Source organism: Providencia sp. PROV024, from assembly GCF_032709665.1.
Lineage (GTDB): Bacteria > Pseudomonadota > Gammaproteobacteria > Enterobacterales > Enterobacteriaceae > Providencia > Providencia huashanensis.
The window spans coordinates 519,045-634,387 of the sequence record NZ_CP120545.1; the positions used below are offsets into that span (position 1 = coordinate 519,045).

Annotated in this window: 87 protein-coding genes (2 of these 87 cut by a window edge); 54 read left to right on the forward strand and 33 right to left on the reverse strand. The window is 42.0% G+C overall.

Going from position 1 to position 115,343, the window contains the following annotated elements:
• The 5 genes in view from modD to P3L56_RS02345 are tightly spaced (at most 11 nt apart) and all read right to left on the reverse strand, a layout consistent with a single transcriptional unit that may run on beyond the window.
• Positions 1–273 carry the 5' end (the start) of a ModD protein gene (gene modD, locus P3L56_RS02325; RefSeq protein ID WP_042848502.1) on the reverse strand. The gene continues 573 nt to the left of window position 1, outside the view, so 273 of the gene's 846 nt are visible here — the first part of the coding sequence; the start codon lies at positions 271–273; its stop codon lies off the left edge, out of view.
• Complete coding sequence (locus tag P3L56_RS02330; protein WP_048608796.1) at positions 270–1,088, reverse strand: class I SAM-dependent methyltransferase; 819 nt, start codon at positions 1,086–1,088, stop codon at positions 270–272. Before P3L56_RS02330 ends, modD begins: the two co-directional genes overlap by 4 nt.
• Positions 1,089–1,099: 11 nt before the next feature.
• On the reverse strand, positions 1,100–1,867 hold the full coding sequence (locus tag P3L56_RS02335) for an ABC transporter ATP-binding protein (RefSeq protein WP_048608794.1): 768 nt from the start codon (positions 1,865–1,867) through the stop codon (positions 1,100–1,102).
• Positions 1,864–2,880, reverse strand: coding sequence for a FecCD family ABC transporter permease (locus P3L56_RS02340; protein WP_071547650.1), 1,017 nt, complete (start codon positions 2,878–2,880; stop codon positions 1,864–1,866). The genes P3L56_RS02335 and P3L56_RS02340 overlap by 4 nt, the downstream gene beginning before the upstream one ends.
• Entirely contained in the window at positions 2,877–3,914 is a 1,038-nt protein-coding gene (locus P3L56_RS02345) for an ABC transporter substrate-binding protein (protein ID WP_042848496.1), read from the reverse strand. Before P3L56_RS02345 ends, P3L56_RS02340 begins: the two co-directional genes overlap by 4 nt.
• 199 nt (positions 3,915–4,113) lie before the next feature.
• Between P3L56_RS02345 and gntR the strand changes: the two genes are divergently transcribed.
• The 3 genes from gntR to gntU all read left to right on the forward strand — a co-directional run bounded on the left by gntR (position 4,114) and on the right by gntU (position 7,534).
• The gene (gntR, locus tag P3L56_RS02350; RefSeq protein ID WP_129466983.1) at positions 4,114–5,109 is read left to right on the forward strand and encodes a gluconate operon transcriptional repressor GntR; all 996 of its coding nucleotides are present in this window, start codon (positions 4,114–4,116) and stop codon (positions 5,107–5,109) included.
• 530 nt (positions 5,110–5,639) lie between these two features.
• Positions 5,640–6,182 carry a gluconokinase gene (gene gntK / locus P3L56_RS02355; protein WP_042848493.1) on the forward strand — a complete coding sequence of 181 codons (543 nt, stop codon included), beginning with the start codon at positions 5,640–5,642 and terminating at the stop codon, positions 6,180–6,182.
• Entirely contained in the window at positions 6,179–7,534 is a 1,356-nt protein-coding gene (gene gntU, locus P3L56_RS02360) for a gluconate transporter (RefSeq protein WP_210831544.1), read from the forward strand. Before gntK ends, gntU begins: the two co-directional genes overlap by 4 nt.
• Positions 7,535–7,590: 56 nt before the next feature.
• Here the strand turns inward: gntU and P3L56_RS02365 are convergent, their stop codons facing one another.
• From P3L56_RS02365 to P3L56_RS02400, 8 genes are all read right to left on the reverse strand, one after another.
• Complete coding sequence (locus tag P3L56_RS02365) at positions 7,591–8,817, reverse strand: SGNH/GDSL hydrolase family protein (RefSeq protein WP_272686180.1); 1,227 nt, start codon at positions 8,815–8,817, stop codon at positions 7,591–7,593.
• On the reverse strand, positions 8,789–9,958 hold the full coding sequence (locus P3L56_RS02370) for a GDSL-type esterase/lipase family protein (RefSeq protein ID WP_166685590.1): 1,170 nt from the start codon (positions 9,956–9,958) through the stop codon (positions 8,789–8,791). The genes P3L56_RS02365 and P3L56_RS02370 overlap by 29 nt, the downstream gene beginning before the upstream one ends.
• Entirely contained in the window at positions 9,945–11,363 is a 1,419-nt protein-coding gene (locus P3L56_RS02375) for an MBOAT family O-acyltransferase (RefSeq protein ID WP_198861108.1), read from the reverse strand. Before P3L56_RS02375 ends, P3L56_RS02370 begins: the two co-directional genes overlap by 14 nt.
• Before the next feature lie 229 nt (positions 11,364–11,592).
• Positions 11,593–12,399 carry a protein bax gene (locus tag P3L56_RS02380; protein WP_042848487.1) on the reverse strand — a complete coding sequence of 269 codons (807 nt, stop codon included), beginning with the start codon at positions 12,397–12,399 and terminating at the stop codon, positions 11,593–11,595.
• 481 nt (positions 12,400–12,880) lie between these two features.
• On the reverse strand, positions 12,881–14,026 hold the full coding sequence (locus P3L56_RS02385) for a DUF4056 domain-containing protein (RefSeq protein WP_198861109.1): 1,146 nt from the start codon (positions 14,024–14,026) through the stop codon (positions 12,881–12,883).
• Complete coding sequence (locus tag P3L56_RS02390) at positions 14,026–15,171, reverse strand: BamA/TamA family outer membrane protein (protein WP_042848485.1); 1,146 nt, start codon at positions 15,169–15,171, stop codon at positions 14,026–14,028. Before P3L56_RS02390 ends, P3L56_RS02385 begins: the two co-directional genes overlap by 1 nt.
• Positions 15,171–16,172 carry a hypothetical protein gene (locus P3L56_RS02395; RefSeq protein ID WP_272678430.1) on the reverse strand — a complete coding sequence of 334 codons (1,002 nt, stop codon included), beginning with the start codon at positions 16,170–16,172 and terminating at the stop codon, positions 15,171–15,173. The genes P3L56_RS02390 and P3L56_RS02395 overlap by 1 nt, the downstream gene beginning before the upstream one ends.
• A 236-nt stretch (positions 16,173–16,408) precedes the next feature.
• Entirely contained in the window at positions 16,409–16,591 is a 183-nt protein-coding gene (locus P3L56_RS02400) for a hypothetical protein (protein ID WP_042848482.1), read from the reverse strand.
• Between the two features lie 256 nt (positions 16,592–16,847).
• Here P3L56_RS02400 and P3L56_RS02405 point away from each other — a divergent pair, with 256 nt between their 5' ends.
• From P3L56_RS02405 to arnT, 6 genes are all read left to right on the forward strand, one after another.
• Positions 16,848–18,305 (forward strand): DUF4026 domain-containing protein, encoded by a 1,458-nt coding sequence (locus tag P3L56_RS02405; protein ID WP_042848481.1) that lies wholly within the window; start codon positions 16,848–16,850, stop codon positions 18,303–18,305.
• A gap of 127 nt (positions 18,306–18,432) precedes the next feature.
• Positions 18,433–18,888 (forward strand): regulatory protein RecX, encoded by a 456-nt coding sequence (locus P3L56_RS02410; RefSeq protein ID WP_042848480.1) that lies wholly within the window; start codon positions 18,433–18,435, stop codon positions 18,886–18,888.
• A gap of 318 nt (positions 18,889–19,206) precedes the next feature.
• Positions 19,207–20,565, forward strand: a complete 1,359-nt coding sequence (dcuC, locus tag P3L56_RS02415) for an anaerobic C4-dicarboxylate transporter DcuC (RefSeq protein WP_042848478.1) — start codon at positions 19,207–19,209, stop codon at positions 20,563–20,565.
• Between the two features lie 278 nt (positions 20,566–20,843).
• Positions 20,844–22,103: an aromatic amino acid transport family protein gene (locus P3L56_RS02420; protein ID WP_042848477.1), complete on the forward strand. Its 1,260-nt coding sequence runs from the start codon at positions 20,844–20,846 to the stop codon at positions 22,101–22,103.
• A gap of 296 nt (positions 22,104–22,399) precedes the next feature.
• The gene (locus P3L56_RS02425) at positions 22,400–23,674 is read left to right on the forward strand and encodes a bifunctional O-acetylhomoserine aminocarboxypropyltransferase/cysteine synthase (protein ID WP_272686179.1); all 1,275 of its coding nucleotides are present in this window, start codon (positions 22,400–22,402) and stop codon (positions 23,672–23,674) included.
• 397 nt (positions 23,675–24,071) lie between these two features.
• Positions 24,072–25,715, forward strand: coding sequence for a lipid IV(A) 4-amino-4-deoxy-L-arabinosyltransferase (arnT, locus tag P3L56_RS02430; RefSeq protein ID WP_071547655.1), 1,644 nt, complete (start codon positions 24,072–24,074; stop codon positions 25,713–25,715).
• Positions 25,716–25,767: 52 nt separating this feature from the next.
• Here the strand turns inward: arnT and P3L56_RS02435 are convergent, their stop codons facing one another.
• Genes P3L56_RS02435 through P3L56_RS02450 form a run of 4 tightly spaced genes read right to left on the reverse strand, consistent with a single transcriptional unit; the run spans position 25,768 to position 30,615 of the window.
• Complete coding sequence (locus P3L56_RS02435; RefSeq protein ID WP_272686178.1) at positions 25,768–25,953, reverse strand: hypothetical protein; 186 nt, start codon at positions 25,951–25,953, stop codon at positions 25,768–25,770.
• On the reverse strand, positions 25,950–29,054 hold the full coding sequence (locus P3L56_RS02440; protein ID WP_042848472.1) for a MexW/MexI family multidrug efflux RND transporter permease subunit: 3,105 nt from the start codon (positions 29,052–29,054) through the stop codon (positions 25,950–25,952). The genes P3L56_RS02435 and P3L56_RS02440 overlap by 4 nt, the downstream gene beginning before the upstream one ends.
• Positions 29,055–29,064: 10 nt before the next feature.
• Positions 29,065–30,174: an efflux RND transporter periplasmic adaptor subunit gene (locus P3L56_RS02445; RefSeq protein ID WP_042848470.1), complete on the reverse strand. Its 1,110-nt coding sequence runs from the start codon at positions 30,172–30,174 to the stop codon at positions 29,065–29,067.
• A gap of 12 nt (positions 30,175–30,186) precedes the next feature.
• On the reverse strand, positions 30,187–30,615 hold the full coding sequence (locus P3L56_RS02450) for a DoxX family protein (protein ID WP_042848469.1): 429 nt from the start codon (positions 30,613–30,615) through the stop codon (positions 30,187–30,189).
• Between the two features lie 99 nt (positions 30,616–30,714).
• Between P3L56_RS02450 and soxR the strand changes: the two genes are divergently transcribed.
• The 7 genes from soxR (at position 30,715) to P3L56_RS02485 (ending at position 37,445) form a co-directional block, all read left to right on the forward strand.
• A complete protein-coding gene (gene soxR, locus P3L56_RS02455; RefSeq protein WP_048608778.1) occupies positions 30,715–31,212 on the forward strand; it encodes a redox-sensitive transcriptional activator SoxR in 498 nt (165 codons plus the stop codon).
• Between the two features lie 233 nt (positions 31,213–31,445).
• The gene (locus P3L56_RS02460) at positions 31,446–32,231 is read left to right on the forward strand and encodes an SDR family oxidoreductase (protein WP_272686177.1); all 786 of its coding nucleotides are present in this window, start codon (positions 31,446–31,448) and stop codon (positions 32,229–32,231) included.
• Between the two features lie 35 nt (positions 32,232–32,266).
• Positions 32,267–33,511 (forward strand): styrene monooxygenase/indole monooxygenase family protein, encoded by a 1,245-nt coding sequence (locus tag P3L56_RS02465; protein WP_048608776.1) that lies wholly within the window; start codon positions 32,267–32,269, stop codon positions 33,509–33,511.
• 14 nt (positions 33,512–33,525) lie between these two features.
• Positions 33,526–34,062, forward strand: a complete 537-nt coding sequence (locus P3L56_RS02470) for a flavin reductase family protein (RefSeq protein ID WP_225833164.1) — start codon at positions 33,526–33,528, stop codon at positions 34,060–34,062.
• Between the two features lie 14 nt (positions 34,063–34,076).
• Complete coding sequence (locus tag P3L56_RS02475) at positions 34,077–34,859, forward strand: cyclase family protein (protein ID WP_042848463.1); 783 nt, start codon at positions 34,077–34,079, stop codon at positions 34,857–34,859.
• 3 nt (positions 34,860–34,862) lie between these two features.
• A complete protein-coding gene (locus P3L56_RS02480) occupies positions 34,863–36,476 on the forward strand; it encodes a phytoene desaturase family protein (protein ID WP_272686176.1) in 1,614 nt (537 codons plus the stop codon).
• A 75-nt stretch (positions 36,477–36,551) separates the two neighbouring features.
• Entirely contained in the window at positions 36,552–37,445 is an 894-nt protein-coding gene (locus tag P3L56_RS02485; RefSeq protein WP_226619005.1) for a transporter, read from the forward strand.
• 68 nt (positions 37,446–37,513) lie between these two features.
• Here P3L56_RS02485 and P3L56_RS02490 read toward each other — a convergent pair whose 3' ends face one another.
• Entirely contained in the window at positions 37,514–38,521 is a 1,008-nt protein-coding gene (locus tag P3L56_RS02490) for an AraC family transcriptional regulator (protein ID WP_042848460.1), read from the reverse strand.
• A gap of 756 nt (positions 38,522–39,277) precedes the next feature.
• On the opposite strand from P3L56_RS02490, the gene P3L56_RS02495 reads away from it, so the two are divergent.
• The 11 genes from P3L56_RS02495 to P3L56_RS02545 all read left to right on the forward strand — a co-directional run bounded on the left by P3L56_RS02495 (position 39,278) and on the right by P3L56_RS02545 (position 52,880).
• Positions 39,278–41,476, forward strand: coding sequence for an indolepyruvate ferredoxin oxidoreductase subunit alpha (locus tag P3L56_RS02495; RefSeq protein ID WP_129466995.1), 2,199 nt, complete (start codon positions 39,278–39,280; stop codon positions 41,474–41,476).
• Between the two features lie 10 nt (positions 41,477–41,486).
• On the forward strand, positions 41,487–42,995 hold the full coding sequence (locus P3L56_RS02500; protein WP_048608769.1) for an indolepyruvate oxidoreductase subunit beta family protein: 1,509 nt from the start codon (positions 41,487–41,489) through the stop codon (positions 42,993–42,995).
• A 9-nt stretch (positions 42,996–43,004) separates the two neighbouring features.
• Positions 43,005–43,445: an acyl-CoA thioesterase gene (locus tag P3L56_RS02505; RefSeq protein ID WP_042848455.1), complete on the forward strand. Its 441-nt coding sequence runs from the start codon at positions 43,005–43,007 to the stop codon at positions 43,443–43,445.
• Entirely contained in the window at positions 43,442–45,742 is a 2,301-nt protein-coding gene (locus P3L56_RS02510) for a bifunctional salicylyl-CoA 5-hydroxylase/oxidoreductase (protein WP_272686175.1), read from the forward strand. Before P3L56_RS02505 ends, P3L56_RS02510 begins: the two co-directional genes overlap by 4 nt.
• Before the next feature lie 29 nt (positions 45,743–45,771).
• Complete coding sequence (locus tag P3L56_RS02515) at positions 45,772–46,899, forward strand: cupin domain-containing protein (RefSeq protein ID WP_042848452.1); 1,128 nt, start codon at positions 45,772–45,774, stop codon at positions 46,897–46,899.
• A gap of 96 nt (positions 46,900–46,995) precedes the next feature.
• The gene (locus P3L56_RS02520) at positions 46,996–47,907 is read left to right on the forward strand and encodes a fumarylacetoacetate hydrolase family protein (RefSeq protein WP_272686174.1); all 912 of its coding nucleotides are present in this window, start codon (positions 46,996–46,998) and stop codon (positions 47,905–47,907) included.
• Between the two features lie 9 nt (positions 47,908–47,916).
• A complete protein-coding gene (locus P3L56_RS02525; protein ID WP_048608766.1) occupies positions 47,917–48,948 on the forward strand; it encodes a carbon-nitrogen hydrolase family protein in 1,032 nt (343 codons plus the stop codon).
• Positions 48,945–49,700, forward strand: coding sequence for an Asp/Glu racemase (locus tag P3L56_RS02530; RefSeq protein ID WP_166687121.1), 756 nt, complete (start codon positions 48,945–48,947; stop codon positions 49,698–49,700). Before P3L56_RS02525 ends, P3L56_RS02530 begins: the two co-directional genes overlap by 4 nt.
• Before the next feature lie 73 nt (positions 49,701–49,773).
• Entirely contained in the window at positions 49,774–50,262 is a 489-nt protein-coding gene (locus P3L56_RS02535; RefSeq protein WP_048608822.1) for a MarR family winged helix-turn-helix transcriptional regulator, read from the forward strand.
• Between the two features lie 295 nt (positions 50,263–50,557).
• Entirely contained in the window at positions 50,558–52,204 is a 1,647-nt protein-coding gene (locus P3L56_RS02540; protein ID WP_131680239.1) for a Na+/H+ antiporter, read from the forward strand.
• Between the two features lie 52 nt (positions 52,205–52,256).
• Positions 52,257–52,880 (forward strand): AAA family ATPase, encoded by a 624-nt coding sequence (locus P3L56_RS02545; RefSeq protein ID WP_272663757.1) that lies wholly within the window; start codon positions 52,257–52,259, stop codon positions 52,878–52,880.
• Positions 52,881–52,939: 59 nt separating this feature from the next.
• On the opposite strand, the gene P3L56_RS02550 is transcribed toward P3L56_RS02545, so the two are convergent.
• Together P3L56_RS02550 and P3L56_RS02555 are read right to left on the reverse strand one after the other, a co-directional pair.
• A complete protein-coding gene (locus P3L56_RS02550) occupies positions 52,940–53,560 on the reverse strand; it encodes a flavin reductase family protein (protein WP_129466998.1) in 621 nt (206 codons plus the stop codon).
• A 134-nt stretch (positions 53,561–53,694) separates the two neighbouring features.
• Positions 53,695–54,468, reverse strand: coding sequence for an AraC family transcriptional regulator (locus tag P3L56_RS02555; RefSeq protein WP_042848444.1), 774 nt, complete (start codon positions 54,466–54,468; stop codon positions 53,695–53,697).
• Between the two features lie 192 nt (positions 54,469–54,660).
• Between P3L56_RS02555 and P3L56_RS02560 the strand changes: the two genes are divergently transcribed.
• The 5 genes from P3L56_RS02560 (at position 54,661) to P3L56_RS02580 (ending at position 59,864) form a co-directional block, all read left to right on the forward strand.
• Complete coding sequence (locus tag P3L56_RS02560) at positions 54,661–57,081, forward strand: DMSO/selenate family reductase complex A subunit (RefSeq protein ID WP_272686173.1); 2,421 nt, start codon at positions 54,661–54,663, stop codon at positions 57,079–57,081.
• A complete protein-coding gene (locus P3L56_RS02565) occupies positions 57,078–57,716 on the forward strand; it encodes a DMSO/selenate family reductase complex B subunit (protein WP_042848441.1) in 639 nt (212 codons plus the stop codon). The genes P3L56_RS02560 and P3L56_RS02565 overlap by 4 nt, the downstream gene beginning before the upstream one ends.
• Positions 57,713–58,612, forward strand: coding sequence for a dimethyl sulfoxide reductase anchor subunit family protein (locus P3L56_RS02570; RefSeq protein WP_042848439.1), 900 nt, complete (start codon positions 57,713–57,715; stop codon positions 58,610–58,612). The genes P3L56_RS02565 and P3L56_RS02570 overlap by 4 nt, the downstream gene beginning before the upstream one ends.
• A 37-nt stretch (positions 58,613–58,649) precedes the next feature.
• Positions 58,650–59,216 carry a molecular chaperone TorD family protein gene (locus tag P3L56_RS02575; protein ID WP_042848437.1) on the forward strand — a complete coding sequence of 189 codons (567 nt, stop codon included), beginning with the start codon at positions 58,650–58,652 and terminating at the stop codon, positions 59,214–59,216.
• 192 nt (positions 59,217–59,408) lie between these two features.
• Positions 59,409–59,864, forward strand: coding sequence for a DoxX family protein (locus P3L56_RS02580; RefSeq protein WP_071547663.1), 456 nt, complete (start codon positions 59,409–59,411; stop codon positions 59,862–59,864).
• A gap of 87 nt (positions 59,865–59,951) precedes the next feature.
• Here P3L56_RS02580 and P3L56_RS02585 read toward each other — a convergent pair whose 3' ends face one another.
• From P3L56_RS02585 to P3L56_RS02595, 3 genes are read right to left on the reverse strand one after another with little or no spacing between them, the layout of a single operon-like run.
• Complete coding sequence (locus P3L56_RS02585) at positions 59,952–60,746, reverse strand: DNA polymerase beta superfamily protein (protein WP_042848434.1); 795 nt, start codon at positions 60,744–60,746, stop codon at positions 59,952–59,954.
• Positions 60,747–60,757: 11 nt separating this feature from the next.
• On the reverse strand, positions 60,758–61,984 hold the full coding sequence (locus tag P3L56_RS02590) for an RtcB family protein (RefSeq protein ID WP_198861114.1): 1,227 nt from the start codon (positions 61,982–61,984) through the stop codon (positions 60,758–60,760).
• A gap of 2 nt (positions 61,985–61,986) precedes the next feature.
• Entirely contained in the window at positions 61,987–63,105 is a 1,119-nt protein-coding gene (locus P3L56_RS02595) for a slipin family protein (RefSeq protein ID WP_166685580.1), read from the reverse strand.
• A 486-nt stretch (positions 63,106–63,591) separates the two neighbouring features.
• On the opposite strand from P3L56_RS02595, the gene rtcR reads away from it, so the two are divergent.
• Positions 63,592–65,172 carry an RNA repair transcriptional activator RtcR gene (rtcR, locus tag P3L56_RS02600; protein ID WP_272686172.1) on the forward strand — a complete coding sequence of 527 codons (1,581 nt, stop codon included), beginning with the start codon at positions 63,592–63,594 and terminating at the stop codon, positions 65,170–65,172.
• 36 nt (positions 65,173–65,208) lie between these two features.
• Here rtcR and P3L56_RS02605 read toward each other — a convergent pair whose 3' ends face one another.
• The 4 genes from P3L56_RS02605 to P3L56_RS02620 all read right to left on the reverse strand — a co-directional run bounded on the left by P3L56_RS02605 (position 65,209) and on the right by P3L56_RS02620 (position 87,062).
• A complete protein-coding gene (locus P3L56_RS02605; RefSeq protein WP_316927690.1) occupies positions 65,209–74,937 on the reverse strand; it encodes a hypothetical protein in 9,729 nt (3,242 codons plus the stop codon).
• A gap of 23 nt (positions 74,938–74,960) precedes the next feature.
• Complete coding sequence (locus tag P3L56_RS02610; protein WP_272686217.1) at positions 74,961–81,965, reverse strand: invasin domain 3-containing protein; 7,005 nt, start codon at positions 81,963–81,965, stop codon at positions 74,961–74,963.
• 447 nt (positions 81,966–82,412) lie between these two features.
• On the reverse strand, positions 82,413–84,587 hold the full coding sequence (locus tag P3L56_RS02615) for an inverse autotransporter beta domain-containing protein (protein WP_272686218.1): 2,175 nt from the start codon (positions 84,585–84,587) through the stop codon (positions 82,413–82,415).
• A gap of 186 nt (positions 84,588–84,773) precedes the next feature.
• Positions 84,774–87,062 carry an inverse autotransporter beta domain-containing protein gene (locus P3L56_RS02620; protein ID WP_164975533.1) on the reverse strand — a complete coding sequence of 763 codons (2,289 nt, stop codon included), beginning with the start codon at positions 87,060–87,062 and terminating at the stop codon, positions 84,774–84,776.
• A gap of 235 nt (positions 87,063–87,297) precedes the next feature.
• On the opposite strand from P3L56_RS02620, the gene rnz reads away from it, so the two are divergent.
• Positions 87,298–88,212, forward strand: coding sequence for a ribonuclease Z (rnz, locus tag P3L56_RS02625; RefSeq protein ID WP_042848875.1), 915 nt, complete (start codon positions 87,298–87,300; stop codon positions 88,210–88,212).
• Between the two features lie 40 nt (positions 88,213–88,252).
• On the opposite strand, the gene deoR is transcribed toward rnz, so the two are convergent.
• Complete coding sequence (gene deoR / locus P3L56_RS02630; RefSeq protein WP_042848874.1) at positions 88,253–89,032, reverse strand: DNA-binding transcriptional repressor DeoR; 780 nt, start codon at positions 89,030–89,032, stop codon at positions 88,253–88,255.
• A gap of 55 nt (positions 89,033–89,087) precedes the next feature.
• The gene (deoC, locus tag P3L56_RS02635) at positions 89,088–89,756 is read right to left on the reverse strand and encodes a deoxyribose-phosphate aldolase (protein WP_042848873.1); all 669 of its coding nucleotides are present in this window, start codon (positions 89,754–89,756) and stop codon (positions 89,088–89,090) included.
• A 168-nt stretch (positions 89,757–89,924) separates the two neighbouring features.
• On the opposite strand from deoC, the gene rbsK reads away from it, so the two are divergent.
• The 3 genes from rbsK to P3L56_RS02650 all read left to right on the forward strand — a co-directional run bounded on the left by rbsK (position 89,925) and on the right by P3L56_RS02650 (position 93,355).
• Complete coding sequence (gene rbsK, locus P3L56_RS02640; protein WP_042848872.1) at positions 89,925–90,854, forward strand: ribokinase; 930 nt, start codon at positions 89,925–89,927, stop codon at positions 90,852–90,854.
• 107 nt (positions 90,855–90,961) lie between these two features.
• Positions 90,962–92,269 (forward strand): L-fucose:H+ symporter permease, encoded by a 1,308-nt coding sequence (gene fucP / locus P3L56_RS02645; RefSeq protein ID WP_042848871.1) that lies wholly within the window; start codon positions 90,962–90,964, stop codon positions 92,267–92,269.
• Positions 92,270–92,338: 69 nt separating this feature from the next.
• Positions 92,339–93,355 (forward strand): aldose 1-epimerase family protein, encoded by a 1,017-nt coding sequence (locus P3L56_RS02650; RefSeq protein WP_272686219.1) that lies wholly within the window; start codon positions 92,339–92,341, stop codon positions 93,353–93,355.
• Positions 93,356–93,406: 51 nt separating this feature from the next.
• On the opposite strand, the gene P3L56_RS02655 is transcribed toward P3L56_RS02650, so the two are convergent.
• Positions 93,407–93,814, reverse strand: a complete 408-nt coding sequence (locus P3L56_RS02655) for a DUF2750 domain-containing protein (RefSeq protein ID WP_131680245.1) — start codon at positions 93,812–93,814, stop codon at positions 93,407–93,409.
• A 153-nt stretch (positions 93,815–93,967) separates the two neighbouring features.
• On the opposite strand from P3L56_RS02655, the gene P3L56_RS02660 reads away from it, so the two are divergent.
• The 5 genes from P3L56_RS02660 to P3L56_RS02680 all read left to right on the forward strand — a co-directional run bounded on the left by P3L56_RS02660 (position 93,968) and on the right by P3L56_RS02680 (position 99,829).
• Positions 93,968–94,981, forward strand: a complete 1,014-nt coding sequence (locus tag P3L56_RS02660) for a mechanosensitive ion channel family protein (protein ID WP_042848870.1) — start codon at positions 93,968–93,970, stop codon at positions 94,979–94,981.
• A gap of 273 nt (positions 94,982–95,254) precedes the next feature.
• The gene (locus tag P3L56_RS02665; protein ID WP_166686077.1) at positions 95,255–97,414 is read left to right on the forward strand and encodes an ornithine decarboxylase; all 2,160 of its coding nucleotides are present in this window, start codon (positions 95,255–95,257) and stop codon (positions 97,412–97,414) included.
• 104 nt (positions 97,415–97,518) lie between these two features.
• On the forward strand, positions 97,519–98,454 hold the full coding sequence (locus P3L56_RS02670) for a nucleoside hydrolase (RefSeq protein WP_042848868.1): 936 nt from the start codon (positions 97,519–97,521) through the stop codon (positions 98,452–98,454).
• Positions 98,455–98,457: 3 nt separating this feature from the next.
• Entirely contained in the window at positions 98,458–98,931 is a 474-nt protein-coding gene (locus P3L56_RS02675; protein WP_048608753.1) for a DUF6882 domain-containing protein, read from the forward strand.
• A 103-nt stretch (positions 98,932–99,034) separates the two neighbouring features.
• Complete coding sequence (locus P3L56_RS02680) at positions 99,035–99,829, forward strand: inositol monophosphatase family protein (RefSeq protein ID WP_048608751.1); 795 nt, start codon at positions 99,035–99,037, stop codon at positions 99,827–99,829.
• 46 nt (positions 99,830–99,875) lie between these two features.
• Here the strand turns inward: P3L56_RS02680 and cbrC are convergent, their stop codons facing one another.
• Positions 99,876–100,463 carry a PF03691 family colicin E2 tolerance protein CbrC gene (gene cbrC / locus P3L56_RS02685; RefSeq protein ID WP_166686079.1) on the reverse strand — a complete coding sequence of 196 codons (588 nt, stop codon included), beginning with the start codon at positions 100,461–100,463 and terminating at the stop codon, positions 99,876–99,878.
• A 245-nt stretch (positions 100,464–100,708) separates the two neighbouring features.
• On the opposite strand from cbrC, the gene P3L56_RS02690 reads away from it, so the two are divergent.
• Positions 100,709–100,918, forward strand: coding sequence for a YdgH/BhsA/McbA-like domain containing protein (locus tag P3L56_RS02690; protein ID WP_042848863.1), 210 nt, complete (start codon positions 100,709–100,711; stop codon positions 100,916–100,918).
• Between the two features lie 266 nt (positions 100,919–101,184).
• Positions 101,185–102,186 carry a tRNA dihydrouridine(20/20a) synthase DusA gene (gene dusA / locus P3L56_RS02695; protein WP_042848861.1) on the forward strand — a complete coding sequence of 334 codons (1,002 nt, stop codon included), beginning with the start codon at positions 101,185–101,187 and terminating at the stop codon, positions 102,184–102,186.
• Positions 102,187–102,252: 66 nt separating this feature from the next.
• On the opposite strand, the gene P3L56_RS02700 is transcribed toward dusA, so the two are convergent.
• Complete coding sequence (locus P3L56_RS02700; RefSeq protein ID WP_042848860.1) at positions 102,253–103,236, reverse strand: quinone oxidoreductase; 984 nt, start codon at positions 103,234–103,236, stop codon at positions 102,253–102,255.
• Positions 103,237–103,449: 213 nt separating this feature from the next.
• Between P3L56_RS02700 and dnaB the strand changes: the two genes are divergently transcribed.
• The 10 genes from dnaB to P3L56_RS02750 all read left to right on the forward strand — a co-directional run bounded on the left by dnaB (position 103,450) and on the right by P3L56_RS02750 (position 115,084).
• Positions 103,450–104,862, forward strand: a complete 1,413-nt coding sequence (gene dnaB, locus P3L56_RS02705; protein ID WP_042848859.1) for a replicative DNA helicase — start codon at positions 103,450–103,452, stop codon at positions 104,860–104,862.
• An 880-nt stretch (positions 104,863–105,742) separates the two neighbouring features.
• The gene (alr, locus tag P3L56_RS02710) at positions 105,743–106,825 is read left to right on the forward strand and encodes an alanine racemase (RefSeq protein ID WP_042848858.1); all 1,083 of its coding nucleotides are present in this window, start codon (positions 105,743–105,745) and stop codon (positions 106,823–106,825) included.
• A gap of 65 nt (positions 106,826–106,890) precedes the next feature.
• A complete protein-coding gene (locus P3L56_RS02715) occupies positions 106,891–108,087 on the forward strand; it encodes an aromatic amino acid transaminase (protein WP_272686220.1) in 1,197 nt (398 codons plus the stop codon).
• Between the two features lie 426 nt (positions 108,088–108,513).
• Positions 108,514–109,074 carry a fimbrial protein gene (locus tag P3L56_RS02720; protein ID WP_166685909.1) on the forward strand — a complete coding sequence of 187 codons (561 nt, stop codon included), beginning with the start codon at positions 108,514–108,516 and terminating at the stop codon, positions 109,072–109,074.
• A gap of 94 nt (positions 109,075–109,168) precedes the next feature.
• Positions 109,169–109,882: a molecular chaperone gene (locus tag P3L56_RS02725; RefSeq protein ID WP_166685910.1), complete on the forward strand. Its 714-nt coding sequence runs from the start codon at positions 109,169–109,171 to the stop codon at positions 109,880–109,882.
• Entirely contained in the window at positions 109,857–110,435 is a 579-nt protein-coding gene (locus P3L56_RS02730) for a fimbrial protein (RefSeq protein ID WP_166685911.1), read from the forward strand. The genes P3L56_RS02725 and P3L56_RS02730 overlap by 26 nt, the downstream gene beginning before the upstream one ends.
• A gap of 8 nt (positions 110,436–110,443) precedes the next feature.
• Positions 110,444–110,977, forward strand: a complete 534-nt coding sequence (locus P3L56_RS02735; protein WP_198861120.1) for a fimbrial protein — start codon at positions 110,444–110,446, stop codon at positions 110,975–110,977.
• 10 nt (positions 110,978–110,987) lie between these two features.
• Positions 110,988–111,698 carry a molecular chaperone gene (locus P3L56_RS02740; RefSeq protein ID WP_166685913.1) on the forward strand — a complete coding sequence of 237 codons (711 nt, stop codon included), beginning with the start codon at positions 110,988–110,990 and terminating at the stop codon, positions 111,696–111,698.
• 73 nt (positions 111,699–111,771) lie between these two features.
• Entirely contained in the window at positions 111,772–112,464 is a 693-nt protein-coding gene (locus tag P3L56_RS02745) for a molecular chaperone (RefSeq protein WP_166685914.1), read from the forward strand.
• A 58-nt stretch (positions 112,465–112,522) separates the two neighbouring features.
• Entirely contained in the window at positions 112,523–115,084 is a 2,562-nt protein-coding gene (locus tag P3L56_RS02750; protein WP_198861121.1) for a fimbria/pilus outer membrane usher protein, read from the forward strand.
• A 64-nt stretch (positions 115,085–115,148) separates the two neighbouring features.
• Here the strand turns inward: P3L56_RS02750 and P3L56_RS02755 are convergent, their stop codons facing one another.
• Positions 115,149–115,343 carry the final stretch of a hypothetical protein gene (locus P3L56_RS02755; RefSeq protein WP_166687583.1) on the reverse strand. The gene runs 1,008 nt beyond the window's last position, so the window shows 195 of its 1,203 coding nt (coding positions 1,009–1,203); the start codon falls outside the window, past its right edge; the stop codon is at positions 115,149–115,151.

The window sequence follows — 115,343 nt, forward strand, 5'->3', positions numbered from 1 at the left end:
CTGATGCAGAGCTTCAATAGGCCCAGTAGCACGAATTAGAATACTTTGAGGTTCAACGTGTTGGCCATCTTGAAAATGGCACTCACAACGGATACCGAGTTTTTCTAACATGCGTTTGGCGATGTGGAGCCCACTAATACAGCCGCCGTGTTTAGAGGAAAATGTCATTACACCAAGTTGGGAGTGTAGCCCTAAGGCGCGAGTGGTCAGGTCGCCGTATTGGATATCATCCAACAGCAATTGGTCGATTAATGCATCAGGTAAATAAATCATAATGTTAAATCGGCCTCATCGACAACATCCCATGAGACCATCGCCCAATCTCTTGATGGATAAGGAATTTTCTCACCTGACGCAGTTCGTGCATGATAGTAGTGATACAGAGCTTCTGTTTCTTGCGGCGTCATGTTTTTTAGTGACCAATTGACGCTATCGGCAAAGGCTTCAAAGCTATCAAAACCGCCTTGATTCGGGCTCTTAATAAAGTCTACACGGGCATTAATACCCATTTGGTGTAGGATATTCACTGCATAAATATAAGTTGGTAAACGTATTACTTCGCGACCAATTTCTCGAATAATATTTTCATCAATAAAGGTTGGGTTGATAGTATGAGTGGTGTAAACGCGCAGTTTTGTTTGGCGGTTGAGTTTTAGCAGCGCGGTTTTTAAATCATCCACTAATGTCGAACGGGAAGCGACGGCAATATCCACTTTAGGCAGAGTGTCCCAGTTATCTTCCCACGCTAATTTTTCAAAGTGGGCATTGGAAATGCCGAGCTCTTTTGCACGAATTTTCGCCATTTCCAGCATGCCACCACTGTAATCAATACCAATGACCTCTTTGAATTGATTGGCGAGACACAGGCTAATAGAGCCTGGGCCACAGCCGACATCCAGTAGGCTTTGAGCCCCAGTAAAATCCATTAACTCACGAAACTGAACCAAATATGGGTCATTTGGATTGGCACAATTTTGTGCCATTTGTTGGGCTTTTTTATCCCAATGCTCAGGTTCTTTACGGGTGCGTTGTGCCTGCTGCATATGTTGCTGGTACATTTTTGCGAAATCAATTTGGTTAATTAACATGATCCCTGACCTTAACAAGAAAATGATGATGGAAATTGGAAGTGAGCTTCAATACTTTGCTCATCCACATTATAAAGTGCTGCCAAGTTAGTAAGTGTTAACATACTTTTTGATATCCCTTGCCTTGCTCTGTGTTGCTTATCAAGCAAGATAACATGGTCAGCGACCGCCGCAGCATGTTGTGGGTGGTGAGTTGACATCAATATCGTCATACCATGGGATTTAAGCTTTTCAATTTGTTCAAGTAGGCGTATTTGGTTACCAAAATCAAGGCTAGCTGCAGGTTCATCCATAATTAAGAGTAATGGCCTTTGTATCAAGGCTCTTGCTATCAATACTAACTGTTTTTCCCCCCCGCTCAATGTGCTGTACAGTCGAGTTGCAAGGTGTGGAATGCTGAGCCGCTCTAATTGTTGAAGTGCTAAGTTTTTTTCGGCATTACTGGGTACAGAAAATAATGAAATATGCGGGGTGAGCCCCATCATTACCATATCTAATACGTTGAAGGTGAAAGGGGTATCGTGTGCTTGAGGTACGTAAGCAATTACTTTCGCGATATCACGCTGTGATAGTGAATTTAGAGAGCGGTTATTCAGTGAAATATCACCACTGATCGCGGGCAGCAAACCTAAGATGGTTTTCATTAGTGTTGTTTTGCCACACCCATTGGCTCCTAGTAGGCAGGTAATTTCTTTTTCAGGCAAAGAAAGATTGATGTCATCAATTATTGCAGTGTGATGATAACCAATAGCGACATTTTTTAGGGTCATAATACTCATTTAACCCGCCTAGTTTGTAATAATATAGCCAAAAAGAAGGGAGCGCCGACGGCAGAAGTTAAGATCCCTAATGGAAGTTCGATTGCTGCAATAGTCCGAGCTAGTGTATCAGTAATAAGCAGTAAGATTGCCCCAATCGCCATTGAGGCAGGAAGCTGATAACGAAAGTTAGCACCCACTATCATTCGGGTGATATGCGGAACAATTAAGCCAATCCAGCCAATAATTCCTGCAATAGAAACAGCACTTGCAGTGAGTAACGTGGCACAAATAATGAAAATGGCGCGTGTCAAACTGACATTGACCCCGAGACTTTTGGCTTCTTCATCCGATAAGCTGAGTAAATTCATACGCCAACGCAATAGCAATAGTGGGATGATAGCAATGACCATGAGTGGCAAGACGGATATTAAGTCTTCTTGCGTAATGGAAGATAGGCCGCCAAGTAGCCAAAATGTGATAGAAGGTAGTTGTGTATAGGGGTCTGCAAGGATTTTCATTAAAGAGATAGCGGAGCCACAAATAGCACTGACCGCAACTCCGACGAGAACTAGCGAGAGGATTGGGTCATGTTGCCTTGCTAAGTGAGCAATAAAGCAAACTAAGGCAACGGTAATTAGGCCACCAATAAACGCAAACAGCTGGATATAAAATAGTGATTGACCGAAGAATATCCCGATAACCGCCCCGACACCAGCCCCTGCGGAAACACCTAAAATATCAGGGGAAACTAAGGGGTTACGAAACATTCCTTGGTATGCAGCTCCTGCAATAGAAAGCCCACCACCAATTAAAATCGCGGCCAATGTACGAGGGAAGCGTATTTGCCAAAAAACTGTTTCATGACGAAGGTCGTTCAATGTTGTTTGTGATGAAAGTGGGTTCACAAGCAGGTGATAAAGCTCACTGAAAGTAAGTGAGTACTTACCACTTGTAAGGGCAATAACCAAGCTGATAAGTAAAATAATAACTAATATGAAGGGTTTTGCGCCTTTATTAAGTCGTTCATTCATGATTTTTCTATCAGCAAGTCAACTTGCTCCGGCGTTAAAGATGAATGATAAAAAAGCTCAAAATATTCGGTAATATCGGATTTAATGTGTATTGCGATATTTTTATCAAAATGGCTTTGTAATCGCCTCATGCCGAGTAGGCGGTTAATGCCTGGAGGCCCATCTAGCCAGCCGAATGGCATTCCACTGAATATAAGTAATTTATTGTTTTTAATCGCATTTAAGCCTTTCCACAACGGGGAGGTCGTCATAAACCCAATGGCTTCTTCATATTGCGTTATAATGATATCTGGGTTCCATTGATATAGTTGTTCCATCGAAACTGTGGTAAGACCATGGAAGTTAGGAATATCTACAACATTATGTAACCCAAGCATTTCAATGGCTTCAGTATGAATTGAGCCTTTAGCACCGGTTTCTAAACCTTTTGCTCCGCGTGCAAGGTAAAAACTCAGTGGTTTTTGTCGGTTTTTACTCGCAAATGAAATCGCATCATCTAGGTACCGCTGAGCAAGGTGGCTGAGCTTTTGGGCTTGTGGAATGGCACCAAGGATTTCACCTAGCTGAGTGAGTTGTTGCGGTGAGTTTTGTAGCCCCCCAGAGATTAATAAATAAGGAATATTTGTTTGTTTGGCGACTTTCTCTCCTTGTGAGCGATAAGTTTCGTCTATATTTCCAGTGTCAATAATTAGGTCTGGGTTATAGGACAACAGTTGTTCAAGGGATAATGTGCTACCACGACCCGCTAAACGACCATAAACAGGTAATTCAAGCCACTGTGGAGCGAAAAGGCCAGTTTGCCCTTTTTTTAGGGAGATAGAAGCGAACCCGACCATTTTTTCAGGGACAAGTGCAAACAGTAATAAGTCTGAAGGTGGGCCTGAACTTATTACCCGTTGAATATTGTTTGGCGCGGGGAGTTTACCAAATAGGGCTTGTTCAACTTTATAACGAGTTTGTGCAAAACTCGGTAAGCTGTAAAAAGTAGCGAGAACGGCACTCAATTTAATAAAATGCCTACGATTTATGGCCATATTTAAATTTAATCTATTCGTTATGATAATAATTATATAACGCGAAAATTAACGGAGTCATGATAGAGAGTCAACCACAAAAATGGCGTTCTTAGGAAAAATCGACGTTTATGTGATGTGAATCAGCAACAAAGATTGCTATCCAGCAAAAGATCGCAGAACATAGCACCGTTAACGAATGGGATATCACTTTGGAATTATGAAGAAAAAAAGACCTTCTTTGCAGGATGTTGCCGACCAAGTTGGCGTGACAAAAATGACGGTGAGCCGTTTTTTACGAAACCCAGAGCAAGTTTCGGAATCTCTGCGTGAAAAAATTGCTCAAGCTGTTGAAATATCAGGGTATATACCTAATAAAGCTCCTGATATATTGTCAAATGCAACAAGCCATGCAATTGGGGTGCTATTACCTTCATTGACCAACCAAGTTTTTGCTGAGGTGATCCGAGGTATCGAGGCAGTCACTGACTGTCATGGTTATCAAACGATGCTGGCACACTATGGCTATTTGCCTGAAAAAGAAGAGGAGCGGCTGATGTCGTTACTTTCTTATAATATCGATGGGGTGATTTTAGCTGAGCGTACCCATACGGAACGGACGCTTCGCATGCTGAAAACTTCAGGGATCCCTGTGGTTGAAATTATGGATAGCGTTTCCCCTTGTTTAGATACTGCCGTGGGGATTGATAACTTTGAAGCTTCTCGCCAAATGACTCAAGCGATGCTCGAACGCGGTTGTCGTCATATTGTGTATTTGGGGGCAAGGCACGATGAGCGTACGTTTATTCGTTTAAAAGGCTATGAGCAAGCAATGTTGGATGCCAACCTTGAGCCGCGTAATCTGATGACAGAAGTCAGTTCATCATATTCACTAGGTGCTCAATTATTGCATGAGTGTCGCGCTAAGTACCCTGATACCGATGGCTTATTTTGTACTAATGATGACTTGGCTATAGGCGCTATTTTTGAATGCCAGCGCTTAGGTATTCAAATTCCGGAAGACCTTGCCATCTCGGGGTTCCATGGTCACGATGTGGGGCAAGTCATGACACCGAAATTAGCCAGTATTTTGACGCCAAGGGACCTTATGGGGCGAAAAGCCGCAGAAGTGTTGCTGGCGAGAATGTCAGGGAATAAGCTGACGGAGACACATTTTGATGTGGGGTTTTCTCTACTCACGGGCGAGAGCATCTAATTATTTCCCGTCATACTTCAAATTATAGGGGTGTTGGCTGCTTTCGGCTACTCAGGTCACATACTTATGTATGCTCCCTGAGATATCCTCAATTTGCCGCCTACCTCTAATTCGAATTATTTAGGGAAATAGTGTGGTTTAATATAGCCTTAAAGCTAAATTTCGGCGTATGCACTAAAAGTATTGGCTGCACTCACCAACCCTAGTCACATACTGGAGTATGCTCCTAGGGCTTGGCTCGTTTGCCGCCTAGCGACACCACGAATTATTTAGATGAATATTAAAGATGGGTTAATTGAAATTTAAAATAAAACATACTTTTAAATTTCTATATTGTTAGTGCCTCTTTTTTCTTTGCCTATCTTCACTAAACTCAGATTGAGATAATCATCACAGATCCGTTCTCTTCTTCGCCAATTTGATTGCTAAATAAATCCTCACTGCTGATAATGTTACCCGTAACTTGTTACCGGTAACATAACGGTATTAATTAAAAGCCAGAATAATTTTGAATGCCTGAGGAGTTTCCTATGAGTGATACCCAACAACAAAACTATGCATTTGTACTAATGGGGGTATCGGGTAGCGGTAAATCTGCAGTAGCAAATGGCGTTGCTCAGGAATTACATGCCGCCTTTCTTGATGGCGACTTTCTGCACCCTAAAGCAAATATTTTAAAAATGGCATCGGGTCATGCGCTAAATGATGATGACCGCCAACCTTGGTTAGTCGCATTAAACCAGGCAATTTTTGCTATGCAGAGAACAAATTCTATTTCTTTAGTTGTATGTTCAGCATTAAAGAAAAAATATCGAGATATATTAAGAGAAGACAATAAAAATTTATTTTTTATCTACTTAAAAGGGGATTCAGAGGTTATTGAAGAAAGATTAAAAGCCCGTAAAGGGCATTTCTTCAAACCTGAAATGTTAAAAACACAATTTGCAGCCTTAGAAGAACCCAATGCAGCGGAAACTGATGTTCATATAGTTGATATTCGCCAAACTCTTGAAGATGTCATCGGTAATACCTGCTTAACGATTAAACAAATTGTCGCGGGAGAAAAATCATGAGCACGGTTGAGACGCTTAGCACATTAACATTGGTACTCACAGCGGTTGGCTCGGTAGTTTTATTACTGTTTTTAGTCATGTATGCACGCCTACATGCTTTTGTTGCACTGATGATAGTGTCAATTGGTGCAGGGTTGTTTTCAGGAATGCCAGTTCAACAAATAACCGAGACGATGCAAAAAGGAATGGCTGGGACTCTAGGTTTCCTTGCTATTGTTGTGGCATTAGGGGCAATGTTTGGCAAAATCCTGCATGAAACAGGGGCATTAGATCAGGTTGCGAATAAGTTACTTAACCTTTTCGGTGAGAAACATGCGCACTATGCGGTAGGTATCGCAGGGTTAATTTGTGCACTGCCATTATTTTTTGATGTCGCCATAGTGCTGTTAATCGGTGTGGTATTTGCAGTGGCAAATCGAACTGGGCATAACGTTGTCCGTTTAGCTATCCCATTATTTGCTGGGGTTGCTGCCGCTGCGGCATTCTTGTTGCCTGGGCCGACACCGATGCTGGTTGCTTCACAAATGGGCGCAGATTATGGCTGGATGATTCTCATTGGTCTATGTGCTGCAATTCCTAGTATGATCCTAGCGGGTCCTCTATATGGGCGATTTATTAGCCAGTTTGTACACATTGATATTCCTGCGGATTATAAAGCACCAAATACAGAACATGGCAAAATGCCAAGTTTTGGGTTCAGCTTATGTTTAGTGTTATTTCCATTAGTTTTGGTGGGTTTAAAAACAATTGGGACTCATTTTGTTGAGAAAGGCTCAACTCTGGAACATTGGCTCGAATTTATTGGTCATCCTTTCACTGCTTTATTACTTGCATGCTTGCTTGCCATATATGGTTTAGGTTTCCGTTATGGCATGAATAAAGAAAAATTGATGGAAGTTTGTTCTGCGGCGATCCAACCTGCGGGGATTATCCTGTTGGTGACTGGGGCTGGTGGTGTTTTCAAACAAATTCTTGTGGATTCAGGTGTTGGTCCAGCGCTAGGGGATTCGCTAATCGGCGCGGGTTTACCTATTGCGGTAGCCTGTTTTATTTTAGCGGGTGCTGTACGTGTTATCCAAGGTTCTGCAACGGTTGCGTGCTTAACAGCGGTAGGTTTAGTTTTACCCGTTATCAGTGAATTAGGGTATTCAGGTGCGCAGCTTGCTGCTTTATCAATCTGTATTTCCGGTGGTTCATTGATTTTAAGTCATGTTAATGACTCAGGTTTCTGGTTGTTTGGTAAATTTACTGGTGCAACTGAAGCGCAGACTCTAAAAACGTGGACGGTAATGGAAACTATCTTAGGGACGACGGGCGCCATTGTCGGTATGATTTTCTTCGTTTTCTTGTGATTTTTTAGGTATAAAGACAAAGGTCAGCTTTAATCGGCTGACCTTTTTGCTTTTCGTTACTGTAAAAGCTGGCTCAACTGGCTATATAAACCTTGAGCACTCTTTTTGTAACCATCAACAGACAAGTGTACATTGTCTGGTCGTGCTAAGTCTTGTGCTGCCCATGTACGGATTGAACAAGGGCCACCCATAAAGGCTTGCCAGTCCCAAAACAGCGTATGTTCCTGAGCTGAAACAGATTTCTGAATTTGAATAACATTCATTAAGTTTACAGGCATTTGAGCTTGGCAATTCATGGCATCATTAAATTTAATCGAATCATTCGGCCCGACTAATAAAATAACGCTATTTGGCATTTGCTGGCGGATTAAGCGGATTTTAGCGCGTAAATTTTGCTCATAAGCGGCAAGGTCTAACGTATCATTAAAGGCTTCATTAGTACCATAAGCTAAAATCACCATATCAGGTGACAGCTGAGCTAAAGTCTCACTCCATTGTGGTTGCCATTTATCTACCATACTAAGTGTTGCACCATTGATCCCTAGCGCGGAAAGCATAACCCCTGGCTTTTGTGAACGTACGAGCCAGCCACCAATCTTTAGCCCAGTACTTTTATTGACCGTAACCTCTGCGGGTAACTGGGTGTTAACCGGGGTTGAAAAATACCACTGATAGCCTGTTGCCGGGAGTGCAACATTAGGTGAAACAGCTGGAGCCACACTCATTTGAGAGTCATTCGCGCTCTGGTATAGCGTTTGAAGCTGATAGGCCCCTAGAGCCGGTTGTAACGGCTTGAGTAGCACTTTACTCTTTGCGGCTTGTGGTTCAGCAATCATTCCCCCTAAGGGGTAATCAAAACGCTCATCTTTACGGCTAGAAGAAAGTGACCATTCTTTTTTCTCGCTCATGCGGTTAATGGTTGCAGTACGTTGCCCCGGAATAGAAATAGGAGGAATAAAGCCAGGACCTGCATCACCATAATGTTGCTGAAATAAACTCCTTAAATTGCCGCTGAAAAAATCAGCCGCAGTGTGGGAATCACCAATTTGAATAATATGAACTTGCTGGTTACCTTGACGTAATTTATTTGCTAATTGCGTTAAATTAGGCTCAGCATTGTTGATTAATTGCCCTTGAGATATAACAGTTTGTCCTTGTTTCGAACTTGGTATGCGCGTTTTGTCTGATGTATTTTGACAAGACAATAAGCCCAACGATAGCAGTGCAATGATGCTACCCGCTAAAATTTTGAGCTTAGCTTGACGCAGATTGTTCAGTTTCATGAGGTTCCTTTTCTTCCTCTGCTTCGAAATGGATCAATGAGAAAACTTTTTCTGCAATAAGTTGTTGCCCTTTACTGCTGAAATGAATCCCATCGCCACTTCTCAATTTAATTGTACTGCTTTCATCGCCGATATAGTCAGAGTAGTTATCGCCTTTATATTTAAAGACATCATTGACAGAAAAATAAATTTCGCCGTTACTTTCAACTTCAGACTGGTAGAGGCTTCTTAAGAATTTCATACCATCGGATAGCGTATTTTTACGCATATTAGGAGGACCAACCCAAATAACATCTACATTGTGCTGGCGTGCGGTCGATATTATATCATTAATACGCTCTCGGTAAACTTTTTCCCAGTCTTCACTTTTAAATTTGACGTATTTATAACCTGTTTTTGGTGGCATATCCCAAGGGTCATTAGGCCCTAAGAAAACAACAAGAACTTTAATATTAGGGTTATCATTCAATGCCTTAGCAATGGTTTGGGGCCAGTTGAAAAAGCGTGGATAGGCAAGGCCAGTGCTTTGTTTGCTTAAATTAATGCTATCGATATTATATTTTTTCAATAGCTTGTTCTTAACATGTGGAGCAATGCCTTGCATCATTGAGTCTCCTGCAAATAGAACTTGCTGGCCTTTTTCAATGTTGGCTATATGCTTCTCTACAATAGGTTGGTTTTGCTTGATAGCTAAGTGACTTAAATTGCCCTTGAGGCTTTTTGCTCTCGCTTGTGGGCGCTTAAGCAACTCAGGGAAAGTTATTGATAAGCTGTCTGCTGGGTAGATATAACCATTCATAAAATGCAGGCCCACTTGAAAACCGTCTGGGAAACTCAGCTTCTTGTTTTTATTTGCTAATGCTAATTCAGCGGCTTGCTGGGCGTCTTGTGCTTTTTGCCCTGAAGCATGATAAGTAAATACACTTCCCGCCTCGAGAGCACCGTCATGTAAATAAGCACCGTAATCCCAAATAGGGTTTCCTGCCATTTTCGCCCATGGTGTATCTTGATGATATTTTTGTTGCCAGAATCGCTCCAAAGAACCTTGGTTTAACCAAATCAACAACAGTCCTGCTAGTAACACAATAACTAAAACTTGGCCGGTTTTAATTAGGTTTTTTTTAAACTCAGAAGTTAGCATAAATAAACCCCGGCATACCTGAAGGTGAAAGCATAAACATAATTGTTAAAACAAGAGCAAGTGGAATAGGGTAGTAATACCAAGGGATATCTTGGTATTTTTTCGCCGCATAATGGTAACCTTGTACAAAGTAAGGGTAGGTAATGAGTAAGACCCAAAATGCAATAAGCAGACCTAGGCTTGCATTAATTGATGCAATAAAGCCTGGGGCAATAATTTGATTAACCATTAATATCGCATCATCAAAAGAAGCACTACGGAAAAAGATCCAAGCAAAACAGACAAAATGGAAAGTGATAATTCGTGAGACCCAAGTTGATAATGTTTTATTAGGGAGTGCCTTTGTCCAACCCAATTTTTCCATACACAAACTCTTTAAATTGAGTAAAACAATCCCTAAGCCATGTATTGCTCCCCACACCACGAACGTCATTGCGGCACCATGCCAGAGTCCGGAGATCACCATAGCAAGGAATACATTAGCATTCATACGGCTAAAGCCTTTGCGGTTACCTCCTAGTGGGATATAAATATAATCACGAATAAAAGTCGATAGGCTAATATGCCAACGTGCCCAAAATTCTTTTAGGTTTGCGGCTAAATAAGGGGCATTAAAGTTAACGGGTACTCTGAAACCTAATAATAAGGCGATGCCCGTAACAAGGTTGGTGTAACCGGAAAAGTTAAAGTAGATATTCCATGCATAGGCATAAGTGGCTACTAAGATCTCTCCTGCGCTATATCCGATAGGGGCATCAAAAACAGGGTTAACAAAATTTTCGGATAAGTAAGAACTAAATAAAAAGAGCTTAATTAGCGCCAGTGAAATCAACAGGATTGCCTTGCGACTATTGAGAATGGTTCGGCTTTCTGCTTGGATTTGAGGCATGAAATTTTTTGCGCGGTTAATCGGCCCCGCCACAATACTTGGAAAAAATGCAAGGTATAAAGCGACATCGAAAAAATCAGCTTTAGGAATTTCTTTGCGGCATACTGAAACTGTATAACTAACAGAGTGGAATGCATAAAAAGAAAGACCGAGTGGAGCCAGTATTTCAAGAATAGGGAGCCCAACACTAAAACCAAATTTATCTAAAGTTTGCTGAATACTTTCTTGAAAGAAAGAATAATATTTAAAGTAGGTGAAGTAACCGATAATAACTGTGGCTAGGATGAGATAGACCCATCGATTTGATAGCCAATTTGTCACCCAGTTTGTGAGGAAATAAATGAATAGGGTATAACCAAATAAAATATAGGCAAAATCAGGGTTAAACGAATAAACAAAAAAATAGCTTGCGGTAATTAGTAGACCATTTTGTAGTTTTGCACTGGGCTGACAAGCCCAATAAATAAGAAAAAATATCAAGAAAGAGCCAAGAAACTCAAAAGAGAAGAAATTCATATTAGACTCAAAGATGTTAATTATTTTGGTAGAAGATGAGCATATGATATTTGATCTCTTCTTCTATGCAATCAGAATATTGCTCGTCATATTTTGAGTAATGATTTTGTTGGCGGCATTCAATTCCCCCGCAGGGTATCTGCCTGCTATAACATGAGCAATTTATAGCGATAAAAAAATCCACTTTGTTAAGTGGATTTTTTATATCTTGTACCTGGTGATACAATAATTAGATGCGAGTGGCTGCTCTTTTTTGAGCTTGTGTAATCAGTTCTTCATTACTCGCGTACATTTCTTGTAAATAACGGTTATAGGATGAACCTAACTCGGAGTACCCTTTCATATCATTGATAAGTTTTGTGGTATCTAACTCATCTTTTGATAGGCGTTGTTTTGCTCGTGAACTACGTAGTGATTCATAAGCATTATGGGTATTCATATTCTTCATATACGCTGTCACGGTATCTTCAACTGAAGAGTATGCTGAATAGCCTTTAACTTTACCTTTGTTAGTTCGACACCCACTTCCGCAGCGCATACCAAATAAGTTACCGTTCTGTAATGCAAGTTGTGATGTACCCCAACCTGATTCTGTTGCTGCTTGTGTGGCCACTAAATGCGTTGGCATGATATCTACGCGACTTAATAGCTTATCCCAATTGATGCGTTTTGGGTTGCTACATTTCATACCATAGCTATCACAGATTTGGCTAAGACGGCGCAGTTCTTGAGCGCTCCATTTTTTATTTGCGCGAACGGATAATAACCAATTGCGCTCTTCCATAATCTGCTTATTAACTTTTTCAATAACAGGGACAACCGTTTTCAAAAATGCTTTCTTTCGTGGTGTACCAGAAGGGTATTTACGTAAATCAGGGAGTGATGTTTTGGCCTGACTTACATTTTGCACAGTTTTATTAGAGTACTCTTTATTGAGCATTGTGCTGGTACTGGTGGAGCCCATACTGAGGCTCGAAAATAAAAGTAAAAATAAGAAAGCGAAGACGGCGTTTGTCCTCATCGTTCGAGAGGGCATTTGCTTCTCCTAAGTATCTCTGAACAAAATTCGAGCGAATATTAGCAGATTAAATTTTTACGAGCTACTTTTATCCGGCTAATATTAGGTAAACTTCTGTATTGGATTGTAGGTTTTTTTGTTTATTTTTAACTGTATTGATTTTGATGTAAAAATAATATTTTTACATCTAGTTTTTATGGTTATATATTAAAATGTCTTACTTGTTTTTACTTTAAATGGCTGCACTTAAGTTAAATTTGCTTATTTATCACACAGTTCACTTAGTTATTATAAGGCTATTTTGCTCAATAAATAGCCACTTGGTCGCTTATTTTATAATCAAAATGGGAAAGGCCTCTTTTTCCTAACGATAAAAGAGGGAACAAAAGTGAAATACAAATAGGCGGTATGAAAGGTAAAAAAAGCGAGTTAAGCTTCATTTTTACTCGTCACCTTGATCGTGATAATTTCGTTTAAGTGAGCAATTTTTAGGGGAAATTTAGGGTTGTAAAATCTGTTGCTGTATATCTTGTTGTTTAGCTTCTTCTGCAAGGGCCGGGAAGTCCGCAACAGTCCAATAATGGTTTGGTACAGGAAGTTGTCTCATATTTTCAGTGGGTTGCAAACGTAACTGAGCAAGTAGCGGTAAATTGTATTGTAGGTAGTTATCTGGCAGCGTTAATCGCAACCCTCCCCGAGGTATGATTTGAGTCGGTATTAAAGGTAGCCTGTCATCGCTGGTATTATAGTCCCTTGTTAATACAAGGAATTTTTCAGGTACTCTCCGGTAACTATTCCACCATAGGCCATCAATGTTATCGAACATTTTACTTGTTTCGGCTCTATTTGATGCGCCCAATTGGTGCAGGGCTAAAGGTAAGATATTTTCTATGGATTGAGAAAAAACCGGCAAAGAGTTCGCTCGACCCTGCAAAATAACGGTCATTGCAAGGCGTGCTCCGAGCAAATTAGAGTAAAGATCTTCAGGGGAAAAAGCCGAGATCCTTTCTGAAAAGCCTGGAACCGATTGATAACCATACCATTGTGCAATTTCGTGCCATACGGCAAGTTGGAAAGCAAGTTTAGCCGCAAGATAGGCACTGAGCGTATAACGTTGGTGTGCAGATGGCGGTGGCGTAAAGGGGCTGAAATGAATTTGTCTACTGGCCAGTTCTTCACTTAGTGAAAGTGTCCATTCTTGGCCAAGGCGTGGATAAATTTGGCTGAATAAGTAAAAAGTATAATCTGCAGTATCTCTGACATGCGAGATATCAATAAACCCACCTTTATCTGTATATAATAAGCCAATTTTTTCATTACTAAGCCCCATTAAAGCTGCACTTGCCCCTAAAAAGCTATCATTATAATGATGCTCACCAAGGCTATCGGCTTCTACAATATTATCGATAGTATAAAAAGGAACGGGGAGCCCCCATAATTGTGCTTGGAGGTTGTACCCGAAGGCACAGCATGCACGTAAGCCTTGAGGGGGAACTAATGAAGGAATAACGGACCAATCTTGTGTAGCTTCTTCAAAGGTATGCGAAGTTAATACGGGGGAAATAGCGGGCAATTCAAGCTTGCTATGATTTTGGCATGCAGTTAATAGCAAGGCTAAACAAGACGCTTGAACCCACTTAAACATTAAAACGCCTCCCCGACCTGAAAATAGACACCAGTGCTATTACGGCCAATGCCGAAATCCAAACGTACATTCATTCTTGGCTTAAATTCAAAGCGATACCCGACACCAACAGTAGGGAGCCAGTGGCTTTGACCTAGTTCGGACGGTGTATCGCTCATCGTCCCTGTGCCTAACCAACCGACAATACCATGACGCCAATCTAGCTTATGCCTAATTTCTATTTGGCTAGTGAATATATTATTGTCGCGATAGCGACCTTCGTAATAGCCTCGCATTCGATTACCATTACCTAATAACGATAATTGATTCCATGGCACATTACCTGTTGAAAACCGCGCATAATTATCAAGTGCAACCACGGTATCTTCGGCAATCTGATGGTAGTAAGCGTATTGTAATTGCGTGGTTTGAAAACGGGTGTCGCTACCAAGATTTGGCGCAAAATAAGTGTAAGTCACTTCAAAGGTTTGCCCTTGGTATGCGTTAGGCAAAAAATCGCGGGTATCATAACTATAATAGGCGCTGACCCCTGAGTTGATAACAGAACGCCCACCGACGGAATTAGCGAAGTACTTTTTTGCACCATCATCTGGGTCGCTGGCATTAATTGATGAAAAGTTCCAACCGAGTCCAATATAAGTGGCATCCGTTAGTTTATACAATGCTCTTGGCGTTATTTGGAATTCTTGGGAGTGGTACTTTTCTTTATTATGGTCGTTTTTACCTGCAGAATAGCCCTTTCCCCAATAATAAGTAGGAATGTTATTGATGGTACCCGAAATAAATAATCGCCACTGGTCGTTATCAATAAAATTATAATTAGTGAAATTCAAACCAAATGCGCCTGTAGATGAAGCGAAGCCACTTAACCCAATTGAAGACGGTTGCGTTTGTTTATCTTCTTTATCTATCCGGTATAAACCAACCAGCGCAGTACCGATGCCTATCCCCATTTCAGGGGTATAAAAAGGCCCCGGCAAAACGCCCCAATCAATGGGTTTGCTGTCATCAAAGCTGTTTTCACCCCCGAGGTTGTTTAACCAGCCATCAATTTGTTGGCGGTCGGGGAGAATATCTGCTTTAGCAGGGAAAAGAATAAAAAGGCTGACCAATGCCAGCCTTTGGATAATAGCCGAATACCACATTAAAAACGGAATTCTCCAGAAATAAAGAAGCTATTTCGATTATTAAATCCAACCTCGGTTAAAACATTAAAGTTACGAGTAAACTCGACTCGAGCACCGACAGTATTATTCCATTTATGGGCAAGGTGCTGTTTGACGTCGAATTTAACATTACCAATTATAGGTTTAGTGGCTGGGTTATTAATAAAAAAATCAAGTTCTTCTGGAAGATTTAGTTTACTTACATCACCTTTAAAACGTTGAGTGATATCTTGATACATTGCCCCAGTCCAAACTTGTACTTTGGTATTGCCTTGCCCAGAAATTAAGGGTTCAAAAACAAATTCATATCCAACACGAGGGGTCGCAACGAAAGCGCTAATGTCTCCATCTAAAATATCAAGGTCAGTTTTAGTATAATTCAGGTCTAATGTCCCAAAAAATTGGTTATATCCGCCAGCAAATGTTACTCCTCCACCATAAGTTTTCCCTTTAAAATCTAAAGAAAATGGTAAGTTTTCCCACATTGGCCCAGATTGACCTTTCATATATATACCTGAAATATTAGTTTTGGATGAGCCTTTCGTTTTCCCATAAACGCCATAAATATTCATAAATGGAAATACCCAAGCATCTAATTTCAGCATATGAGATTCATTTTTTTCGCGAGTATGTCCTGTTTCAACTAAAATGTTAGAAAGAATACTTTGTCCTAATAATTTATCGGAATTAAAACCAATTTTATCAACAATAATATCTTGACGTAGGTTCATATAACCATAGCTTGCACCAAATGGCTCCGGCAAATCATAACCGCGGGCGCGTGCTTCATCACCCCAAATCGGCAGTACTCGTGACTCTGTAGCAGAAGAACGAGTAATACCGCCTTCGTTATTGTTTTGTGGCACCCCTGACTCACTAACTGATACTGAAAATAATGGACGGTCGCTATCGGCAAAGCTTACGGGAATACATAAAAAAGAAGAAAGGATTAGCACATGACTGAATTGGATGCGTTTCATAACATTGGCTCAATTTTAGGAAGTAAAGGGGGTGTAAAAGCAGATTATTATTCGTCTTACAGCGATAATCGGAATTTTATCATTAATCTTTTTTTTAGGGATAGCGCTTAATGCTTTTTTATTAACTCTTTGGGTAAAATGAGTGTAGGTTGATAGTTTGTTTAAGATTGTGCTTTCCAAAACCGAAAAATAGGTGCCGATAGACAAAAGGTTACCGGCACGAAGAGCGTAAAAGATTATTTTTTATTCTGTTGGTGAAACTTAACACGTTCATGAAAATAGGCTTTTAAGTGATCTTCCATTTGATGGATTTTTTGTTCTAAAGCATGTACGAATACTTCGTCGCTATTCATATTGTAAACACGCTGCATTGCGAGTTCGTCAATGTATTCTTTTTGTGCTTCTGTCAGGTCAATCATATTCTCACACCTATATAGATAGAAATTAGTTCTTTTGCCTCATCAATACGAAGCAAGTCAGAGAAAGGAGGTCATTGTGCCTCAGCCAATAGCGTATGAAAAGTAGAATAAATTATTATCGAATAATGATTATTGGTTTACTTAGTTACAATATAAAGGATCAAATCACAATCTGAATTTGTTAAGAATATTCACAATATTCTTAATGAATATAAGCTGATATCCTCGCTAAAGTCACTTATTAATAGGCCTTAAAATGAACAATAAACAATATTACCTTGATACTGCAGCAGGTGAAGGCGAAAAAGAAGCATCTATGATGGTCGCTATTCCAGGTTCTGAATTGACATCTTCGTTACTTGAGCAGCGTTTAGAAGAACAAACCTATTTTACGGATGGAGAAGTAGACTATATTCCAGATGAAGACGGTTTCTTTTTTAGCTGTAAAAAAGGTGAAGAGGAATTGCGTTTCTATATTTCATTGGTAGATAGCGACCCTGAATATACGATCAACCCATATTTTGCGACAGACCCTATTAGTCCAGAATTATACGCGGAGGCGAGTTCGGCTCCTCAAGCGGTGATTGTGGAATGTTTATTCAAAGAGCAGCCGTTAGTCAGTTACCTTCAACAACTGAAAATCATTCAAATCTTAGTGCCTGATTTACTCTTAGGGCTGGATATTTCGGCAGCAGGGAAAGTGTTTACTCGTGAGTGGCTTAATTTTCAATTAATAGATGATTTAATGCCAAGCATTGATTCTTTATATGTTGTGCACGCTATTTATGACCAAGAAGATAATGAAAATAAACCGGAAGAAGAGCGTGCACCAACCATGTATTGGTTCCATACCCATGGTTTAGCCCGTTGTGGGTTGTCTGAAGCTGAAATTATTATTCCACACCCAATCGCATCTTATTATGGTATCCCAGAATTATTCTGGAGCTTTGTGAACAACAGTATTACACACGGTAAAATCGTCTTTAACGAGCCAATTTTTATTGGGCAAACACAATCAGGTTACGAATACCTGGTGGCATTGCCATTTGAGGAAGGGTTGCTTCATGTCGGTAAATCAACGCCTATTGATAACTTAAAGCCATTAGAAGAAATGAATTTTGAGTTTGGTGATGCAACTTCTGAGCGTTTTATGGGGGATTGGCACGACAGGGATGAGTCCCATCAGCACCCGTCAGTCATGCTGTTCCGTGTTACACAAGAAAACCCAGTATTAGAGAGTTTCTTTGAAGGGTTTGAAGATCAAAATGCGATGATGTTTATGCGCACAGACGAAGAAACGGCGGATATGTCCCGTAAAGCGAAGCTGCGCTGGGAGTATTTCACCCACATGTTAGATAATTATGGTCCAAAACCTGTCACTCAAAAGAAAGGTTTTTTTGCGAAGTTTTTAGGCAAAAACGATGATGAAGCTGATACTGAATGGCGTTTCTTAGTGAAATGTGGCATTGGTTATCATGATGCGGAAGAGGATTATGATGGGCACGAACATATGTGGTTTGAGCCAATTTCTTGGAATGGTGACCAGTTTGAAGGCCGATTAATTAACCATCCTTTTTATGTGAAAGATATGCAAGAAGGGGAAACTTATCCATTAACCCGTGATGATATTACGGATTGGACAATTTATTTCCAAGATGGAAGTTACACGCCGGATACGATATACAAGCTACTGAGTGGCGCGCAAGTTCACTAATTCGTTAGACTTCAAGTCACATGGGCGAAGCTTGTTGCCTATATATGCCTTGGATTATTTAGAGTACAAAGGTTTGTGTTAGACTGGGCGCGTAAAGTGCCCAATTTAATGATGATAGTTTGACACTATGAATGAATCTGACCTGTACCAATATGCCCTGTTTATGCTTTCTCGCCGTGACTACGGTAAAGCTGAGTTATTTAGCCGTATGAAACGACGGATGTATGAGAAAAATGAAGGTATTATTGATGAATCGTTGATTGAAAAAGCCCTTGAACGACTCAGTGAGCAACACTTTCTTGATGATGATCGGGTGGTGGCACTATTAATGCAGGGCTATATTCGCAAAGGTTATGGTCCGTTGCGAATTAAGCAAGAAATGCGTCAAAAAGGCTTTTCTGAAGCTTTAGTTGAAAAACATTTTGCTGATGTTGATGTGGATTGGTTTGAGAAAGCGGCATTGGTACGCAGCAAAAAATTTGGTGATGACCTACCCCAAGATTTTAAAGAAAAGAGTAAACAGATCCGTTATTTACAATATCGAGGTTTTTTTGGCGATATGATTTACGAACTGTTTAGTTGATTGTTTCCTGATTTTAATATCAATGCAGGTTTTCTGTATTTGATTAGCTATCTTGATGACGAACCCATTGGTATCCGCATATACATCAATTTCTTTTTTTAACCTAATCTAGTCTGTTCTACCTATCTGAAGAGGGTAATTGGTAAAATCCGCTAGAAAATCTCTTCTATAAAAGATTTATTATTTCTTTATCTTGTGTTTTTATTCATATCTATATTAAAAAATATCGTCTGGCATGATCATTGTCAGTGAATTTTGCTTAACTATTAGGCAGAGTGATTTTTTATAATTACAAAATGAGACAGGCAGGAGAAACAAATGATTGAGCTCTTAATCGGCGTTATTGTCGCCATTGGAGTTGGGCGCTATATCATAAAAGGGTATTCGGCAACGGGCGTGCTAATGACAGGGGGGATTTTACTTCTGATCATTACCGCTATTATGGGCAAAAGTATTTTACCAAGTTCTGTTCCTACGACGGGGTGGCGTACAACAGACATTTTGGAATACATAAAATTCCTATTAATGAGCCGAGGTGGTGACCTTGGTATGATGATTATGGTGCTATGTGGGTTTGCATCTTACATGACCCATATTGGTGCCAATGATGTGGTTGTTAAAATTGCATCAAAACCGCTAAAAATGATCAACTCGCCATATTTATTAATGGTAGCGGCTTATATTGTTGCTTGCTTGATGTCGCTGGCGGTTTCCTCTGCGACTGGTCTTGGGGTGTTATTGATGGCAACCTTGTTCCCCGTGATGGTGAATGTCGGGATTAGCCGTGGTGCAGCGGCGGCAATTTGTGCTTCACCAGCGGCAATTATTCTGGCACCGACTTCAGGTGACGTTATTTTAGCGGCGCAAGCTGCTGAAATGCCATTAGTTGATTTTGCATTTAAAGTGACTTTGCCTATTTCTATTGCTGCAATTGTTGCTATGTCTATCGCACATTTCTTCTGGCAGCGTTATCTAGATAGAAAAGAAAACGTCAAAATGGAAATGCTTGACGTCAATGAAATCAAAACTCATGCGCCTTCTTTTTATGCCATTTTACCATTCACTCCGATTATTGGTGTATTAGTATTTGATGGTAAGTGGGCGCCTGAACTGCACATAGTTACAATCATTGTTGGTTGTATTATTTTAGCTGCTGTTATTGAATTCATTCGTAGTTTCAGTGCAAAACACGTCTATGGTGGCTTAGAGGTTTGTTATAAAGGGATGGCTGAAGCCTTTGCTACAGTGGTTATGTTATTAGTTGCGGCGGGTGTATTTGCACAAGGTTTAAGTACTATTGGTTTTATCAAAGGGCTTATTGACCTAGCACAATCATTTGGTTCGGGCGCGATTGTCATGATGATTGCATTGGTCATTATTACAATGCTAGCTGCAATGACGACAGGGTCTGGTAATGCACCGTTTTATGCCTTTGTCGAATTAATTCCACATCTAGCAAAACAGATGGGCGTCAACCCAGCTTATTTGGTGATCCCAATGTTACAAGCTTCTAACTTGGGGCGCACATTATCACCTGTTTCAGGTGTCGTCGTTGCGGTGTCTGGAATGGCTAAAATTTCACCGTTTGAAGTGGTAAAAAGAACGTCAATTCCAGTGCTAGTTGGCTTAATTGTTGTGGTCATTGCAACTGAAATTTTAGTTCCTGTCTATCTATAAACCCAACCTATTTTTTATGTAAATGGCTGAGCTGGTAGTTCAGCCATTTTTTTATCACATTTAAAATTAAATTCTTTAGATGCAAAATTTATTATTTTAATCACAAGCTAAAAAGGATTTTTACAGAGGAATTACATTGAGTTTTTTTATTTGACGTTATTAACGAGATCTACGCCAAAAAGTTGAACAAAATAGGTAAATTAAATTAGGCGGTCTTACTAACTTCATGCAAAATCGGCGCATCTGATTTTAATAACGTTAATGATGAAGAATACAAGATGAGCACAATAGAAAAAACAGTGGTTACAACGGATAAGCCAGTAAGTAAATGGACGTATAAGGATTTTACATGGGTACTTTCTTTATTTGGAACAGCCGTAGGGGCAGGGGTTTTATTCTTACCTATTAAAGCAGGTGCTGGGGGTTTTTGGCCATTAGTTGTGTTGGCATTAATTGCTACCCCAATGATTTGGCTAGCACATAAAGGGTTAGCGCGTTTTGTTTTGTCTGCAAAAAATCCGAATGCGGATATTACTGATACTGTAGAAGAGCACTTTGGTAAAGTTGGGGCAAATATCATTACCTTTGCTTATTTCTTTGCTATTTACCCAATTGTATTAATTTATGGCGTGGGTATCACCAATACCGTTGATTCTTTTATTGTCAATCAGCTTGGCATGGCGCAACCTCCGCGTTGGTTACTGTCAGGTGTGTTGATTTCGGCAATGACAGCAGGGGTGGTGTTTGGTCGTGACCTCATGTTAAAACTCACTTCTTTGATGGTTTACCCATTAGTTTTCATCTTATTAGCATTGTCTTTATATTTAATCCCTGAGTGGAATATGTCGATGCTAGAAGTGTCGCCTGATTGGAGTGCAATGCCAGTTATAGTTTGGATGGCTATCCCACTGATCGTATTTTCATTTAACCATAGCCCGATTATCAGCCAATTTACCAAAGACCAACGTCAACAATTTGGTGACAAGGCAATCGTCAAAACTGATATGATCACAGGTGGTGCAGCCTTAATGTTAACAGGCTTTGTGATGTTCTTTGTTTTTTCTGTGGTGTTATCTTTAAGCCCAGCAGAACTGGAAATTGCCAAGCAAGAGAACATTAGCGTGTTATCGCATATTGCTAATATCAATCCATCACCAATTTTGTCTTACTTAGGGCCGATTGTTGCTTTTGCGGCGATTGTTTCTAGCTATTTTGGTCACTTCTTAGGTGCCCACGAAGGTTTAGTTGGGTTAATTAAATCCCGCTCTTCTTTCTCAGTTAGGAAAATTGAGACAGCATCTATGTTATTTATTGTGATAACAACATGGATCGTCACTATTCGTAACCCAAGCATTTTAGGTATGATTGAAACGATGGGGGCGCCAATGATCGCGGCTATCCTGTTCATTCTACCGGTGGTATCGATGAATATTGTTCCTGCAATGAAAAAATTTAGTACGTCAAAGCCAGCACAAATATTCACTTTTGTCTGCGGATTAGCGTCCATTACTTCTGTTATTTACGGTGCATTTCAATAATCGCGGGTAATTCGATTCGTTTTAAAAAGCCACAATCTCAATGGGTTGTGGCTTTTTTTTATATGAATAAGAAATAGATTATAAGAATAATACCTTATGTGATTAATTATCGGCGTTGAGCGGTGCAAAGCGTTCTAAGGCATGGAGTGTAGACTAATCTATATGAAATAATTTCAAGTTCAAATAGTTGCCTAGTATATAGTCTTAGGTAATATCTATTGATATCACAGCATAGAACCCACTTATAATTATCTCTTCTGGCCGTGTTTTCCAGTGCGTCATAACAAGGATAACAAATGAAATTAGAAACATTATCGATTCACGCGGGCTACTCTCCAGACCCAACAACCAAGTCTGTTGCGGTTCCAATTTACCAAACTACATCGTATGCATTTGATGACACTCAGCACGGCGCTGACCTTTTCGACTTAAAAGTCGGGGGGAATATTTATACACGCATCATGAACCCAACAAATGATGTTTTAGAACAGCGTGTCGCAGCATTAGAAGGCGGTGTAGCTGGGCTGGCTGTTGCTTCCGGTATGGCAGCTATTACTTATGCCATCCAAACTATTGCGCAGGCAGGTGATAACATTGTTTCCGTCGCAAAATTGTACGGTGGCACATATAACTTATTGGCCCACGCGTTACCACGTTTAGGGATTGAAACTCGTTTTGCGGAGCATGATGATTTAGCCGCACTTGAAGCGCTGATTGATGATAAAACCCGCGCAGTTTTTTGTGAGTCAATTTCCAATCCGGCAGGGTTTATTGTTGATATTGCCGCATTAGCCGAAGTTGCTCACCGCCATGGTGTTCCACTGATTGTCGATAACACAGTGGCAACCCCATACTTATGCCGTCCCTTTGAACATGGTGCGGATATTGTGGTTCATTCATTGACTAAATATATTGGTGGTCATGGGACATCACTTGGCGGGATGGTTATCGATTCAGGGAAATTCCCTTGGGCAAAGCATCCAAATCGCTTTTCTTTATTGATAGAACCTGATGTGGCTTATCATGGTGTAAGCTATACAGAGCACTTTGGTGCTGCCGCCTTTATTGCTCGCTGCCGTGTTGCGCCTTTACGTGGAACTGGGGCGGCGTTGTCGCCATTTAATTCATTTTTAATCTTACAAGGTTTAGAAACACTAGCATTAAGAATGGATAGGCATACAGAAAATGCATTAAAAGTGGCTAATTTCCTTGAAAAGCACCCACAAGTTGAATGGGTGAAATATGCAGGTTTACCAAGCAATCCAGAGCACGGTTTAGCGCAGAAATATATGAACGGAAAGCCGGCAAGTATAATGTCTTTCGGTATTAAAGGTGGTCAAGAAGCAGGAGCACGTTTTATTGATGCACTGCAACTGATTGTACGATTAGTGAACATTGGTGATGCTAAATCATTAGCTTGCCATCCGGCGTCCACAACGCATCGCCAATTAAATGATGCTGAACTCGCACAGGCAGGCGTATCGCGGGATATGATCCGTTTATCTATCGGTATAGAACATATTGATGATATTTTAGCTGACCTTGAACAGGCATTAGTTGCGGCAAGATAATTGGTGTAAAACTTGATAGAAACTGGTTATGGTAAAGTAAAATCATAACCAGTTTTTTCTTTTTTATTATCCAAAAAAGATGATACTCGTTTTGTTTGTTGTATTAGTTCTTATTTTTATATTAATAATTAGTTTTATATAGTATTTTGAAAAACTGAACGGCCCTGTAAGGTTTTAACCTTAATGTTCAATTCTTATCTATTTATTATTGATGAAATATAATTTCTATTTATGGATTGTTTACCAAGAATCAGCCTGATACAAATTAACTTTTGATTTGTTTAAACGGGGTTTAATTGCCATAACGATAATAACTAAATAGTCAGTAAAAAGTGTTTATTTAAAGCGAATAAGCTAAAAGATATTAAATATCAATAACAAGAATGGTTGAGAAAAAATGATTATGGCAAACAATAAAGTTGCCTACCTTAAGTGGTGCTTACTATTTGGGTTTATCTTAGTGACCTATTTTTTACCGTTAAACGGTAGGTTGCTATGGCAGCCTGACGAGTTACGTTATGCCGAAATTAGCCGGGAACTGATTATTAGCTATAACTGGAGTGTGCCTGAACTTCTTGATATTCGTTACTTCGAAAAACCGATTTTTGGCTATTGGGTTGGGGCACTGTTTCAAATGTTATTTGGTGAAAATAATGTGTCCGTGCGCCTTGGCGCTGTCTTTAGCACTTTGGTCAGTGGGTTATTTGTTTATCTCAGCGCTAAAATGTCATGGAAAAATGCACGTATCGCATTTAACGCTGCCTTTATTTACCTTTCGATGCTTATGGTGTTTACGATAGGCACCTACAATATTCTAGACCCAATAGTCACCGCTTTTATTACGATGGTGATTTTCTTTTTCCAATGGGGTCTAACCACACAACGTTTTTCTCATCGATTATGCGCTTTTATTATGATGGGGGTGGCTTGTGGACTAGGGGTTCTGACGAAAGGCTTTTTAGTGCTTGTATTACCTGTTTTAGTTTGTTCTCTTGCCGCGGTGTACTTTAAGCAATTCAAAGAAGTCTTTGTTTTTTCTTTTGTGTCAATCTTTACGGCATTTGTTATCTGTTTACCTTGGGCATTTGTGATTGCTAGCCGTGAGCCTGACTACTGGAATTACTTCTTCTGGGTTGAGCATATTCAACGCTTTATGGCGGACAACGCACAGAACAAATCACCATTTTGGTTTTATATTCCTATATTACTTGCTGCTGTTTTACCATGGTTGGGTTATCTTTTTGGGGCTATACATTATGCTTGGCGGCAAAAAGGGATTTACCTTTACTTTTTATTGTGGTTTATCGCCCCATTTGTATTTTTTAGCATCACAAAAGGCAAGCTACTAACCTATATTTTACCTTGCATTGCACCGGTTGCCATTTTAATGGCGGCTTACATTGAAAAAGTACGGGCTGAGAAAAAAACAACCGCTATCCGCTTAAATGCCGTTATTAACCTATTGGTCGGTGGGGCTGCCGCGGCATTAATTATTGCTTCTCCTTATATACCTAAAATTAACATTTATCAGGCAGATGAAAGTAACAAATTATGGTTGGCCGCCGCCGCTTTTATCTGCTGGTTATTAGTGGCATTGGTTTCTTTTAAGCAACGGTTTTGGTACTTCGCTGCGGCTTGCACTGTGGCAATCAGTTTGAGTGTCGGCCATGTGATCCCTTATCGCGTTGAAAGTAATAACACGCCTCAAAATGTAATTGAAAAATACCATAAACAGTTAGAAAACAAATCGATATTACTGACAAATAATGTTGGGTTAGGGACAGCTTTAGCATGGGTACTAAAGCGTAGTGATATTACGATGCTTCACCAAACTGGTGAATTAAGCTATGGGTTAAAATACCCTGATGCTATTAATCGGTTTTATAGCTTAGGGCAGTTACCCGGTTTATTAAAAAATAATCACTATAAGAATGTCGCGGTGGTGGTAGATGGTTCACAAAAAGAGATCATTGATGCTCTTCCTGGTAACCCAATTATAATTCGTGAGGGGAACTTAGTTTTCGCTTTCTACGAGGGTTAATAGAAAAATGGTATTACATGGAATGTAATACCATTTATATTTAATCGCCTGATTAGCGAGTTGGCTTATTGCCGTGAGGGTTGTTGCCTGTCGTCGGGTGGTTTTTCCCTATTACAGGGGGTAGCCCATGGTAAATTAATAACATTGTCATACTATTACTCATTGTATTTGCATCGACTTCCACTGTATCCGCAGTTCGACTATTTCTTTGGTAACGACCAGATAACGTATTGCTCATTGAGAAGCCTCCTCTGTTTCTTTTATCAGGCGGTTAGCTTCAGCAAGCTCATAACGCCTTGGTGTCAGTGCAGTCGCACTATGATTACGGGCAAGTAATGAATATATGGTGGGCAGAACAAATAAAGTAAATAACGTGCCAACTAGCATCCCTGTTACGATCACCAAACCTAATCCAAAGCGGCTATTGGCGCCTGCCCCTGTCGCGAATAACAAAGGTACTAAACCAATGACCATCGCTGCTGTTGTCATTAGGATTGGGCGTAAGCGAATTTGTGCTGCTTTGAGGATAGCATGGCGTTTGTCCAAACCTTCATTGGCCTGTAACTCATTTGCAAATTCCACCATTAATATGCCGTGTTTACTGATTAAACCGATTAATGTCACTAAGCCAATTTGGGTATAAATATTCAACGTTGCATAACCCAGCGCGAGTGGGATCAAGGCTCCACAAATAGATAAAGGAACAGTGATCAAAATAATCAGTGGGTCGACTAAACTTTCATATTGGGCAGCTAAAACTAAATAAATGATGATGAGCGCCGCCATAAAGGCAAAGGCGAGGGTGTTACCTTCTTGTTTATATTGGCGCGAATCGGATTGCCAGTCATGGCTGAAGCCGGCAGGTAGTTCACTGGCAATGCCATCTAAATAAGCAACTGCTTGGCCGAGTGTGACTCCCGGAGCCGGAATTGCTTGGAAAATAGCCGCATTTTGTTGATTAAATTGCGTGAGCTTATTGGGTTCAACTTGCGTATTGATATCTACGACAGTTGACAGTGGGATCATCGTTCCCGCTTCCGATTTTACATAGTGCCGTGACAGTGCGTCAGGGGTTAGTCGTTGGCTGCGAATACTCTGTGGGATCACATCATAGGAGCGCCCATCCATTCCAAAGCGGTTGATATAGTTTTCACCCACTAATAAAGTCAGGGATTCACCAATATCTTGCATCCTGATCCCCAAACTATTTGCTTTTGAACGATTAATGCGGACTTCAACCACTGGGTTGTTATAGTCAAGGTCGCTATCCACCACCATAAATAACCCACTTTCACGCGCTTGCTGTTTGATCTCTTCCATGGTTTTGTAAAGCACGGAATAATCTTGTGAGCTTCGTAGTACCATTTGCACCGGTAGTCCCCCTGTTGAGCCCGGCAATGCAGGTAACTGGAAGACAAAGATACTATTTCCTTCAACATCTCCAACACGTCCTTGTAAGTCAGCTTGGATAGCCGACGCAGGGCGCTCGCGTTGTTCCCATGAGGAGAGGTTTGTTCCCCCAAAACTAGCGGAAGGGCCATCAGTGCCGTTAATAATCCATGTGCTTTCTGTTTCCGGTAACTCCATGAAAACATCATGTAATTTACGTGAGAAACGTTCAACATACTCTAGGTTAGCGTGTTGTGGCGATTTAATAGCGGTTAATACGCTAGATTGGTCTTCAACAGGGGCTAATTCACGCGGGGCAGATTGGTAAAGTAGGGGCAAACTGATAAAGACCGCAACTGCAATAACACCTGTTAACCAACGGTTTTTCAAAGAAAAATTCAATACAATAGTATAGTAATGAGCTAACGTACTGAAGAACGTTTCAGCCATTCGCGCCATGCGCCCTTCGTTTTGTTTTGAATTGAGCATGAAAGAGCTCATCACAGGGGAAAGGGTTAACGCCACAATACCTGAGACAATCACTGCGCCTGCTAGCGTTAGAGCAAACTCTTTAAATAACGCGCCAGTTAAACCTGACATCAAGCCGATTGGGGCGTATACCGCGGCTAAGGTAATGGTCATCGCGATCACAGGGCCTGCAACTTCACGAGCCCCAATTAATGCAGCTAAAACAGGGGATTTCCCTTCCTCAATGTGGCGATGAACGTTTTCGACAACAACGATAGCGTCATCCACAACGAGCCCAATGGCGAGTACCATTGCTAGCAAGGTGAGCAAGTTAACACTAAAGCCGAAAGCCATCATCAGTGCGGCTGCACCTAACATTGATAACGGAATGGCTAAGATTGGAATGATGACACTGCGAATTGAGCCTAAACACAGGTAAATAACCACAATGACAATAAGCAAGGCTTCAATTAAGGTGCTGATCACTTGGTCAATAGAGGCTTTAATAAAGCGTGAGGTTTCAAATGCCATTTCCACCTTAACACCCGGAGGTAAGGTTTTAGTGATATCAGGCATTAATTGATTCATGCCATCAACAATTACTAACGGGTTTCCCGTTGGTGTCGCAAACAAACCAAGGTAAATAGCCGGCTCCCCATTCATCAAACCACTTGTTTCAGTGGATGAAGCGCCCAGTTCAATGGTTCCTACATCTTTCAGGCGGACTAATCCATTACCGTCATTTCGGATCACCAGATCACGGAATTCATCAACATTGGTGAGGTCGCTATTGACATAAACGTTAGAAATAACGAATTCACCTTTAATTTTTCCGGGAGCTGCTTGGTAGTTATTTTGGCGCACAGCTTGCGCGACGTCGGCGGCTGTTAGCCCTCGCCCTGCAAGCTTATCGGCATCAAGCCATAAACGCATAGCAAGTTGTTGCCCACCAAAAACTTGGACTTTGGCGACGCCGTCAATAGAGGAATACATCGGCTCAATAACGCGGGAGATATAATCCGTTAGCGCTGGTATCGATAAATTAGTACTGGAAAAGCCAATATAGGCAACTGCGGTGGATTCCCCAGAAGAAAGCTCAATAACAGGGTCATAAGCTTCTTTCGGTAACTTATAACGAACTTGGTTTACTTTAGCCATTACTTGAGCAAGGGCTTGGGTAGAGTCTCGATTAAGTTCCATTCGTACAGTGACAAGGCTGCTACCTTGTACTGAGGATGAGGATAGATAATCGACCCCCTCGACTGAGGAAACCGCTTGGGCAATAGGTTGCGTCACAAAACCTTGCATCAGCTTTGCTGATGCCCCGGGGTATTGTGTCGTAATGGTAATAGTTGCACTTTCAAGTTGTGGATATTGGCGAATAGGTAGCTTGCTTAGTGCAAATAAGCCAATTAACACGATAAGTGCGCTGACGACCAGAGCTAAGACAGGCCGGCGAACAAAAATATCAGTAAATTTCATTGCGCCTTCCTTAAGAACCTTGAACGGTCGGAGTCATTGGTTCAGACAAGGTGTCTTGTGCGACAGGTGTCACCGCAGAACCATCGTTTAAGCGTAATTGCCCTGAAGTCACGACTTTATCGTCGGCAGTTAACCCTTGCTCTATTTCTATTTTTCCATCCCAACGTTGCCCCGTTTTCACCGAAACGCGTTTAACTGTCATGGCGCTGCCTTCGCCTTGCGTAATGAATACGGTATCGCCATAGGCAGTATAAGTAACCGCAGTTTCTGGGATGGTGAGGACTTGATTGCTGACTTGGCGCACCACATTGACATTGGCGTACATGCCAGCTTTCAGTGTCCCATCGCTATTGTCTAATGTTGCTTGCAAGGCAATAGTGCGAGATTTGCCGATTAATGGGTCAATGGCAGTGATCCGAGCTGGGAATGTTTTATTTGGGTAGGCATCGACAGTAATATCGACAATCTGCCCCAGATGGAGTTCGGGGGATGCCTGCTCATCTAATGAAAAATTGAGCTTTAATGTTTTCGTATTGACAAGGCTAGCGACAGTTTCTCCGGGGCTCAAATATTGCCCTTCGTGTACTTGGCGAATACCTATTGTGCCATCGAAAGGTGCGACGATGGTTTTTTGCGCAATCAGAGCTTGGGTTTGACGGATCAAACCTTGAGCGATATCGCGTTCCGCCCGTGTACTATCAACTTGAGCTTCTGCGACTAAATGCTGTGTTGCGAGGGAACGGGTTCTTTCGTATAAACGAGCAGCATTACGCAACTGTGCTTGATAACGCGATAAATCGGCTTGCTCAACCGCATCATTGAGTTGCACTAATAGCTGGCCTTTTTTGACTTGCTGACCAGATCCAAAAGCAATTTTAGTTATGCGGCCACTGGTTTCAGCTGCCACTAGCACTTGGCTTCCTGCTTCAAGTTCACCTACTCCGTAGAAAGTTCGTGGAGCCGTGTTTAAACTGACTGGGGCTAACGCGACTTTAACGGGAGGGTACTGGTAAGCAGCTTGTTTATTATCTTCATTTTGTGCATAGGTAGAATAGATAGCACTACCGCCCCCTGCAGCAATTAAAATTGAACACAGTATGATTATTGTTTTTTTATTCATTAGATTTTCCTTCTATTTCTGCGTTTTTAACGCGAAATAAAGACCTCGAAAATGCCCTGCAATAGCGACAGCGATTAAGCCACCGATGACTGAAATATGCTCAATCGCCCAAAACATAGCGATTTTGGCTTCTTCCCCTGTATAGCTCCAAAAGGTATGAACAATCACAATAGTGAGAAACAAAAATACGGCTAGAGCACCAGTTCCAAGCCATAAAAGGCGGTTGAAAAGCACCAGAACGGAAGCGGCTAACATGACAAAAGCAGATGCGATATTGAAAAACCAATCCGGGTGCAGACCGGCAGCACGCATTTCGGCAAGGCTATTCTCATAATCAAAAACTTTGGCTAAACCAGATGAAATAAATAAAACCAAGATCAGCAAACGAGCAATAATCCATAAGCTGTTGCTTTCTAACAATTTGGTGATCACCGATGGCATAAACCTATCCCCTTTAAAAAAATAATGTCAATTGACAAACTTGCAGGGTGGCACTATAAAACCTTAAGTTAAGTTGAGGTCAAGCTAAGGGACGCAAAAATGACAGAGAAAGACACGAAAGCGATAAAACCACGCAAAGAAAGTGGAAAAAAAATAGATTTTACAAGGGCATTAACCGTTGGTGAGGTAGCTAAACGTGCTGGTGTGGCGGTGTCGACAGTTCATTTTTACGAGTCAAAAGGGTTGATCCAAAGTACACGCACGCAAGGAAATCAACGACGTTTTCACTCTGTGGTTCTGCGTTATATTGCCATCATTAAAGTTGCGCAAAGTACGGGGATACCACTACATGAAATTCAAGAAGCTTTGGGGCGTTTTCCTGCGAATAGTTCACTCACATCGGAACAATGGAAAGAAATGTCCACCCAGTGGCGCTCTTCTTTAGATAAGCGGATCAGGCAGTTAACTCGTTTGCGCAATGAATTAGATAATTGTATTGGCTGTGGTTGTTTATCACTGAGTGATTGCCCGCTTCGCAACCCTGATGATGTATTGGGAAAAAGAGGCCCCGGCGCACGAATTTTGGAACGCCCATAAGTCATTTCCCCTTACCTGCATCCCATCACATTTCTCACCATTTGGATAGCCACTGCAAAAAGTGGCTATTTGTTTAGGTATATCAACACATTATTATTTAAATTGCCGCACTGAATGGATAATTTTTGCGTCCATCGGCTACAGCTTTTGGCTATTTTTGCGTAATTATTCGTCATGTTAATTTTTTGTGAAATCATTGTAATTAAATGAGAGTAAAAAAGAGGATGCCGAAGATGAGAGGTTTAAATAGTAAAATTGCCATCGTTACCGGAGGTGCGACCAAAATTGGTGCAACCGTGGCGAAAATATTGAGCGATTACGGCGTGACGGTCACTATTTTTGATATTGATGCAGTGAATGGTGAAAAAGTTGTTCAAAATGAGCCGAATATTGATTTTCTTCCAGTAGATATTACCGATGATCAGCAGCTTAAGCAGGGAATTGACCGTGTTGCGCAAAAATATGGTCAACTCGATTTTTTAGTTAATCTGGCCGCCACTTATCTTGATGAAGGCCAGTCATCCACAAGGCAAGATTGGCTAACTGCCTTAAATATTAATGTTGTCAGTGCCGTCATGGCGGCTCAGTTTGCCAAACCTCATTTAGCGAAGTCGGGTAAAGGGGCGATAGTTAATTTCACCAGTATCTCTTCTAGCATTGCGCAAACTGGTCGTTGGTTATATCCCGCATCTAAAGCCACTATGTTAGAGGTCACTCGTAGCCAAGCGATGGATTATGCGCAGGACGGGGTCCGTGTGAACTCTGTGTCACCGGGTTGGACTTGGTCTCGTGTCATGGATGAAATAACGGGGGGCAACCGGCAAAAAACAGACCGCGTAGCTGCGGATTATCACTTATTAAAACGCGTTGGCGACCCTGAAGAAGTTGCTCAAGTTGTCGCGTTCCTTCTTTCTGACCTAGCGAGCTTTGTCACTGGCGCAGATTACGCCGTTGATGGCGGTTACTCGGCTATGGGACCCGAACAGGCTAAACCCGCAATTCCCCGTCTTGCTGAATAAGACACCATATTAAAGACTTTGCAGAGGAAAATACTATGCGTCGTATTGCTATCGTAGGTGGTGGTCAAGCGGGTATGCCATTAGCTTTAGGCTTGCTCGATAAAGGCTATGAAGTCACAGTTGCAACAAACCGTACGCCAGATGATGTGAAAAAAGGCCGTGTGATGTCGAGCCAGTGCATGTTCGATATTTCACTACAATTTGAGCGTGATTTAGGGCTAAATTTTTGGGAAGAAGATTGCCCACCCGTTGAAGGTATTGGTTTTACGGTTCCACATCCAGAAAAAGCGGGTGAAAAAGCCATCACATGGCGGTCTCGCTTAGATAACTATGCGCAAGCCGTTGATCAGCGTATCAAAATGCCATATTGGATGGAGCTATTTGCGGCTCGTGGCGGTAATTTACGTATTGAAGATGTGGGTATTGCAGAGCTCGAACGCCTAGCGGAAACCCATGATTTAGTAATATTAGCAGGGGGCAAAGGTGAAATAGTCAAGCTCCTTGAGCGTGATGAAACCCGTTCGCCGTATGATAAACCTCAGCGAGCTTTGGCATTGACCTATGTCCACGGCATGTTACCAACCCCTGAATATTCACAAGTTTCATTTAACTTGATCCCTGGAGTTGGTGAATATTTCGTATTCCCTTCTCTGACGAACAGCGGTGATTGCCACATTATGGTCTTTGAAGGGGTCCCCGGTGGGCCAATGGACCAATGGAACGAGGCGCGTACTCCCCAAGAACATTTGGCTTACAGTAAAAAGATCCTTAACACCTATTTACCATGGGAAGGGGAGCGCTGCCATAACATTGAGCTAACAGATGATAACGGTATTCTAGCGGGACGATTTGCGCCGACAGTGCGTAAGCCCGTGTTAACGCTGCCATCAGGTAAAATTGTGTTCGGCTTAGGTGATGCGCTAGTCACCAATGATCCGTTGACAGGGCAAGGTTCAAACAATGCGACGAAAGCCAGCAAAGTTTACTATGACGCTATCTTAGCGCATGGAGATAAACCTTATACCGCCCAGTGGATGAACGACACTTTCGAACAATTCTGGAAATATGGTCGCTATGTTGTTGAGTGGACAAACTCTTTATTGGCTCCTCCTGAACCGCATATTTTACATCTCTTGGATGCCGCTCAACAGTTGCCATCTCTCTCTCATACTATCGCTAATGCATTCAACTACCCACCAGTCTTATTTCCTTGGTGGAAAGATGGGGCAGCTTGCGAGGCTTACATCCAATCACAAATGATGGAAGAAGCTCGAGCCTAAAAGGGGAGTCCAATATGTCTATGATTGCAGAGGATACATTCATGTGTGATAGGGAATGGGGCCATACCGAATTTGAACCTAAAGCCTTGCGCAATTTACTCGGTTGTTATCCAACAGGGGTCGCGGTTGTGATCACACGTGCAGCGGATGGCCGTGACGTTGGGTTAACAATTAACTCATTTGCATCGTTATCACTCGACCCACCATTGGTGTTATGGAGCCTAGTTAACCATTCACCAAATTTATCTGTGTTTCGTGATTGCCGTCATTTCACTATCAATATTTTAGGTAAAGAGCACCAAGAACTGGCCATGCGTTTTGCTAACCCACGCATCGAAAATAAATTTGCAGATGTGGCGACCCATGTAACGCCAGAAGGTGTCCCCGCGCTACATGGCGCGATAGCCACCTTAGTTTGCGAAAATCATAAACAAGACCATATCGGTGATCACCTATTAATGGTGGGACATGTTCGGCGGATTAGCAGTGAGACAGGTAAGCCGCTGGTTTTCCATGGTGGCACGTTTACCGCTTTACATGAAGCCCTTTAGGTGTAGGAGAGATTATGAACCAGCCAGCATTGATGACATTCGTAAAAGAATTGCAACAGGGCAATATTCGCGTTGTTGACTTGACGCAGACATTATCCCCATCGTTTCCTGCCTTGCAGTTACCCGAACAATTTGGGCAAGTATGGTCATTTAGTATGGAACAAATTTCCCGCTACGATGATAACGGCCCTGGGTGGTATTGGAATAATTTTAGTTGTGGGGAACATACAGGAACCCATTTTGATGCACCTATTCATTGGATAAGCGGCAAAGACCAAGCCAATAATACCGTAGATACGATCCCTGTCGAAAATTTTGTGGCACCAGCGGTTGTGGTCGATGCCAGCCAAGAAGTGGCTAACAATGCAGATTGGGTACTGACGGTAGAGTTTCTACAACAATGGGAACACAAACACGGCAAAATCCCAAAAGGGGCATGGGTATTATTTCGGACGGATTGGTCAAAAAAGGCCGATAACCCTGTGGAATATGTAAATATGCACGAAGATGGTGCACACACACCCGGACCATCGCAAGAAGCGGTTGAGTGGCTTATTCATGAGCGTGATGTGAAAGGGTTTGGTGTTGAGACTATTAATACTGATGCAGGGCAATCTTATCGTTGGCCAATTGCATATCCCTGTCACACATTGATGCATGGCAGCAATAAATATGGCCTACAATGTTTAAAAAACCTCGATAAATTACCTGCAACTGGCGTCGTCATTGTTGCCGCTCCTTTAAAAATTGAAGGGGGCTCAGGTAGCCCATTACGTGTACTAGCGCTGGTGGGGTGATTTATGACAACACACTCTCACCCTCAAGTCATTGTTGTTGGCAGCGGGATGAACTCATTAATGTGTGCCGCCTTATTGGCGGTACGCGGTAAATCAGTACTGGTTCTAGAGCGTAATGACCGCTTAGGGGGCTGCATTCGTACTGAAAATTTATTTGAGGGGTATACCCACGACTTACTGTCTTGCTGGTATTCGTTATTCGTAGGCAGTCCCGGTTATCAGGAACTCGAACCTTATTTAAAAAAATATGGTTTAGAGTTTTGCCAATGTGATTATTCGACAGGGTTAGTTCAGCCAGATGGTCAGTCTGTTGCATTAAAGCGCGATATTGCTGAAGCAGCAAAGCAACTTGATAGTTTAGCACCGGGAGACGGTACGACATTTCGTAAAATGGCAGAGACGCTATTTAACCAAGACGCAGCACTGACATTTGGTTTATTAGGGCAAAACCCATACAGTGCGGGCATGTTGAAATTATTATTTTCGCAATGGCGCAAACGAGGTGTAGATGGGTTATTGGATTTTGCTAAGTCTGGAATAGAAAGCTTTCGCCGTTGGTCTGAGCGTGAGCTACAACATGATTTTAGCCGAGCTTTAATGGCGCCTTGGGTATTACATACAGGGTTAGGGCCTGATGAAGCGAGTTCTGCGCTAATTGGGAAACTCACATTTGCAGCGGTAGTTGCTGGTGGTATGCCTGTTGTAAAAGGTGGGAGCGAGCGCATTGTTGAGGCGTTTTCGAAGGTTATCGAAGCCCATGGTGGGCAGCTCAAAACAGGGATGCACGTTGAAAAAATTATTACTCAAGGCTTTGGGAAGAATAGCCGAGCAACAGGGGTTAGGGCTAATGGGCAGGACATTAGCGCTTCAGAGAGCGTGATATGCAATGTTACCCCGACTCAGTTATATGGCGTATTGCTTGATAATGTTTCCCCACAAATAAAGCAAAGGTCAAACGGTTATCGTTATGGGCGTGCGGGGATGCAAATCCATTTTGCACTGAGTGCTCCTCCTCCTTGGTGTAACCCTGAGCTTCTTCATGTTCCTTTGGTTCATTTTACGGAAAGTATGGAACAGGTTTGTTTGTCTGTGGCCCAAGCGAATAACGGTTACTTACCTGATAAACCGACGTTTGGTATTGGTCAGCCGACAGCGCTTGACCCAAGCAGGGCCCCCGATGGAGGGTGGATTTTATGGGTTCAAATGCAGGAGCTTCCTCGCACCTTAAAAGGTGATAGTGCTGGTGAAATTTCAATTCCAGAAGATGGAAAGTGGAATGAGCAAGTGCGTGAAGCAGTAGCTGATCGGATACAGCAGCGTTTAGAACAAGTTATGCCGGGGTTCTCTTCACTGATTGTCGGCCGTAAAGCGATTTCTCCAGCTGATCTTGAACGCTATAACTGCAATCTCGTCGGCGGTGATCCTTACTCAGGGACTTGCTCACCAGACCAATTCTTTTGGTTACGCCCTTTTGCGGCGACGGGGCAAACAAAAGCACATCAAACAGCAGTAAAAAATCTCTTTCATATTGGCGCATCAACACATCCCGGCCCCGGGCTTGGTGGTGGCTCTGGTTACCTTGTTGCACAAAAATTGGCAGTCAAACGTAGGACATAAATAAATCAGCAATGGATTTGTACTATCGCAGGCAAAGCACACACAGTAAGACAACCCACTATGGCAGGAAATATGATGAAAACAAAAATAATCAGTAGGCTTGTTGCAGGTTCGTGTCTCAGTATTCTTTCATTTGGTGCGGTCGCTACCGAAGGTGGTGGATTAGGTGTTTATCCCGATGGTCTCGAAAACTTTATGTCAGGGGCGCTACCACCACAAGGTGTCCATGTACTGATATATGGTGGAAATGCGCATTATGACAGTATTCGCGATAACAAAGGGGATAAAATCCCTGTGCCGGGTTTTAGTGTAAATGTGAATGTATTAGCGCCAAGGCTGATTTGGGTGACAGACCAAAAAGTGTTTGGTGGTGACTTAGCTTTCCATACGATTGTGCCATTATTGGATGTTACCGCAAAGGCAGCAGGTCAGAAAGACAACAGCCGTGGCCTTGGCGATGTGACATTTGGACCAGCCTTAGGTTTTCATCCATCGGCAGATTTACACTATGTGGTGGGGTTAGATGCCTACGCCCCAACAGGGAAATACAGTAAAACTGACCCATCAAGTCTGGGGAAAAATTACTGGGCATTACAGCCTGTCTGGGCAATAAGTTATATTCCCCCAGTTGGTGTGAATGCCGATTTAAAAATGATGTATGATTTTAACTTCCGTAATAACGATACAAAAACACGTTCAGGCCAAGCATTTCATGCTGATTATGGCTTAGGCTGGGGCTTTGGAAATGGTTGGGTTGCAGGGATTGGCGGGTATGCTTTTATGCAAACAACAAATGATAGTGGGCCAAATTCAGCACAAGGAAAAGCCCGAGCCTATTCGATAGGGCCATCCATTCGTTATGCCAACCCTCAAGGCTGGTTATTTACGGCTAAATGGGAAAAAGATTTTGAAGTGAGAAACCGCCCAGAAGGATCGCAAATTTATTTAAAAGCGGCCATTCCATTCTAACGAGTATAATAAATTAAAGCCCTACACCGTGTTAAAATAGCGATGTAGGGCTTTGTGTAAGACATCATTTAGGCTTTTTTCAGACTTTGGCTCGGCGTTTCACCATATCGTTGTTTATATTCCGCACTAAAACGTCCCATATGAGCAAATCCCCAACGTAATGCGACTCCCGTGACACTGGTCGCTTCCCCAGAAAGCAGTTCGGCTCTTACCCGTTCCATTCGTAAATCGCGTAGATATTGCATTGGGCTAATATCTAAAAACTCTTTAAAGCCGGCATATAAGCTACGTAAACTGACTCCCGCAATGTGGGCTAGTTGCTCAACTGTAATAGGTTCATGGGCATGAGCTTCTAAGTATTCCTGCACACGCCTGACATGGCGAGGACGGATTGTGGCTCTGCGCATTCCAGAATCTTCAGTATAGTTATGGCCTTGGGTGGAGAGAAGAGTGACAGAAACCAATTGCTCAACTTGTGTGGTGATCAACTTATGTTGTAGTAGATCCGGTGTACGTGTGGCACATTCAATTAAGTAATTCATTAAGGTGCGCCATGCAATACAGGATTGCCATGCAAAACCCAACTGAAAAACTAATGGTTTATCTAAAGTGTGTCCTAGCTGGCCAACTAAAGACCGTTCTAGTAAGGAGCGAGAAATACGCAACATAAACTGATCGTTATCGCTATTCCAACGCATGGTTGTTGATTCTTCTGGGCTAAGTAACGATGCCATTTGTGGTGTGGATTCTATACATTTTCCGCCACTTTCAATGGTCGCACTGCCAGACAACGGCATTTGTACTAGGAAAAAGTCCTGCAGTTGCCCTGGAGCAATAGTAACATCAGCGCCATATCGTAGACGGCTCAGCGAAATATCCCCCATGGGAATATAATGCATACGGGCATCAAGGCGTTGATGTGGGTTGAGTAAATGAAACTGATGGGGCTTCATCACCCGACCAACCATGGACTTGATCTCCTCGGGATCTGCGGATGTAAACAATAAGCGCTCGGAAGAACAGAGCTGATTTTCAATCTGAGGTGCAGGTGAATGGGGCCACGAGTTGCTCAACATCGGAGGTACCTCCAAAATTATTTTTCAGCTTTATTTCATATTTGGTCAATCTTTAGCTGCATTGTTATCATTTTTTATATTTTTTATAAATTAATTCAAATGGTTATTGTATACGATTAATGATGTGACACTTCTTTTTAAGAGAAGAGTGATCCACTATTCAGGATAAAAGCAGTTATATTCCATTTTTAATTAACATTTCATTAATTATTTTTTAACCAAATGTGAATTGAACATAGCATAAACAGTTTTCCTTACCTAGCTAAAAACGTGCAGAAACTATCCAAAAAATGCAAAAAAATAGAAACTATGTGGTTATTGTGATGGTGCTAACAATATAAAATATAACGTTATTTTAATAATTTAATTAGCTAATTATTCATGATTTATCATATTGTTGTTTCTATTTATCTATCGGTTAGTGAATTTATCAAATTAATTATCTAGTTAGTTTTGTTATGTTGAATTAAATAGCTAATACCTTTATTTTTATAGGGGTTATTTACTGCAATTATATTATTTTTTGCATCATCAATTTATTTTTTGAGGTTAATTCTTTTCAGTTATTTTGCTGAAAAAGAGTATTTTCTAGTTGTTTTCATTGGCGATTTGTCCCCTATCTGCAAGCCTTATCCACTCTCTGCATAAATCTAATATCCATGATTAATCATGGATTGACCTTTCATTAACAAAAAGGATACAAGAAAGAAACACAAAAAAGATAAAAACGTTCTGACGTTTACGGGTGAGGTAAAAATGGCTGAGCGATCGTTTATACAAGAAGTTGAAAAATTACGACAAGGGCAAGGGGAAACGTTTAGTGGTGAAGGCATTCTTGCTGTCACAAAAGCACTATTGGAATCAGGTGTTTCTTATGTAGCTGGCTACCAAGGTGCGCCTATTTCACACTTAATGGATGTACTTGCTGACGCACAAGATATTTTATCTGAGTATGGAATACGTTTTGAAAACAGTGCCAGTGAAGCAACGGCGGCCGCAACCCTCGCGGCTTCCGTGAACTATCCTCTTCGTGGAGCAGTGACTTTTAAAGCAACTGTGGGTACTAACGTCGCTTCTGATGCTCTAGCAAACCTAGCCTCTGGCGGGGTACTGGGTGGGGCACTGATCATTGTTGGGGAAGATTACGGCGAAGGTTCATCTATTATGCAAGAGCGTAGCCATGCTTTCGCGATGAAGTCTCAAATGTGGCTACTTGACCCTCGTCCTAATTTGCCATCTATTGTTCAAGCGGTAAAAGATGGGTTTGATCTTTCTGAAGCGAGTAATACGCCTGTCATGTTACAGATGCGTATTCGCTCTTGCCATGTTCATGGGCAATTCATTTGCTCTGATAATCAACACCCTAAATTTACCGTAAAAGATGCCCTCGAAAACCCGACAAGAGACGTTAGCCGTATTGTTTTGCCGCCAGCAAGTTTCTTGCACGAAAAAGAAAAAATTGAAGCACGTTGGCCTGCTGCAATTAAATTTATCCAACAGCGTGAGCTGAATGAATTTTTTGCTGAAGACGCAGAAGATGTGGGCATTGCATTACAAGGGGGGTGCTATAACACGTTGATCCGCGCTTTAAATCAAATTGGATTAGCGGATGTTTTTGGTAACAGCCAAATACCGTTATACGTGATGAATGTGGCCTATCCTCTAATTGATGATGAATTTGAGCGTTTTTGCCGCAATAAAAAGGCCATTCTTATTCTAGAGGAAGGGCAACCGAACTTTGTAGAGCAAAACGTAGCAAATATCCTACGCCAACGAAATATTGATATTGAATTACATGGCAAGGATATGTTGCCGATGGCAGGTGAATACAATACAGCGACTGTGCTTGCTGGCTTGCGTTCTTTCCTTGAACATTACGGAAAAATTGAGCCTCAAGTTAAAGCCGCTGCAAAGCAAATCCGTATTCCAACCATTAACATTGCCACTCAACAGCTTGATGACCCTCTACCTGAATATGTGAATGCAGCAGAGCCAACATTAGATAGCTCGGTACATGCACGCCCACCCGGTTTTTGTACTGGCTGCCCAGAAAGGCCTATTTTTACTGCGATGAAACTGGTTGAACGTGAATTGGGTGAACACCATGTCAGTGCAGATATTGGTTGCCATTTATTTTCCATACTGCCTCCTTTTAATTTAGGTAATACCACCATGGGATATGGGCTGGGAGGTGCGGGTGCTGCGGCCTTGAATGCAAAAGCAGGGAAGCGCGCTATTTCAGTTATGGGTGATGGCGGCTTTTGGCATAACGGCTTAACCAGTGGTATTGCGAATAGCGTGTTTAATCGTAGTGATAATTTAACCATTGTTGTTGATAACAGCTATACATCAGCAACGGGTGGACAAGATATTCTTTCATCAACCGCTTTAAACCCAACGCGTAGCACGGGCCATGAAATCGAAAAGGCCGTGAAAGGGGTCGGTGTGAATTGGGTTAAAACCATTAAACACACTTATGACCTGAAAACCATGACTAACACATTACGTGAAGCTTTAACTACTGATGAGAAAGGGCCAAAAGTCCTCATTGCACAAAGCGAATGTATGTTGAATAAACAGCGACGTGAAAAGAAAAAGGTTCGTACTGATGTTGCTGCGGGTAAACGAGTCGTGCGTGAACGTTTCGGTATCGACCCTGATACATGTACGGGAGATCACTCCTGTATTCGTTTATCAGGGTGCCCATCTTTATCCATCAAGCCCAACCAAGACCCATTGAGAACTGACCCAGTTGCAACAGTAATGAATAGCTGTGTGGGCTGCGGCTTATGCGGTGAGGTTTCTCATGCCGCTGTTTTATGCCCTTCATTTTTTAAAGCCCAGATTATCACTAATCCAACTGGCTGGGACAAGCTATGCCACCGTATTCGAGGTTGGTTTATTGGTTATTTACAACGTCGTGATTCGCGTCGTCGTGAACAATTCAGTTTTTAAGGGGGAATAAATGCTTTCATCCTCAATAGCATTGCAGCCCATCAAAATAGCGATTTTAGCGATGGGTGGTGAAGGTGGCGGAGTTCTTGCGGATTGGATAGTCAATCTAGGCGAAGAAAATGGTTATTTTGCGCAAACAACTTCAGTACCTGGTGTTGCCCAGCGTACGGGAGCGACGATTTATTATGTCGAGTTATTTCCTGGCGCAGATAACTTACAAACGCCACGCCCAGTTTTAGCCCTGATGCCTATGCCGGGTGATGTTGATGTAGTACTGGCTTCTGAGTTAATGGAAGCGGGCAGAGCAGTTCAACGGGGTTTTGTTACACCAGAACGGACGACCTTAATCAGCTCGACACACCGTGTTTACTCAATTGCTGAAAAGTCAGCGATGGGAGATGGGCGCGTCGATAGCCAAGCACTTATTCGTCACGCAAGTTCATCTGCCCGCCAGTTTATTCATTTTGATATGTCACAAGCGGCACAGGATACAGGCAGTGTCATCAGCGCGGTTCTATTTGGTGCGTTGTTTGGTTCAGGGGTCTTACCCTTTAGCCGCACGCAATTTGAGGAAACGATTGTTCGTGGTGGCGTCGGTGTAAAACCAAGCTTGCGTGCTTTCGCATTAGGTGCTGAAAAGTCAGTACACCCGGAAGAGCCTTACCAAGCGCCATCAGCACAAAACGTGATACATACACCTAAAAACAAGCAAGTTTCAGCGTTACTAGCGCGTGTCGAAAATGAATTTTCTCCTCATGTGCATTATCTGGTCACCGAAGGCATCCGTCGGCTTATTGATTACCAAGACCCTGCTTATGCCACGTTGTACTTGAATCGCCTTAATAACCTGTTTGCGCAAAATGGTGGCCAAGATGAGCGGTTACAGCGGGCACTTGCACGCCATTTGGCCCTTTGGATGTCTTATGAGGACACCATCCGTGTGGCTGACCTGAAAATCCGTGATAGCCGATTTGCGCGAGTACGCGATGAAGTACAGGCAAAAGATAACCAATTATTGAATATCAATGAATTTATGCATCCACGCATTGAAGAAATCTGCGAAACGCTTCCCAAAAATTTAGGTCGCTGGTTAATGCGTCCACATTGGTTACACAAAGCGCTTCGCAAAGTGACAGAAAAAGGGCGCACCATCACTACCAGTTCTTTCTTTGGTTTTTTACAGTTGTATCTATTAGCTGCTTGGCGAAAAGGACGGCGTTCGACGTTACGTTATCAACTTGAAACACAACGGATTGAAAAGTGGCTAGAGCTAGTGGCTCAGGCTGCACAAACCAACCCTGCACTAGCTGCAGAAATTACGCAGTGCCAGCGTGTGGTTAAGGGGTATAGCGATACACATGCTCGAGGGTTGCGTAATTTCCAAATATTAATGGATATCGTTGCCCAGCAGGGTAGTAAGTTAGCGCCAATTAATTTGCGGGAACTGCGTGAAGCTGCATTGGCTGATGAACATGGAAAAGAATTAGAAAAATGTCGCCAACGGCTGGCTATAAATTAAGGGTAAATCATGAGCTTACTGAAATTTTCTAGACCACATAAAATTCATTTTTCGCAGTGTGACCCTGCTGGGATCGTTTTTTATCCCCAGTATTTTGTGATGTTTAACAACCTACTTGAACACTGGTTTGATGAACTCATTCCTCAAGGGTTTGCCGGTTATATCCTTGAACAACGGTTTGGGTTGCCGACCGTACACTTAGACGCTGAGTTTACCGCGATTAGCCGTATGGGGGATGAAGTGATGCTAGAGCTTCATGTCGAACGTATTGGTAGCAAATCTTTGACCTTACGTCAGCGCTGCATAGGGCGAGAGGGGGAATTACGCATGCAAGTGACACAAACTTATGTCACCACCTCGCTAGTGACACATCAAGCTATTCCTATACCCGACATTCTGTATCAGGCGTTAACTGCTCAACAACCCGTAAGCGCAAAAGGGGAAATATGATGAATATTGTATGTATTGGTGGTGGGCCTGCAGGCTTGTACTTTGGGTTACTGATGAAACGGCAAAATCCTCAAAATCGGGTTGTGGTAGTGGAACGCAATCGGCCATATGACACTTTTGGGTGGGGGGTCGTATTTTCAGATGCAACACTGCATAACTTACGCCGTGCAGACCCTGAGTCGGCAGAGACCATTGCTGCGGAATTCAGTCACTGGGATGACATTGATGTGCATTTCAAAGGGACTTGCCACCGCAGTGGGGGGCATGGCTTTATTGGTATAGGGCGTAAAAAATTACTCAATATCTTGCAAGACCGCTGCCTTGAACTAGGTGTCGAGCTAGTATTCGAAACTCAAGTCACGGACGATCAAGACATCGCCCGTCAGTACCAAGCCGATTTAGTCATTGCGTCCGATGGTATTAACAGCGCGGTACGTACGCGTTATGAAGAGGTATTTAAACCAGATATTGACCCGCGTCGTTGCCGTTTTGTTTGGTTAGGTACTAAAAAGATTTTCGATGCATTTACCTTCCTATTCACCGAAAATGAACACGGTTGGTTCCAAGTTCATGCCTATCAATTTCAAGAAGGGTTATCAACCTTTATCGTTGAAACGACAGAAGAAACTTGGCTAAAAGCAGGTATTGACCAGATGTCGCAAGAAGATGGGATTACCTACTGTGAAAACTTGTTTGCTCCATGGCTTGAAGGGGAAAAATTGATGGCTAATGCTGCGCATTTACGTGGCGCAGCAATTTGGATCCGTTTCCCGCGGGTCATTTGTGATAACTGGGTACACTGGACTCAACCAACATCAGGGAAAGATGTACCTATCGTGTTAATGGGGGATGCGGCTCACACTGCGCACTTTTCTATCGGTTCAGGCACCAAATTAGCCTTAGAAGATGCGATTGAGCTGTGTGAAAGCTTGAAAACTGCAAAAGGTGATTTACGCAATGGGCTAGCACATTATCAGCAAGTACGTAGCGTGGAAGTCCTGAAAATTCAGAATGCAGCGCGTAATTCCACCGAGTGGTTCGAAAATGTTAGCCGCTATGAAAACCTTGCTCCCGAGCAGTTTGCTTATTCTTTGTTAACGCGCTCTCAACGTATTTCCCATGAAAATCTGCGTGTTCGTGATACTCCTTGGCTGGAAAAATACGAACAGTGGTTCGCCGCGCAAGCGGGTGTCACACCACCAGTCAATATACCGCCAATGCTGACACCTTATCAGTTACGTGGGGTTACCTTGAGTAACCGTGTGGTGGCTTCACCGACCTTATTATACAGCGCCAATCAAGGCGTGGTTGAAGACTTCCATTTGGTACACCTAGGGAGCCGTGCGTTAGGAGGAATAGGGTTAGTCATGGCAGAAATGACGGCTATCGCCCCAGATGCACGTGTCACTGAGGGGTGTGCTGGGTTATGGAATGACGAGCAAGTCTCGGCATGGCAGCGCATAACGACTTTTATACATCAAAATACCAGTGCCAAAATTGGTATTCAATTGGGTCATGCAGGGCGTCGAGGGTCAACTCAGCGTGGTTGGGAAAATGAAAATCACCCGCTGAAAGAAGGGAACTGGTCACTAGTTTCTGCTTCTGCTCTACCGTATTTACCCAATATTTCACAAACACCGGCAGAACTTACTGAAGCACAAATGGCAATAATAACTAACCAATTTGTCGCCGCTGCCAAGCGTGCTGAGGCAGCAGGGTTTGATTGGCTTGAATTACAAGCTGGTCATGGTTATTTACTGTCGAGCTTTATTTCTCCATTAACCAACCAACGTACCGATGTGTATGGCGGGGTGTTAGAAAATCGCCTGCGTTTTCCATTGGCAGTGATCAGCGCAGTACGCCAAGTGTGGTCAAAACCATTGTCAGTACGTCTTTCCAGTACCGACTGGGTAGACGGGGGGACCACTGTAGATGATGCGGTGCAAATTGCTCGTGCGATGAAACAAGTGGGAGTCGACATGGTGGATTGTTCTTCAGGGGAGGTTTCGCCGCAACAGCAGCCGGTGTATGGCCGGATGTACCAGACACCAATGGCTGACCGCATTCGTAACGAAGCCGGGGTCCCGGTGATCGCCGTTGGGGCGATCACCGACGCTGACCAAGTTAACAGCATTATCGCAGCAGGGCGGGCAGATTTATGTGCATTGTCGCGTCCATTGTTATCTGACCCAGCATGGTTATTACATGAATGTGCTCGCTATGGCTGGGAAACACAGTGGCCAGCAGCGTATGAATACGGGCGCCAACAGCTTACCCAATCGTTGAGGTCACGCTAAGGGCGTTGGCAAATGAAGAGGAAAATAGCATGAGAACACAGTCCCATGACCAATATCGTGAAAATGTGGCGGGTCGAGCTGATGTAGCTGACACCCCTGAACTTGTCGCGTATTACCAACAACTGGATGCACTAAAAACTGGCGCTTTATGGACAGTCGCAAACAAAATAGAGCCGTGGCAACCTCAGTCTAGTTCTGTGCCAGTTTTGTGGCGTTACCGTGACCTACGTGAGCATGTGTTGCGTTCGGTGGAATTAGTGACCCCAGAAAAAGCAGGGCGTCGTGTGATTTACCTGAATAACCCCGGTCGTCAAGATGTGGCGGCCGCCGTGGGGTGGTTGTATTCCGGTCTGCAAGTCATGCATCCCGGAGAAGCCGCTTCTGCTCATGCTCATTCCTCTTCGGCGTTGCGTTTTATTATGGAAGGTCGTGGTGCTTATACCATCGTAGAAGGGCAGAAAATGATGCTAGAAGCTAACGACTTTGTACTCACACCTAACGGCACATGGCATGAGCATGGGGTAGCGGAAGATGGTTTACCGTGCATTTGGCAAGATGGCCTTGATATTCCATTGGTTAATGCCATGGAAGCCGGTTTCTATAAAGTTCACCCTGATTTACACCAAGTACAGACACGCCCACTTGATTACCCTGTTGGCATGTGGGGCGGCACTGCGTTAAGGCCACATGATATCGGCTGGGATAAACCGTATTCCCCATTATTTAAATATCAATGGGGGCCAACTTACGATGCATTACGTCGTGCGGCAAAAGTCGCGGATGGCTCGGTATTTGATGACATTTTGATGCACTACACCAACCCATTAACGGGAGGGGCAGTGATGCCGACAATTGGGGCTAGTATGCAATTGCTACGACCGGGGTTTGTGGGCAAAGCCCATCGCCATACGGGGAGCTTTATTTATCAAGTTGCGAAAGGTCAAGGTTATTCAGTGATTAATGGCCAGCGCTTTGATTGGCAAGAGCGTGACATTTTCTGCGTACCGTCGTGGATGTTCCATGAACACGTCAATATTTCACAAACGGATGACGCATGTCTGTTTTGTTTTAATGATTTACCCGTGATGCAGTCTTTAGGCCTGTATTACGAAGAAGCCTTAGTAGATAACGATGGGCACCAAAAGGTGGCCTCTTAACAGGCTGAGTTATTGATAACAATTTTGTCTGGTTTTAATTAACTAATTTTACGTGAAACTGAGTGCAATTCTAAGTGGCACTCAAGGAGAAATCATATGCGCTTAATAACTTACCGTTCTGATGTAACTGCCGCTGCTCGTTTAGGGGCTATTGTTGACCAGCAAGTCGTGGATTTAGCTCGTCTAGCTGAAGAACAGGGGCAATATCTACCAGATAATATGTTGGATTTTATTGATTTAGGCCCTCAAGGCGTACGCGTGGGTACTGAGTTGCTTAATATCTACCAAGGGTTATTTCCTGCGGGTACGGCATGGCCAGTGCAAAATGTGAAAATTTTAGCGCCTATTCCTCGTCCGCGTAAAAATATTTTTGGCATAGGTTTAAATTATGTAGAGCATGTTGCTGAGTCCAGTCGTACTTTAGATACTTCGAAAGAATTGCCTAAACAACCGGTTATTTTTTCTAAACCGCCAACGACCGTAATTGGCCCTGGAGAGGCTATCGAACATAACGGGCAGATCACCCAACAATTAGATTGGGAGGTCGAACTTGCTGTGGTCATTGGGACTCGTGCGAAAAGGGTTGCAGCTAAAGATGCCCTCAATTATGTATTTGGTTATAGCTTGATGATAGATATGAGTGCGCGTGATTGCCGCCGTGCTGGGCAATGGATTTACTCTAAAGGGCAAGACACTTATGCACCGTTTGGCCCATGTATTGTAACTGCTGATGAAATCCCTGATCCCCATAATTTAAACCTGAACTTAAAAGTGAATGGTGTGACCAAACAGGATTCAAACACCCGTCATATGTTATTCAATGTGAATACATTGATTGAAGATATCAGCCAAGGTATTACGTTAGAGCCAGGGGATATTATTGCTACTGGGACGCCTGAGGGGGTTGGTGCGGGGCGCTCTCCTCAAGAGTGGGTTTGGCCGGGGGATGTGATAGAGGCCTATGTTGAACACATTGGTGAATTGCGTCATCCGGTTGTGTCAGTGTAAGGGGGAAGCATGTTAGAACTTCAATGTTTTAAAGCAGCAGCAGTACAGGCGGCTCCTGTCTTTTTAGACACTGACGCAACTGTGGATAAAGTGTGTCGGTTAATTGAGGAAGCCGCAGATAACGGTGCAAAATTAGTGGCTTTTCCAGAGGTTTTTATTGCAGGCTATCCGTATTGGAGTTGGGTAATGAACCCAATTGACGGCAGTCCGTGGTTTGAAAAACTGTGTAAATCGGCAATCGAAGTTCCGGGGCCGGAAATTCAAAAAGTCGCGCAAGCTGCGGCACGCCATCACATTAACGTTGTTATTGGGGTCAATGAGCGCAGCCCTACAGGCATCGCGACTTTGTACAATACATTAGTCACCATTTCGGATGAGGGGCAAATTTTAGGCCGTCATCGCAAACTGGTACCGACATGGGCGGAAAAACTGACGTGGGCCAATGGGGATGCCTCTTCATTAAAAGTGCACCAAACGAGTATTGGGCCATTGGGGGCCCTAGCGTGCGGGGAAAATACCAATACCTTAGCGAGGTTTGCTTTATTAGCCCAAGGGGAATTAGTGCATATCGCCAGCTATATTGCTTTACCCGTTGCGCCAAAAGATTACGATATGGCGGATGCTATTCGTCTGCGCGCTTCTGCACACTGTTTTGAAGGCAAAGTATTCACCATTATTGCTTGCTCAACAGTATCAGAGGAAATTATTGAGGCGATGTCTGCCTCTCATCCAGAAGCCCGTGACTTACTGGCGCGGCCTAATAGTGCTTTTTCTGGCATTATCGGCCCTGATGGGCGGGTGATTGGTGAACCATTGGTTGACAAAGAAGGCATTGTGTATGGTGAGATTGATTTGAATCGTTGTATTCAGCCACGGCAAATGCATGATATTACTGGGCACTATAATCGGTTTGATATTTTTGATTTACAGGTAAATCGTCGCCCGCTGACTGCTGCACGCTTTAATCACCAAGGGCAAGATATCGATGAATTAAATGTTTTTCCCAGCTCAGAAGAACCGTTTGGGGGGGTAGGGCAATGAATTTAGTGCGAACATATCGGATCGGGCAAATTGTACCTTCATCCAACACCACGATGGAAACGGAGATCCCGGCTATATTACGGGCTAGGGAAGCTCTATTTGCTGAGCGTTTTACTTTCCACTCAAGCCGTATGAGGATGCAAAAAGTCACCAAAGACGAATTGGCAAAAATGGATTCAGATAGCGACCGCTGCGCACTTGAATTGTCAGATGCTGCTGTAGATGTGCTGGGATATGCTTGCCTAGTGGCGATCATGAGCATGGGGAACGGTTACCATCGGGTCTCTGAAAAACGCTTATTTCAACGTACCATGGATAATGGCCATCCAGCTCCAGTTGTAACTAGTGCAGGGGCATTAGTGGAAGGGTTACAAGCTATTGGGGCAAAAAAAGTGTCTATCTTAACGCCCTATATGAAACCTCTCACACAGTTAGTGATTGATTACATAGAAAATGAAGGCATTGAAGTGGTGGATAGCATTTCACTAGAAATCCCTGATAACTTGGATGTGGGGCGGCAAAACCCGCTAGCTCCCGTTGAAATCACCAAAAAATTGAATACGCAAGTGGATGCTATTGTGGCTTCCGCTTGTGTACAGATGCCTTCGTTACCGTCAATACAGCTTATTGAAGACCGCGTAGGGCTACCCGTATTATCGTCTTCGGTGGCTACCACGTATATGATGTTGAAAAAGTTGGGTTTAGAGACTGGTATTAGTGGGTTTGGTTCATTGCTAAATGGTAAGTTTTAGCTGAATTATTGCTCTTTTCTGTTACTCTTTGAGGGGCGGTGATTTAATGCATAGTGCTTATCAAGGGGAGCAAATGCCAGATTCAAAAATTTTTGTTGATCATTATTTGCCTGCCCTGCTTGGGCAGGCTTGGATGCTGGTCTCTTCAGAGTTTCACGCGACCGTGGAAACCAAAGGGCTTTCTGTATTGGAATGGCGGGTGTTATCCACATTAGCAGGTAATGGGTCTATGGGGATCACTGAGCTTTCGCAAAAAACAGTGAGTAAGCAGCCAACAATTACACGTGTGCTACAACGACTTGAACAGCAAGGGCATGTGATCCGCCATAATAACCATAATGGTAGTGATAAACGAATAACATTAGTTAGCGTGACATCGAGCGGGATGTCATTAGTTGATGATCTCCTTATCGCAGCACAGCAGCATGAAGAAGCTGTTTTAGCACCGCTAGGTGTTCGTAAAAGTAAAATGCTTAAGCAAATATTGCGGGAGCTGATTGAGCGCCATAGTTTTGAGGGGAACAATATAGATAAACGTCATACAGATAAAACTAGTGAATAAACAAAGTATCTTTAAAAGAACAGTCAATAGTCTAATAATGATGGTTTAGGTATATTTTCTATATTAATACTTAACTTATTATGGTGTGCATTTTTTATTTTTATCTATCAAATAGATAATTAGCGATATTAAGAGGTGGTATAAAAAATAATAAAATTGTAACGTAATGATTGTTAGGCGATTTCCCAATTTTGTTTTTTTTGTATCTGATAATTAATAGTTACTTTACATTGATTCAATTTATCTATTTACTGCATTACTGATAATTAATGATTAGCTAAACATGGAGCAATCAATGTCAGTAGTGACACTTGTACTCGTTTTTTTATTAGCCGTTGTTGTGAGCGTTTTTGTTTCACGACTGCTCAAAGATATTATTCCATTACCCCTGATCCAGATAGCACTAGGGGCTGGCTTGTCTTTATACGGTTTTACCGTTGAATTTGAACCTCATCTATTTCTATTTTTATTTATTCCTCCTTTATTATTCCTTGATGGATGGCGTATCCCTAAAGAAGCCTTATTTCAAGAAATTAAACCGATAATGTCGCTAGCCATAGGTTTAGTTGTTGTCACCGTTATTGGTATGGGCTTTTTTATTCATTGGTTAATCCCTGCCATTTCATTAGCCGTCGCATTCGCGTTAGCTGCTATTTTGTCCCCTACGGACCCAGTTTCAGTGTCAGCAATGACAGTGAACTCCCCATTGCCTTCACGTATGGCGCATATCCTTGAGGGGGAATCATTACTGAATGATGCTACTGGATTAGTCTGTTTTAGCTTTGCGGTTGTAGCGGCGTTAACTGGGACATTCTCACTAGCTTCTGCGGCTGGGCAGTTTGTACTTGTGGCATTTGGTGGGATTTTAATAGGCCTGCTAGTTGCGTGGGCGATTGGTTGGCTAAATCAATTCTTAGTTAAACGCACAGGGGAAGAGCCGGCAATTCAGATAATGATTAGCTTGCTAATGCCATTTACTGCTTACTTACTGGCAGAGCATCTGCATGTTTCCGGTATTTTAGCTGCGGTTGTTGCCGGTATTGCGATGCACTATGAGAAAATAGCAGGCCGAATGCAAGCAGCGACTCGTATGCAAAGTAAAGCGGTTTGGGATACCGTTCAAACTGCATTAAACGGGATGATTTTCATTTTACTTGGCGAACAGTTGCCTGGTATGTGGACCAATATGCCTGAAGTTGCAGAAGCCGCAGGTGCTAGCCACCCTTGGATGTTGTTTGTGTATGTTGCTGTGATCACAATTGCATTGGCGATTCTGCGTTTTACTTGGGTGTGGATCTCGATGACTTTAACAGTCTTCCATAAACGCCGTCGCGGTAAAGAAGCAGATGTTATGCATATTCGTATGATGGCAGTAATGGCGACAGCGGGTGTGCGCGGAGCGATTACGTTAGCCGGTATTTTAACGTTACCTTTATTGATGCCAGATGGTTCCTTATTTCCAAATCGTGATGTGGCTATTTTCTTAGCAATGGGGGTGATTTTATGTTCACTATTAATTGCCAGCATTGCCTTGCCAATTTTGACCAAAGGCTTAGTACAGGATTTACCGTACGATAACGACGAAATTCGTGCTCGTTTAGCATTAAACGAAGCCGCAATGGCACATTTACGTGACCTAATGAACCACCCTTCAGAAGATGTGGATGAAATCGCGATGCGAACTGAAGTTGGTGCTCAACTACTCGAAATCTACGGTAGGCGACTTGATAATTCAGATGAAAGTGAATCGGATGTTTATGATTTACATAGAATGATTGAAATGGAGCGCGATATGTCTAAATCGGCGCTCAAAGCCAAACGTGAAGCGCTTTACCTAATGCGCAAAAATAAAAATATCAATGAACGTGTTTACCATCGTTTACGTGATGAACTTGATTTAAAAGAAGAAACTCTTAATCATCATAAAAAAGGAAAGCATTAATTTAAATGGCCCAAGTAAAAACTTGGGCCATTTTTAGCTCAAAAGGAATAGCGTGATAAAAAAATATCAACTGACGGAAAGAGAACTGAACTTACTATGGGATGAAGCTATTTTTATTTCCCATGTGAATGACAATAAGGGCTTTCGCCAAGATGAGCATGGTCAATGGATTCGTCGTAGTGAATTTGGTAACCCTAATAGTGAACCCCAGTTGCATTTTCTTTGTGGGAAAATCGCATCAGGCAAATCCACCTTAGCGAACACACTATCGCAACAACCTCGTACTATTTTATTGTGCGAAGACGAATGGCTTTCTGCACTATATCCTAATGAAATTAAAGAACTATCTGATTATATTGAAAAAAGTGCTTTAGTGAAAAAAGTGCTAGAAAAGCATATTCAGCACCTTGTTGCTGCGGGTAATACCGTCGTGATGGATTTCCCTGCAAACACGCCTACCCAGCGCCAATGGTTGAAATCTTTAGCGCAATCATCTGGTGCATCTTATGTTTTTCATGTATTAAACGTTGATAATCAAAAGTGTAAAGCAAGGTTAGCAGCGCGTAATTTAACAGGGGAAAACCCATTTCAAACCTCTGAAGCACAGTTTGACTTAATTACGGCGCACTTTTCCTATCCAGATAGCAGTGAGCAACTAGTGTGTAAGTTCTACTGATAAAGGGAAGGGACTAACGTGGTTAATAGCCAGACAATATTGACCACTCTAATTTTAAGTTATTTAGGGCGATACATTTTTAGGTTCTGCTGTTGTTCTATCCAATAATAATCTGCTGGGCCACCTGCTCGTAGCAGAGGTTTTTGCCCTGCACAGTCATATAGTCCATCTTGTAGGGCTGATTCATCAATATGCACCATCACGACCTCACCCATTACCATCCAAGTATCTAACAGTTGGCCATCAGCCCGTTTAAGTTGTTGATATTGAGTGACAATGCATTCCATTGATACGGGTGTTTGTGCAATACGTGGAGGAGAAACTAATGTGGATGGTAATGTTGATAGTTGGGTTAAGGCAAATTCGCTTTCACCACGTGCCAGAGTCGCGCTACTCATATTCACTTGTTCACCAAGCGCCAGTGTTGCGAGGTTATAAACAAATTCTCCCGTTTCAATCGCATTGGTGACGGAATCTTTTTTACCAACACTTGAAAATGCCAATATTGGAGGGGAGTAGTTGAAAATATTGAAAAAACTGTAAGGTGCGAGGTTTGTTCTTCCTTGGCTATCACAAGTTGAAATCCAACCAATTGGTCGGGGGCCAATGAGCGATGGGATAGGGTCATGAGGAAGCCCGTGGCCTTTTGTGGGTTGATAACTATAAAACTGAGTGGTCATTGCACGCTCCTTTTTTGTTTTATCCTAACGGATAATATTAGGAGGCGTAAGAGTAAAAAATGAAAAAGGCAATCAATGTATAAAGTTAGCAGTCAGTGGATAGTGCTCAGGATTGAGCACTATCTGAGGCAAGCTTACCCAGAAATTCGTTGAATAAAACTTGATGGGCTTTGCCCTAACCACCTTTTAAACATGGTTGAAAATGACCCCACATTGCTATAGCCCAAATCAAATGCCACTTCAGTAATCGACTTCCCAGCAGAAATATGGGTGATTGCACTTAACAAACAAGCTTGTTGCCGCCAATCAGAAAAAGACAACCCTGTTTGAGTTCCAAAAAAACGACTAAACGAGCGCTCACTCTTATGGAGTTTTGCTGCCCATTCTTGGGGAAGAGAGGTAATTTGTGGTGATTTCAAAAACTCACGACACAGTGTTGCTAAATGCTCATCTCGGGGGATGGGGGCATAGAAAGGAAGCGGCTCCGCTTGTGCTATTTCATGTAAAATAAGTTGGAACATTGCGCCATCACGACCATTTAAGTCATATTCGAGCGGGGTATCAACGGCTTCAAGCAATAGCTGACGAAGTAATGGAGATACCCGTAATACCTCACATCGATTCCCCCTACGCGGCGCTGCTTTTGGCTCGATATATAAACTACGAGTGCTGACATTCAGCATACGTGTTTCATGGGGAGTATTACAGGGGATCCAAACTCCGCTATCTGGTGGGATCACCCATTCGCCATCTGCGGTGCTGACTTCAATTAGCCCGGTAGCACCATAGAGAAACTGAGCTCGACGGTGAACATGAGAGCTCAAGAGTACATTCGGTAAGTAATCGGTTCCAATGGCGAGAACATCACGAGGCGTCGCATCAATTGTTTTCAGTGGAATATTTCGCATAGGCAATTTTGTTGGCTGAGATTCAAATATTGTTGTTAGTTTTATGAATATAGGCAATTTTTATTGATATAACCACATGTTTTATATGGTTGGCTGAAATTCCGATGTGTTTGGCGATTTTTCGAAAGTTGGCTAAGAGGGAAATGTTTACTCTATCGCGGCAACCTAATGTACGCCAGAGGTAGAGTTACTATGAAAAATTACCCAGATCGGAATGATAGCCAAACACATCTGATCGAACCACTAACCCGCCGTCGGTTTATTCAAGGCAGCTCTGCACTCATGGCTGTCCCCTTTATTGCTGCTAAAACCATTGCCTCAACACCAGAAGACTCAGAGATCATCCCTACTAAGCTCATTCAAAACTCAGCGGAACGCATCGTATCAACCTGTAGTAGTTTTGACTGTGGTGGAAAATGTGATATTCGAGCACATGTCAAAGAGGGGGTCGTTACACGCATAAGTACACGCCCTGATGCCGACCTTGATGAAGAGATGCCGATCATGCGTGCATGTGTACGTGGTCGTAGCTATCGAAAATTTGTTTATCATCCAAATCGCTTGAAATACCCAATGAAAAGGGTTGGTAAACGTGGTGAAGGGCGTTTTGAACGTATTAGCTGGGAAGAAGCGACGACGTTAATTGCAGATAATATGCAGCGTATTAATACGCAATATGGCCCAGCATCGCGTTTTGTCAGTTTGAGTACGGGGGTAACAGGCGGTATTTTTTCTGGTGCCAACATGCTACGCCGTTTATTTAACTTAACGGGGGGCTTTCTGGAAAATTACCATTCAGTGAGTAATGGCAATACCATGGCAGTCACGCCATATACTTATGGCACCTCAGCGAGTGGTAGTACCTTAGATACCTTAGAAAATACGCCTTTAGTGATCTTATGGGGGCACAACCCTAACGAAACGATTTTTGGTCATTCAAATCATTATTTCCAAAAGATGAAAAAGAATGGCACTAAATTTATCGTTGTCGACCCGCGTTATTCGGACACCGCATCATCCTTAGCTGATCAATGGGTTCCTATCTTACCCACCACAGACAACGCGATGATGGATGCGATGATGTATGTGATCATCAGCGAAGGCCTGCATGATCAAGCCTTTATTGATAAATACACCATCGGGTTTGATGAACATCAGATGCCTGAAGGTGTCCCCGAGAACGAGTCATTAATAGCTTATTTAATGGGGAAAAAAGATGGAATTGTGAAAACCCCTGAATGGGCAGAGCCGATTACAAAGGTCCCTGCACAGACTATTCGCCAACTCGCTCGTGAATATGCCAATACTAAACCTGCCGCCTTAATGCAGGGCTGGGGGCCTCAACGTCATATTTGTGGTGAGCGCTCAGCGAGAGGGGCGACTTTGTTGGCGACTATTACCGGTAATGTGGGGCGTAAAGGCGGTTGGGCTGCTGGCTACGGTATGGCAGTCACTCCTGATTTACGTAAAACCTTAGCGGGCCCAAGTTTATTTGAGAACCCAGTGAAAGCAAAAATCAATATCACTAATTGGGTTCAAGCCTGTGAAAATAAAGATTTAGTGACCCCTGATAACGGTTTGAAAAATGCAGAAAAACTCGATACCGAAATCAAAATGATTTTTTCATTAGCGGGTAATTATATGACTAATCAGAATCCGGATATTTTGCATGCCGCTAAAGTGCTGGAAGATGAAAGCAAAGTCGAATTTATCGTTTACAGCGATTTATATATGACACCGAGTGCTAAATATGCCGATATTTTGCTTCCTGAAACCAGTTTCTTAGAACGCTGGAACGTCGGGGGCACATGGGGGACGGGTAATTACATTATTTTATCTGAAAAAGTCATCGAGCCTGAATTTGAACGCCGTAGTGACTATGAATGGTTATGTGAAGTCGCAGAAAAGTTAGGAGTAGGTGACGTATTCAGTGAAGGTAGAACAGAAAAGCAATGGATAGAACATCTGGTGAATGATGCGCACAAAAAACGCCCAGAAGATAATATTCCTAGCTTTGATGAACTCTTGGTAAAACGCCGTCATCTATTAAAGCATCAGCCGCATGTGGGGCATGTTGCTTTTGAGAAAAATATCCAAGATATACAAAACCACCCGTTTGAAACGCCATCAGGGAAAATCGAAATTTTCTCTAAACGCCTTTATGAGCGTCAGGATGCGGATATTCCAGCACTATCACATTACGTGCCTGCCATTGAAGGGCCTGAAGATACCCTCACGACTCGTTATCCATTGCAACTAATTACATGGAAAGGCCGTAATCGTGCCAATTCAACGCAATTTGCTAACCCGTGGTTACAAGAAGTACAGCGACAAGAACTGTGGATCAACCCGATTGATGCTAAACGACGAAACATTACAGATGGAGAACGCGTCAAGGTGAATAACGACCGTGGTGTCACCATAGTGCCTGCCAAAATAACTCAGCGCATTATGCCGGGTGTTGTTGCCTTGCAGGCCGGAGCATGGTGGCAGCCCGATGAGAACGGAGTTGACCAAGGTGGTTGTGCTAACGTTTTAACCTCGGCACGTAGTACAGCAATGGCACATGGTAATGCCCATCAAACTTTATTGGTGGAGGTAACTAAAGCATGAGTAAATTCCACGTTTATCCCGCTGTTAGTAACAAACAGTTAGGGTTCTATATTGATTCGGCGCGCTGTTCAGGCTGCAAAGCGTGTCAGGTGGCCTGTAAAGATAAAAATAACCTTGATGTGGGGCGTAAGTATCGCCGTGTTTACGAAGTAACGGGGGGAGAATTTATTGAAAACGGCACGGGAGGGCTGGTGAATAATGTGTTTGCTTATACGTTATCCATTTCATGTAACCATTGTGCTGACCCAATGTGTGTGAAGAATTGCCCAACGACGGCTATGCATAAACGTGAAGGGGACGGCATCGTCATGGTTAACACTGACAAATGCGTTGGTTGTGGAACCTGCGCTTGGTCTTGCCCCTATGGTGCTCCTCAAATGAACCCTGAAACTAAGCAAATGTCGAAATGTGATTTTTGTATCGACTTGCAATTAAAAGGGGAGCAACCCGTCTGCGTCGCGACTTGCCCGTTAGGAGCTATTCAGTTTGGCCCCATTGATGAACTGAGAAAACAGTATGGGGACCAAGCGGATGTCCGTGGGTTACCAGATTCCTCAATTACCCATCCCAATTTAGTGATCCACCCACATCAAGGGGCGGGTCGTACTCAAGACTTACAAGGAGATGCCAAATGAATGAATGGCCATTATTGTTATTCACATTTTTAATGCAAACATCCATTGGGCTGAGTGTGATGTTGGGGGTCTTTGCGAAAAAATTATCCACGGCGTTAGCGGGGAAAATTAACTCACAGTTTTTCTTATGGTATTTATTGGTTGCTTGTGTGCTTGCTGGTGTTGGATTGTTATCTTCGATTACGCACCTAGGCGTGCCACTTAATGCCCCTAATTCACTGTTAAATATTTTCTCGTCTTGGTTAAGTCGTGAAGTGGTACTCACTGCAAGCTACTTTGCTTTTCTTGGGCTGACTTTTTTATGGTTATGGTTCAAAAAGGAATTGTCATATCTGTTGTTAGGGTTAGCCATTATTGCTGGGCTCTGTGATGTGTATGCTATGGCGTCAATTTATCGGTATACATCAATGTTAACTTGGATGAATGATAACACCTATTTGATGTTTTACGGCACGATGCTTACCGCGGGAGCAGCGGGATATTATTTACTCATCAATATGTTATTGCGTTTTAATGTTGGTTCACTTGATGTGCAAATTCCAGTCCGAGGGTTGTGGATATTATGGGCAGTTATTGCTCTTAGCTTATTAGCGCGTTTAGTTTATCAGCCTGCATACGAAAGCTATTTATTACACACTGGCTATCATAATGAATCTATTACCTTTCCTATTGATTCTATCCGTGCTTATCAAGGAATTTGGTCATTACGCATAGGGAGTTGGTTAATTGGCATATTGGCTATCGTGGTTTTAGGGTATGGGGTTTATCGCCAAGTTCGGCAAACAACGCTGGGTATTCATGCATCAGCGAGTCAGGTTTATTTTGCTGTAGGCTGTGTTGCCGCTATTGTTGCTGAATTTCTGTTACGTTACTGTTTTTATACTATTCATCTTTAAATGAATAACCGCTATTACCTAGGAAATAACCCGTTGTATGATCCATTTTTCACACTATGCAGCAGCATTTAATATATTGGGTACTTGTTATTTATTTTCACCAGAGGACGACGCAGCTGATTATGCTATTCATTTTTTCAAGCTCGATGATTTTGCCTCTCAGTGGCCCTGTAAAATAAGTTCTCAGCTTAGCCGCCGTATTACGGAGTCACTTAAAATAGATATCGCGACGTTAAATACTCAGTGGACAGCGCTATTTATTGGGCCAAATGCATTACCAGCCCCACCATGGGGCTCGGTATATTTAGACCCTGAAGGGGTATTGCAAGGCTCATCAACAGCGGCGTTAAGTGATTTTTTAAAACGTGAGCGTTTGACGGTACAAACACCTTATCCAGAACCGTCAGACCATGTTGGTTTAATGTTATTTCAAGCGGCGGTTTTAGCTTCACAAGTGAGAGAAGAGGCATTAAAAGAATTATTGCATGAACATTTAGAAAGTTGGTTACCACAGTTTTCTGAGCAATTAAATCGAACAAACCAGAGCCTTTTTTATAATGCGTTGACTGAGCTTGCTCTGGTCACGGTAAAAAATTGTTCATAAAGTTTTTAATGTTAGGTTTAATTGATCAGTATTTTTGATGTTTAAATCGTTAATTAAACGTAATATTTGAAAGAGTTAAAGGTTAATAAATTATAATTAAATGAAAATTGATTTAGTTATAAGAAATGCAAATTAAAATGATTCTTACTTTATATTTCTAAGCCATAATACGTTTTTAAGTCATACTACTTAATGATGTGCTTAAATATTCTAAGGGGGTATAAAGTGGTCAATCTATGTAATCGTTTATTGTCTCATGAAGATTTAGGAAGGTTGCTATTACGCCTTTCGGTTGGTGGGCTAATGCTGTTCCATGGTATGAGTAAATTATTAACAGGGGCTAGTGGTATTAAGGCATTGCTGGCTTCTTACGGTTTACCTGAATTTATTGCCTATGGGACTATTTTAGGTGAAGTGGTTGCCCCAATTTTTATTATTTTAGGTTTTTTAACGCGTCCATCAGCTTTATTAGTGGCGTTTACCATGGTTGTTGCATGGCTAATGATTGGTTTGGATAAAACTTTTTTACTCGATAAAACCGGCGCTTGGGCTATCGAAAGTATTGTTTATTTCTTCTTAAGCTCGATTGCATTGGCATTTATGGGCGCAGGGAAATTCTCAATTATGAAGAACCCATGCTGGCGGTAATATTATTTTTCTTAAGTGTTTGACATTGCCTTTAAAGAAAGACCATCAAAAATATTCTGATGGTCTATTTTTTTGAATAACCAATAGCTAGTTATTTTCTAATACAACTGTACGGAAAAAACTATCTAGTAAACGGCTATCACGGCAAGCGGGTTCAGGGAATTGCATTCGCTCTGCATTAGTCATAGTCTCTGATACGAGTTGGTCTATAGCTGGCCGTCTCGCACCATAATGACTTTCGTCAGATTGGCTTTTTATCGCCAACAACTCATTAATTTCTAATCGTACTGATTTATCTGAGACTGTTGCAGTCACCAATTCTGAAAATGCCATTGGAGGCATGTTTTTACTTTTTTCTATCCAGTGTAATGCTAATACAGCACGCAATAGGTAAAAGTATTTTTTCAGTTTAACTTGTTTGCCTTTAAAATCAGTATGTAAATTGCGCTTACTTATTGATAAATAATGATAACGTGATTTTAGTGGCGAATAAAATTGTGCAGCCAGTTGCTCCAGTTGAGTAAAAAATGCCTCATCCTTAAAATACACAATGGGTGAGTGTAGCCACTCGATTAATGCGGGGTTTGAGTTTCGCATTAATTTCAATGCTTTAGAAAGCTCCCAACCCGACACATCTAACTCATCATCAATTGGTTTCTCTATCACATCGCGTTTTTTATCCAATGTTAGGTACCAATCAAGTTTGTGAACATAGATAAACCGGACGTCATAGTCGCTATCGCGGGAGGCAAAGCCCCAACCGCGACTACCCGACTCACACGCAAAGAGTATTTTAACGTGGTGAGTTTCTTCTATTTCTTTAAGTGTTTTACCTATCCGTTCTTTCATCAGCACGGATATACTTTCATGGCTAGTTTCCATGCTTTCTCCTTTTATCCCTTTACACATACTACTTGGCGTAGGGTATGAACAATTTCTACCAGTGAGGACTGCGCAGCCATCACCGCATCAATGTCTTTATAAGCCATCGGTATTTCATCAATCACATCACTGTCTTTTCGGCACTCAACATGGGCCGTCGCTATTTTTTGGTCACTTACAGAGAAACGTTTTTTAGCCTCTGTCCGGCTCATGACCCGTCCTGCACCATGGCTGCATGAACAAAAACTTTCTTCGTCACCTAAACCGCGCACAATAAAACTTTTCGCCCCCATTGACCCTGGAATGATCCCCATTTGGCCTTTTCGTGCAGATACCGCGCCTTTTCGGGTTACCAGTACTTCTTCACCAAAGTGCTGTTCTTTTTGCACATAGTTATGATGGCAATTTACGGCTTCTTGTTCTGTGATAAACGGCTTTGGAATTTCACGTGATAGTGCTTCCAATACGCGGTGCATCATTACTTCACGGTTATGGCGAGCAAAGTCTTGCGCCCAACCCACTGCTTCCATATAGTCATTAAAGTGCACACTACCTTCTTTAAAGTAAGCAAGGTCTCTATCCGGCAAATTGGCGATATGCTGTTGCATATCTTTTTGTGCCAGCGTGATAAACAAGTTACCTATCGCATTTCCCACCCCGCGTGACCCGCTATGTAGCATTACCCATACACGGTCTTGTTCATCTAAACACAGTTCAATAAAGTGGTTCCCCGTTCCTAATGTCCCTAAATGTTTGTAATGATTAGTGTTACGTAGTTTTGGGTATTTATCACAGATACGTTTAAAATCTTCATCCAAGTGCGCCCAGTGGGTATCGACAATATCCGGTGTACGATACCAAGCCCCTTTATCACGTCCATGGCGGTGGGTTGTTCGACCATGTGGTACCGCCGCTTCGATAGCGAAACGAATATTTTGCAGGCTATCTGGTAAATCAGCCGCTGTTAATGATGTACGCACGGCAATCATCCCACAGCCAATATCCACGCCAACTGCCGCAGGGATAATCGCCCCTTTGGTTGGTATAACACTTCCTATCGTCGAACCTTTTCCAACGTGTACATCAGGCATTACCGCAAGGTGCTTAAAAATAAACGGCATTTTAGCGGTGTTTTGTAGTTGTGTTACCGCTTTCGGGTCTACAGGCACGCCGTTGGTCCACATTTTTACAGGCACGCCATTTTCTTGAATTAATTGATTAAAGTTATTGTTATTCATTGTTATTCCTTAATTTTTACCAATCCGTTTAATACTTGATCTAACCCACCATAAACGGAAATTTGGTCGATTCGATGTGCGATACTTTCTAAGGTTTCAAGTTCTTTTAAACGCAGCGCAACTGGGTTGTTTTCCATCACTTTTGCGGTATTTAACAGTGAACGAGTCGCGGCGGTTTCTTCACGGCGGCGGATCACGTTAGCTTGTGCCGATTTTTCGGCTTCAACGACTTGAGATAAAATAGTGCGCATATCCCCCGGCAAAATGATGTCTTTTACACCGATACTATCGATTTCTAAGCCAAACTCAACGACGCACTGCGCGACTTGAATCAACATCAACTCATCAATTAACTGCTTGTTTTCTAAAAGTTCATCTAAGGTTCGGGTACCCACGATTTCTCGTATTGAAAACTGCAATTCACGATATAAATGCTCTACAGGCTGGCTCAGTTTTGAGAATGCCAGCAAAACATCGTGATAGCGCCAGTTGGCACACAGGTTGATGCGTAATGTGACTTTGTCTTTGGTTAAAATCTCTTGTCCGCTAACTTCTAATGATTGTAAGCGAGTGTCTATTATCTCAACTTCCGGTTTGTGGTTGATTTTCCAATAACCGTAAGTTCCCGGTTGTAATAAATCTTGTATCTCACCATCAATTTTTAGCATACCGACATGCCATGCAGGTACCTGGCTAATTAAGGCCAACTCATTGCCTTTAATGCGTTTTTTACCCATCAGACGTGCAACGAATACAGAGTCAATAACGCTATTTTCTAGCGACTGCGGCTCCACTTTTAAATTATTGCTATTTTTCCAATACAACCGACGGCTCGCTGGTGGCAGTATTTCTGTCAAACTATTGTGCAAGTATATAAAACCAATCTCGTCATCAGTCAAAGCGATGTCAATACAGTGATCATCAACCCAATCAGGGTGAAATTGGCGTAAGTGGTCTGCCAGTTTTTCATCAATAGGTTCGTTATCAAGTGTGAACAATGACACCGTCAATTGATTAAACCAATCGTTTAAACGGTGCTCACCCGCAGTCAGTAATTGTTTAAAATCCCCATTTTTAGCGGTCAATGCGATTTGTCCTTGAGCGATATTTATTTTTTTCATTATTTTTCCTTTTTCAATATTTATCCGGCACTGAAGAAAAAAGCGAAGTGGTGAGGGGAAAAGTAGAGTGCCAAAATTGGCTGTCTAAATTTCTGCTCATCACTCGGCAAAGCTCTCGAGTGGCGGTTTCAAGCTTAACTTCTGCTTAGTTTTATACAGTTGGATTTGTATTTTTTTCAGGAGTCGAACCTGATAGCTAGGCTATTACCAAGGTATCTTACTGACGGCGGCATACAGACCATGTAGTGACTGAGTCACCATGTCTGCACCGGTTGAACTCGAAGTTCAGACAATTTCCGGCAGTGGATGAAGATATAATTGCCAGAAGCGTGCCAACTTTTATTAAAGTAAGTTAAAAAATTTTATATTATTGAAAAATAACAAATAAATATATCTGGTTAAATTTTACTAACATTACCAAGAGAAATGAATTAGGCTATTTATTATCTTTTTATATCGCACTTTATAAATTTATATAAACTCATCATGAATAAGAAACGCAAAGTGGTCATTGGTGTATTGGGCACAGTACTCGATAGAAGAGGCAAAAAAGCCAATCGCTGGACAAAATGGCGGCCAACGGTTGGCCTTTGCCAACAGCCTAATTTGGATATTGGTCGTTTTGAATTACTGCATCAGGTGAATGACTATGGCATGGCGCACCGGGTGAAAGAGGACATTGAACAAGCTTCTCCCAATACGGAAGTGGTACTGCATGAGGTGGATATTGCTGACCCGTGGGATTTTGAAGAGGTTTATACCTCATTACTGGATTTTTCTTCGCATTATCAATTTGATACTGATAATGAAGAGTATCTGGTACATATCACTACGGGTACCCATGTGGTGCAAATTTGCTGGTTCTTATTAACCGAGGCTCATTACCTGCCTGCGAAGTTAATTCAAACCTCCCCAAGCCAAAAGGAGCGGGAGAAAGACCCTGCCGGTATTCATGCGGTGATAGACCTTGATCTTAGCCGTTACGCCCATATCACCAGCCGTTTCCAAACAGAGCAGCAACAGCAGGTTTCGTTTTTAAAATCGGGTATTGCCACCCGCAACGCGGCATTTAATACCATGATTGAGCAAATCGAACGCGTCGCACTACGCTCTAAAGCCCCGATTTTACTCAATGGGCCAACGGGGGCGGGGAAGTCTTTCTTAGCTCGGCGAATTTATCAACTGCGTGAAAGCCGCCATCAAGTTAAAGGGCGATTTGTGGAAGTAAACTGTGCAACGCTTCGTGGTGATAACGCTATGTCGACGCTGTTTGGTCATGTAAAAGGGGCGTTCACAGGGGCAATTAACCCAAGGCGTGGGTTACTGAAAGAAGCGGATGGCGGTATTTTATTTCTCGATGAAATTGCGGAACTTGGGCTAGATGAACAAGCAATGCTATTGAAAGCCATTGAGGAGAAAAGCTTTTTTCCTTATGGTTCAGATGAAGAAATTCACAGTGACTTTCAATTAATTGCAGGGACTCACCGTAATTTGGCGCAGCAAGTGGAAGAGGGCAAATTTCGTGAAGACTTATTTGCCCGTATCAATATGTGGACATTTGCCTTACCGGGCTTACGTGACCGCCGTGAAGACATCGAACCGAATATTGATTATGAATTAGCCAAATTTTGCCAAGACCAACAAAGCCAAATTCGTTTTGATAGCGAAGCTCGAAACGTTTATGTGAAGTTTGCCTGTTCCCCTCAAGCCCATTGGCGTGGAAATTTCCGTGAGTTGGGTGCCTCCATTAACCGAATGGCAACGTTTGCTGAACGCGGGCGTATTACCAAAGCGGTAGCCGAAGAGGAAATTGGCCGTTTGCAAGCTCAATGGCAGTCAAAATCAACCAATACATTACCAAAGCAAATTGGCGAAATTGATTTATTCGACCAGCAACAGTTAGCAACCGTGCTGGAAGTTTGCCGGCGTTCATCTTCTTTGTCAGAAGCGGGGCGTGAGCTGTTTGCCATTTCACGGCAACATAAAAAACAGCCAAATGATGCAGATAGGCTGCGAAAATATTTGGCAAAGTTTGGGTTAGATTGGGATGGGGTGAGAAAGGGATAAAAAGAAAAACCCCCGCCGAGGCGGGGGGAGGGTGAGTTAAGGTTTAAAGGCGCAGACAGCGGTATTGTCCCAAAATCTTACACCGGAGTTGCTGTCAAAAGGTAGTAGGCCACCCTCTACAATAGATAGCAAAGTACGATCATGGGTAGAACTTTGGTCATGCTTAACTACGATATACGGAATTGCGAAGATGCTGGATTGATATCTTTGTAGGTTCCCCCATTCAGGGATGATTGAACCTGTTTGTCTTGCGAAGTTTGAAGCAAAATCAGTAACAGTGGAAAGAGTTCCTCCGTTGATTTTACAGTGCTCTTCAGGCGTACTCGCTTTAGATGAGCGGAGATCCAACCAAATGTGGGGGGTAATACTAAATTTGACAACCCCATCATGGCCAACACCTGATTTTGCACGAGCTGTGATTTCTGCCGTCCAAGAAGAACTTGGTTTTTTGTTGAAAGTGACTACGCCATTGTTATTGACTGTGAGCCAATTTTTAGATACCTGCCAGTTATAATCCGATGGCCTTCCAACAGGTACCTTAATGGTAAAGGTTGCATCTTTGAATCCGAATTTAGGGAAACCACTGTTGAATTCAAAAGTATGTGGGTTAATATGAGTCTCCAGCTGTACTTTTCCATAAGCGGTAAAGGTGAATGTCGGTGGTCTGTTTGTTGCACCGATGGAGTCTTTATCTATTTCAACAATCGCTGTGCCTTGTTTGTCACTGGATATATCAATGATATAAGTCCCTTTGGAATTAGAGAGTTCCTTCATGTTATCATTATACAAAGCCGCACCTTTTACCTTAATTGTAGGGAATTGGTCGGTAATCAGGCTACCAGCAGCATCTTTTAGCACTAATTGGATAGTGGCTATAGAGTGACCACGTTTATCAATATCGCGGTTAACAACGGAGAACTCACTGCGACCAGTTCTAAATACCGGGACACCAACGGCTACCTCTACATCTTGGGTGTGTGAGAGTGAATTGACACTGACTTTAATTTTCTTTGTCACTAGGGTATTAAATACAATGTTTGCTGTGTAGCTACCATCCTTATTATCTGTCCAAGATGAAGGGGAGGTATTATTTTGCGTATCTGAAATAGTGACATCGGCCATTTGGACGCCAATAACGCCATTCCCATACATATCAGCTAAGGTTACTGTTATTGATGTATTTTCACCCATTTTAACCTTCTTGGGTACAGTTGACTTGACTGTTTTGACATGGCTAGGGCCACTTAATGGCTTAACTGCTACTGTATGGCTAGATGGTACATTATTAACTTCTGCTATTAACGAGTGGTTTCCTAGCTTATTTAATTGGACATCAGTCGTATAAACGCCATCTTGTGTGCTATTCCACATTAAGGTTTGTGTAGGCAAGGTCACTAATACATCAGTTAAGGTGATATCCTTTGCATCTACCTTGGTAACAGGATTGCCATATGTATCTTTTAGGGTTAAGGACAGTGTTACCTTAGTGCCCGGTGTGATTGATTTTGCTGGTGTTGAAAGTGTCGCAGATTTCACATTCGCAGCACCTGTTAGGGAGTTCACCGTAATTTCGTTGGTTGGAGCGGATACCGTATTCACGGTGGCGGTTAACGTATGCTTACCGACTAATGTCAGTGGAACCTTGGCTTTATAAACGCCATCTGATGCCATGCCCCATGCAATACGGCTACTATCAATTTTTTGTTTATGGCTATCTATTAAAGCAATATCCGAGCCATTGACGCCAATCACAAAGTTATCGTGCTTATCTTTTAACACTAAGGTTAATTCAACGTCTTGCCCAGCCTTGAGTGACGTTGTTTTTACCGTTAAGTTAGCTTTTGCTACTTTATCTTGGCCACTTGGATGAGCGACTGTCAGGGTTTGAGCAAGGCTATAGTATTTATTCACCCTTGCCTGCAATGACCCAGTGCCGACGTTGTTAAATGGCAGCGATGCAGTATAGGTTCCATTCGTAGAAGATGACCAGTTTGGACTGAGTGTCGTATTACCATAAGTTATGGTGATGTCACCGTCCGGCACCTGACTAACGTTGTTACCATACATATCGATAAGTGATAGGGTTAATGTGACTGAATTGCCAACGGTTATTGTTGAATTGTCCAGAGCCAATGTTGCATTATTCACATGGCGAGTGCCACTGAATGATTCAACTTTCACGGTATCATTAGACAGCACATTCTTAACTGAGGTCGTTAATGTGTGGCTTCCTACCTTATTTAACTGGACGTTAGTCGTATAAACGCCATCTTGCGAGCTATTCCACGTTACGCTTGCTGTAGGCAAGGTCGCGAACGCATCAGTTAAGGAAATATCCTTTGTGTCGACCTTGGTGACCGGGTTGTCATATTTATCTTTTAGGGTTAAGGATAGTGCTACATTAGTACCCGGCATGATTGATTTTGCTGATGTTGAAAGTGTCGCAGATTTCACATTCGCAGCACCTGTTAGGGAGTTCACCGTAATTTCGTTGGTTGGAGCGGATACCGTATTCACGGTGGCTGTTAACGTATGCTTACCGACTAATGTCAGTGGAACTTTGGCTTTATAAACCCCCGCTGATTCCATGTTCCAAGCAATGCTACTGCTATCAATTTTTTGTTTGCTATGGTTATCGACTAAAGTAATATCCAAGCCATTGACGCCAGTCACCAAGTTTTGGTATTGGTCTTTCAGTGTTAAGGTTAACTCAACATTTTCACCTGCACTAACCATGCTGGTATTTGCTGATATGTCCGCTGTTTTTACCACATCCTTTCCGCTTGGATAGGTGGCTTCCACGGTCTGTATACGACTTGGCTGGTTGTTTACAACCGCTTTGAACTGGTAATTACCCATGGTTTCTAACCGTTGTTTGGTGGTATACACGCCATCTTGTATGTTAGCCCATGTCGTCTTGACGGCTTTTTGGTTGTTGGTGAATTGAATATCGTTAGTATCGACCTTGATAACCCCATTATCAACGCTATCGGTTAGGGTTAATGTTAAGGTGACTTCTTTACCTGCTTCAATGGTGCCTTCTTTGGTTTCAAGTCGGGTTTTATGGACATGACTTACCCCTTCGGCAGGTGAAATGGTTAGCTCAAGCTTATCGCTGAGCATTTTATTTGCCACCACTTGAATTGATTGCTTGTGTAGCTTGTTCATAATGACTTCTTGAGTATATAGCCCATCGCTGACTTCTATCCATGCGGTAGTTGGTTGTAGATTAGTCAGTAAATTCAATGCGTTTTTTGCACCAGTGAGTTTGTTATCGAACTTATCTCTTAGCGCAACAGTTAGAGTGACTTTATCACCTGAATTTATTGTGGTGCTTTGAGCGTTGTGAGTAATAAAAATCGTCTCTAATGAGCGCCTTAACCCATCTTTATCATAAGAAGTGATTGGGACCGCTATAGGGGGATTAACGACCCATTCGGCAGTTTTTGATAGCCCGTTAACTTCCACCATTATCTGATAACTGTTAGCTTTAGCGGCAGGAAGGTGAGCTGTATACCCGTTCAATATATTTTTTTCCGTAAATATAATGTTCTGTTTTTGCCCATTAATTTTCACGGTGATATCACTACTCAGGACATTGTTAACAGGGTTTCGATATTGGTCAGTTAAGTGAATTAAGAACGATGATGCTTCCCCTGCTTCACTTCTGGCTATCGGTGAAATGGCGATTGCCGTCACCGCATCTTTACCCGATGGTGAATTGACCATGACATTTGTTATATCTGTAAACTGGCCAATTTCAGCCTTTAGCTTATGTGTTTTAACCTTAGTGAGCTTGATGCTGGTGGAGTAGATACCTAAGCCATGGAGATCTTCATCCCAGACAGTGGGTATGGTGTTGTTACTTTCAGTCAGCGTGATCTTATGATTATCGAGTTTAATAACTGGATTGTCATTTATATCAGTTATTTTTAGCGATAACGTGACTTTACTGCCTGCGGTAATGGTGCTTAAGTTTGTTGTTAGTTTAACTTTATTTATATGACTTTGGTTGGTTGACGGCTGCGCATCAACCAATACATTATGACTTTCTATTAGATTAACGGTTGCTTTCAGCGAGTGGACCCCTACGGTAGAAACCGTTGTTGGTGCAGTATAGATACCATTTCCTTGTGGCGTCCAGATTAAACCCGTTAGGTTTTTCTTAATATGCGTATCATTAATGGTGATATCTTTAGCGGTGATCCCGCCAACACCATTATTCCATTGGTCTAATAATGTCAGAGTCAGTTCTGTTTTACTTCCCACTGTCAGTTGGTTAGTGCTGGCGTTAAGCTGAACGGTTTTTACCTGTGTTGGGCCGGTTAGTGCGTTGACGCTAACGGCAAGTGGTGTGCTTGCTTGGTTGTTAACTCGACTTACAAAAGTGTTTCTCCCTTGTTTATGTAACGGGAGTGTGGTGGTGTAAACCCCTGTGCCTATTTCTTGCCAAGAGAGTGCAGAGATAAGCGTATTATTATGCTCTAATCGAATATCGCTAGCCTGTACCTTTTCAACACCGTTACCATGGCTATCTGTCAATGTTAATTGTAATTCGACGGAATCGCCGACCATAAACGTCTTGCCAGTCTCCTTTAACTCCACACTGTGAACGGCAGATTTACCTTCTGGGGCATTAACTTGAATGGTTTGTGATTGGGAAATGTTATTGACGGTTACTTGTAACGTATCTGTCCCTACTTTACTCAACAACAACTCCGTGGAATAGCTGCCATCTGCGTTATCCTGCCATTTTACAGAGCTGGCTTGTTTTGTCTTGGTCATAATGCCGCGACTAACACCGATTAGCTTATGATCAAAATGGTCAGTTAAGGTGACTGTGAGTTTTAGTTTATTACCGGCTTGCTGATGAGTTATCTGTATAGGGTCAAATTGTACGTTCTTCACCACGCCGCGTGAGTCTGTCGCCCCCGAGCCATCAGGTTTATCTGCGAGAATAGCTTTTGGTTTTTCCACTGTGAGGCTTATAGTGTCGGATATTTTGTTAATTTTAATCCTAAAGGTGTATTTCTTTGCCTGTAGGGTTGGTAATGTGAGAATATAGTTACCATTAGCCAATTGAGAGACGTTGAAGGTAGTCCCAATATTATTTATGACGTCAAATGACACTTGATTAATATTGGCGACTGGGTGACCGTTTTTGTCTGTCATGGAAAGCACCAGTGTACCGCCTACGCCCGCTAACATAGGTACAGGCATGGACGACAGAATTTTAATCTGGGAAACCTTGCTATCCCCTTCAGCATGCCCGACATCAATCTTAACCAGATCACTTTGCGAACTGTTAACCTTAGCGACTAAGTGGTCTTCACCCAATGCCGTTAACATTAAGTCCGCAGTGTAGGTCCCATCTTTGTTATCAACCCAAAGCACATTGCTAGTTTGGTTGTGGGTTAATTCAATATTTTTAACGTCAATACCACTTAGAGGGTTATCAAACGCATCTTTCAAGGTCAGCGTTAGTTTTATCGTATCCATTGATTTGAGGTTGGCGGCGGTTTTTATGGCCAGTTCAGCGGTATTAACCACACCTATCTGACCCTGAACCCCAGAGCCATCGTGATGGGTTGCTTTGGTGACCGTTGCAGCGTTTACCACCCAGGTTTGTGTTACTGTGTGTGTATTCGCACGAACTTCAACTGTATAGCTACCGGCTTTTTTAGGCGGTAAGGTGGCGGTGTAAGCCCCTTTTGAAGTTAAGGATTCAGTGAAAATGGCGTCTATCAGTGCACCATTGAGCGTGATCTTAAAGTCATCAGCAATTTGCGTGACACCATGTTGATTGATATCAAGGGCTTTCACCATTAGGGTTGGCGAGTGACCTGCTGCTGTTGGGGCAATAGGGCTAAGCTCCAGTGTGCTAATTTGCGCCACTTGGTTGGTATTTTGTACGTCAACAGTGATAGCTTGGCTTGCTATTGAGTTTACTGTGGCTTTCAGTGTATCAGGCCCCAGTTTATTTAACGGCAATGTTGCTGTGTAGTTGCCGTTATTGTGATCTACCCATGCCACACTGCCCATTTGGCTATGTTGTAGCGCAATATGTTTACTGCTAACTCCCTTGAGTGGGTTGTGGAAGGCATCTTTTAAGCTGACGGTCAGTTGCACATTCGCGCCAGATGTTAACGTTGTGTTTGGTGCACTTAGTACCACGCTGCTAACAACACCTTGCTTGTCTTTTATGCCACTGCCATCTGTCGTTGCGGTAACGGTATCGGCTTGTGCCACGTTTAGCGTTTTTGGCTTGGATTTTAGCCCATTGGTAGAAATAACCACCTCATGAGCACCACTGAGTTGCCCCGCTAATGTTCCTGTGTAGCTGCCATCCGCTTGTTGATTGACGTTAATTTTTTTCGGTTTAAGCTGATCGATTGCGACCTCAACCTGTTGGATGCCGTCAACCGGGTTCCCTTGAACATCGGCTAAGGTAAACGTTAAGGTACTTTCTGCCCCTGCGCCTACAGAAGGGGTTATATGGGTGATAACAACCTTGTTGATGTGTTTATCTCCTTGTGTTTTTTTCACGTCAATCTTAACCGGATCACTTTGCGAACTGTTAACCTTAGCGACTAAGAGGTCTTCACCCAATGCCGTTAACATTAAGTCCGCAATGTAGGTCCCATCTTTGTTATCAACCCAAAGCCCATTACCGGTTTGGTTGTGGGTTAATTTGATGTTTTTAACATCAATACCACTTAGAGGGTTATCAAACGCATCTTTTAAGGTCAGCGTCAGTCTTACACTATCCCCTGATTTCAGGTTTTGAGTTGATACCGCTGTGAGCTCGGCGGTTTTGACCACGCCGCGTGCACCCTGCGTACCCGTTCCCGAGGTGTTGGTTGCCGTGATGACAGAAGCCACATTAACTTCCCACGTTTGCTGTGCGGTTTGTTTATAGGCAGTCACTTTAACCGTATATTTACCGACTTTTTGCGGTGGCAAGGTCACGGTGTAAGCCCCTTTTGAAGTTAAGGATTCAGTGAAAATGGCGTCTATCAGTGCACCATTGAGCGTGACCTTAAAGTCATCAGCAATTTGCGTGACACCATGTTGATTGATATCAAGGGCTTTCACCGTCAGTGTTGGCGAGTTACCTGCTGCTGTTGGGGCAATAGGGCTAAGCTCCAGTGTGCTAATTTGCGTCACTTGGTTGGTATTTTGTACGTCAACAGTGACAGCTTGGCTTGCTATTGAGTTTACTGTGGCTTTCAGTGTATCAGGCCCCAGTTTATTTAACGGCAATGTTGCTGTGTAGTTGCCGTTATTGTGATCTACCCATGCCACACTGCCCATTTGGCTATGTTGTAGCGCAATATGTTTACTGCTAACTCCTTTGAGTGGGTTGTGGAAGGTATCTTTTAAGCTGACGGTCAGTTGCACATTCGCGCCAGATGTTAACGTTGTGTTTGGTGCACTTAGTACCACGCTGCTAACAACACCTTGCTTGTCTTTTATGCCACTGCCATCTGTCGTTGCGGTAACGGTATCGGCTTGTGCCACGTTTAGCGTTTTTGGCTTGGATTTTAGCCCATTGGTAGAAATAACCACCTCATGAGCACCACTGAGTTGCCCCGCTAATGTTCCTGTGTAGCTGCCATCCGCTTGTTGATTGACGTTAATTTTTTTCGGTTTAAGCTGATCGATTGCGACCTCAACCTGTTGGATGCCGTCAACCGGGTTCCCTTGAACATCGGCTAAGGTAAACGTTAAGGTACTTTCTGCCCCTGCGCCTACAGAAGGGGTTATATGGGTGATAACAACCTTGTTGATGTGTTTATCTCCTTGTGTTTTTTTCACGTCAATCTTAACCGGATCACTTTGCGTGCTGTTAACCTTAGCGACTAAGAGGTCTTCACCCAATGCTGTTAACATTAAGTCCGCAGTGTAGGTGCCATTTTTGCTATCTGTCCAAACTGGAGCCAGTCGTTGGTTATGGGTAAGCTTAATTGCTGAGGTATCAACCCCTACCAGTGTGTTATCAAACGCATCTTTTAAGGTCAGCGTTAGTTTTATCGTATCCATTGATTTGAGGTTGGCGGTGGTTTTTATGGCCAGTTCAGCGGTATTAACCACACCTATCTGACCCTGAACCCCAGAGCCATCGTGATGGGCTGCTTTGGTGACCGTTGCAGCGTTTACCACCCAGGTTTGTGTTACTGTGTGTGTATTCGCACGAACTTCAACTGTATAGCTACCGGCTTTTTTAGGCGGTAAGGTGGCGGTATAAGTCCCTAGTTGTTGGCTATCTTCAGTGAAAGTTAGGTGCTGTGACGCACTATCAAGTGAAACTTTAAGGTTATCAGCAATACCCGTGATGCCATGGTTATTGATATTAACGGCTTTCACTGTCAGTGTTGGCGAGTGACCTGTAGCTGTTGGGGTAATAGGGCTAAGCTCCAGTGTGCTAATTTGCGTCACTTGGTTGGTATTTTGTACGTGAACAGTGATAGCTTGGCTTGCTATTGAGTTTACTGTGGCTTTCAGTGTATCAGGCCCCAGTTTATTTAACGGCAATGTTGCTGTGTAGTTGCCGTTATTGTGATCTACCCATGCCACACTGCCCATTTGGCTATGTTGTAGCGCAATATGTTTACTGCTAACTCCCTTGAGTGGGTTGTGGAAGGTATCTTTTAAGCTGACGGTCAGTTGCACATTCGCGCCAGATGTTAACGCTGTTTTTGATGCACTTAGTACCACGCTGCTAACAACACCTTGCTTGTCTTTTATGCCACTGCCATCTGCCGTTGCGGTAACGGTATCGGCTTGTGCCACGTTTAGCGTTTTTGGCTTGGATTTTAGCCCATTGGTAGAAATAACCACCTCATGAGCACCACTGAGTTGCCCCGGTAATGTTCCTGTGTAACTGCCATCCGTTTGTTGAGTGACTGAAACAGAGATTGGTGGGTGCTTATCGATTTTCACCGTTACGTCATCGATGCCATTGACAGGGTTACCCTGATCATCGATTAATGCAACCACAAAGGCGCTGTTTGCTCCTGCTGCAACTTGGGTAACATCAGTAATGTTGATTTGTTGGATAGCCTTGTTGTCTGCTTGCGCGGAGACATAAATGGAAACGCTCTGGCTTTGTTCTTTATTCACGGCGATAAAGAGCTGGTCTTGACCTAATTTTGTCAGCTTTAATGCCGCGGTATAGGTGCCATTTTTTCTATCTGTCCAAACTGGAGTCAGTCGTTGGTTATGGGTAAGCTTAATTGCTGAGGTATCAACCCCTACCAGTGTGTTATCAAACGCATCTTTTAACGTCAGTGTCAGTGTTACATTATCCCCTGATTTAAAGCCTTGAGCCGGTGCGATTGTGAGCTCAGCGGTTTTTACCACGCCATGTTCACCCTCTGCGCCATGCTTATTGTTGGTGATGGCGTTTGGTGCGCTGACGTGTAAGGTTGATTCTGTTGAATGAATACCACCAACCGTAACCTTTATTTTATGATCGCCGGATTTTTGACCTGAAAGCGATGAGGTGTAGATCCCCGTGTTTTTGGTTTTTTCAGTGATATTAATTAACGTTTCTACACCATCAATAGAAAGGATTGCACTACCGTTCACTCCTGTGACAGGCAGGGAGTTTGCATCAGTTAATACAATCGTGATGGTGCTGTTTTTACCTGCTGCTGGGCTAGGTAGCTTGTTAATTTCGACCTTATGAATTTGAGTTGCACCCGTCGCATTATCGACGTTAATTTTCAGCGGTGAACTGTCTTTCTTATTTACGGTAACCATTAATTGATCTTCACCAATAGCGGTTAACGGTAAAATAATGGTATAGCTTCCATTGCGGTTGTCTGACCAACTGACAGTGCTTGCTTGTTCCGCAATTGAATAGCTGAGCTATCAACACCTTCAAGGGTGTTACCAAAGGCATCTTTTAGTATTACGGTTAATTGTAACGAATGCCCTGATTTGAGACCGTTGGGCGACGAAGAGGTTAATTTAACAGTTTTAACTACACCACGTTGATTTTCTGCGCCACTCCCATTTTTTGCTGTCGCTTTAATGGTCGTAGGCTGTTTTACTTGCCACGTTTTTGTTGATGTGTGACGGTTAGCACTCACCTCAATAGTATAATCTCCTGTTTTTTCTACAGGTAATGCGGCGGTGTAAATGCCTTTGTGGGTTGAGGATTCAGTAAAAGGTATTGATCGAGACTGTTTGTTGATCTTAACAGTGATATGGTTAGCAATTGCAGTAACCGGGTGCTTATTATTATCAGTAACTTTTACTGTAATAGTTTGAGTTTCACCTGCTTCACTTGCATAGATAGGCTCAAGTACAACATGGGTGATTTTTGTGCTTTCTATCGCATTATTCACCACAATATTGACGTTTTGGGCATGCCCATTGATGCTCACTTTTACTGTGTCGCTAGCGAGTTGGGTTAGCAATAAATCAGTGGTATAAGTGCCATCTTGGTTGTCTTTCCACGTCACGTTGGTTTTTTGGTTGTGCGTTAGCGTAATGCTGTTCAGGTCAATCCCTTTAAGGGGGTTGTTAAATGCATCTTTTGCGGTGACCGTTAGCTTTAGAGAGTCACCAGATTTGAGTGCGGTAATTGACGACGTATTGAGTGTTATATTGTTAACGACACCACGGTCACCAGTATGGCCTTTGGGATTGGCTGTAATAGTGGTTGCGCCATTGACAGTCCACTCTTTTGATTGTGTTTGGTTACCAGCTTTGATTTCGACAGTGTATTTCCCTGCCGTCATTGCTGGCAAGGTGCCAATGTAAGAGCCTTTATTTTGTGTAGATTCAGTCAAGGTGACAGCCACTTTTTGACCGTTTACCGCTACAGTGATGGCATTTGCAATATTTGTAATTGCATGACCTTGATTATCAATAGCTTTCACCGTAATAGTGGGTTGATTACCTGCTTCGCTATTGGAAATAGGCTCTAAACTTAATGCGGTGATATGGCTGACTTGCTCGCTATAGGCCACATCAATAGCCACTTCATTACTTTGGATACCATTGGCCTCAACCTTTAATGACGCTTTTCCAAACTGAATTAACTGTAGGCTTGAACGGTAAGAACCATCTTGATTATCTTGCCATGGCGCATTTTTATTCTTGCTTTTAAGTAAGTTAATTAATTTTGTATCAACACCTGTTAAGGTATTACCAAACGCATCTTTCATGGTCGCGGTTAGGGTTAGGGTATCGCCAACTTTTAGACCATTATGGGGTGATATTTGAAACTCAATGGTGTTGAGGGTGCCGCGTTCATTTAATTGGCCCTGCGGGGAGGCGGTAATAGTGTTTGCTGCTCCTACCACCCAGATCCTTGTCTCGGTTTTCGTGTTAACTTTGGCATTAATTATGTAAGTGCCAGGCATTTGCGCCGGCAAAACAGCCATGTAGGTGCCTTTGTTTGTTGTTGATTCTGCTAATTGTAAAGTGTTTGTCTTCCCTTCAATGGTGACTTGTATTTCATTTGCTATTTGGGTCACAGGATGCTGATTAGCATCAGTCACTTTTAGTGTAATAACTCTATTGTCACCTGTTGCACTAGAGGGGATAGCGTCAAAGATGATATTGCTCACTTTGGCACTATTTGTCGTATTAGCGACGTTAATTGGTGTATGAGGTGTTTTATGACCACTAATTGAAGCGGTTAATTTATAGTCTCCTATTTGAGTTAATGGCAAGGTGGTTGAGTAAGTTCCGTTAGCGTTATCAATCCATTGTAGTGTTCCAGCATTATAGCCATCAAGAATAATATTACTGGTGTCGATCCCTGTTAATGTATTACCAAAGATATCGGTTAGCGTTACCATCACACGGAGTGCGTCGCCTGATTGCAGATTGGCTACACTACCGGTGGTCATGGTAATTTTATCGATAACACCTTTTGCCCCTTGCAGACCACTGCCAGTTGGGTTTATTGATTTAATGGGTTTTGATTTCTCAACTACCAGTGTTTTTACGCCTGACAGCTTATTATTCACTTCCGCGATAATACTATGCTTACCTTCGTGTTGCCCTGGAAGAATAACCTCATAGGTTTGAGGGGCGATTTCTTTGATGGGTAGTGTGTGTTTTTTGCCATCAATTTCAATAATTATTTCCTGTTCACCAACCACAGGGTTACCATTTTTATCGGTTAATTTAACAGTCAGTGTGCTATTAGAACCTGCATCTGCTTTTTCTATTTTGGTAATTTCAACTTTACTGACGTTATTTTTACCCGAAGCGTTGCTGACTTGAATGGCCGTCGCAGGGGTTTTTTGACCGTTAATTGAGGCGGTTAAATCTTTTGAGCCAATCTCTGTTAATGTGATGGTGGTGGTGTAAGAACCATCGCCTTCATCCTTCCAGACTGGTTTGCCGTTAAACCCGTCAAGGTTGATAGTATGGGTATTGATCTCGGTTAAACCGTTATGAAAGGCATCAGTGATAGTCACTGTGATCCCAAGCTGATCGCCAGATTGTAAGTTGCTGGTATCGCCCATTGTCATGGCAATGTTGTTGACAACACCTTTTTCCCCAAGTTTTCCGGTATTATTCGATTTTATTGGTGTTGGTTTCGCGACCACGATTGTATTTTCAGTTGAGACCTTACTATTCACATTCGCGCTAATGCTATGATTACCCGCTTGCAGTGCTGGTAGTGTGACTTCATAAATACCCGGTTTTCTTTCTCTCGCTGGCAGTTTATGGGCTTGACCATCAATATTGATAGTTATTTCTTTTTCACCGGCCACTAGGTTGCCATGTTTATCGGTTAACTCGATAGTCACAATACTATTTGAGCCTGCCGCTGGTTTTTCTGTTTTGGTGATTTTCACCTGGTCGACATGGGACGCCCCTGTGGCGTTATTAACCTGTACTTCTGTGAGTGGGCTGCGGGTACCATTGACTGAGGCGGTTAAATCATTGCTGCCAACCTCGGTTAAGGTCAAGGTAGTGGTATAAGAGCCATCGCCATTGTCTCCCCATTTTAAGGTATTCCCTTTGTGTTTACCGACATCGATATTATCGGTATTTAAACCAGCTAAACCGTTACCAAAGGCATCTGACACCGTTACGGTGACATCAAGAGGATTACCGGATTCAAAACGGTGAGTGTGATCAACCGTGATAGCCACTTTGTCAATAACACCTTTCTCGCCTAGTTGGCCCGTTCCGTTTGGGTTGTTCGGGGAAATTGATTTTGGCTGCTCAACCAGCAACTTTTCTTTAATTGATGTGGTGCCATTCAAACTAACATGAATATCATGTTTGCCTGCTTGTAGCGCTGGCAATGTGACCTCATAAATACCCGGTTTTCCTTCTTTTGCAGGTAAAGTGTAGGGTTTGCCATCAATTTTAATCACCATTTCCTGTTCACCAACCACAGGGTTACCATTTTTGTCGGTTAATTTGACAGTCAGTGTGCTTTGCGCGCCCGCTGCTGGGGTAGGAGGATTGGTAATGACGATTTTGCTAACTTTGTCTTTTCCTTTGGCATGGCTAACTTGGGTTTGTTTCTGTGGGCTGGTAGAGCCATTAATAGAAACAGTGAGGTCATTATTGCCAATTTCTGTTAATTCAATATTGGTAGAGTATGAGCCATCTTGGTTATCGACCCATTTCAACGTATCGCCTTTGTGTTTACCAATGTTGATATTATTAGTGTCTAGCCCTGACAAACCATTGTTAAAGGCATCTGTGATGGTTACGGTGATTTCGAGCTTATCGCCAGATTGTAGATGGCTGGTATCACCTGTGGTGATGGCGATATTATCGACGACGCCTTGCTCACCTTTTTGCCCTATACCACTCGGGTCTTTAGGCTTGATAGGTTGTGGCTTATCAACAATTAGCAATTCTTTGGGGGACTCTTTCCCGTTAACGACCACTGAAATATAATGGTTGCCTGCAATTTGCCCCTGAATAATAGCTTCATAAGTACCTGGGGAGGTTTCTGTTACTGGCAAAGTGTGTGGCTGACCATCAATATTAACGGTAATTTCTTTTTCGCCGACTATGGGGTTGTTGTGTTTATCACTTAACTGGAAAGTCACGGTACCATTTTCACCTGCTGCGGGTTTACTGATGTTGGTGACTTTCACGTTATCGACATTTTTAGTGCCTGTGGCGTTGCCCACTTCGACTTTAGTGGCTGGGCTCATTGTTCCATTAACAGAAACAGTTAAATCATTGGTACCGACTTCGGTTAATGGTAAAGAGGTGGTGTATGAACCATCACCGTTATCAATCCATTTCAATGTATCGCCTTGGTATTTGCCAATATTGATATTATTGCTGTTTAAATCTGTTAAGCCGTTACCAAAGGCATCTTTAATGGTGACGGTAACATCAAGCGTATCCCCAGATTGCAAAGAGTAGGGAGAACTAGGCGTTATAGTTATATTATCAACAACACCTTTTTCCCCTTTTTTTCCTGTCCCATCTGGCGTGAGAGGAGTAATTGGCTTCGGAGACTCAACGATTAGAACTTCTGGGGAAGATGTGTGTGTACCAATAGTCACCGTTACGTTTGGTGTACCGCTTTGTTGTCCCGGTAATGTGCCGATATAAACGCCACTACCTGCAAAAGTTTCACTTATTGTAATGGGGGTTGGTTGACCATCGATGTTGGCTATTACGCTACCATCAGCCCCAGAAATTGGGTTGTTATATTGGTCAGTTAAAGAAATCATGATGATACTATCTGTACCCGCGGCTGTTTTCTCAAGGTCTAAAATGGAGACATTGGCTAGCTGACCAAATACAAAATTCACTTTTACTTCAACGCGTTGTTCATTGAGTGTTGCGGACAGTTTAGTTGTTCCCGCTATTTTGCTGTCCACTTCAACATCAGTGTTACCCTGCTCATCGGTTGGGCTTAGCTGTGTGGCATTGGCATTTTCAGCATCAAGTTGCAGCATGGCACCCTGAATTGGGTGTGCATGGTTATCAGTGATATGGAATTGAATTTTATTTGTAGATTTTCCATCTGCAACCGCATTATCACTGAGGATATTAAAATGATTAATATGCGCTTGGCGGGTATCTGCAATAAAGGAAAAAGCCGCTTCAACCGGTACGCCGCCGTTTGCAGTCGCTTGAATTCGGTGCTTACCTGTGACGAGAGAGGTAAATTGAATCGATGCTTCTCCTTTCATATTGGTGATAACGCGATATTTGCTTTGGGTGGTTGATTTTGCCGCCTGCATTTTTTTAAATAGATTAGAAAAAGCCATTTGTGACGAGGTGGCTTTTGGCGTAGCCAGTTTGAGCTCAGCAGGCAAGGTGAAGGTCACGACGGAGTCCGGTGCGATATTTCCTAAAGCATCCCGGGCAATTATGGTTAATGTATTGATATCTTGGCCATTAGCTATCGCGTTACCTTGTTTGATGACCTCGTTTGGGTTAATTGATAATACGCCGTAGTCGGTAACTTCAACCCATGTCGTTCCTTGTGGAGAGTGATTTCCATTGTGGTCAGATGCGGTTATTGTGAATCGATAGCGGTTATTTTTCTTGCTTTCTTCTTTGGTCATTGCCACTTTGTAGGTGGGCAATTTAACTTTTGTTTTTGCACCATCAAGTAAGATCTCTCCGCCAGCAGCTAAAAACTCCGGGGCTTGGACTGTGATGTCTTTTAAAGGGTACTTGGTACTAAGGGAATTGATGATAGGGAGTATATCCCCTGTTTTTCCTTGGACCATGTCAGGAAGAGAAAGCGATATCAAGGTTTTCTTTTGATATTCCAATACGATATTATTATTACGGTTAACGAAATCATATCGGCTACCTAATAGACGGCGCGACTCAACGACTTTAGTCGGGTCAAGGTGTTCAGCTAAGCTTTTACCCAATGTCCAAGTGAATTCCATTTTGGCATTGGTTTCACTCAATCCTCCACTTATTTTCTGTTCTGCGCTTAAGGTTACCAGTGAGAAAGGGGTCCAACTCATACCAATTGTGGTTGCCAGTGGGTTTTTTTGGCGCTTATCTTTGCCAAATAAAGCAACATCATCCCCAAAATATTGCTCAAACTTCAGGTTTCCACCAAGGTGCGGATATGATGGTAAAAAGCCCTCAGCTTGCAAATCCCAACCGTTAGCTGGGCGAGCATTGTAGTCATTTTTTAATTCAGACGCCCCCCGCCATGACGAGGTACGCAGGTAAGTATTGGCACTCAATTTTAAGAAATCTTGTGCGTATTCAACCCCAAAACCGACACGAGAGTGATAACGAGATAAGTCATGGTCAAAAAAGGCATTCGTGCCTACCATACTATCCGGGGTAAAGTGACGGACGCCAACACCATTATTGGTTTGTAAGCGGCCATCAGTACGATGAACGTTATGTTGGGTAAACAGTAATAAATCAGGTTGGTCATACCAAGGGATTAACCAATCTAACTGGGTATTTTTAATTTTTAATTTTTTATCTACGTCAACACTAAATTTGGCGTTCCCCGTTTGGGATAACCAATGGTTGATTTCATTTGTTGCTGCGTTGGTAACTTTATTACGCGTGTAATCCTGTGCTAGCTCAGCGAGGTCTGCAGCTTTTTTCTTATCCGAAATAAAACGAGCGGCACTTTGGCTATACTCAGCAATAAGCTGTTCGGTTTTATTGTCATCAAGAGGGAGTGAATCACCACCTAGTGTTGGCAACTCATCAGGGCTTAACATTTTTGCGTAGCTTGGCATAACAGGCATAACAGCCGAAGACCAAATAGCAGTAAATATCACAAAACCATTTGAGAGTCTGTGTCTCAATGTTGGCTTTGCTGTTGATGTAGTGGGGCTCATTTAATTCATTCCTAGTTTTAATTTTAACTTTGCTATTGTGGAATGCTTATAAAGGTAAGAGCTTGTGAATTAGTTTGACTTAAACAGAAGCGGAATTTGCAAGGCGAAAAAATGGGGGATGAGTGGCTTTTATTGCTAATAAAAAGCGACCGTTTATAACGCGAGTAAATGCTATTTATGTTGCTTGAGAATTAATCTTACCTGAACAAAATCAGTTATCTAAAGGGTGAAATAATGGGTTGGAAATTATGCATTTCAAATTAATCAATAGATGGTATAAACGCTATTCTTATTGGAATAATATTAAATTTAGTCGCGGTTTGTGGCCGTCATCAGTTCGTTACTAAAAAATAAAAAAAAGCCCCATTTAAGGGGTAATAATGAGCTAAGAGTTAAACCACTATTTTTATTTTATGGCGTGGTCTCAAGTGAGGGGTATCCATATAATTAAAATAATTGACCGAATAAATGCCACAATGAGTCTGTTTGGGGGGCAGGTTTATGAGTGGGCTGCCTAAATAAGGCCCCCTTATAAACGATACGGTTTTCTTGACTGTGATACGTGGCATTTTTGTCTATAAAGTTAACCGGTATGACCCTGCTATCACCATTAAGAGTGGCAATGATTTCTGTTGTTCCAGCAGTTAAGCTACTGATTTCTAATTCGGTATTTCCCTGCTCATCGGTAGGTATCGTCGGTGAAATAGCGACATTTTTACCACTAAAATGCACTTGTGCACCTGCGATACTTTGTCGGCTATTATTCACAATATGAAATTTAATTTTATTTTTACTGTTCCCATCTGCCAACGCATTGTTTTGCATAATCTCTATACTGCCGATAAACGACTGATCAATATCGGGTTTAAAGTTAAACTGTTCGTTAATTTCTGCACCATATTGCGTACTGGCTTTTAAGGCGTAGCTCCCTGATACCGAAGCTGTAAATTGAATAGAAGCTTCTCCTTTGCTATTAGCGATAATGGCGAACTCTTGTTCTGAAGCGGATTTTGCGACCTGTGCTTTCCACATAAAATGGTTAAATAACGAATAATAACTTGTATTTTTTTGATTGAACGAGGTAAGCCCAGCGGGTAGGGTAAAATTCACTTTTGCATTTGGGACGGTATGTCCAAGCGAATCCTTAATAACTACAGTGAATACATTTGGGTCTCGACCATTTGCTATAACATTACTCTTTTTTGTACCATTTTTATGGATGATAGCGAGCAAGCCAGTATTGGACACTTCAACTAAGGTTTCAGCTTGTGGTGACATGTTCCCCTTAATGTCATAAGCGGTTACTGTTAGGCGATATCGGTTGAGTTGTTGGTTTTTAACGTCATTTTCCGCTATTTTGTAAGAGGGCAACTTCACTGAACTCTTGAGACCATTTAGCGTAATGCTACCACCTGCCGCTACCAACTCAGGGGCTTCAACAATAATTTTTTCGAGAGGATACTCTGAGATTAAGTTGCGAATAATAGACACTTCTTCGCCGGTCACGCCTTGAATAACCTGAGGTAATGACAGCAAAATTAAGTTTTTATTTTGATATTCCAAAATAATATTATTGTTGCGATTAACAAAATCATGACGGTTACTGGAAATACGGTGAGTTGCATCGACTGCTGAAGCGTCAAGGTGCTGCGCTAGATTTTTGCCTAATAGCCAGGTTAAACCGAGGTTTACACGAGTTTCGTTGGTATTGCCATTTCCTATTTTATGCTCTGCATTAATACCCAGCAATGGGAAAGGGGTCCAATGCACACCAACAGTGGTGGCCATAGGGTTTTTCTGACGTTTATTTTTACCAAATAAAGCGACGTCATCACCGTAATATTGCTCTAGTTTTAAGTTAGCGCCTAAGTTTGAATAAGTAGGAAGCCACCCTTCGACTTGAATATCCCACCCATTGGCAGGGCGCGCATCATAATCATCTTTTAATTCTGATGTGCTGCGCCAAGAAGATAGCCTTAAGTAGCTATTAGCGCTGATTTTGGCGTAATCCTGTGCGTATTCTAGGCCAAATCCTAAGCGGGAATGATGATAGGATAAATCATGGTCAAAAAAGGTATTCAGACCCATCATGCTATTTTGGTTAAAGTGGCGTAACCCTATACCGTGATTAGTTTGCAGCCTGCCATCAGTTCGGTGAATGCTGTGTTGGGAAAACAGTAACAAATCGGGTTGGTCATACCAAGGTATCAACCAGTCCAATTGGGTATTTTTAATCGACAGTTGTTTATCAAGGTTAATATTGAGCCTAGCATTACCAGCTTTTGACAGCCAGTGAGATATTTCATCGGTGGCAACATCAGCTGCTTTTTGACGAGCATAGTCCTGTGCCATTTCCGAGAGGTTTTTAGTCTTGTTTTCCTCAGAGGTCAAGTTTGCCGCATTCTGCCCATATTTAGCCAGAAAGCGTTCAGTACCATCAGAGGAGGGAAGTGGGTCAAATTGAAAGGCATCGCTACCCAATCCCAATGTAGGTAAGTTGTCCGTACTGAGTATTTGGGCGTAACTGGGTATGGCCAGCATAATGGCGATAGACCCAATGGTAGCGGCGAGCGCCAAGCGATTCGAGAACGTTGGTTTCAATTTTGACGAAAGGGGAGCCATCGAACTTATTCCTGATATCAATATTAACGTTGCTATTGTCAGGGGGGAGTGGTGTATATGCTTGTGAATTTATTGGACTTAAACGGAAATTAAGTTAGCGTAGTGGAAAAGTTTGGAATGGTATGGTTACCAATTGATTAGTAAGGTTTTTTCATTCCCCCCTATATACGGGGGGAAATAGGGTGTTTAAGGTGTTACTTGGCTTACTGAGACCGTTGTTTGTGTTGAGTGGCCATTGATTGAGGCTGCAATATCAAGGTTACCGGCTGCTGTTAATGTTAAGTAGGTAGAATAATCCCCATCGCGCTCTTCATACCAACCGACAAGATTAGCGTTATGGTTTCCAAGGTCGATATTACGAGGGTCTATACCTTCAAGTGTATTACCAAATGCATCACTGAGGGTAACGGTAAGTAGTAAATCATCACCGACGTTCAAATTACTGGTTGCTCTTGTGGTGATTTCTACATGCGCAACAACACCTAACTGACCTTGAGGGCCGCTGCCGTCAGGGTTGATCGCATCGACGGTGAGTGGTGAGCTTACAGTTAAAGTGTACTCTGGTGACGTTTTTCCCTGTAAAGAAGCAGTTATGGTGTAATCACCTTCCATTTGCCCTGCAAGTATTCCACTATATTCACCTAGGTTGGCGGAGTTTTCTTCGATTTCTACTGGGATTTGTTTATTACCCATATTGATCATAATGACCCCATCGGCACCAGAAATAGGGTTGTCATTTTCATCAATGAGTCTGAGTGAAATGGTCGTCTCTGCGCCAGCATAGGTTGTACTGGTGTTAAGAATTTTAATTTTGTTTAAATGACCGCTGATAAAATAGACGGCAACGGTTTCAGTATGACCATCGACAGATGCGGTAACTTCGCTGATACCACTCATCATACTGGTCAGGGGCATGTCAATCATTCCCTGTTGGTTTGTCACACCATGAGCGTCAATTTTACCTAGCGTGGCGCTAAAATTGACGGTTTTCCCTGCGATAGGGTTACCTTTAGCATCGGTAATATAAACGGAAACTATATTGGCTTCTTTGCCATCCGCCAATGATGCTGTTTTACTGATATTAATACCCTGTATTTGTGCTGGGCTGGTTGCTGTGGCGATGGTATCCGTGACTTCAATCAGTGTTTCACTTGTTGATGATGTATTCCCATTAATATCATAAGCAACGGCACTTAAATGATAACGGTTCAATTTTTTACTTTCTGAAGGGGTTGAGGCCATTTTATATGCTGGCAATTTTAACCTAGCATTTTGACCTGATGAACTAATAACACCCCCAGCAGCGAATAATTCAGGGGAGTTCCAGACAATTTTTTTAAGGGGGTATTGAGTTGTAACTGATTGTACAAGTTGTAATTCTTGGCCTGCTTCACCTTGTATTTTTTCTGGGAGCTTTAACTGAATAACGGTTTTCTTTTGGTAATCTAGAACAATATTGTTATTTCGATTAACGAAATCGTGGCGGTTACTAGACACTCGACGGGAGTCGCCTACTTTCGATGGGTCCATTTGCTCAGCGAATGCTTTATCAAATGCCCAAGTAAACTGCATTTTTGCACTGGTATCATGTAATCCACTACTGACTTTATGCTGAGTACTCAAGGTGACTAGGGGAATTGGAGTCCAATTGACACCAACTGAGGCTGCTGTTGGGTCTTTTTGGCGTTTATTTTTCCCCATAAGAGCAACATCCTGACCGAAATATTGTTCAAATTTAAGATGACCGCCGAGGTGAGGGTAAGCAGGTAACCACCCCTCTGCTTGTACATCCCAACCGCGGGCAGGGCGTGCATTATAGGCTTGAGATAATGCCGATGTACTACGCCATCCAGAAACAGGTAAATAGCTATTCGCCGTGAGTTTTAAATAGTCTTGCCAATATTCGGCACCGATGCCTAAACGGGAATGATAATGGGAAAGGTCATGGTCAAAGAAAGCATTGATACCAACTGTGTTGCGGTCGTTGAACTGACGTAACCCAATACCATTATTGCTTTGTAACCTTCCATCGGTATTATGAATGCTATGTTGGGTAAATAACAGCATATCAGCCTGTTCATACCAAGGGATCAGCCAGTCAAATTGGCTACTTTTAAGGGATAATTTTTTATCAACATTTAGGCTTAATTTGACATTACCGGCTTTTGATAACCAACGGGTAATTTCGTCTATTGCAACATTAGCGGCTTGGTTAAACGCGTAACTTTGTGCCATCTCAGCGATATCATTGCTATTTTTTTGTTGAGATAGCAGTGTTGCAGTTGTTTTACTGTATTGTGCTAAGTCACGTTCCATGGTGCTATTTTCAGGGTTTTCTACTGTGCTGCCTAAAAGCGGTAATTCTTTCGGTTCGAGCATTTTTGCATAGCTAGGCAACATTGGCATAATGGTCAATGACCAAGCTGCCATAAATAAGGCTAAAGGATGAGAGCGTTTGTCTTTAGGGCAATTCATTAAATACATTCCTAGATTGGATATTCATTTCCGTTATTTTGGAACAAGTATTGAGAAAAACGCTTGGGAATTACTTGGAATAATATGGAAAAGCGGTTTTTATATTGGAATTATTTGGAATGACCGCGTTTATTGATAATTGAAAAATATCGAATAAGTGACTGGGTAAAATCAATAAAATTGTCATTGGAAAAAATCTTACTATAATAAAAACAATGGATTAGATGAGGGTAGTATGGAGCTTACATTTTTAGGAACCAGTGCTGGTGTGCCAACGAAAGAGCGTAATGTCACCAGTATGATATTAAATTTGGTCGGTATTCGAAAAAGCTATTGGTTATTTGATTGCGGGGAAGGCACACAACACCGTATTTTAAATAGCCCATTTAAAACGCCAAAAATTGACAAGATCTTTATTACACATTTACATGGCGATCATATTTTTGGGCTACCGGGTTTGTTATGCAGCCGCTCAATGGGGGGCGCAACAGAACCTTTGACGCTATATGGTCCGAAAGGGTTGAAACAATATGTTGAAACCGTTTTGAGTGTGAGTGAGTCTTATATGACTTATCCACTCAACATCATTGAAATTCAAGCTGGGCAGTTATTTGATGATGGCGAATTGATTGTGACGGCTTACCCCCTTGACCACCGAGTGGAATGCTACGGCTACCGTATTGAAGAGCATGCAAAGAGCGGGGCTTTAGATGCAGAGCGACTCGCGCAAGATAACATCCCTCGGGGGCCGTGGATGCAAGACCTAAAAGCGGGTAAAACAATCACTTTGGAAGATGGTCGAACTGTGAATGGCGCGGAGTATTTAGGCGAACCTATCTCTGGTAAAGTGATTGCAATTTTTGGTGACACTCAGCCAACCGACCAGGGGCTAGCACTCGCTAAAAATGCAGATGTTATGGTGCATGAAACCACTTTAGAAGCAGCATTTGCGGAAAAAGCCAATGAACGCGGGCACTCAACTACGGAACAAGCGGCTCGATTAGCTCGTGCTGCTGGGGTAAAACGCTTTATTGCAACCCATTTGAGTGGGCGTTATATGACTCATGATATCCCAAGGTTACTTGCTGAGTGCCAAGCAATATTCCCAGCCACAATAATGGCAGAGGATTATTTAACCGTGAAAATTTAATTTAAGCGGGTAATAAACGGCCCGCTTAATGATAATTTTTTTAAAAAATCACTTTCACAAAACCATTGCGGCAGTAAGTTTCGTATTCATCGGAAAGTTGGCGATTGGTGACTATCACATCGAATTGTGACAATTCCCCCATATTGGCGGTAGCAACTTCATCAAATAGGTTATAGGGCGCTAATAAAATCTTACGAATGGACTTTTCCATGGCTTTTTTCTTCATGGGTAAATCATCCAAGTTATAGCAAGTCACACCATAGTTCCCGTGTACGCCAGCCGCAGAGATAAAGGCTTTTTTGGGGTTAATTGAATCGAGTAGTGAAGGTAATGAAGGGTTGTAAAAGGAATCGCTTTTTGGCCGATATTCACCACCACATAACAAGGCGGTGGCATTTTTCTTCTGGCTTAACGCTAAAAAAACGTTATGTGAGTAACAAATTCCAGTGAAACTGATCTCCTCTGGGATAAGAGAAATCAATGTTGCCATTTCAATACCATTATCAAAGAAAATCACATCATCTTCAGTAACCATACTCGCGGCAAGGTTTGGAATATACAGTGCTTCGGTTTGGTCTGGGGTAAAAATATCCGCTTGTTGTTCTTGAGCGATTAAATTGGCGGGTTGGGTAACAGAAACAATATAGCCACCAAGTAGCGACATTGGGATAGGGCCTTCGGTATCTGCGCTAAGGTCTCGTCGAATGGTCATTTCTGATACTTCGAGTATTCTAGCGGCTTCTTTTAAATGAATGCGTCCTGAACGTTTTAAACATTCACTTAAGCGGCGAAGGCGTTCTTTTTGTTTAGTTTCTATCACCCTACAGTCCTTTTGTAATACATAAAATTGGCGCGGTCAGACCGCGCCCCAGCATTTAGTAGTCACTTGGCTGGTCATTATTCCCCGTGACTATTGCAACACTTGCACTAGCGCCAACACGGTTAGCACCAGCTTCAATCATTTTAATGGCAGTTTCACGATCGCGAACGCCGCCAGACGCTTTTACACCAACTTCGTTGCCGACTACTTTACGCATTAGAGCAACATGGTGTTCAGTCGCCCCCATTGTACTGAAACCTGTTGAAGTTTTCACAAAACCAACTTTAATTGTGCGGCAAATTTCACAAACTTGTGTAATTTCTTCATCTGTTAGTAGGCAGTTTTCTAAGATAACCTTGAGTGTTGCGTTACCGCAAGCGGCAAAAACAGCTTCAATATCTTGACGAACAAAGTCTAAATCACCACTTTTTAGCATCCCGACGTTGATGACCATATCAACTTCATCAGCTCCACGGCGCACGGCTTCAGCCGCTTCAAAAGCTTTAGCTTCAGTTAAACATGCACCTAAAGGGAAGCCTACCACACAGCAAACCTTAACGTCGCTGTTTTTTAACAGCTCACTGGCTAAAGGCACATATCCTGTATTGACACATACTGAGGCAAAATGGTGCTCTGCCGCTTCTGCACATAATTTTGTGATATCACTAACAGTTGCATTAGCAGCGAGTAAAGTGTGATCAATATATTTTGCTAAGTCTTGCATTTTCAACTTTCCTATATAAATGTGGATAAGACAACAAAGAATGAGGAAATGTGGTAGATGTAACACTTGATCATTCGTTATTCGAGATCCTAATCACAAATGATATTTTTGCAACATGATAATGTTAGTATCATATCATTATGTGATTTATTTAACACGAGGGACATTATGGATATAGCAGTTATTGGTTCAAACATGGTTGATTTGATCACTTATATCGATCAAATGCCAAAAGAAGGCGAAACGCTAGAAGCGCCAGCTTTCAAAATTGGTTGCGGCGGTAAAGGTGCGAACCAAGCTGTTGCTGCGGCTAAATTGAATTCTAAAGTGATTATGTTAACTAAAGTCGGCGATGATATCTTTGCAGATAACACCATCCGTAATCTTGAATCTTACGGGATTAACACGCGCTATGTGGAAAAAGTTCCGTGTACTTCAAGTGGTGTCGCGCCAATTTTTGTTAATCAAAATTCGTCTAATAGTATTTTGATCGTTAAAGGAGCGAATAAGTTTTTATCACCAGAGGATATCGATCGGGCTGCTGAAGATCTAAAAAAATGCAAACTGATCGTCCTACAATTAGAAGTCCAACTCGAAACGGTGTATCACGCGATCGCTTTTGGTAACAAGCATGGGATACCCGTATTACTTAACCCGGCCCCCGCTCAACGAACGCTCGATCTAGATTTTGCCTGCCGTTGTGATTTCTTTGTACCCAATGAAACGGAATTAGAAATTCTAACCAATATGCCAGTCGACACGATGGACAACATCCGCCGAGCTTCACAATCACTATTGGATAAAGGCCTAAAAAACCTGATTGTCACACTTGGTGATAAAGGGGCTTTGTGGATGACGCGCGATAGTGAGTTGTATATACCTGCTATCAAAGTAAATGCCATTGATACCAGTGGCGCTGGAGATGCCTTTATTGGCTGTTTTTCTCATTATTATGTACACACCGGGAATATTGAAGAAGCACTGAAAAAAGCAGTGATGTTTTCTGCATTTAGTGTGACAGGGAAAGGGACTCAATCTTCTTATCCAAGTGTTGAGCAATTTACGGAATTTGTGCAAATCAACACAGTTAACAAATAGCTAAATAATAATAGTCAACGTAGCTGTATACCCTTTGATGTATTAATCAGTCACTAGAACTGAATAGCAAGTCATCGGGTATAAATTATAAAATTATAAGGGTTACTATGAACATTAAGAACATCACTCAGTTACCGGATGGCTACCTGAGTAAGACTCCTCTATTTCAATTTATCCTACTGTCCTGCCTTTTTCCTCTTTGGGGCTGTGCAGCGGCATTAAATGACATTTTGATCACACAGTTTAAAAGTGTTTTTGAACTTAGTAACTTTGCATCAGCTTTAGTGCAAAGTGCGTTTTATGGTGGGTACTTTTTGATTGCGATCCCTGCATCTTTGGTGATCAAAAAAACCAGCTATAAATACACTATTATGGTGGGGCTAATCCTCTACATCGCAGGGTGTAGTTTGTTCTTCCCAGCTTCACATATGGCAACCTATACGATGTTTTTGGCGGCAATTTTCGCGATTGCTATTGGTTTAAGTTTCCTTGAAACCGCAGCAAATACCTATAGTTCGATGATTGGTCCAAAACAGTACGCTACACTTCGTTTGAATATTAGCCAGACCTTTTACCCTATCGGTGCGGCTGGGGGGATTTTACTGGGTAAATATCTCGTTTTCTCCGAAGGAGATAGCCTGCAAAGCCAAATGGCGGGAATGAATGCGGAACAAATTCATGAATTCCGCCTAGCGATGTTAGAAAATACACTCGAACCCTATCGTTATATGATCATGGTATTGGTCGTGGTGATGATCTTATTCCTTATTACTAAGTTTCCTAAATGTAAAGTTGCAGAAACTCAGGATCACAAACGCCCCTCTGCGATCGATACGTTAAAGTATTTAGCCAAAAATAGCCGTTTTAGAAAAGGGATTATTGCTCAGTTCTTATATGTTGGGATGCAAGTTGCTGTTTGGTCATTCACTATTCGTTTAGCGTTAGAAATGGGCGATATTAACGAACGTGATGCATCGAACTTCATGGTATATAGCTTTGCGTGTTTCTTTATTGGTAAATTTATCGCCAATATCTTAATGACTCGTTTTAACGCAGAAAAAGTATTAATTATCTATTCTGTGATTGGTGCTCTGTTCCTTATTTATGTCGCATTTATTCCAAGTTTTACCGCGGTGTACGCCGCTGTAATGGTGAGCATTTTATTTGGACCTTGCTGGGCGACTATTTATGCGGGCACTTTGGATACAGTCGATAATGAACATACTGAAATGGCGGGTGCGGTCATTGTGATGGCGATTGTTGGGGCTGCAGTTGTCCCTGCGGTACAAGGTTATGTCGCTGATATGTTGCACTCTTTACAGCTTTCATTCTTGGTTTCTATGTTGTGCTTTGTTTATGTTGGTATTTACTTTGTTGGTGAACGCCGTTTTAAAGCAAAACAAGAAGCAAAATAATTCAGCGAATCAATTTGGGTAGTGTGAGCTACCCAATTCCATCCATTTAATCAAACCGTGAGTATGAAAATGAATACACTAATACCACTTCACAGAAGCTTATTTACGGAAAAACCGACCCTTATTTTACAAAATGACCAATTTTCTGCGACAGCTTTCCGTTATCAAACGGGCGTAGAAGGTTTACGTATTGAAAATCAGCAAGGTTATTTAACTATTTTACCTTTTTTAGGGCAAATGATTTGGGATGCTGAATTTTGTGGCCAAAATCTGAAAATGGAAAATATGTTTTCAGCCCCGAAACGTGTCCCAACAGTCGTAGAAACGTATGGTTGCTTTGCTTTTCACTCAGGTTTAATCAGTAATGGCTGCCCTTCACCAGAGGATACTCACCCATTGCATGGAGAAATGCCTTGTGCATCAATGGATAGCAGTTGGCTTGAGCTGACAGAAGATAGCTTAAAAATTGTCGGTGAATATGAGTATGTGATGGGTTTTGGTCATCATTATCGCGCTACCCCATCAGTTTTATTAAAGGAAAACAGTACGTTATTTGATATACAAATGACAGTGACAAACTTGGCGTCTGTTCCTATGCCACTCCAGTATATGTGCCATATGAATTATGCTTATGTAGATAAGGCAACATTGACGCAAAATATCCCAGAACATGCGATTAAGCTGCGTGAATCAATACCGGGTCATGTACATCCAACCGAGCAGTGGCTTGAGTTTAATGAGTCCTTAAAATCAGGCAAAGTGACGTTAAATCAACTTGACCAACCAGACATGTGTGACCCTGAAATTGTTTTCTTTATGGATAACTTGAGCCAATATACTACCGAGCCAGAGTTCAGGATGACATCGCCAGATGGGAATACGTTCATCACACGTTTTAACTCGAATGAACTTAATTATGCCACCCGCTGGATTTTATATAATGGAGACCAAAAGGTTGGCGCGTTTGTACTCCCTGCAACTTGCCGGCCAGAAGGCTTTATGGCGGCAAAAAATAACCAAACATTAATTTGGTTACAAGCGGGTGAAACACGTCAATTTACCGTAACAACGGGGGTTGAAAAATAGTCATTGACGATTTTTCAGGGGATCTTTGATAAAAGGCAGCGATTCGCTGCCTTATTCATATTGTTGACATTCTTCTTGTAAATCAGAAAGTAGCCTCGCTGCATCATAAAGTAGTATGTTTTTTCTATCAGGTTGCATCATTATTGCAACTTTAATATTTGCTTCATGCATATCTGGTAATACTTCCGTCATCAAATGCTCAAGGGAAAATAATATGGGTGAAAAATGAGCCCATTTGCCGGTTAAGCACTGCTCTACGTATGCTTTAGCTGGCCATAAAGGGAGGGAAAGGTCATGCATACCGTTTCTTACTGTAATAAGGCTATTTCCATCACTGATTGCCCAAACTTGCTCCCAATCGGCTATTTTGCCTACAAAATACGTGTATTTTTGTTGTGGTCGCAGCTTCTGGACGTTGCAGATTTCTTTTTCGTTAGGGGAAAATAGTGTGTTATTCATTATTGGATTATCGAAAAAGTAATTGATAATTATTGGGAAAATTATATTTATTATTGTTATCTTAATAACAAAATGAATTGATAACAACATGCAGCAAAAATGAACTAACTCACAATAATAATACCTATCGGTTAAATTTTAGGGCGGTTAGAGATGATAGAAGCGTTACTTGAAAAATATGCGATTGGAATGACATTGATTGCAGCATGCCTTGCACTGTATGTCGTTTTTGAAGTGCTTCATAAAAGGCATAAGCACAAAAATAAAAGCATTCTTATCCATATTATTCAAACAGTTGTACTCTGTGGCATTGTGATTGTATTGGCCCAGTATGTGGATATGGCAGCAACAGACTTTGATTTAAGTTTTATTTCAACGTCTTTAGTTAATTTTTTAACAATTTCAGCTATCGCCTTAATTTTAATGCGAAAATTGTTTCAATTAGCGAATCGATTAGAAAAGAAACAAATTCAAAAAGGGAGTGACCCTACATCAGCACGTATTGTGGCTAGGGTATTTAAAACGACAGTTTTTGTCATCATTGTACTGCTTTTTGGTGAACATTTTGGCATGAGCTTATCAGGGCTGATGGCATTTGGTGGTATTGGTGGTATCGCCATTGGTATGGCAGGTAAAGACATTCTCAGTAACTTTTTCTCGGGGTTAATGCTTTACTTTGATCGTCCTTTTAATATTGGTGATTGGGTCAGTTCACCAGATAGAAATATTGAAGGTACCGTGGTCGAAATTGGTTGGCGGATCACAAAAATTATTACTTTTGACCATCGACCTCTCTACATACCGAACTCAGTTTTTTCTTCAATTAGTGTGGAAAACCCTGGGCGTATGACTAATCGACGTATTAAAACAGAAATTGGTTTGCGTTATGAAGACGCTGACAAAATTGGTGCGATTGTTGATGAGATACGCACGATGCTAAAACAAGATGAAAATATCGATACAGGGCAAACATTATTAGTATATTTTGATGCCTTTGCCGATTCTTCGTTAAATATTATGGTGTATTGTTTTACGAAAACAACCGTATGGGCAGAGTGGTTAGCTGCGCAGCAAGCGGTATATTTAAAGATAATCGATATCGTAAAACGTCATAATGCTGACTTCGCATTCCCATCTCAAACATTGTATGTGGAAAAAAACAACTAACGTTCCGCACATGATAAATTAGCCGACTAATTGATTGTTAATTATTAATTAATTAGTCGGTTTATCTTTATATCTTTGAAATGTAAAAATAAAATTTCGGTCCATTGAGCTGCTAGCTGTTAGCATTTTTATGCTATTAACCAGAGGCTTATAAAAAATAATCGACTTTTTGTTTTACTGATTTTTTTGCCAAGGCGCAGGTCATTCCAATTCCCCTACCTATCAAGTATATTGACCGCCTCTTTTCCTCAGCTAACTAAGAGCCAGACTGTTATGAATAAAATCAATGTGGCATGTAGCCAGGGGGTCGCTATCTATTTTACTGGTGAATTTCAGTGGGTAGATATTCGCGATGCACAGTTAAACAATATTGCTGCTGTTGTGCTATCTGAACAAGATGCCAACCAAGGGCTGTGGAAAAGGGTTGCTGAGAGTCAGCTCAGTATTCCGCTGTTTATCATTAGTGATAAACAGCTACCAACGGATGAAAAATTACCTCCTTATTTAACGGCCATTTTGCCGCCAGCACCTGCTGAGCGTGAAGAAAATAGCCGCCAATTACTTGATGCTGCTAATCAGTATCTTGAGCAGTTATTACCTCCATTTTTTGCTCGAATGATGGATTATGCTGCGGGTCATAATGTGACTTTTGCGTGCCCTGGGCACCAAGGGGGGCAATTTTTCCGTCGTCACCCTACGGGGGAGCAGTTTTACCAATTTTATGGTGAAAACCTTTTTCGTACCGACCTCTGCAATGCAGATGTTGCGATGGGGGATTTGCTGATCCACGAAGGTGCTGCGAAAGAAGCCCAAAAATTTGCGGCTAAAGTGTTCAATGCAGATAAAACCTATTTTGTCCTAAATGGCACTTCATCGTCGAATAAAGTGGTATTAAATGCCTTATTAACACCGGGCGACCTCGTATTATTTGACCGTAATAACCACAAATCAAATCATCATGGCGCATTGATCCAAGCGGGGGCGACACCGGTTTATCTTGAAACGGCGCGTAACCCATTTGGCTTTATCGGTGGTATTGATGCACATTGCTTTGAAGAAACTTATTTACGTGAATTAATTACAGATGTTATGCCAGAACGGTCGCAAGCTGTACGGCCGTTTCGATTGGCGGTGATCCAATTAGGCACCTATGACGGAACAGTGTATAACGCACGACAAGTGGTCGATAAAATTGGGCATTTATGTGATTATATTTTATTCGATTCTGCATGGGTTGGTTATGAGCAATTTATACCAATGATGCGTCAGTGCTCGCCATTACTGCTCGAATTAACTGAAAATGACCCTGGTATTATGGTCACTCAGTCCGTCCATAAGCAGTTAGCCGGGTTTTCTCAAGCCTCACAGATCCATAAAAAAGATAATCACATCAAAGGTCAAGAGCGTTTTGTTTCTCATAAAAAACTCAATAATGCCTTTATGATGCATGCCTCTACGAGCCCATTTTACCCACTATTTGCTTCTCTGGATGTCAATGCACGTATACATCAAGGCGCTGCCGGCAATATGATGTGGATGGATTGCGTAAAAGTGGGCATTGAAGTCAGAAAATCCATACTTCAGCACTGCCGTTACTTTAAGCCCTTTATTCCTGAAATGGTTGATGGCAAGTTATGGCAGGATTATCCTACTGAGCAAATTGCGAGTGAGCAGCGCTTTTTTAATTTTATCCCTAAGCAACGTTGGCATGCATTTGATGGTTATGCACAGGATCAATACTTCGTTGACCCATGCAAATTAATGTTAACGACACCGGGTATCGACGTCGAAAGTGGTGAATATGAGGCTTTCGGTGTACCTGCGACTATTTTGGCGCATTTTTTACGTGAACATGGTGTGATCCCTGAAAAATGCGACTTAAACTCCATTCTATTTCTATTAACACCAGCGGAAACGCGCGAAAAGCTGGAATTGCTGGTGTCTCATTTAGTTCGCTTTGAGCAATTACTCGATGAAGATGCATTATTAGTTGACGTATTACCGTCGGTTTATCAGCGTTATGAAAGCCATTACCATGGTTATACGTTACGCCGTCTGTGCCAAGAAATGCACCAACTCAGCGTTGACGATAATATTAAGCAATTGCAAAAAGAAATGTTCCGTAAGCAACATTTCCCTAAGGTAAAAATGAACCCTCAGCAAGCCCATATTGAATTTATTCGGGGTAATTGTGAGTTACTACCCTTGGATGAATTAGAAGGGCGTATTGCCGTTGAAGGAGCCTTGCCTTACCCTCCTGGGGTATTGTGTGTTGTGCCAGGGGAAGTTTGGTCAGGCCCTGTATTGCGTTACTTCAAAGCTCTTGAAGCTGGGATCAACGCTCTACCGGGTTTTGCTCCTGAATTACAAGGCGTTTATATTTCCAAGAATGAAGGTGAGAAAAAACGTGTCTATGCACATGTTTTAAAGTAATTTTGTAGTTATTCAGATAGTAAGCATAGATTTTACCTTATTAGCTCGTTACATTGGGGTCAGACTAGTCATAGCTGACTCCTCATTTATTGATAAGGTAAGGTATGAGCAAAAAAATAATTCTTGATTGCGACCCTGGTCATGATGATGCAATTGCATTATTACTGGCTTACGGCAACCCAGACATTGATTTATTGGCTGTAACAACCGTTGCAGGTAACCAAACCCTCGAAAAAGTCACTTATAATGCTCTAGCGATTGCTGAAATGGCTAAGATCACGGGGGTTCCTTTTGCCGCGGGCTCTGTTCGCCCATTAGTGCGTAATAGCGAAGTTGCACCAGACATACATGGGGACTCAGGGTTAGACGGCCCTATTTTACCAACGCCCACACTTAAATTAGATGAAAGACATGCTGTTTCATTGATTATTGATACCATTATGTCACACCCCCCTAAAACGGTAACGTTAGTACCAACAGGGGCATTAACCAATATTGCGCTTGCTGCTCGTCTAGAGCCCCGCATTGTGGAGCGGGTGAAGGAAGTGGTGCTGATGGGCGGTGGCTACCATGTGGGGAATTGGAGCGCAGTCGCGGAATTTAATATCAAAATTGACCCAGAGGCTGCCCATATTGTTTTTAATGAAAAATGGCCACTGACCATGGTGGGGTTAGATTTGACGCACCAAGCCCTCGCGACCCCGGATGTTGTAAATGAAATTGCAGCGATAGGTAGTGATTGTTCGCAATTTGTTGTGGAACTTCTGGATTTTTTCGGGAAAATGTACAAACAAGCTCAAGGCTTTGATGCTCCTCCGGTTCATGACCCTTGCGCTGTAGCTTATGTGATTGATCCTTCAGTTATTACTACACAAAAAGTTCCTATTGATATCGAATTAACAGGGTCATTGACATTAGGTATGACGGTAGCTGATTTCCGTCACCCAGCACCAGCTGACTGCCATACACAGGTCGCAGTTAAGTTAGACCACCATAAATTTTGGCAGTTGGTCATCAATGCGTTAAAAAATATTAGGTAACTCATGAATAACGAATTAGAACAAATGCCTTACGAGGCGCTTATTGAACGCAGTATGAATGCCTTACAAGCTAAAAATCAGTTTCATTGTGACACGTGGAAATTGGACCAAGCCGATTGGTCGGTAGACCAAGACGAAGGGACGATTATTTTTCACGCTCCAGACAATGTAATGGCGACTGCACCGGTACAAATCGTTGGAACATATGACCAAAACCAAGGTAGTTGGATGTGGAGTTGGGCAAATAGTTCGATCCAACCCGCGCTTACACATGATGCCATTGCAGTTAAAGCCTATGGTGAGCGCAGTGATAACCCGTTGTTGACCGCACGAGTGAGCGACATTGAAGAATATGACGCTTGGCAGCTCACCGCGTTAGCTTGCGAATTAAACAACCAGCAAGGTGTTTACCGAGGTGTCGCGGGTCACACGTTGGTTTTTATGACTTTTGGTGATGTTTCACTACAACAAATTTAGCTCGGGAATGGCTTATTCAGCAGTGAACAAGGCATTTAAACCCTCTTTGGTTGAGTGACCTGTCAGTTATACTGGTTTTCTTTTTTCAATCAGGAGCATACTCATGTTAGATATCGCACTTGAAGCCGCTAAACTAGTCAAAACAATGACGGTAGAAGCTTTCTATAGCGCGGGGAAATTTGACTATAAACCCGATCGCTCGGTAGTGACTGAAACGGATATCCGAGTTGAAGAAGAAATCAGGGAACTGTTTGCGAAGCGTACACCTAATACCTTAGTTTTAGGTGAAGAATTTGGTTTTGAAGGTGAGCAAAAGTTTAGTTCGGGTTGGGTTATCGACCCAATTGATGGAACGCGTGCATTTATTTATGGTGTGCCGCTTTTTAGTACGTTAATTGCTTATGTTGAAAATGGGGAGCCACTCCTAAGTGTCATTAGTTTCCCTGCTATATCAACGATGTTCTATGCATCTCAAGGGGAAGGTTGCTGGTTGGAAAGCTCAGGGCAATCGTTACGGCAACTGAAATTGGGCGAACAATCCCCTAAATCATTATCAGAAGCTGTAATCAGTGCATCTGGGATCCACAGCAGTCATTATAATTCTTCTGAAGGCTCGCAAATTTATCATCTTGATGCCATCGTGGGCGAAGCGCGTGATTTTATTTTTGCAAATGATGCATACCAACATGCTATGGTTGCATCTGGTCGTATTCATGGTGCGATTGATACCATAATGAAACCATGGGACAGCGCTGCCCTCATTCCTTGTATTCGAGAGGCAGGAGGTGAGGTTTGTGGGCTGAATGGTGAACGCACACAAGCCATGTTTGCAGGGAGCTTGCTCTCTACTGCAACCCCAGAGCTTGCAGAGCAAATCGTAGAATTGATGGCTCCTTAAAGGTCAATGCGAGGTCAATATGGCCTCGTGCAGCCCTTTTTATTGATTAGCTGAAATCAAAATGCAAACGTAATTTTTGGCAGTGTAAACAACGGAATAAATAGCCCTGTGCGGCTCCATCTTCATCTAAAATAGTGGCTAGTTCTTCCACTGAAAAACCATAATCAGCCACATCGTCAGCAAGGGAAACAAACTCGTCGAGCCTATCTTTGATGTCTTTCCAACTAACGTAACCTATAAATTCACAGGGTTCATTACAATGAGCCAGCCAAGTCTCTTGCTGCCAACCATGATAACCAGGGGTGCGTTTGATTAGCTCATCAAACATTTCGCTTGGATAGGGGTTGATAGTCTGTAAAAACTCGCCGTTATTATCATATTCACAATCGATCCCTTCCACACTTTCTGGGTCTTGAAATTCTCCATCGAATTTTGCACTAGCAGAGCCATTTGCGATACACCAAGGGCAAAATGCGTTGATATCCTCAATGGAGTAAAAAGGGCTTTCATAATAAATATCTGTAAGTTGCTGGCAACAATCACAGGTGACAGTTTTGTCAGTGAGAAACGCTTTGGTTTCAATAGGGTTTGGGTGGTATTTAAAATGAGGAAGTTTTCGATTACCAAGTGACATATAAAAATCCTATGGAATAGGGGGTTATTACCCTGAATGACGATTTAATCAGGCTATCACAAAACGTGATAGGTCACTTTAATTCTCTTTCAACGAGTTTATTTAATTGCGTTTTTATTATTCAAATAATTTGAATATGAATAGCGATATTATTAGCTTTAACTTAAATATGGTTTGGCGATATGATACCTCCATCGAAGGCAACACGGGTTGCCTCCCCCTATAACGAACGAAGGAATTATATTATGAACATGTTTAAAACTTTAATGGCAGCTTCTGTATTATCGGTAATGGCTTTTGGTGCTTCCGCTGCAACCTTAACTGCAACTAGCGATACCTTAGACTCAGCAGAAGCGATTATTGCGGCAAAAGCAAAAGCTGCGGGTGCAGATAGCTACACCATTACCAGTGCACGTATGGGTAATTTTGTCACAATGAGCGCAGAAACTAAATAATATGTTGGGTTGTTAATCTTAATTAAATATTTTGTCCAAAATTTCGGATTTTACTTAAAGATTGCAACTGAAAAATGACATGCCCCCTGATAGCGGAGAAATCCCTATCGGGGTATTGTTATATTATCCACGCCTTAATTGATATCTGTGCGAATACATCGCATCCCAAACGGTCTATGTTATAATACTCTCCTTTATTTATTATTGGCCCTTTATCATTGTTAGGGGCTATTCAATGGCTTTCAACATCAACACAAAAGAGCAGCATGCATCAAAATACCCCAAAACAAGGCTACCATAACCTAAACCGCTTTTCCGTTGCGCCAATGCTCGATTGGACCGATCGTCATTGCCGTTATTTTCACCGCTTATTAAGCAAAAATACCTTGTTGTATACTGAAATGGTGACAACAGGGGCGATTATTTACGGAAAAGGGGATTACCTCGCATTTAGTGAAGAGGAACACCCTGTTGCTCTACAACTTGGGGGAAGCGACCCTGCTGCATTAGCTCAATGCGCAAAATTAGCCGAAGAGCGTGGCTACGATGAGGTTAACTTAAATGTGGGTTGCCCTTCAGATCGCGTTCAAAATGGGCGTTTTGGTGCCTGTTTAATGGGGGATGCGCAGTTGGTGGCTGATTGTGTGAAAGCAATGCAAGATGCGGCAACTATTCCGATCACAGTTAAAACACGTATTGGCATTGATGAGCAAGATAGCTACCAATTTTTATGTGATTTTATTGAAACGGTTTCGACTCAAGGCGGCTGTGAAATGTTTATTATCCATGCTCGTAAAGCATGGCTATCCGGTTTGAGCCCAAAAGAAAACCGTGAAATACCACCATTAGATTACCCGCGTGTTTATCAATTAAAGCGCGATTTTCCGCATTTAACTATGGCGATTAACGGCGGTATCAAAACGTTGGAAGAGGCGAAAGAGCATCTTCAACATTTAGATGGCGTAATGGTCGGGCGTGAAGCGTATCAAAACCCATCGATTTTAACTGCCGTAGATAACCAATTGTTTGGTGAGCATTTTCCTATTACGAATGGGGTAGATGCAGTACGAGAAATGTATCCATATATTGAAAATGAACTCACTAAAGGCGCTTATTTAGGTCATATGACGCGCCATATGTTAGGGATTTTTCAAGGTATTCCTGGTGCTCGCCAATGGCGCCGACATTTAAGTGAGAATGCCCATAAAAAAGGCGCCGATTTAGCGGTCGTTGAGCAAGCGTTGGCGTTTGTTACCCGGGGTGAGTAACATATTTTACCTATAAAAAAAGCACCGTAAGGTGCTTTTCAGCTCTATTCGGCGTTACTTATTATGTTATGGAATAAGCAAGCTCGAGCCTTGGGTTTTTCTTGATTCAATTGTTTCATGGGCTTTTTGCGCATCTTTCAGAGCAAAAATTTGCGATTGCGGCACATCTACCTTCACATTGCCGCTTAAAATCATGTCAAACAATGCGTTGCTGGCTTGGTCCAACTCAGCACGGTTTGTGACATATACCCCAAGTGATGGACGAGTGACGTATAACCCACCTTTTTGGTTTAAAATCCCTAAATTCACACCCGAAACCGGGCCTGATGCGTTACCAAAACTTACCATCAACCCGCGGCGTTTTAGTGAATCTAAAGAAGCCAGCCATGTGGATTGCCCTACAGAATCATAAACCACATTGACTTTTTCGCCATGAGTGATGTCTTTAACACGAGCTGCGATATCTTCAGATTGGTAATTAATTACGTCCCATGCACCAGCTTCTTTAGCACGCAGCGCTTTATCTGCGGAGCCTACAGTACCGATCATTTTTGCACCTAATGCTTTTGCCCATTGGCATGCGATTAAGCCCACACCCCCCGCTGCGGCATGGAACAAAAATACTTCATTTTGCTTAAGTTGGTAAGTTTGATGGAATAAATAATAGACGGTCATCCCCTTTAATGAACTTGCTGCGGCTTGCTCAAAGGTTATCCCATCGGGGAGATGCGCAACCGCACTCTCTGGGACATTATGTACATCGCTATAAGCGCCCAAAGGGCCTTGAGCATAAACGACACGGTCGCCCGGTTTGAAACCCGTAACGTGAGCTCCGGTTTTAACGACAACACCAGCAGCCTCGGTACCTAGGCCACTGGGAAGTTTAGCGACAGGATATAAACCACTGCGGACATAGGTATCGATAAAGTTAATACCAATAGCACGGTTTTCGATTTGAATTTCGTTATCTGCCGGATTTACTGGGGAATAATCTACTAAGTTAAGTACATCAGCGCCGCCATGTTGTGCGAACTCAATACGTTTTGCCATGACAATCTCCAATAAGGACTATTCATTTTATTTACAATATCAATAGGTTTACTATAACGCCATCTTTCAATCAGAAGAATTATTGGTTTGTGCTTTTTGTTGAAAGTGTTATCAGGCAATTCTCTCGCGTGAAGGTGCAAAGAATGCCACAACAAAAATCAGATTGGCGTATACTAGAAGCTGTTCGTTAATTATAGACTTGGATGCAAATGTATGGCTAAAAAACCCTCATCGAATTTTAAAACAGATGCCCCCCGGGATCACCAAATGGAAGGTTTGAAACTTCCACCGCATTCCCTTGAGGCGGAGCAATCTGTTTTAGGGGGGTTAATGTTAGATAATGAGCGTTGGGATACCGTCTCTGAACGAGTCACTCATGCCGACTTTTTTAGCCGTCCCCACCGTACTATTTTCGCACAAATGCAGATCCTGCTTGAGCAGGGCAAGCCCATTGACTTAATCACCTTATCAGAATCCCTTGAACAACAAGGTGAACTGGATAGTGTTGGGGGCTTTGCTTACTTAGCAGAGTTATCGAAAAATACCCCAAGTGCGGCGAATATTAATGCTTATGCTGACATCGTCCGCGAACGTGCGATTGTGCGTGATATGATCTCTGTTGCTAATGATATTGCGGATGCGGGTTATGATCCTCAAGGGCGTAGTAGTGAAGATCTCCTCGATTTTGCGGAAACTAAAGTTTTCCAAATCGCAGAATCACGGGCTAATAAAGACGAAGGGCCAAAAGGCATCGAAGCCATTTTATCTGAAACCGTTGAAAAGATTGAACAACTCTATCAGCAACCGCACGATGGGGTGACAGGGGTTTCTACTGGCTATCAAGATCTCGATAAAAAAACAGCTGGGTTGCAAGGCTCTGACTTAATTATTGTTGCCGCACGTCCATCAATGGGGAAAACCACTTTTGCGATGAACTTGTGCGAAAATGCGGCAATGACCGAGGAAAAACCGGTGCTTATTTTCAGTTTGGAGATGCCAGGTAACCAAATCATGATGCGTATGTTGGCATCATTATCCCGTGTTGACCAAACTCGTATTCGTACTGGGCAGTTAGATGATGAGGATTGGGCGCGAATTTCAAGCACCATGGGCATCTTGATGGAAAAGCGCAATATGTATATCGATGACTCCTCAGGCCTGACGCCGACGGAGGTGCGATCTCGTGCGCGGCGTATTTACCGTGAGCACGGTGGGTTAAGTTTGATCATGATTGACTACCTTCAATTGATGCGTGTTCCTGCACTTTCCGATAACCGTACTCTTGAAATTGCCGAAATATCTCGTTCCCTTAAGGCATTAGCCAAAGAGTTAAATGTCCCTGTTGTTGCGCTATCTCAGTTAAACCGTAGCCTTGAGCAACGCGCCGATAAACGCCCTGTTAACTCTGACTTACGTGAATCGGGGTCTATTGAGCAGGATGCCGACTTGATTATGTTTATCTACCGTGATGAGGTTTATCACGATAACAGCGAACTCAAGGGTGTCGCTGAAATTATCCTTGGTAAGCAACGTAATGGTCCCATTGGTACGGTACGTTTGACCTTTAATGGTCAATGGTCGCGCTTTGATAATTACGCGGGGCCTGCGTATAACGACGAAGACTAAATACTCGTCATATTTTGCGCTGTCGCGGTGTTGGCTTCATTCCCTAATCCTAGTCACATACTTATGTATGCTCCTAGGCTTAGCTCAATCGCCGCCTAGCGACAACCCAAACTATTTAGAGTATTGGCTAGAGTATTAAGATTAAATAGTTCTACTCGTCATATTTTTGCGCTGTCGCGGTGTTGGCCTCATTCCCTAATCCTAGTCACATACTTATGTATGCTCCTAGGCTTAGCTCAATCGCCGCCTAGCGACAACCCAAATTATTTAGAGTATTGGCTAGAGTATTAAGATTAAATAGTTCTACTCGTCATATTTTTGCGCTGTCGCGGTGTTGGCTTCATTCCCTAATCCTAGTCACATACTTATGTATGCTCCTAGGCTTAGCTCAATCGCCGCCTAGCGACAACCCAAACTATTTAGAGTATTGGCTAGAGTATTAAGATTAAATAGTTCTACTCGTCATATTTTTGCGCTGTCGCGGTGTTGGCCTCATTCCCTAATCCTAGTCACATACTTATGTATGCTCTTAGGCTTAGCTCAATCGCCGCCTAGCGACAACCCAAACTATTTAGAGTATTGGCTAGAGTATTAAGATTAAATAGTTCTACTCGTCATATTTTGCGCTGTCGCGGTGTTGCCTACACTCAGCTACGCAAGTTACATACTTGTGTACGCTCCTCGCGATATCTCCATTTGCCGCCTAGCGACAACTCAAACTATTTAGGCATTAGAATTAGAGTATTAAAATTAAATGATCCATAAAAATAATATCGAATGGAAATTGATATTTTTTAGCGTATAACAAATAGAGAATATATTGAGCTGCCAACGTGCAGCTTAATTTTTGGCCAAATTAGAGAGAAACAACGAGGAAATAATGAAAGCGGCAACCGCATTGATAAACCGCCGCGCTCTGCGACACAACTTGCAACGGGTGAAAAGCATCGCTCCAAATAGCCAATTGATTGCAGTTGTTAAAGCAAACGCTTATGGTCATGGATTAGCTGGAGTCGGTATCGCAGTTCAAGAGCTGGTGGATGGCTTTGGCGTAGCGAGGCTCAATGAAGCTTTATTGCTCAGGCAGCATGGTATTACTAAACCTATTGTTTTATTAGAAGGTTTCTTCGAGCAATCTGACTTGCTTGTGATGGCTGCACAGCGTATCGATACTGTTATCCACTGTGTAGAGCAACTGGCAATGTTGGAAGCGGCCGACCTTCCACACCCACTGAAAGTTTGGATGAAGCTAGATACGGGAATGCATCGTCTTGGCGTGCTACCAAAAGATGCAGAAGGTTTTTACCAACGGCTGCAACGTTGTAAAAATGTTAAGCTTCCTATCAATATCGTCAGTCATTTTTGCCAAGCTGATGCTCCACTCCTTTCTACAACCGCAAATCAGATAGCTTGCTTTAAACAGTTTATAGCAGGCAAAGACGGTGAAAAATCCATCGCTGCATCCGCAGGGATCTTACTCTGGCCAGAAGCGCATTATGATTGGGTAAGACCGGGGATCATGATGTACGGGGCATCCCCACAAGAGGGGAAAAGTGCAGATAGTTTCGGTTTATTACCAGTGATGACATTAAAGTCATCTTTAATTGCGGTTAGGGAGCATTTTGCTGGTCAGTGCGTCGGTTATGGTGAAACATGGTGTAGCGATAGGGATACACGGTTGGGGGTTGTCGCAATCGGCTACGGTGATGGTTATCCGCGTAATGTCCCTTCTGGCACGCCAGTGTTAATTAATGGACGAAAAGTGCCAATTATTGGGCGTATTTCTATGGATATGACTGTCGTGGATTTAGGGCCAAATGCCGAAGATAAAGTGGGGGATGACGTTATTTTGTGGGGCAATGGTCTGCCAGTTGAAGAAATTGCCGCACAAACAGGCATCATTAACTATGAGTTACTCACAAAATTAACCTCACGAGTTGCGATGGAATATGTAGACGAATAGTTAGCAAAGGGTTATTTTCAAACAACAAAACGAAATAATGCTAAATAATGATTAGGAGATGTCCTGTGTTCCAACATGTTGATCCGTATCCGGGCGACCCAATTTTGTCGTTGATGGATGAATTTAATAAAGATACTCGTGAAAATAAAATTAACTTGAGTATCGGTCTTTACTACGATGGTGAAGGTAAAACGCCTGAACTGGGTACTGTTGGTACTGCGAAAGCTACATTAAACAAACTCCCTGCCAGTGCGTCGTTGTATTTGCCGATGGAAGGCTTGAAAGATTACCGCCTTGAACTGCAAAAACTAGTATTTGGCGAAGATTGCCCACTGATCGCTCAAGAGCGTATTGCAACCGTGCAAACTATTGGTGGTTCTGGCGCATTAAAAATTGGTGCGGATTTCCTACACCAGTACTATCCTGATTCAGAGGTTTGGTGCAGCGACCCAACTTGGGAAAATCACGCGTCTATTTTCTCCGGTGCTGGCACAAAAGTTCACTATTACCCGTATTTCGATGAAAAAACCAAAGGTGTTAAATTCGATGAAATGTTGGCAACGTTCAAAAAATTGCCTGCAAATAGCATCATTTTAATGCACCCATGCTGCCATAACCCAACGGGTTCTGACTTAACACCAGCCCAATGGGATGAAGTTACTAAAGTGGCGATTGAACATAAACTAATCCCATTCTTGGATATCGCTTACCAAGGTTTTGCCGAAGGTATCAACGAAGACGCCTACGCGATTAGAACTATGGTCAAAGCAGGGTTACCTGTATTTGTTAGCAACTCATTTTCTAAAATCTTTGGTATTTACGGTGAGCGTGCGGGTGGGTTATCAGTTATTTGCGAAAACCCAGATGAGCGTGACCGCGTATTAGGTCAGCTTAAAGCAGGCGTGCGCCGTCTATATTCAAGTCCTCCATCAAATGGTGCCAAAATTGTGGCTGCCGTATTGACCAACAGCGCAGAAAAAGCGAAATGGTTAGCGGAAGTGGAAGAAATGCGTTTACGTATTTTAGATATGCGTACAGTGCTGGTTGATGAACTGAAGAAAGCTTTACCTGAGCAAAACTTTGACCATTTGTTAAAACAACGCGGTATGTTTAGCTATACGGGTTTTTCACAACAACAGGTTAATCGCCTAAAAGACGAATTTGCAGTTTATCTAGTGGGAACTGGCCGTGTTTGTATGGCTGGGGTCAATCGTCATAATGTGAAACGCATTGTCGAAGCATTTGCTGCGGTTAGCCAATAGTTATTTACCCATAAAGGAAGTTATTCAATAAACGCAGGCTGAGCCCTGCGTTTTTTTTATCTTTTATCTGTAATAACAGCCATTACCTGATCACTGAGACGAAAAATAGTGTCCCATATATGAGTAGTTCTTAAGTATTTACTCACTAAATGTGATCAGATGTTTCAGTTCAATTTTGGTAATGTATTGATAAAATTTACTTATTTGGGTTTGATTACTTGTTTTTTTAAAAATTATTCACACTTAATCTGAGCTTTCTTACACACTTCACGTTTATTTTCGAAAACAACATTCGTATTATAATCCCATCAAATTAAGCGATATAAACCATATTTATTATTATTTCTGGTTTTTATGTTTGCTAATTATTTAAAAACTAGCGTTTAAGACTATTCCGAATTAAATTTTAATATGAGAGACACACACATGACTTTATTAAATAAAATTGCTCCAGCACTTATCATTGCATCAACATTAGCTGTACCAGCTGCATTTGCTGAAAACCAAGCTGCGACCATCACATTTGAAGCCTTAGTGCGTGCGGCAAGCTGCAATGTATCATCAACAACGGAAGGTGCTATGGTTAATTGGGGGGTATTTACAACCCAAGATTTAGCAAATGCAACTAAAGGAAATGCAATTGGTGAAACTAAAAACTTCCATTTAACATTAACAGAATGTTCGGCTGCAGACGCGGGTGATTCAACTGTATTTGTTCATGCATCAGGAGCAGCATCACCATTTAACCCTTCATTATTTGCTAACTCGGCGGCTAAATCTCTTGCTGTTGAATTAAAAGCATTAGATGCAGATAATAAAGCTCAGGATATTTTACCAAATAAAGAAACCCAAATGACAGTTGTAGATACTATAGCTAAAGATGGTTTTGCTAATATCCCAATGCAAGCGCGACTGATTATGGTTAATCAAGCAACTGAGGGTGATAGCTTAAAAGTCCCTGTTACCTTTACTGTATCTTATAATTAAAAGTACAGATTAAAAATACTTAATATTATGCTAAATTAGATATAGCGATATTCACAAGGTCCCTTTTTGGGACTTTGTCTATTAAGGTAACAACATGAAACTAAAAATTTGCCGCCTCTCCACTTCATTTAGCTTGAGTTTATTCTTATTGTTAGCTCCGATATTGTCTTTAGCGGAGGGAGTGAGCTTAGATGCAACACGTATTGTTTACCCTCAAGGGGAGAAAAGCGTATCTATAGCTATAAAAAACAGTCAATCCCAAGTTTCATATTTAACACGAACTTTTATTACCTCTGAAAATAATGATCGAAATGTACCATTTGAAACAACACCTCCTGTATTTAAAATATCGCCAAATTCTCGACATGAAGTTAGGGTTTTAGAAAAAAGCAATAACCTACCTAGCGATAGGGAATCACTATTCTTTTTTCATGCCACAATGATTGCAGGTCAAACTGGGAAAGTAGATGGTGACGGCTTAAATATTGGTTATGACCATGTCATTAAGGTTTTTTATCGCCCAAAAAACTTGAAGATAACCTCGGATGAGGCACAAAAGCAGTTAGCATTTCAAACTAAGGGAAATCAATTAAAAGTGATTAACGACTCTCCTTATTATGTTAACCTTGCACAAATTACTATTAATAAGCAAAGAGTTGATATGAGTATGGAAAAAGGAAATACCACGATCGCTCCATATTCATCATTAACTTACCCTATTTCATCTCACATGCAAAAAGGGACTGTTATTTGGCGCGCTATTACTGATTTAGGTGGAACGAATGAGTTTAAAGCACAGCTTCCTTAAATGTATAATTTGCTGCGTTTGTACTTTTTCTTTGAGTGCGGTATATACCTCTGCTTATTCGATAACAGAACAAGACACTTATATTGACCTTATCGTCAAAGGTCATGTTTCGAAAGGGACATGCGCATTTACTTTTAGTCATAAAGTAGTCAATTTTTCTAGGGCGCTGACAGTAAAAGATATTAGTAATATAGGTAATACAACGCCAGTTGAACCTTTTTCAGTCGAGTACCAATGCCAAGACTATAATACTGAAGTACTACCTGACCTACAGGTCACAATGATGGCAGATAACCAATCACAGATCATTGATGGTAAACTTTCACCCAAAAATAATACGACAAATGCGGCATTTAGCTTTTTACAATGTGATAGTGTGAAAAAAAATTGTACGGCAATTAATTTTACGAACCAAGAAAGTGTTATTAATTTTCCGATTCAAAATGGGGACAATGAAAAACATTTTGAAGCTCAAGTTGTTAAATTAGGTGACGCTGCTATACAACCAGGAAAACTCAGCGCTGCTATTGTTTTTACCTTTTTGCAGCCATGAGAAGAATAATGAAATTAATATTTAACTTTGTTCTATTTAGTCTGTTATTAATTTCAAATTCTGCATTATCGAATAATAATGCAGAATTTGATTTTAATGTGAAAATTATTTCACAGATGTGTAAAATATCAGTTGTTGGTACATCTACCAATGAAGTTGATTTTGGTAACATAACATACTCAGATATTCAAACTAACAAAGTCCAACCGATTCCTATAAAAATATCGTTATCTGACTGTTTAACTAAAAATTTTACTAATTCTTATGTGAAAATTTCACCGAAGAATTATCTTGATACAGTAACCTTTATCGATGACCCTATGAAAGGGTTTGGGATTAGTTTTTCTGAAAATGACAATGTTGCAAATTCAATGAATATTAGTGATTTTGTGGAAAAAGAATCGAATGTTTGGACTCAAATCGATGCGAATAAACTCGATAAAACACTCTATACGTATGTGAGATGTGCATCGAATGGCCTCTGTGAGCCACAAGTCGGTAATTTTCAATCTACCATCACATTTTCTTTTATTGTGGATTAACTGAGATAATATGAAGAGATTAGTTGCACTGTTATTGTTGGTATTTACATTATGCTTAAGCCAGACGGCTCTTGGGGCAGGCATTCGTTTAGACCAAACGAGGGTTATTATAAACAGTGATAGTACTAGTCAAGTTTTTAGCATTCTTAATGATGATAATTCACCATACTTAATTCAAACAGCTATCACGAATGAATTAGAAGGAGAAAGGTCACCTTTTTTCATCGTAACACCGCCATTATTTCGCTTAGATGCAAAAAGCAAATTTAGTGCAAAAATATTGGTCAATAATAAGAAACAATTACCAACGGATAAAGAATCACTTTTTTATCTTTATACTCGAGCAATTCCTTCAACACAACAGACTAATGCTGAAAAAAACAATGCAAAACTTACCTTTGTTACTAATATCATCATTAAGGTCTTATATCGGCCCAATCATTTAGCTGTCCCGAACTCAGATATATTTAAGCAGGTGAAGTTGGTAGCAAAAGGTAATGAGTGGCAGTTTAATAACCCAACACCGTATTACCTTACTGCTGTAAATATAAAAATAAACCAGCAAGATTATAAAAAAAGCCTGATATTACCGCCATTTAACCAAACAACTATTAAAGGTGTTGACAGTAAAATCAAGACAGCTAGTTGGCAAATGATCAACGATTTCGGTGGGTTATCTGATGTTTTTTATTATCCTGTAGCTCTTTCATCGGTGAAGTAATATGAGATTGCAGAATCAATATATTTTCAAACGATTAAAATTTTTGAGCTGTTTAATTTTGGTTATGGGCTTTATGACCCATTTTTCGCTTAAAGCTGATTCTGATAACTTGAAATTTTCACTACAGCGGCTCACTTACATTGCTGGTGATAAAAGTATTTCTATCAGTTTACGCAATACCAGTACTTTTCCTTATTTAATCCAGACTAATATGCAGTGGCTTGATGAAAAAACAGGTATTAATATTCTCAATAAAAATGAAAAAATCCCTTTTATTGTCACCCCGCCCCTACATAAACTAAATGGTGATGAATATTATAGCTGGCGGGTTATGTTTACTGGTAAAACCCAGAGTTTACCATCGGATCGGGAGAGTGTTTTTTTAGTTCAATTAAAGGCGATCCCATCAACGGAACGACAGAGTGAGCAATCTTTGCAGTTTACCGTTACGCGTTCTTTATTATTTAAAGTGTATTACCGACCAGAACACCTAAAAAGCATTACATTAGAAGAGGTTACTGAAAAACTCTCATTTCAACGCGAAAAGAATACATTAATCGTTAGAAATAATAGCCCTATTTATGCGACTTTTGATAACTTGTCAATAAATGGACATCGTTTTGATGAAGAGGTACTTTTTCTTTCTGTTCCGCCTTTTTCAGAACAACGATTTCATTATAGTAATTTACCATCAGGCTCTATTTCATGGGCACTTTTAGATGAGTATTTATTACCAACAAAACAAAAAACAAGCTTACTAAAATAATTATTAAATTTTACCATTGCTAATGGCTCAATGGCGGCACACATACGATGGATTTATCATGACGTTACCTCATTTTAAAATTGGTTTATTATCCTCGTTAATTCTATTACCTGTTATGAGTTTCGGTGATGAGTATTTTGACCCCAATCTACTCAATGAACAGCTTGGCATTGATGTAAATGATGTCAATCTTAGTCAATTTTCAAAAGAAAATAGCGTTCCTACGGGTGAATATACTTTACAAGTTTTCGTTAATCAGCAACCTAAAGGTGAGCGCCTTCTTAACTTCATTTTAAATAAACATAATGATGTGGTACCTGAATTAACCATTGAATTGCTATCTTCTTTCGGTGTAAAAATTGATGCTATCCCTAAATTAAGGGGGTTGCCTCAGGATTATGTTATTACAGAGCTTGCAGATTATATTGAGGGTGCCAGTGTTAATACACAGTTATCAGCACTTAGTGTGAACATCAGTATTCCTCAAGTTGCGATGGATAATGCGGCGGAAGGCTATATTCCCCAAGAATTACTTGATGATGGTATTACGGCTTTAAAAACGAACTATATAATAACGGGAAATCATTCAACAAATAGCCACTCTTCATCGGGAAAGCAAAAGAGCGATAGCTTATTTATTAACCTTAATAGTGGTTTTAACGTCGGTGCATGGCGGCTTCGTTCTAGCCTTGCTCATACGGATAACCGGCAGCATGGTAACGGCACCAGAAGAAACCAAACAAAAACTCATTTTTCAAATACAGCTGTTTCTCGTAGCTTGTATAGTATACGTTCAGAACTCTTGGTTGGTGAAAGTAGCACACGTGGCGAGCTATTTAATTCGATTCCATTCAAAGGTGTACAATTAAGCTCTAATGACCAGATGTTACCGAGTAGCCTCCGTGGTTTTGCTCCAGATATCAAAGGGATTGCACAGTCAAATGCCCAAATCACTGTTCGCCAAAATGGTTATATTGTTTACCAAACCTATGTTCCTCCTGGGCCGTTTAATATTCAAGACCTCGCTACAGGGAGTAATTCTGGCGCACTAGATGTCACGGTAAAAGAAGAAGATGGTTCTGAGCGGACATTTACTGTCGCTTTTTCTTCTTTGCCGATTATGCAACGCCCTGGCGGATGGCAGTATGAACTTACTACGGGTCGCTATGATGGCGGCGTGACCGTAGGGTCAAAAGAATCTGATTTTCTTTTGGCAAGCGGCATCTATGGCCTGCCAAATAATATTACGGCTTATGGGGGAATTATTGCGGCGCAAGATTATTGGTCCGGTATTTCTGGGATAGGCTTTTCAATGGGGGATATTGGTGCGATTTCTGCCGATATTACCCATGCACAGGCGACTTTAGATCACCAAACACATCGAGCACAAGCTTATCGTTTACGTTACGCAAAAAATATTGCGATGACGAATACGTCTATTGATTTGTCAGGGACACATTATACATCGAAGGATTATTACACTTTTAATAATTTTAATAATTACAACTATCGGTATATTGAGGATGTCGCCCCTTGGACGGGGATACAGGAACGCCGACAATATTCTGCATCACTCTCTCAGCCGCTAGGGAACTACGGTAACCTTTATTTTTCTGGAAGTCGTAATGAGTATTGGAATGATGAGCAAAATGTGACTCAAGTTTCTGCGGGCTATAATACGAGTATTAAAGGGATTTCCTACAGTATTAATTACAGCATTGATAGAACTAAAAATAGCGAACAGTGGCCAGAAAATCGCCAAATCAGTTTTAACCTTAGTGTACCTTTTAGTTTATTTTCGAATTCACCTTCTGCACGTAATATCAGCAGTACTTATTCTATTAGTCACGATAATAAAGGTAAAACAACTCAGCAAGTAGGGGTAAGTGGAAGTTTATTAGATTCCAAATTAACTTATGGGGTTTCGCAAAGTTGGGGGAATCAAAACCAAAGTAGCTCCGGTAGTATTTATACCAATTATGCGGGTTCTAAAGGAACGGTTTCAGCAGGATATAATTATTCAAATAGTTATAATTCTGTGAATGCTGGTATTAATGGTGGCCTAGTAATTTATTCGGGAGGAGTATTATTTGGGCGCAGTATGAGTGACAGTTTTGCTATTGTTGAAGCAGAAGGTGCAGAAGGAACTCTCTTAACTATAGGGAATGCGCAAATCAATTCCAGAGGTCAAGCAATTTATCCCTATCTTTCTGAATACTCAAAAAACAGTGTGAGTTTAGATGTTAATTCTCTCCCAGATGATGTGACATTGACACAAACATCGAAAAACATTTATCCAACTGCAGGGGCAATTGTGAAAGTGAACTTTGATACCCGAGTTGGTTATCAAGCTATTATCCAGCTAAATAATGATAAAGGGATTATTCCATTTGGTGCTGTTGCCACTTTAATTGATGACTCTTTAGCACAAGAAAATACTGGGTTGGTAGGGGATGACGGCCTGCTGTATATGAGTGGATTGCCGAATGCTGGCATGTTACGTGTTCAATGGGGAACGCAGAATAAGCAATCATGTAATGTGAATTTTAGTGATTTACAAAATATTCCGCCAACAGCCGATAACCCAATCAGAACACTTTCATTAAAGTGCGTTCATTGAAATAAAAATGAAAAAGACGTGCGTTAATATCGTCACGTCTTCTTTCCAACTGGTTTTATGGCGATTAACTTTTAATAAAAAACTCTAAATCTGCTTTACCTTGATACTCGCCACTTGCAACCTCGGGCGTTCGACACAGTGCCCAAGAAATATCAAACAACATGGTTTTCTGCGTATTCTTTACACCAAGGTCTATTTCTTCTCCGTTGAAACTCATTAGCCTTGAGTTTGTGGAGTCATTACAATTTAAATTTATAGA

Coding starts and splice junctions, on each gene's coding strand:
- P3L56_RS02330 (WP_048608796.1), bottom strand. CDS start 1,088: ATGTTAATTAACCAAATTGATTTCGCAAAAATGTACCAGCAACATATG.
- P3L56_RS02335 (WP_048608794.1), bottom strand. CDS start 1,867: ATGAGTATTATGACCCTAAAAAATGTCGCTATTGGTTATCATCACACT.
- P3L56_RS02340 (WP_071547650.1), bottom strand. CDS start 2,880: ATGAATGAACGACTTAATAAAGGCGCAAAACCCTTCATATTAGTTATT.
- P3L56_RS02345 (WP_042848496.1), bottom strand. CDS start 3,914: ATGGCCATAAATCGTAGGCATTTTATTAAATTGAGTGCCGTTCTCGCT.
- gntR (WP_129466983.1), top strand. CDS start 4,114: ATGAAGAAAAAAAGACCTTCTTTGCAGGATGTTGCCGACCAAGTTGGC.
- gntK (WP_042848493.1), top strand. CDS start 5,640: ATGAGTGATACCCAACAACAAAACTATGCATTTGTACTAATGGGGGTA.
- gntU (WP_210831544.1), top strand. CDS start 6,179: ATGAGCACGGTTGAGACGCTTAGCACATTAACATTGGTACTCACAGCG.
- P3L56_RS02365 (WP_272686180.1), bottom strand. CDS start 8,817: ATGAAACTGAACAATCTGCGTCAAGCTAAGCTCAAAATTTTAGCGGGT.
- P3L56_RS02370 (WP_166685590.1), bottom strand. CDS start 9,958: ATGCTAACTTCTGAGTTTAAAAAAAACCTAATTAAAACCGGCCAAGTT.
- P3L56_RS02375 (WP_198861108.1), bottom strand. CDS start 11,363: ATGAATTTCTTCTCTTTTGAGTTTCTTGGCTCTTTCTTGATATTTTTT.
- P3L56_RS02380 (WP_042848487.1), bottom strand. CDS start 12,399: ATGCCCTCTCGAACGATGAGGACAAACGCCGTCTTCGCTTTCTTATTT.
- P3L56_RS02385 (WP_198861109.1), bottom strand. CDS start 14,026: ATGTTTAAGTGGGTTCAAGCGTCTTGTTTAGCCTTGCTATTAACTGCA.
- P3L56_RS02390 (WP_042848485.1), bottom strand. CDS start 15,171: ATGTGGTATTCGGCTATTATCCAAAGGCTGGCATTGGTCAGCCTTTTT.
- P3L56_RS02395 (WP_272678430.1), bottom strand. CDS start 16,172: ATGAAACGCATCCAATTCAGTCATGTGCTAATCCTTTCTTCTTTTTTA.
- P3L56_RS02400 (WP_042848482.1), bottom strand. CDS start 16,591: ATGATTGACCTGACAGAAGCACAAAAAGAATACATTGACGAACTCGCA.
- P3L56_RS02405 (WP_042848481.1), top strand. CDS start 16,848: ATGAACAATAAACAATATTACCTTGATACTGCAGCAGGTGAAGGCGAA.
- P3L56_RS02410 (WP_042848480.1), top strand. CDS start 18,433: ATGAATGAATCTGACCTGTACCAATATGCCCTGTTTATGCTTTCTCGC.
- dcuC (WP_042848478.1), top strand. CDS start 19,207: ATGATTGAGCTCTTAATCGGCGTTATTGTCGCCATTGGAGTTGGGCGC.
- P3L56_RS02420 (WP_042848477.1), top strand. CDS start 20,844: ATGAGCACAATAGAAAAAACAGTGGTTACAACGGATAAGCCAGTAAGT.
- P3L56_RS02425 (WP_272686179.1), top strand. CDS start 22,400: ATGAAATTAGAAACATTATCGATTCACGCGGGCTACTCTCCAGACCCA.
- arnT (WP_071547655.1), top strand. CDS start 24,072: ATGATTATGGCAAACAATAAAGTTGCCTACCTTAAGTGGTGCTTACTA.
- P3L56_RS02435 (WP_272686178.1), bottom strand. CDS start 25,953: ATGAGCAATACGTTATCTGGTCGTTACCAAAGAAATAGTCGAACTGCG.
- P3L56_RS02440 (WP_042848472.1), bottom strand. CDS start 29,054: ATGAAATTTACTGATATTTTTGTTCGCCGGCCTGTCTTAGCTCTGGTC.
- P3L56_RS02445 (WP_042848470.1), bottom strand. CDS start 30,174: ATGAATAAAAAAACAATAATCATACTGTGTTCAATTTTAATTGCTGCA.
- P3L56_RS02450 (WP_042848469.1), bottom strand. CDS start 30,615: ATGCCATCGGTGATCACCAAATTGTTAGAAAGCAACAGCTTATGGATT.
- soxR (WP_048608778.1), top strand. CDS start 30,715: ATGACAGAGAAAGACACGAAAGCGATAAAACCACGCAAAGAAAGTGGA.
- P3L56_RS02460 (WP_272686177.1), top strand. CDS start 31,446: ATGAGAGGTTTAAATAGTAAAATTGCCATCGTTACCGGAGGTGCGACC.
- P3L56_RS02465 (WP_048608776.1), top strand. CDS start 32,267: ATGCGTCGTATTGCTATCGTAGGTGGTGGTCAAGCGGGTATGCCATTA.
- P3L56_RS02470 (WP_225833164.1), top strand. CDS start 33,526: ATGTCTATGATTGCAGAGGATACATTCATGTGTGATAGGGAATGGGGC.
- P3L56_RS02475 (WP_042848463.1), top strand. CDS start 34,077: ATGAACCAGCCAGCATTGATGACATTCGTAAAAGAATTGCAACAGGGC.
- P3L56_RS02480 (WP_272686176.1), top strand. CDS start 34,863: ATGACAACACACTCTCACCCTCAAGTCATTGTTGTTGGCAGCGGGATG.
- P3L56_RS02485 (WP_226619005.1), top strand. CDS start 36,552: ATGAAAACAAAAATAATCAGTAGGCTTGTTGCAGGTTCGTGTCTCAGT.
- P3L56_RS02490 (WP_042848460.1), bottom strand. CDS start 38,521: ATGTTGAGCAACTCGTGGCCCCATTCACCTGCACCTCAGATTGAAAAT.
- P3L56_RS02495 (WP_129466995.1), top strand. CDS start 39,278: ATGGCTGAGCGATCGTTTATACAAGAAGTTGAAAAATTACGACAAGGG.
- P3L56_RS02500 (WP_048608769.1), top strand. CDS start 41,487: ATGCTTTCATCCTCAATAGCATTGCAGCCCATCAAAATAGCGATTTTA.
- P3L56_RS02505 (WP_042848455.1), top strand. CDS start 43,005: ATGAGCTTACTGAAATTTTCTAGACCACATAAAATTCATTTTTCGCAG.
- P3L56_RS02510 (WP_272686175.1), top strand. CDS start 43,442: ATGATGAATATTGTATGTATTGGTGGTGGGCCTGCAGGCTTGTACTTT.
- P3L56_RS02515 (WP_042848452.1), top strand. CDS start 45,772: ATGAGAACACAGTCCCATGACCAATATCGTGAAAATGTGGCGGGTCGA.
- P3L56_RS02520 (WP_272686174.1), top strand. CDS start 46,996: ATGCGCTTAATAACTTACCGTTCTGATGTAACTGCCGCTGCTCGTTTA.
- P3L56_RS02525 (WP_048608766.1), top strand. CDS start 47,917: ATGTTAGAACTTCAATGTTTTAAAGCAGCAGCAGTACAGGCGGCTCCT.
- P3L56_RS02530 (WP_166687121.1), top strand. CDS start 48,945: ATGAATTTAGTGCGAACATATCGGATCGGGCAAATTGTACCTTCATCC.
- P3L56_RS02535 (WP_048608822.1), top strand. CDS start 49,774: ATGCCAGATTCAAAAATTTTTGTTGATCATTATTTGCCTGCCCTGCTT.
- P3L56_RS02540 (WP_131680239.1), top strand. CDS start 50,558: ATGTCAGTAGTGACACTTGTACTCGTTTTTTTATTAGCCGTTGTTGTG.
- P3L56_RS02550 (WP_129466998.1), bottom strand. CDS start 53,560: ATGACCACTCAGTTTTATAGTTATCAACCCACAAAAGGCCACGGGCTT.
- P3L56_RS02555 (WP_042848444.1), bottom strand. CDS start 54,468: ATGCGAAATATTCCACTGAAAACAATTGATGCGACGCCTCGTGATGTT.
- P3L56_RS02560 (WP_272686173.1), top strand. CDS start 54,661: ATGAAAAATTACCCAGATCGGAATGATAGCCAAACACATCTGATCGAA.
- P3L56_RS02565 (WP_042848441.1), top strand. CDS start 57,078: ATGAGTAAATTCCACGTTTATCCCGCTGTTAGTAACAAACAGTTAGGG.
- P3L56_RS02570 (WP_042848439.1), top strand. CDS start 57,713: ATGAATGAATGGCCATTATTGTTATTCACATTTTTAATGCAAACATCC.
- P3L56_RS02575 (WP_042848437.1), top strand. CDS start 58,650: ATGATCCATTTTTCACACTATGCAGCAGCATTTAATATATTGGGTACT.
- P3L56_RS02580 (WP_071547663.1), top strand. CDS start 59,409: ATGATGTGCTTAAATATTCTAAGGGGGTATAAAGTGGTCAATCTATGT.
- P3L56_RS02585 (WP_042848434.1), bottom strand. CDS start 60,746: ATGGAAACTAGCCATGAAAGTATATCCGTGCTGATGAAAGAACGGATA.
- P3L56_RS02590 (WP_198861114.1), bottom strand. CDS start 61,984: ATGAATAACAATAACTTTAATCAATTAATTCAAGAAAATGGCGTGCCT.
- P3L56_RS02595 (WP_166685580.1), bottom strand. CDS start 63,105: ATGAAAAAAATAAATATCGCTCAAGGACAAATCGCATTGACCGCTAAA.
- rtcR (WP_272686172.1), top strand. CDS start 63,592: ATGAATAAGAAACGCAAAGTGGTCATTGGTGTATTGGGCACAGTACTC.
- P3L56_RS02605 (WP_316927690.1), bottom strand. CDS start 74,937: ATGGTTACCGTAAATAAGAAAGACAGTTCACCGCTGAAAATTAACGTC.
- P3L56_RS02610 (WP_272686217.1), bottom strand. CDS start 81,965: ATGAGCCCCACTACATCAACAGCAAAGCCAACATTGAGACACAGACTC.
- P3L56_RS02615 (WP_272686218.1), bottom strand. CDS start 84,587: ATGGCTCCCCTTTCGTCAAAATTGAAACCAACGTTCTCGAATCGCTTG.
- P3L56_RS02620 (WP_164975533.1), bottom strand. CDS start 87,062: ATGAATTGCCCTAAAGACAAACGCTCTCATCCTTTAGCCTTATTTATG.
- rnz (WP_042848875.1), top strand. CDS start 87,298: ATGGAGCTTACATTTTTAGGAACCAGTGCTGGTGTGCCAACGAAAGAG.
- deoC (WP_042848873.1), bottom strand. CDS start 89,756: ATGCAAGACTTAGCAAAATATATTGATCACACTTTACTCGCTGCTAAT.
- rbsK (WP_042848872.1), top strand. CDS start 89,925: ATGGATATAGCAGTTATTGGTTCAAACATGGTTGATTTGATCACTTAT.
- fucP (WP_042848871.1), top strand. CDS start 90,962: ATGAACATTAAGAACATCACTCAGTTACCGGATGGCTACCTGAGTAAG.
- P3L56_RS02650 (WP_272686219.1), top strand. CDS start 92,339: ATGAATACACTAATACCACTTCACAGAAGCTTATTTACGGAAAAACCG.
- P3L56_RS02655 (WP_131680245.1), bottom strand. CDS start 93,814: ATGAATAACACACTATTTTCCCCTAACGAAAAAGAAATCTGCAACGTC.
- P3L56_RS02660 (WP_042848870.1), top strand. CDS start 93,968: ATGATAGAAGCGTTACTTGAAAAATATGCGATTGGAATGACATTGATT.
- P3L56_RS02665 (WP_166686077.1), top strand. CDS start 95,255: ATGAATAAAATCAATGTGGCATGTAGCCAGGGGGTCGCTATCTATTTT.
- P3L56_RS02670 (WP_042848868.1), top strand. CDS start 97,519: ATGAGCAAAAAAATAATTCTTGATTGCGACCCTGGTCATGATGATGCA.
- P3L56_RS02675 (WP_048608753.1), top strand. CDS start 98,458: ATGAATAACGAATTAGAACAAATGCCTTACGAGGCGCTTATTGAACGC.
- P3L56_RS02680 (WP_048608751.1), top strand. CDS start 99,035: ATGTTAGATATCGCACTTGAAGCCGCTAAACTAGTCAAAACAATGACG.
- cbrC (WP_166686079.1), bottom strand. CDS start 100,463: ATGTCACTTGGTAATCGAAAACTTCCTCATTTTAAATACCACCCAAAC.
- P3L56_RS02690 (WP_042848863.1), top strand. CDS start 100,709: ATGAACATGTTTAAAACTTTAATGGCAGCTTCTGTATTATCGGTAATG.
- dusA (WP_042848861.1), top strand. CDS start 101,185: ATGCATCAAAATACCCCAAAACAAGGCTACCATAACCTAAACCGCTTT.
- P3L56_RS02700 (WP_042848860.1), bottom strand. CDS start 103,236: ATGGCAAAACGTATTGAGTTCGCACAACATGGCGGCGCTGATGTACTT.
- dnaB (WP_042848859.1), top strand. CDS start 103,450: ATGGCTAAAAAACCCTCATCGAATTTTAAAACAGATGCCCCCCGGGAT.
- alr (WP_042848858.1), top strand. CDS start 105,743: ATGAAAGCGGCAACCGCATTGATAAACCGCCGCGCTCTGCGACACAAC.
- P3L56_RS02720 (WP_166685909.1), top strand. CDS start 108,514: ATGACTTTATTAAATAAAATTGCTCCAGCACTTATCATTGCATCAACA.
- P3L56_RS02725 (WP_166685910.1), top strand. CDS start 109,169: ATGAAACTAAAAATTTGCCGCCTCTCCACTTCATTTAGCTTGAGTTTA.
- P3L56_RS02730 (WP_166685911.1), top strand. CDS start 109,857: ATGAGTTTAAAGCACAGCTTCCTTAAATGTATAATTTGCTGCGTTTGT.
- P3L56_RS02735 (WP_198861120.1), top strand. CDS start 110,444: ATGAAATTAATATTTAACTTTGTTCTATTTAGTCTGTTATTAATTTCA.
- P3L56_RS02740 (WP_166685913.1), top strand. CDS start 110,988: ATGAAGAGATTAGTTGCACTGTTATTGTTGGTATTTACATTATGCTTA.
- P3L56_RS02745 (WP_166685914.1), top strand. CDS start 111,772: ATGACCCATTTTTCGCTTAAAGCTGATTCTGATAACTTGAAATTTTCA.
- P3L56_RS02750 (WP_198861121.1), top strand. CDS start 112,523: ATGACGTTACCTCATTTTAAAATTGGTTTATTATCCTCGTTAATTCTA.